The organism is Oceanisphaera pacifica, assembly GCF_017498065.1.
Lineage (GTDB): Bacteria > Pseudomonadota > Gammaproteobacteria > Enterobacterales > Aeromonadaceae > Oceanimonas > Oceanimonas pacifica.
This window is the reverse complement of the sequence record NZ_JAGDFX010000013.1, coordinates 1-101,776: the sequence shown is the minus strand read 5'-3', so window position 1 is coordinate 101,776 and position 101,776 is coordinate 1. Positions and strand designations below refer to the sequence as shown.

The window sequence follows — 101,776 nt, the reverse complement described above, 5'->3', positions numbered from 1 at the left end:
AATTATGAAGACATCATGAGCAGCGTCTGCGAGGCCTGGAACACCTTTATTGAAAGTGCCGAACGCGTGACACAAATGTGCTCCAGAGAGTGGATAAATCTGACCAGTTAATTTTACAGAATGGTATTAGTATACGTTAAAAATAAAAAATAACGCTGAATACAAACTAAAACACCGGATCAATAGATCCGGTGTTTTAGTTCTTACCGCATATAACGTACGACCTACAACTTAAAGCGCTGGGCGCTGCAACTATTTAGGTCTTACACTGCCTTTTAAACCCGTTAATTGCTCTAATGCACCTAGCTGTCTCTCTAACCGAGCTTTATTGTCTGGCCCTATCCACACGCGATTAATGTCACCTTCACGTGGTACGGCTGGGGTAGTATGGACAGAATAACCTGCAGCCTGCAATTTTTTTACTAATGCATTCACGTTAGCGGCATTGCGAAATGCGCCTAGCTGCACAATATGATCGCCCGCTTGTGTTGTCGCAGGTGCCACCGGTTTAACCGGTGCAACTTTGGCTACCGTATTAGGCACAGGTTTCGGAGCCGGCTTCGGCTTTGCTGCCGGTTTGGGTTCTGTTTTAGGCGCAGCCGCTGTAGGGGCCACTGGCGGTGCTTCTTTAGCCTGCTCTATACTCCATGACTGCGGCTCTTCGGTTGCCTGAGCAACAGCTTGGTCTTGCGCTGAAGCAGCAGGCGCCTTCGCCACAGGACGGACAGGCTCAAGATTGGGGCGCAGAGGTATAGTCACCGCCTCATCGGGTGGTCGCTGTTGCTTACCGTTTAATACATCAGGCAAAAAGATAACGCCCAGCGCCACCAAAATGACAGTACCTACTAATCGATGCTGAAACTGTGTCGCCAAAGTGCTCTCCTATTTATTACCTGTCATATTATTTACCGATAAGATTTAGCTGCCGTTAAACTGATGGCTATTGTTGCGCCTCAGTATGGCAGGCCAACACATCGGCCACGGTAAAAAATGAACCAAATGCAATCACTACATCCTGCTCTGTGGCGTTGGCTTGCGCCGCTGCCAATGCGTCGCTTACTGAGTTAAAACAGTCCCCGGGTTGCCACTGAGCAAGCTCATTAGCCGTTGCACCTCGAGGGCCGGATAAGCTGGCCAAATACCAGTCATCAATCAAAGGTTGTAAGGGCGCTAAGCTTGCTGGTATGTCTTTGTCTTTCAACATACCTACCACAGCTAAACAGCGACCTTGGCCTTTAATGCGCGGTATACGGCTGGCTAAATACGTAGCAGACTCGGGGTTATGTGCCACGTCAACCCATAACTGAGGTTGTAGCTGTTGCAAACGCCCCGTGAGTTGCGCACGCGTTAAGCCTTCTTTAATGGCATGAATATTGGGCATAAAAGGCGACAGCGCAAGCGTTGCCAATGCCGTCGCTGCATTCATTACCGGTAGCGAGGGCTGCGGTAAACAATCGAGCTGGAGGCCAAATCCGCTAAACGACCAATGTGGACTATCTTCTAAAGACGCCTCAGCCTGCTGCCATACATAGTCGCGCCCAGTACAATATAAGGGCGTACCAAGTTGTTCAGCATAAGCCAATAAGCGTGCTGGCGGATGAGGATCACCACACACGGCGGGTTTAGCGTGGCGAAAAATACCGGCTTTTTCAAAGCCGACACTGTCTCTGTCTGAGCCTAACCAGTCGGTATGATCAAGCGCTATGGTGGTTACTATGCTTTGATCTGACGCCACCACATTGGTGGCATCTAATCGCCCCCCTAAACCAACCTCAAGTAAGACCACATCAGGGGCGGCGGCACGAAACAGCCATAACGCGGCCAAGGTCGTAAACTCAAAATAAGTTAAGGCGACATCAGGCTGATCACCTTGTGTTCGCGCCAACTCAACAGCGGAAAAAGCGGCACAAAAGTCTTCCGCAACCGGACTCTCCCCATTAATGCGAACCCGTTCACGGTAATCCACCAAATGCGGAGAGGAATACACACCTACACTTTGGCCACCGGCACGCAATAATGATTCAAGCAAAGCACAGGTAGTGCCTTTGCCATTAGTGCCTCCCACAATAATCACATAACTGGGCAAACTAAGTAAACCGAGACGCTCAGCGACTGTGGTCATACGCGATAAGCCCAGCTCAATATGTGCCATATTTAAGTTTTCTAGCACGATTAACCAGTCGGCTAATGAACGCTGTTGAGGATCGAGATTACTCATCATTACTCAGCAGCAGTACCAGATTCGCTCTCAGGCGTTGATTCTTGTGGCTCAGGCTTAGCGGTGATCACTTCATCTATGTTCATCAACTTACCGATAACACCGGCTAGTTTGTCGCGCATATCGCGGCGATCGATAATCATATCGATGGCACCGTGCTCAAGCAAAAACTCACTGCGCTGAAACCCTTCTGGCAGCTTTTCACGTACAGTTTGTTCAATAACACGTGGCCCCGCAAAACCAATGAGCGCTTTAGGCTCACCCACGTTCACATCACCTAACATGGCTAAACTGGCAGATACGCCACCCATAGTCGGATCGGTTAATACCGAAATGTAGGGTAAGCCTGCTTCAGATAAGCGGTTTAACGCAGCACTGGTTTTGGCCATTTGCATAAGCGAGAACAATGCCTCTTGCATGCGAGCACCACCAGACGCAGAAAAACAAATTAAGGCACGGTTTTCTTCAATACAGACGTTAACGGCTTCAATAAAACGTGCGCCAACTACAGAGGCCATAGAGCCGCCCATAAAAGAGAACTCAAAAGCGCATACCGCTACAGGGATCCCTTTAAGAGTACCTGTCATTGAAACAATGGCGTCTTTTTCGTTGCTGGTTTTTTGTGCCGCATTTAAGCGATCTTTATACTTTTTAGAGTCTCTAAACTTCAACACATCTTGTGGCTCTAATTCAGCACCCAGCTCAACACGATTGTCTTTATCAAGAAACTTATCTAAGCGTAACCGTGCTCCTACTCGCATATGATGATCACATTTGGGGCACACATCTAAATTACGGTCTAACTCGGCACGGTACAATACCTGTTCACAACTGGTACATTTACTCCATACGCCCTCAGGAATGCTGTGACGACGAACACCGATATTCTTATTTTTAGGAAGAATTTTCTCTAACCAGCTCATGGAAATCCTTAGCGTAATTGCATCGTTGTTGCAGCTGATATGCTGCGGGTTTCGCAAAATGATTGCATCGAAAACAAACTGACTGCCATATTGATCTGAGTACAGCCTATTGGGCTACGCTTTGATCATCTTGTTCGACAATATGACGAGCATTAAAGCATAGTTCAGCCTATTCGTTGATAAAAATTATGGGTTAACTCTCGTCATGCGTGCCACGTAAATTATCAGGCAGCCACAACGGGCCCGGAATAGTAGTAGGCAAACCAAAAGAGTCAGGATAATCGACGGTCACTAAATATAAACCGCCGGCCTTGGCCGTAGGGCCCGCCACTCGACGATCGCGAGCGGCAAGTACCTCTTTTACCCAACCTATGCTTTCTTCGCCAAGCCCCACTTTAATTAAGCTACCGGCAATGTTGCGCACCATATGATGCACAAAGGCATTCGCTTTTATGTCTAACACCACATAGTGACCATAGCGCTCTACATTTAAATGTAAAATATGGCGATGGGGGCTATGAGACTGACATTGCATAGCTCGAAATGAGGTAAAGTCATTATCCCCTAATAAGCATTGCCCTGCTTGGTGCATTTTTTCTGCATCAAGCTCGCCAACATAATGACTCACACCACTGGCATTAATCGCCGGGCGCATTTTATGATTAAATATAATGTAGCGATAGCGTCGAGCCGTGGCACTAAAGCGCGCATGAAAATCATCGCTGGTCTGCTTGGCCCAACGAATAGCAATATCGCTGGGTAAATTGGCATTCATGCCTAGCGTCCACGCACTGAGCTTGCGAACCGCGTCTGTGTCAAAGTGCACAACTTGACCGGTGCCATGCACACCGGCATCGGTGCGCCCTGCACACTGTACCGTAATTGATTGATTGGCAATATGTGATACGGCTTTTTCTATCTCAGCTTGTACGCTGGGCACTTCTCGTTGCCGTTGCCAGCCATAATACTGACTGCCGTCATACTCGATGCCAAGAGCAATGCGCATAAATTAATTCCACGGGGCGAATAAAGACGGCAATTATACTCGTTACCGCACTAAATTAAAGAACCGGCCTCATAATGAGGCCGGCGTTAAGGTAATGTGTTGATCTCAACGTATCACTCAGGACAAGTTAACCCCGTTTATCAAGCCGCTGTAATAGTTTACTCGCATCACGCTGCTGAGCTTTATTACCTTGTTCAAGCGCTTCATTAAGTAAATCGCGAGCACTGTCTATATCGTCTATCTCGATATAAGCGCGAGCTAAGTCAAGCTGGGCACCAATCCCGCCTTCATCGGCATCAATATCAACGTCATCTGCTTGACCAATAACATCAGCGTAATCATCTAGCTCTAGGTCGAGTTTACGCTCTCTTTCTGCGGTTACTCCGTCTGCAGCCTCCGCCTCAGCCATCAGTTGATCCACAGATACATAGTCGTCTTCAACATTTGTCTCATCAGCCAATAACTCATCAACAGCAGAGGTATCGGTCACACTGCTGGCAAGCGCTTCACTCTCATCCAATGCAGCAGCAGGAGCCCCATCGGCAAACAGACTATCGGCCAGCGTTTCGGCCGTGTCGGTATTACGGTTTATGTCATTATCGCGCTCGGCGTTGTCTGTTGCTGGCTCATTAGATAGTGATTCGGTGCTCGCCTGTGTCGCACTAGATTCTGCTGTTGCCGAGGAAACAACCGCGTCTTCTTGATCTTGCGTGTTATTATTCAGCGCACCTGCACTAGTTTCATCATCAAGATTTGCGTCATCCAGATTAACTTCATCATCATTATTAGTGTCTGACACAAGGCTCTCTGCCGCTTGCTCTGCTTGCGGCTCGCCAAATAAATCGTCCAAGTCATCATTTGACATACGCTCACCCTGATCATCTTGCGATAAGGCTTCATCATCAAATAATGCATCTTCACCAAGATCGAGATCAGCGCTATCTTTTTCGGTATCTGCAAATACGGGGGCTGTTTCGCCTGATGTTGGCTGATTTTCTTGCTCTTCTTGCAGTTGCTGTTCTTCTAAGAAACGGGCAAACGCATCTTCATCTACGCCAGGTTCAGACTCGTCTTCGGGCTCTAATTCAAGCTCATCAGACATGTCCGCTAACATGGGGTCAACATCATCCTCTGTACCAAACAAGTCATCAAAGTCATTAGTTTCTTCTTCCAGCATGGCGCTAGATTCTGATAACTCTTGTTCTTGTTCAGCCAAGTCTTTACGCTCTCTTTTACGCCACCATAACGTAAAGAGCGCCATCAATAACAGGGCTGGCAATATTAAGATTAATGCCAAGTTAATGGGGTTACTGAGCAAATCACTTAGCCACCCTTCTTTAGACTCTTTTGCGCTTCCTGGCACAGTTGCATCAGCGCTATTAGAGGTGCTGCGTGTATTTTTTAATGCTTCAACCTCAGCCGTCAACTGCGTCAATCGCTGGCGCAATGCTTGATTATTATTAGCAAGCTCAGTTAACTGCTCATTTGACATAGATACCTGCTCACGCAGCTCATCCATTAATTGCAGCTGTAACCTGTTCTGTGCCGCATTTTCTGCTTGCTCTGGTGTGCTAGGTGGGGCTTTGGGCGTATCTGGCGCGGCCTTAGGCTCACTTAAGCCCTGATTGCTCACCTCAGGTGGCGTGGCTGCCATGGGAGCAGACGGGGTAACCGGTTTAGCAGCTGGTTTGGGAGGCTCAACAACTGTCGTCTCTTGAGGGCGAGGCGCAGGCGGGGTGACTTTTTCAGCCGGCTGAGCGGGTTCATCAGTGGCTGGCTCAGCACTGGGCTCTGCAGGAGGCGCGATTGGAGCCGCAGGCTTAGGAGTAGCAGGCTTAGGAGTAGCAGCACGAGACACCTGACGCGCCCCTTGGCGACTTAACTGGCGAAACTCTCTTTCAGCTTCCTCTGCAGTGCGCTGTGTCGCTTGGGTTTGGGTGGGCAAACGTAATTGAGCGCCGCGTTGTAAGTGGTTGATATTACCACGTACAAAGGCCTGAGAATTAAGGTGGTATAACGCCACCATGGTCTGTTGCACTGTGGTGGGTGCAGTGGTGTTACGTGCCGCAATCGCCCACAAGGTATCTGTGCTACGAATGGGCCCATAACGCCCAGGGCTTATTACCGGTGTTCTTGTGGATGAAGGCTGACGAGTTTGGGGGGTATTTTGCCCGCTAGCCTGCGTGGTATTTTGTGCAGGGGAGTCTACACGCCTTGAATCTGACGATTCAGGGCCACGCAGTTCAATATAAAAATCATCCTGCGCGGCAGCTATACCCGCACAACCTAGCCATAAAGCCAAACCAACACCAAGATAGGGTCTGAGTCGTTTTATCACGTTTTTTATATCCTTTTCCTGACGTTGTGCCGAGCTGCTGTACCGACCTATAACACGGCTTATATTCATGCTTGCCATATAGTTAAGCAGTATAGAAAAAAACAGCGCCAGCCAATAGAAACCTAGCCTGCGTTGTTAGCTGCAAGCATTACTATATCAACAATATGGCATTAAACTTTACCGCTGGGCGCTAAACCCCAGCCCGTGTAATGTATTTTGCACGTCTATTTGTGTGCTTTCCACTGCTAATGAACCTAACTCTCTTCGCTGAGGATATTGTTTACGTAACTGATCAAAGAAACCATGTTGACCCAGTGCAGCACGAAATGCACGGTCATCAGCTTTAATATCGTAAATTAAGCGCACTAAACGCGTGCATAAATCTTGGTCGTATTCACCGGCACATGTTATATGCGTTATTGGCGGTGTTGGCAATAACTGCTCAACACTATTCATTACCTCTTGGCCATATTGCGTTTTTAATGCTTGATATAACGCAAACGTGCCCCGCGCCTTACCTTCTAGGCTATAGCCTGCAATGTGTGGCGTTGCTAGCAGCGTATGCTTAACCAATGGCGCTAATACCTCAGGTTCATGCTCCCAAACATCCATTACCAGGGTTAATGGGTTGGCGCCTTGTTGGCGTAGCAATAAAGCATTATTGTCCCATACCTCACCGCGGCACGCATTAATCAACACTTGATCACCGTGCAGCTGATGAATAACCTCTTCATCTAATAAGTGCCAAGTTGGGTGTGCACCGTCACGCGTGATAGGCACATGAAAACTAATAATATCTGCTGTTAGTGCTTGAGCAAGCTCGACAAAACCTGTCGGACTCTGTTGTGCTTTAAAAGGGTCGCATAATAGTACTTCCATGCCCAGTGCATGGGCGCGCTCAGCCACTTGTGAGCCTGTGTTGCCCACCCCCACAACCGCAATGGTTTTCTCTTTGAGTAGCCAGCCCTTATGTTCAGCAACCGTCAGTAACGCTGCTAATACATAATCACCTACCGCCACTTTATTGCAGCCTGGGGCACTAGCAAAGGTAATATTGCGCTGAGCAAGCAATTCGGTATCTATGTGATCACAGCCAATGGTGGCGGTGCCTACAAAGCGCAAGCTATCGGCTTTCGTTAATAACGCCTCGTTCACCTGAGTAATAGAGCGAACTAATAATACCTCAACTCCTTTTAACTGCTCGGGGGTGATGTCTCGGCCTGCACAGGTAGTAACCTCTGCCCAATCGCCAAATAAGGTTTGCACATAAGGCATATTCTCATCGGCTAGCAACTTCATTGGCAACTACCTCCTTAATAAGGTTTTATTATTCAAATTTCACTCAAAGAAGTGATCACTGTCTGGCAAGGTTGCCACATAAAATACACAATAAGCCACTTATTATACCTTTTGTTTAATTAAGCTCTAGCTAGCATTCACCGCTTGCTTTGTTACACTTCTTGCTTGCCCCCACTATTCCACGATAAAACACACTTTTTGGCCAAACCATTAATGATACTTCGACCGCTGTGCACGCTACTCTTGTTATTGATTCTACCTGTTACTATTGCAAGTTTAGGTTACCAATGGCATTGGAACTGGTTTCCCCTGCTTGATTTAAATGAAATCCCAGCTTTATTGGCATATAGCCTAACGCTCACTATTAGTAAGTTAGGCATTGCCCTGACATTAATAGCGTTAAGTTTACTCACACTATTGCGTTGGCGCCGTCGCTCGGGGCAATTAGTGGTATTTTTCTTTTGTTTAATGGGGGCGCTTGGGAGTGCATTTATTACCAAGAGCATTGCCAAAGAATATTTTAAAGAGCCGCGCCCGTATGTTGTTTGGTTAGCAGAAAAAGGTCGACTCGCCGACAGCGCTGATTTTTATGCCCAGCTGCCGTTGATACGCGAGCGTTGGGTGGCCGATGGCGTAAAAGATATGTCTGATCAGCAGGTACCCAGTTGGCTAAAGCGCCACTGGCAAGATGAAGTAAGCTATTCTTTTCCTTCTGGTCACTCTATTGCCGCCATGACCATGGCCAGCTTTTATTGCCTGTTATTGCTGTATAGGCAACGTTCACCTTGGTTAGTCGGTGGCTTGGCGGTATGGGCGGTCGCCGTATGTTATTCACGGCTATTATTAGGCTTACACTGGCCTGCCGATATTTTGGCAAGCAGTGTATTAGGGGTGTTTTTCGGTACCTTAGGCGCTTGGACATTTATCTATTGGGATAAGCAAGCGCTAGATAGTAGCGAGCCGTAAAAACATGAGTGGTATAGGGATTAGGGATTAGGGATTAGGGATTAGGGATTAGGGATTAGGGATTAGGGAATGGTAACTTACAATCCCTAATCACCAGCTTTATCATTCCCTATTCACCAGTCCCTATTCACCAACTTCTAGCGCTTTTTATTTACCAAAATAACGTACAAAGGGCGCAGGGTCGCGTTCAGGAAGTTGGCGTACGGCTACTTGCGCTGTGCCTAAATATAAGAAACCAACAATTTGATCCGTTTCTGCCAAGCTCAGTGCTTGATGTACACCGCGATCAAATGAAAACCAACCGGTACGCCAAATGCCATTAAAGCCAAGCGCTAACGACGCCATTTGCATGGCCATTAATGCGCAACCCGCCGATAACTCTTGCTCTAAACGCGGCACTTTATTGTGCTCTTTTACTTTGGCTACCACCGCAATGACCATGGGGGCACGTAAGGGAGCATTACGCGCTTTCTCAATAGTCTCTTCAGCCTCGCCTTTGGCTTGAGTCGCGTTTGCTAAAATATCGCCCAACAAGGTGCGCTGCTCACCTTCAAATACAATAAACTCCCACGGCGTTAACGCACCGTGATCCGGGGCACGCAAACCCGCTTTAAAAATGGTGTCTAGCTGCTCACCCGCCGGTGCAGGCTCAATTAAACGCGGGTTAGAGTGGCGATTTAATAGCAGTTCTAATGCATCCATGTGTATACCTTTTATTATTAAGCCAAATCAATAAGAGTCATACCATAACATAAGCCCTGCAAAGCCATAAGCGGTCGGTGTAAGCACTATATTGTCAACGCCAGCTCCATACCTTGGCGGATAGCGCGCTTCGCATCCAACTCTGCGGCCACATCGGCCCCTCCAATTAAATGCACTTTTTTCGTTCCTTGTTTTATTAATGCCGTTTGCAAGGTGCGGTTTGGCTGTTGTCCCGCACAAATAATCACATGATCAACCGCTAAGCACTGCTCTTTTCCATCGCGCTTTATATGCAAGCCCGCATCATCAATATGCAGGTAACGCACTCCAGCCCACATCTCTACCCCGTGTTGTCGCAGACTGGCTCTGTGGATCCAGCCGGTGGTTTTACCTAATTTTTTACCAGGTTTCTCGGTTTTACGTTGTAATAACCACACCTCACGTTTAGCCGTAACCGCTTGCGGGTCTTGTAAACCGCCTGCGGTTTGATAGTCACGGTCAACGCCCCACTGTGCTAACCATTGCTCTGTGCTGGGAGCTGCATTAGCCACCAAAAACTCCGCCACATCAAAACCAATGCCGCCGGCACCAATAATGGCCACTTTCTCTCCAACGGGGGCATGATGCGCCAATACATCAAGATAACTGAGCACTTTAGAATGCGTTATGCCTTTAATATCGGGCATGCGTGGGGTAATACCGCAGGCTAATATCACCTCGTTAAAGCCCTTTAATTGCGGGGCTGTGACTGGGGTATTAAGTTGTACTTCTACCCCAGCCTGTAATAAACGATGATGAAAATAGCGCAAGGTTTGGGCAAACTCTTCTTTACCTGGTATTTGTTTGGCGTAATTAAATTGTCCACCTATGGTGGCGGCAGCCTCAAATAACACCACCTTATGCCCACGCTCGGCGGCTTGGCAGGCAAAGCTCAATCCCGCCATGCCCGCCCCTACCACGGCTAATCGCTTGGTGCGCTTGCTTTGTGTTACCACCAACTCAGTTTCGTAACAGGCTCTGGGATTGACTAAACAAGAGGCGCGCTGTCGTTTAAACACATGATCTAAGCAAGCTTGATTACACGCAATGCAGGTGTTTATTTGCTCAGCCTGCCCCGCTGCCGCCTTGTTGACAAAATCAGCATCCGCTAAAAATGGCCGCGCCATGCACACTAAGTCTGCTTGTTCCGATGCCAATATTTGCTCGGCAATCTCGGGGCTATTAATACGGTTGGTGGCCACTACCGGCACAGTGAGTGCTTGGCGAACTTGGTGAGTCACCCAACTAAAGGCCGCTGCCGGCACCTGGGTAGAAATGGTCGGTATCCGTGCTTCATGCCAGCCAATGCCGGTATTCATAATAGTCACGCCTGCCTGCTCTAATGCTTGACCTAAGGCAATCACCTCATCGAGGGTGGAGCCTTGCTCGACTAAGTCCAACATAGAAAGTCGAAAAATAATAATAAACGACTCCCCCACCCCAGCCCGTACCGCTTTTACTATCTCTAATGCCAAGCGTTGGCGCTGTGTGCTATCGCCGCCCCACTCATCGTCTCTTAGGTTGGTTCTGGCACAAATAAATTGGTTAATTAGATAGCCTTCTGAGCCCATAATTTCTACGCCGTCGTATCCCGCCTGTTGCGCCAATTTAGCCGTATGTGCAAAATCATGGATGCAGTTACGGATCTGACGCTGGCTCATAGCATGAGGCGTAAAAGGACTAATAGGCGCCGCTTTAGCAGAAGGGGCGTGCGCAAAGGGGTGAAATGCATAACGACCGGCATGCAATATTTGCAGGGCTATTTTTCCTCCTTCATTATGCACAGCTTGGGTTAATAAACGATGCCGTGGTAGCTGCCAAAAATAGCTCAGCTGCGCCGCCATAGGGAGTAACCGCCCTCTAAGATTGGGGGCAATACCACCGGTAATAATTAAGCCAACCCCACCACGGGCTCGCTCGGCATAAAAAGCCGCCAACTTTGCAAAGCCGCCCCGCTCTTCTTCTAAGCCGGTATGCATAGAGCCCATGATCACACGGTTTTTAAGCCTTGTTATACCTAAATCAAGAGGAGCTAATAAATGGGGGTAGTCACTCATTATACTGACACCTATGGCAGCAAGGGGAAGAGTATCAGGCTAGTGCATCGGCGCTATATATTCAAACAATCGTTTAAATACCTTTTAATTTGGCATTGTATTAATAGTGTCGTCATAATGGCGCTATTCAATAATCATTTCATTTAAGGCAAAACTATGTGGTCTGCTATTAAGTGGGTGTTTCGTACTCTGGCCAGAGTGCTTAACGCCATTCGTCTATTCATTACCGCCCTTTTCTTATTAGGTATTATTGCGTTCGCAGTCTTACTATTCAGCGGCGAAGATGAAGCCACTATCCTCCCCGAAAAAGCCGCCCTAACACTGGAAATAGCCGGCCCCATACTTGAACAAGCCGCCATAACCAGCCCAAAGCAATTAGCAGAAAAATGGTTTTCTGGTGACAATACGCCCGCCCCCATGACATTGAGTCAAATAAAAGAGGCGCTCAATAACGCCCGCCACGACGATCGTATTGAGGCCTTGGTATTGCAGTTACACAATATGAGTGAGTCGAGCATCACTAAACTGGACGAAGTGGGTGGCGCTATCGAACAGTTTAAAACCTCTGGCAAGCCGGTGTATGCCATAGGCGATAATTACAGCCAAGGGCAATATTACTTAGCGGCTCACGCCGATGAAATATTACTGAACCCTGCGGGTGCCGTTACCCTTCAAGGCTTGGGAGTCTATCGCCTGCATTATAAGGCAGCCTTTGAGCGCTTTAATATTACCCCTCATGTCTTTAGAGTCGGCACCTATAAATCTTTTGTTGAGCCCTATTTACGCAATGATATGTCGGAAGAAAGCCGCCAAGATACGCAGTTATGGTTAGGGCAACTCTGGCAGCATTATCAAAATAATGTGGCGACCTTAAGAGATATTCCAAGCGATCATATTAGCCCCAGCAAAGCGCAACTTCTGCAGCGTTTTGCCGCTGTTAATGGCAATCCTGCACAATATGCACTCGAACAAGGTTTGGTTGACCGCTTAGCCAATCGCTATCAAATGCAAGCTGCTATTGCTGAGCTGGTAGGCTGGAATAGCCAAACCAAGCAGTATATGAGTATTGATACTTCGACTTACTTAAACCACACCCCAAGCACCACTAAGTCGGCCCCAGCCGTTGGGTTAATCACCGCCAGCGGCGCCATTATGACCGCAGATACGGCAACGCCAAACAGTATGAATGATGCGCATATTAGCAAACTGATTGAACAAGCCAGACATGATGACAATATTCAATCTTTGGTACTGCGTGTAGACAGCCCAGGGGGCAGTGCTTTTGCCGCCGAGCAAATTCGTAATAGCCTGTTGCGCTTTAAAGAAAGCGGCAAGCCACTTGTGGTGTCTATGGGCAGCACAGCCGCGTCTGGTGGTTATTGGATAGCCGCCGATGCCGATAAAATTTATGCCGCTCCCACAACGTTAACCGGATCGATTGGGGTATTTGGCTTATTTTTAACCTTTGAAGATGCGTTGAAAAAGCTTGGGCTTAATACCGATGGCGTAGGTACCACAGATTTTGTGGGCGCAGGCCTGACCACCGGATTACCCGATCATGCCAAGCAAATGATCCAAATGAGCGTTGAGAATATCTATCAGCAATTTGTCACGCTAGTGGCACAAGGGCGAGACATGAGCCCAGAACAAGTTGAACAGGTGGCGCAAGGGCATGTTTGGACCGGGGAAATGGCCAAAGAACTGGGCTTAGTCGATGAGCTAGGTAACTTAGATGATGCCCTAGCAGCGGCAGCAGAGCTGGCCAACTTAGGCGAGTTTAGTGTAAAAGAAGTGACACTGCCGATGTCGGCTAAAGAAAAGCTGTTGGCCCAATTTATGGGCGATTCCAATGTGCTCTCTCACTGGATAACAACAGTGCTACCAACAGCCTTGCGCCCTGCAGCAGAGCAAATCCAACAAGAAGCCAATACATTAAGTCAGTTTAATGATGTTCATGGCCAATATGTATTATGTGTGCCCTGTCAGGCGTTTTAAGTCGATAAAAGATGGGCCTTAGGTGAAAAAGTATCAGTCCGCGGGCCCAATATTGAGGCAAGATGAATGACGAAAAAGAAAATATATATCGCCTATACCGGCGGGACTATTGGTATGCAAAAATCAGATAACGGCTATGTGCCTGTAGCCGGCTTTGTCGGTAAACGCTTAGCCAATATGCCTGAGTTTCATGATCCCGAGATGCCGGATTTTCATCTTAATGAATATAGCCCTTTAATCGACTCGGCCAATATGACCCCCGCCGACTGGCAGCGTATTGCCAATGATATTCAGGCCAATTACGCCCATTATGACGGCTTTGTAGTATTGCACGGCACCGATACCATGGCGTTTACCGCCTCGGCCTTATCGTTTATGTTAGAGGACTTAGACAAGCCGGTCATTATTACTGGCTCGCAAATTCCACTCACCGAGCTCAGATCTGATGGCCGCCCTAACCTATTAAATGCTCTCTATGTGGCAGCGCATTACCCTATCAATGAGGTGAGTTTATTTTTTCACAATCGCCTCTATCGGGGAAATCGCGCCAGCAAAGAGCATGCCGATGGTTTTGAAGCCTTCGACTCACCTAACTTTCCGCCGCTATTAAATGCCGGTATTGATATTCGGGTTTATGCAGGCAAACTCGGCCGCCCTAGCGGCAAACCACTCATGGTTAGCCCCATTATTCCCCAGCCCATTGGTATGATCACCTTGTACCCGGGCATTAGCTTAAGCGTGATTGCTCATTTGTTGCAGCAACCCATAAAGGCATTATTAATTTCATCCTATGGGGTCGGTAATGCGCCACAAACTCCCGACTTATTAAGCGTACTGGCGAATGCCTCAGCACGGGGCGTGGTGATTGTTAACTTAACACAATGCCAGCGTGGCAGTGTGAATATGGAAGGGTATGCGCCTGGCCAAGCGTTAGCTGCCACTGGCGTTATTTCAGGATTTGATATGACACCAGAAGCCGCACTCACCAAACTGCATTATTTGCTTAGCAAAGGCTTATCACCGCAACAGGTGCGCGAACGTATGGGACAAAACTTGCGGGGTGAATTAACCCGAGCCTCAGATTAACTCATACCTACTCAAGTAAGTGCACCCTTTGGTCATTGCGAGGAGTGCAACGACGCGGCAATCCATGAACTAAAAGCTGTCAGCGATCAGTCAAAGACAAACTGACCACCTTTTGTAAGGTCCAATTCATTGGAGCAAACTGACAGCTGAAAGCTTACCGCTGATAGCTGCTATTTGCCGTCATTGCGAGGAGTGCAACGACGCGGCAATCCACTTTACAGACGGCCATACGCTTTACGCTGACCGCGGTACGAACAAACAAAACCGATTTTACCTTTAGCGTAAGGCGGTCAGCGTTAGACGTATAGCCTTGGTTTAGAATGGGTATAACACAAGATAGAAGCGAGAAGCGGGGATAGAGATAAGAGTAAGCAGCGAGCACCTAGTTGGCGCTCGCTGCTACAGGCATATTAAGACAAGATGTCTGCCAGTTGCTGGCTGATTACTTCTACCGATTGCGTGCCATCAACTTTATGATGCTCAGTCGCACTCTGTGCAGCAGCGGCTTGGTAGTAGTTGATTAAGGGGGCAGTTTGCTCGTGGTAAATACCTAAACGCTTACGCACTGTGCTTTCTTCATCATCGGCACGAATAGCTAAGTCTTCACCGGTCACATCATCTTTGCCTTCCACTTTCGGTGGGTTATAAATAAGGTGATAGGTACGACCCGAGCCAGGGTGCACACGACGCCCGCTCATACGCTTAACAATTTCTTCGTCGGGTACGGCAAATTCCAATACATAATCCACATGAACACCGGCATCTTTCATGGCATCGGCTTGAGGAATGGTGCGTGGAAAGCCATCAAGTAAAAAACCATTAACACAATCATCTTGGCTAATGCGCTCTTTGACTAAGCCAATGATCAGATCATCAGACACCAGCTGCCCTTGATCCATGACTTCTTTGGCCTGCAAACCAAGCGGAGTGCCGGCTTTAATGGCCGCTCGCAGCATGTCACCCGTGGAGATTTGTGGTATCCCGAACTTCTCCATAATAAACTGAGCTTGCGTTCCTTTGCCCGCGCCGGGAGCTCCCAACAAAACGATGCGCATAACAGCGTCCTCTTTTCTTGATTAATATATTGATAATTTGAGCTTAATTGTGTCACGACACCGCCATGGGGACAAGCAGCAAAAACAAACAACCCGGCACTGGGCCGGGTTGTTTTAGCTTATCCACTAACTTAAGTGTTGATTAGTTCAACAATAAGCGGTTCATACGAGCAACAAAAGCGGCAGGGTCTTTTAGGCCACCTTGCTCGGCTAATTGGGCTTGCTCTAATAACAACTGAGACCACTCATTAAAGTCATCGCCTTCAGCCAAGGTATCGAGCTTTTTCACCAGTGTATGCTCAGGGTTCAGCTCTAGAATATACTTTTGCTCTGGCACAGGTTGACCTGCTGAGCGCATCAGTTTAATCATCTGCGTGCTCATATCGTGCTCATCGGCCACCACACAAGAGGGCGTATTGGTTAAACGGTGGGTTAAACGCACTTCTTTTACGTCGTCGCTTAATGCCGTTTTAACACGCTCTAATAAAGGAGCCAGGGCTTCATTGGCTTCTTCTTGTGCTTTTTTGGTTTCTTCGTCGTCCAGCTCGCCTAAATCCAGCTCACCTTTAGTGACCGACACAAATTGCTTGTCTTTAAACTCATTCAGGTGGCTCATTAGCCATTCGTCAACACGCTCCCACATCAGCAAGACTTCAATGCCCTTCTTGCGGAAAATTTCAAGGTGCGGGCTGTGGTTAGCCGCGGCATAGCTGTCGGCGGTAATGTAGTAAATTTTATCTTGGCCTTCTTTCATACGCTCAAGATAGTTTTCTAACGACACCGTTTGTGCATCGCTGTCATTATGGGTACTGGCAAAACGCAATAGACCGGCAATTTGCTCACGATTACCATAATCTTCAGCAGGGCCCTCTTTTAGTACATTACCAAACTCGTTCCAAAAGCCGAGGTATTGCTCGTCGTCATTTTTTGCCATTTTATCTAGCATAGACAACACACGCTTGCTGCAGGCTTTGCGCAGCTGGCTGGTAATTTTATTGTCTTGCAGAATTTCACGCGATACGTTCAGCGGCAGATCGTTTGAGTCGAGCACACCTTTCACAAAACGTAAGTATGTTGGCATAAACTGTTCGGCGTCATCCATCACAAATACGCGCTGTACATACAGTTTTAAACCGTGGCTTTGCTCGCGGTTATACATATCAAACGGGGCTTTGGCCGGCACATACAAGAGGCTAGTGTACTCTTGATTGCCTTCTACCTTGTTATGGCTCCAGGTTAATGCGTCTTGATAATCATGAGAAATATGCTTATAGAACTCTTGATATTCTTCATCACTAATATCACCTTTAGCGCGTGTCCACAGGGCGGTGGCTTTGTTCACTTGCTCCCACTCGCCTTCGGTTGCCTCGGCTGTTACATTACCGTCTTCATCGGTTTGCTCAGGTTCGCCCTGCTTCCACATTTCAACGGCCACACTAATGTGATCTGAGTATTTGCCGATAATGCTGCGCAAGCGCCAGTCATCTAAAAACTCTTGTTCACTGTCGCGCAGGTGCAAAATAATGTCGGTACCGCGACCTGGCTTATTAATTTCGGCTACGGTAAAGCTGCCATCGCCGTCAGACTCCCACTGCACACCTTGATCAGCAGGCTGACCTGCCGCACGGCTTAATACGGTAACTTTGTCGGCTACAATAAAGGCCGAGTAAAAGCCCACACCAAACTGACCGATTAACTGCGAGTCTTTGGCTTGATCGCCCGTTAGCTCACCAAAGAAAGATTTAGTTCCTGACTTAGCAATAGTACCTAAGTGCTCGACTACTTCATCTCGGGTCATGCCAATACCATTATCAGAAATGGTTAGCGTTTTATTCTCAGCATCTAAAATAAGGCGAACCCGTAAGTCACCCTCATTTTCATAGAGCTCACTGTTAGACAGAGCTTTAAAGCGTAACTTATCCGCGGCATCGGCAGCGTTAGATACCAATTCGCGTAAAAAAACTTCTTTGTTTGAATACAGGCTGTGCGCCATTAAATTCAGCAGTTGTTTAACTTCGGTTTGAAAACCGTGGGTTTCAGTATGTACAGCTTCTGACATTACTCTGTTCCTTTACTCAGTTTAACCATTAACTAAAAGATGGGGATGACAGGTAAAATTTCAAGGGGGAAATGAAAAGTAAAATGCTGAGCGCCCAGCTAAAAATTAACCTACAGCGCCGAGTCTTAAACTCGGCGCTGTACAAATAACCCAAACCGGGGCTTTTCTTTAATGCAAGGCATACAGCGTTAAAGGTACGGCTTTCTTTTCGCTTGGCGCTGAAATATTAATAATAGCTTTTTCCTGCTTCTGCTAAACGACGTAGCGGCTCGCAGGGTGCGAAGCGCTCGCCGTATTTGCGACTGTACTCTTGCATTTTGTCAATCACAGTGGGTATGCCTAACTGGTGCATATAAAAGAAAGGGCCACCGGCAAAGGGCGGAAAGCCAATGCCAAATACTGCGCCTACATCTCCGTCTCGCGCAGAGTTTACCACTCCCTCATCAAGGGCAATGGCCGCTTCGTTTAACATCAGTAATACACAGCGCTCGGCTAAATCCTGAGCAGGCAGCTGGCTTTGTGCCTTAATATTTAGCAGTTTATAAAGGCTTTCATCCACGGGTTTGGCTTTGTTACTGCGCTTTTTCTCATTGTAGCGATAAAAGCCGCGGCCATTTTTCTTACCATGGCGATCATCATCCAATAAGGTAGAAAAGACATCGGGGGCTTTAAAACGCTCACCTAATTCTTGCGTTAAAATAGGCGAGATTTTCGCCGCCACATCAATGCCTACTTCATCCAGCAAAGTCATGGGGCCGACCGGAAAACCATAATCCACCAAGGCGTTATCAATCACCTCTATCGGCTCGCCTTCAAGTAAGAGTCGTGCTGCCTCATTAAGATACGGCGCTAAAATACGGTTAACATAAAAACCGGCGCTGTCTTTTACCACAATCGGGGTTTTACCCTGTGCTCGTGCCAATTTAAGCGCACTCGCCACCGCTGTGGCGCTAGTATCAGCATGAGGAATGATTTCTGCCAACGGCATTTTATCTACCGGGCTAAAATAATGTAGGCCGAGTATCTGCTCTGGCCGTGCCGCGCCCTCGGCAATTTGGTGAATGGGTAACGAGGAGGTATTAGTGGCAAACACCGTATGCGAAGGACAATGGGCTTCAACTTCGGCCACCATATTTCGCTTCACTTCTATATCTTCAAATACCGCCTCAACCACCATATCTACCCGTTCAAAGCCGCTGTAATTGAGGGTGCCGGTAATGCGGCTTAGCTGTTGCTTCATTTCAGTGTCACGCAAGTGGCGTTTGCGCACTTTTGTGGCCAGCAAGCCGTGAGCATTGGCCATGGCTTGGTTAATACCTTTATGGGAAATATCTTTTATGCGCACCGGCAGTTGAGCTTTAGTGGCACTAACAAAGGCAATACCGCCGCCCATTAAGCCGCCCCCTAATACCCCAATATGCTCTAAGGTTGCCGGGCTTGCGCCTTGCCACTGGGTTTCTTTTTTCATTTCGGTGGTGGCAAAAAACAGCTGACGTAAGGCGCCCGACTCTGGGCTCATCACCAGCTCGCCAAAGGCTCGGGCTTCGGCCGCCAGCCCTTGCTTTATACCCTGTTCAAATCCCACTTTAACCACATCCAGTAATTTTTTCGGCGCAGGGTAATTACCCCGTGTTTTGGCGGTCACCGTACTCAGCGCTTTATCAAATACTAACTTTCTGCCCAGTGGGTTGTCTTCTAATGCCCGAGTACTTAAAGCGCGTTTCGCAGACGAGCTTGGTTTGCCCTTGCGCGCCATGGCCACGGCGGTATCCAGCAAAATACTGGCGGGCACCATATCGTCAACCAAACCGGCTTTTAGCGCTTGCTTGGCCCGCAGTTGCTTACCGGTTAACATCATATCTAGCGACTTAGTTAAGCCCACCAGCTTGGGTAAGCGCTGGGTACCACCAGAGCCCGGAATTAACCCTAATTGCACCTCGGGTAAACCTAGGCGAGTTTTTGCATCATCACTGCACACTCGGCCATGACACGCCATGGCTAATTCAAGCCCGCCACCTAAACAAGGGCCATGAATAGCAGCAATTAAGGGCAGTTCAAGCTCACCGAGCTGATTAAAGATATCTTGCCCCGCTTTAGATAAGGCTTCGGCTTGCTCGGCACGGGTGCAGGCCGCCAGCATATTTACATCGGCGCCGGCAATAAATGAGTCAGGCTTGCCTGAACATACCACTAAACCGGTTAAGGCTTTGTTGGCCTTAATATCGGCCAGCAAGCTGTTAATTTCTTCCACAAAACTGTCGCGCAGCGTATTCATGCGCTCACCCGGCACGTCCATGGTAATAATGCCAATTCCATCTTGCTCATCTAGCCTAAATGCAGAGCCCTGTGGCTGCTCAGTTGGCGTGCTTTGTATGACATCTTTCATTATTGTGCCCCCTCCAATACCATGGCCACTCCTAACCCACCTGCCGCACAGGCGGTGGTGAGCGCCAAGCCGCCACCACGGCGATTAAGCTCGGTCAGGGTTTGGGTGATCATGCGTGCTCCCGTCGCCGCAAACGGATGGCCATAAGCCAGTGATCCGCCTAACACATTAAATTTCTTCATATCAATTTCCCCTATCGCCTGCTCGCGATTGAGTTTTTGCTTGGCAAACTCGGTACTGGCAAATAGCTTAATATTGGCCAAGGTTTGCGCTGCAAACGCTTCATGCATATCAATTAAATCCATGTCTGCCAGCGTGCACCCAGCTTTATCGAGTGCCAGCGGTGTGGCATAAGTCGGCCCCAGCAGCATGTCTTCTGCTACATCAATGGCGGCATAGGCATAACTGCGTAAATAGCCCAGCGGTTGTAGCCCTAATGCTTTGGCGCGGCTTTCGGTCATCATAAGTATTGCCGCTGCGCCATCGGTTAGTGGGGTACTGGTGGCGGCGGTCACTGTGCCGTGGCGCTTATCAAAGGCCGGTTTTAGCTTGCTGTAATCAGCAAGATTTGACTCGGTGCGAATATTATTGTCTTGCTCAAAGGCGGCCTTAAAAGGCGGCGTATAAGTGGCCATCACTTGTTCGCTTAAGCGCTCTTGTTGCCATGCCTCGCTGGCTAATTGATGAGAGCGATGCGCCAGCTCATCTTGCGCTTGTCGACTAATGCCATGGCTTTTAGCCATTTGCTCCGCCGTCTGCCCCATAGTCAGCCCGGTTGAATATTCGGCGACTGCAGGAGGCACAGGGGCGAAGTCTTTAGGTCGTAATCGACGCAAAATAGCCAACTTGGTGCGCCACGTTTTAGCCTTACTTAAATCTAATAATGCTTCGGCTAAGCGCTTTGATACCCCTATTGGCAAAACAGATGACGAGTCTGCGCCGCCGGCAATGCCCACCTCTACCTGCCCTGCTAACATTGACTCTGCCAAGCTAGACACGGCTTGAAAACTGGTGGCACAGGCGCGCGTCACACTGTATGCATCTGTGTGTACGGGCAGTGAACTGGCCAAAACTATTTCTCGAGCAATATTAGGCGCTTTGGGCATTTGCACCACTTGACCAAACACCAGTTGCTGCACCTCATCGGCCGCCATGGGCGTGCGCGCCAGCAATTCGTTAACCACAATAGTGCCAAGCTCTAGGGCAGGAATACCGCGAAATGCACTCGATTGGCGAGCAAAGGGGGTTCTGAGTCCCGACACAATGGCGATGCGATCGCCCTTGGCCGTTGTTAGTGGATTAGTTGGCAACATGTATACTCCTTTATAAGGTATGAGTCGCACTTGGCAAATGGGCATTAACCAGCCACACAGACACAAGAGGTCTGACCTCGCAACATCCTAGCAAATAATTAACAAGGATCAAACATAGCCGCTTGGTAAGCGGTAAGCCGTCAGCTGTCAGCTGTCAGCTGTCAGTTAAAAGCAAACAGCATTCCACGTTATAAAGCCTGAGTGATTGCGCCGTTTTTTTGTGCGCCAGTACTAATAAATGACTAAAACCCATCATTTATAGTGCTTATTTGGTCATTCTTTCTTCTCAATTGTTCGCTTATTATGCAGTTAAGTCATATGGTTAGAGTTATCGAGAGTTATTCGATTTTATGCGGTAAGATTCGCCTCGATTTACTATCGAGCTGATTGGCTCTTATCTTACTTTTACTCCATGGAAGCGAACGCGCTGTTCGACACAACAGGAAACGCTATGACCATCGAACTCCCCATATTAATCACCTTTGTTGGTTATCTTATTATTACCATGTTAATTGGTGTCATTGCTTATAGAGCCACTAGCTCGTTAAGTGACTATATCCTAGGTGGCCGCCGCTTAGGCCCTGGGGTGGCTGCACTTAGTGTGGGCGCCTCAGACATGAGTGGTTGGCTATTGCTGGGCTTGCCTGGCGCCGTTTACCTTTATGGTATTAGTCAGGCTTGGATTGGCATTGGCTTAGTAATAGGTGCTTGGCTTAACTGGTTGTTTGTTGCTAAACGCTTGCGTGTCTATACCGAGCAGGCAAACGACTCTTTAACCCTACCCGACTTTCTAGAAAATCGACTGGCTGATCGATCAGGCTTAATTCGCGTGATTTCGGCATTCACCATTTTGGTGTTTTTTGCCTTTTATACCGCTTCAGGTTTGGTGGCCGGTGCCATCTTATTTGAAAAGGTATTTGCCCTGCCCTATTTGACCGCCCTATTAATTGGTGGTGGCGTGATCATGCTATATACCTTTGCCGGTGGTTTTTTAGCCGTCTCTTGGACCGACTTTTTTCAAGGTATTTTAATGCTATTAGCATTAATTGTGGTGCCTTGGGTGGTAATGAATGAACTTGGCGGCATAAACGAAACCCTAGCGACGCTAGATAATATGAGCGCGGACAAGCTGGATTTCTTCCATGATTTCTCACTGATCAGCGGTTTAAGTTTGCTGGCCTGGGGGCTTGGCTATTTTGGTCAACCCCATATATTGGCGCGCTTTATGGCTATTGACTCTCCTAAGTCAGTGCCGCTATCGCGTCGTATTGCCATGAGCTGGATGATTTTGTCGCTAATTGGCTCAGTAGGTGTGGGTTTAGCAGGGGCGGTATACTTTGCGGATGCGCCACTAGAAAATTCTGAGACCGTATTTTTAGCGCTCGCTAATGCGGTGTTTAACCCTTGGGTGGCGGGCTTACTGATTGCCGCTATTATGTCGGCCATTATGAGCACTATCGACTCACAGCTGTTAGTTTGTTCTTCGGCCATTACTGAAGACTTTTATAAACGCTGGTTGCGCCCTCATGCTCCCGAAAATGAGTTAGTCTGGGTAGGCCGCTTTGCGGTGGTGTTGGTGGCAATTTGCTCTATGGTGATTGCCCTTAACCCTGAGTCGTCGGTATTAGACTTAGTTAGCTATGCATGGGCAGGCTTTGGCGGTGCTTTTGGTCCTGTGATTATTATTGCACTCTCCTGGTCTCGTCTTACGCGCAACGGCGCCTTAAGCGGCATCGTACTGGGGGCACTGACTGTTATAGGCTGGAAACAGCTCTCTGGTGGCCCTTTTGGCATTTTCGATCTTTACGAAATCGTACCAGGTTTTGTGATTTGTACCCTAGCCTGCATCGTGATTAGCCGTTTAGGTACTCCACCAAGTAAAGAAGTGGTATTAGGTTTTAGAAGAATGGAGTCTGAGCTCTAATATTTGATCTTGCTCACACTACGAATTAAAACGCTTGTTTAGTTAAACAAGCGTTTTACTTTTATGTAACATTTAAATATGCTGCCTGTGAGTAAGATTTCATCATTTATTCATGCGCAGCTGTATGGCGCACCACCAACACTAAACTGATGAGAGAGTCTTTCATGAGCCAAAAAACATTGAAGTTATCCTTACTTGCCGCATCCATTGCTTTAGCGGCAGGTCAAGTTCACTCGGCGGCGTTTCAGCTAGCAGAGCAAAACGCTACCGGTCTAGGACGGGCCTACTCGGGTGAAGGCGCAATTGGTGACAACGCCTCTGTATTGGGTCGAAACCCCGCAGCCATGACCTTATTTGATAGTTCTGCCATGTCGGTGGGTGCCGTGCATGTTAATCCCGACATTGATGTAGAAGGTAAAGGGCCGACAGCTCAAGTGGGTCAAGCTGCAGGCTTGCCTACTCATTCAGAAGATATTGGCGACAGTGCCGTGGTGCCCTTCTTTTATTATGTGCAACCCCTAAATGAACAGTGGACTGCCGGCTTTGGCGCCTTTACTAACTATGGGTTATCCACTAGCTATCAAAATAATCATTATGCAGGGGATGTTGCCGGTGGTACTTCTTTAGAAACCATTAACCTTAACCCCAGCATTGCCTTTAAAGCCAATGAGCATATTTCTATTGGTGCCGGCTTTAACGCCGTGTATGCCGATGCTGAAATTATTCGCCATACCGGTATATCATCTGCTGGCATTCCAATGTCTTCTCCGACAACAGAAGCAGTGAACTTAAAAGGGGATGATTGGGGTTATGGCTGGAACTTAGGCTTATTACTAGAAGCTAATGATAATAACCGCTGGGCCTTAACCTATCGTTCTGAGGTCGACTTAACATTAGAAGGGGATTTTTCTAGTACTTTAAGAGGCATTAAATCCCCAGGCAGCGTAGATTTAACACTACCCGCAATTGCAGAAGCTTCAGGCTTTCACCAAATACAGTCTGATTGGGCCCTGCATTACGGCATTATGTGGACAGAGTGGAGTAGCTTTAAAGAGCTAAAAGCTGTCAGCCCCCAAGGCGTAGAGCTATTTCAAAAAGACGAGGGCTTTGATAATAGCTGGCGCATTAGTGCCGGTGCCACCCACCAGCTTAACGATCAATGGACGCTACGTGGCGGTATTGCCTATGACCAATCGCCAGTACCCGAAGATGCGCGCTCTATCTCTATTCCTGATGTAGACCGCACTTGGTATACCTTGGGCGCCACTTATACTTATAACCAAAACTTAAGCTTTGATGCCGCCTTTGCCTTTTTAGACGGTGAGAAAGTTTCTGTGGTAGAAGAAAGCGCGATAAACCCAGCTATGGATTATGAATTTGAATCTGGCGGTGATGCTTACTTATTGGGTTTACAAATGAACTACGCTTTTTAACCTTAACTACTTTCATTTACACTTATTTAAGCGCCCTATTGGGCGCTTTTTTGTTTGCTTTGTTTATCGAAAGACAATGCTGTATATTTGCCACGTTATTGTTTTTGTTGGGATCATTATGCGCTGTTTTGTAGCTAGACAAGCTATTTTAGATGGTCGAGGTAACCCCTTTGGCTATGAACTGCTATTTCGTACTAGCCTAGAAAATCGTTTTCCTGAGGTGGGTGCTGAGGTTGCTACGCGCCGCTTAATGGCCGAACAATTTTTGAGCCAAAAAATTGAAGATTTAGTGGGGCAAGCACTGTGCTTTGTTAATTTCCCTGACTCACTGCTTCGAGAAGGCATGCAAGACAGCTTTGCACAGCAGCAGTTAGTAATTGAGATCTTAGAAGATGCGACCCCTGATGATGCATTATTAGACAGCATTAAGTTTCTAAAACGCTCAGGCTTTAAAACAGCCCTAGATGATCATGTGCCTCATCAAGAATGGGAGAAGTTTTTTCCTTATATCGACTTTATTAAGTTGGATTTGCGTCAGTTTTCAATAGCTCAATGTGCCGCTTTTATCAAAACGTATCGGCGTTACTCACATATTCAATTTATTGCCGAAAAAGTAGAAACTCAGCAAGAATATACTGATGCCAAGGCGGTAGGGTTTGATCTTTTTCAGGGCTATTACTTTCAACAGCCGCAGGTGATTAGTCGACGAATTCTAACCACAGATGAAATGACCGGCTTTGAACTTTTAGCTGCGGTAAATGAGCCAGAGCTTGACTACGATAAACTAGCCGAACTCTTTAGCCGAGATTTATCACTGTCTTACTACCTGTTGCGCCATGTTAATAGCTTGCATAGTGGTTATAAGCAAAAAAGCATCGATAATTTACGCAATGCCATTGTTTTTTTAGGACATCAACAGCTGAGGCGTTTTACCGCCTTAATGATGACAGCTTATATCAGCAAAAATAAAAACATTGAACTATATCGACTATCGATGATCCGAGCAAAATGGTGTGAGCTATTAGCCGAGAAAGTGTGCCCTCATTTGCAAGATGATGCATTTATTTGCGGGCTATTCTCACTACTAGATGCCTTATTAGAAAGACCCATTGCCGATATATTGCCACATTTATCGGTGACTGAACCGGTACAGCAAGCACTGCTAGAGCAAAAGGGACAATTAGGTTTTTTAATGGGTATGATGCAAGATCAAGAACAGGCTAACTGGTTTACTCTAGAGCAACGGTTAAAGTTTGCTAATTTAAACCAGCATGACAGTAGTCAGTTTTATGAAGAAGCCATACAGTGGAGTAACAGACTCGCTAATAGGCATAATACTTAATTTTCGTATAATGGGGTTCTCGCAAGAACCCCATGTAAACGCCTCTCAAGCATAATGTGAGCTTAAACTTTCACCTTATTTTTATGGCCTGATATTTGTATAATGCGCCATACTGCTAACACGACGATAAACCCACCTGTAGCCGCAGCCAACCCCATAGCAACTGACGCTGTATAACCTAGCGCTAAATAGCCAATAATACTGACCACAGCAATGGATAACGCATAAGGTAATTGTGTGATCACATGGTCAATATGGTGACAAGAAGCACCGGTAGACGACAAAATGGTCGTATCAGAAATGGGCGAACAATGATCGCCAAATACTGCCCCTGCCATTACCGCAGACATACCCGGCAATAACAGCTGGGCATCAATCGCCACTGTCATATCGGCGGCTATCGGCAGCATAATACCGAACGTGCCCCAGCTGGTGCCCGTTGCAAATGCCATCACACCAGCTAATAAAAACAAAATGGCCGGTAGCATAAACAATGGAATGTTTTGCTGCACCAAAGAAGCCAGATACTGACCCGTTTTTAATTCACCAATTAAACCGGCTAACGTCCAAGCAAACAACAAGATATAAATAGCCGGTAGCATGCCTTTTACACCCACTAATACTGTCTGCATCCAGGCTGACAGGCTGACGCCCTGCCTTACCATGGCATAAATACAAACCAGCAAGCCTGCAACACCTCCCAATACTAAAGAGCGGCCCACGTCGGTATTTTCTAGCGCGGCTAATACACTAAAGGGAGTTTGAGCATTATCTAGCGCCTGTGCGCCCGTTAATAGCAATGCCAGCACAGTTACCAAGGTAAGCGTGCCTATTGCCAGCAGTAGCTCACTCATGCGCCCTAACTGGTCGCTGGTATCGCTCACTCCAGGCGGTGCGCCTTTACTTTCGTCAAACAGCTGCCCTTGCAGCGCCTGTTGCTCATGGCGTGCCATGGCGCCTAAATCCCAGCCACCTTTAATCACAAACAGCACCATTAACAGGGTAAAAATAGCATAAAAGTTCATGCTCCCCATTAACATAAAGGCGCCTAACGCACTCTGTCCTGTTAAGCTGTGACTGGCCAAAATCCCACCGATTAAAGCAATAATATACGCCCCCCACGAAGAGATGGGCATAAGTACACAAACCGGTGCTGCTGTTGAGTCAAGTAGATAGGCAAGCTTGGCACGGGAAATGTTAAAGCGGTCGGTAACCGGTCGGCAAATAGTACCCACCGATAAGCTATGAAAGTAATCGTCAATAAAAAATAAAAACACTAACAGCCCAGTCATCACCTTTGCTTGGCGCCGATTTTTAATCCTGCTCTGTGCCCATTCAGCAAAGGCCAAGGTGGCTCCTACTCGACTTAGCATACTGATAATACAACCAAGCAAGAGGAGAAATAACAAAATATTTACATTCCACTCATTAATTGTGTTATCAGCCCAAAAAAGCTCTGTAACTTGGTGACCAAGATGAAAAACAGCGGCAAAAGGATTAAATTGTTGCAGCAACAAAACAGCAAGTAGAATCCCTAGCCCTAAAGATAATAAGACTCGGCGGGTAGTAATGGCCAATAGAATGGCAAGTATCGGAGGCAGTAAAGACCAGTAACTTTGAATAAAAGGCTGTAGTTCCACGTCGGCACCAAAATTAAAAATTGTCAATATAATGAGTAGGAGGCCGATATAAAGATCGTCTGCTCTTCCCCAGCTATAGCGCACCATGAATAGTATATCACGACAGTATCAGCCCTTTCGGTACCGATCCCAATGGTGTTACCTGATATAGAGATACCGGACAAATAACACTACTTCGGCATCACTTCCTTTCGTTCAGCACAAAGGTATCATTGCTGGCTGACTTACTGATAAGTGACGCACCTCTACGCAGGCAAGGCGGACGATTTTACTGCCAACAGCACAAAAATCAATACTTTTAACTTGCTAACTCTACCGATAGGTCTATTGCCTACCAGCTTAAAAGTAGAAGTATAAACCAAGTCCAAGATACTAGCCGTTTACCGTTCATAACTCACTCCACATATCTTAACTCTATTGAGTCTCTTTTTAATATGGGCAACAGATAACAAGATTAATTAACAGTCACCCACTTCTAATTAGCAATAAGCTTTTGCAAAATGCAAAGCCATATTGGTGAGTTTTCCTCGTTATTCACTGTATTTATTCGCTACAATAAATAATTGAGTAATTAACTTGCTAGATTTAATATGAAGATGTAGATTTAGAGAATAATAAAATATATAACTTAGGTGAATGCAATGACTGACTTTTTGAAAACACTATTAAACATTCGTAGCTTACGTGCTGCAACCCGTGACTTAACGCTTGATCAAATGGAAGAAGCGCTAGCAAAACTGTCTTCTGTTATTGAAGAACAACGAGAAACTAAAGCCGCCGAACAAGCAGCAGCTCAAGAGCGCGATCGCAAGCTTAAAGAATACATGGACCAAATGGCTGCAGACGGAATTGATATTAGCGATTTGATAGAATTAGCAGAGCCAACCAAAAAGGTAAGTAAGCCACGCGCTAAGCGCCCTGCTAAGTACGAATTTTACGACGAGAACAATGAATATAAAACATGGACTGGCCAAGGCCGTAAGCCTACCCCCATCAAGAAAGCAATTGATGCTGGTACTAAAACGCTAGAAGATTTCTTAATTAAACAGTAAATAATATACTGACAATTAAACAAAAACAGAGCCGCTTGGCTCTGTTTTTGTTTATGTTTTACATATAGCTAAAGAAGTAGACTTTTTTAAACAGGACCTTTTCACTTGCTCGCTTGTTAAGAAGACTCAGGCTGTAATAACTCATATAAGGGTAAATCAACGCCATTAAGCTTTAACTCATACACTAAAGCTAGCTCTTCCCCTAAGTTACCCTTTGGCCAGCCTTTACGTTCAAACCAGCATAAGTAGGCCATGGGTAATTTAAGCAGTGGTCGCCCACTATACTTACCAAATGGCATCGGCTTGCTAATGATAGTTAACAGCTTTGCAGCGGCTTTACTCACATCCGCCTCCTTTGATTAACGGATAAGTACACCCTTATATTATTGTTGTACAGCATAGTATTAAGCTAATACATGCAACCATTAATAATAAACATATTAAGTTATCGTTATCTGTTAGATACCAACAATTAGGATCTGCATCAAGCTAACACAAAGCCATAACACTTAAGGGACGCGTTTATCGCCCTAATATTATTGCCGTCACGACTTCCTAATCAGCTGTTTCTGAGCCCATTTTGTTTAACATATTGCGCTGGCTTTAAAGTGCTGTGTACCTAAAAACAAAAACACCGAGTCAACCCATTCGATGTTTTTCGATGCATCAAGATATCGCTTAGTTGGCGTTAATTAGCCTAAGAGTTAAGGCTGTGATTAATCTCAGCAAGTGTTTGAGCTGGATTGCTCGCTTGTGTGATAGGACGACCAATCACCAAGTAGTCACTGCCTGCAGTTAATGCCTGCTCTGGCGTCATAATGCGTCTTTGGTCGCCCGCATCTGTACCTGCTGGTCGAATGCCAGGCGTAATGAGTTTAAAGTCTTTACCCAACTCTGCTTTTAATAAGCTCGCCTCTTGTGCCGAACATACCACACCATCTAGGCCGGCATCTCGAGTAAGGCGCGCTAAGGCCAACACTTGCTCTGCTGGTGAGCGAGAGACGCCTATTTGCAGTAACTCATCGCCTGTCATGCTAGTGAGTACGGTCACAGCTATCAGTAAGGGCGCTTGGTCGCCATAAGGCACCAATGCTTCTCGTGCTGCTGTCATCATGCGTGAGCCACCACTGGCATGCACATTCACCATCCATACTCCTAGCTCAGCAGCGGCGGCAACGGCTTTCGCCACAGTGTTGGGAATATCATGAAATTTAAGATCCAAAAACACATCAAACCCAGCGTTCACTAAGGTTCGTACAAACTCAGGGCCAAACAGTGTAAACATCTCTTTGCCCACTTTTAAGCGACAAAGCGTGGGGTCTAATTGCTGAATAAGCGCCATGGCTTGCTGCTTATCAGCAAAATCAAGCGCGACCAGAATTTTAGGATCAGGTGAAGTTTGCATACCAAGTTACCTTTTTATTTTTAATCTGTTTTTCCACAAAATACGCGAACAAATAAAGCTGCGCCCAAAGCGGTGTTTCTCTTTGACTGATAGCTGATAGCTTAAAGCTGTGTTTATTCCCCATCTAAACCGCGTAATGGACGAATGCAGCCCCATTGTTTACAAGAAGGACATTGCCAAAATTGAGTTTTAACCGAAAAACCACATTGGCTACATTTATGACTGGGCTTTTGTTTCATTTGCTCAGACACCAAAGAGCCCAGCATATTCAAACTATCTCGTGCTCGGCCCTGCTCTGCATTAGCCGTATGATAAGTCATGAGTCGATGAAAACCTTTCATGGTGGGGTGGCGCTGCAATTGCGATAACACCAGTTGCTCGGCAGCTAACACACCTTGGCTATCAGCCACATAATCAGCCAACATCAGTACCGCACTTGCGCCAGCATCTTCTGCTACCCATAAATGTAAATGGCGAACGAGTTCAGCTTCATCATCTAATTGCTGGTAGCAATATTGTATATCTGCTAATACTTCGCCAATAAAGTCCGCATCTTGCTGGGTGACGTCAAGTAGACTGGTTAGTGCCTGCTTCCATTGCTGCTGAGCCATAAATAGCGACCCTAAGCGAATGTTGGCCCGCACACAGCCAGCATCGGTTTTAAGTGCTTTTTTAAATTGCACCATGGCGCCTTTAATATCTTGCTCTCGCCAATGCTGTTCAGCTAACTCACAATAGAAATGCCCCATTGGGATCAGGGCTTTCATGCCTTGACGTTTTTTTAGTCGGGCTGCCATATCGATAGCTTTTTCCCAATCTTTTAGCTGTTGGTAGATAAGCAATAATTGACTGAGTGCTTCTTCTTCATAGTCGGGGTCACTTTTTAGCTCAATCAGAATATGTTCGGCCCTGTCTAATAACCCCGCCGTTAAAAAATCGCGCGCAAGCTCCAACATAGCCAAGTGGCGTTGTTCTAATAATAAATTAGGTCGCGCAACCAAATTTTGATGAATACGAATCGCGCGATCCACTTCGCCTCGAGAACGAAATAAATTACCGAGCGCAAGGTGGGTTTCAATGGTTTCGCTGTCTACTTGCAACAATTGAATAAAGAGATCAACCGCTTTGTCTGGCTCGTCAGACAGCAAAAAGTTTAACCCGGCAACGTATTGCCGGGAGAAATGAGTGGATTTATTTTGAACGTCTTGCCGAACTCCTCTGCGCCCCATATACCAGCCATAGGCCGCAGCAACCGGAAGCAGCAGAAATAATAATTCCAGCATAAGGCTTATTAATCCTTAATAGGTAAGGCCCTAAGCTCTTCTAGCTCTCTGTGTTGACGTTCAACTTTTTTTCGCAGCCCAGTGTTTTTCATTCTTAGGCGCAACAGTACAACACCGAATACCAACCAGCCCACAACAAAACCGGCTACAAAAATCACCGCCAATAATGATGAAAGACGATAATCGCCCTGAGCTAACAGGTAATTAACATGCACTAACTGATCGTTTTGTATGCCCAGTGTTAAACCGACGGCAAATAAAATAATCAGAATAATTAGGCCAATAATTATCTTCACCTTATCCTCTCAACTTACTGATTTTGAGTATCAGTATTATCGCGGAAAATAAACGTTCTCGCTAGTCGCGCTGCCATAAAAAGAGATATAGCACTCACAGTTATACTAGGCTGAGTTAACGCGTTCGCGTAATTCTTTACCGGGTTTAAAGTGCGGTACGTATTTACCGGTTAATGCGACTTTTTCACCGGTTTTAGGGTTACGCCCTTGACGAGGTGCACGATAGTGTAATGAAAAACTACCAAAACCTCTAATTTCAATGCGGTCACCGGTTTCTAAGGTCGCCGACATTTGCTCAAGTATTCCCTTAACTGCCTCTTCTACTTCTTTAGCAGATAAATGGCTGTATTGTTCTGATAGTTTCTCAATAAGATCGGATTTAGTCATCATTCCTCCTGATAGACAAGCAACAAAAAGGGGGCACTAAGGCCCCCTTTTACAGTCCGATAGGCTTATTCGCCTTTGGCTGCCTTAAAGGCTTCGGCCATTGCACTTAGACCAACATCTTCTGGCTGCTGTTGGTTAAGGTTATCTAGAACCACTTTATCTTCAGCTTCGTCTTTCGCACGGATAGACAAGCTTAAAGTACGGTTCTTACGATCAACACCCATGAAGCGTGCTTCGATTTCTTCACCTACTGTTAATACAGTAGATGCGTCTTCGATGCGGTCACGAGAGATATCAGCAACGCGTACATAACCTTCTACGCCTTCTGCCATCTCTACTACTGCGCCTTTGGCATCAACAGCTGTGATAGTACCTTTAACAATAGCACCTTTCTTGATATCAGCTAAGTAAGCATTGAACGGATCTTCGTCAATTTGCTTAACGCCTAAGCTGATGCGCTCGCGCTCTGGGTCAACTTGCAGTACAACTGCATCAATTTCGTCGCCTTTCTTGAATTCACGAACTGCTTCTTCGCCGCCGTTCCAAGAAATGTCAGACAAGTGAACCAGACCGTCGATGCCGCCGTCTAGACCGATAAAGATACCGAAGTCAGTGATTGACTTGATCTTACCAGAAACACGGTCGCCCTTGTTGTGGGTTTCCGCAAACAGCTGCCATGGGTTAGCTTTACACTGCTTAAGACCCAGAGAAATACGACGACGCTCTTCGTCGATATCCAATACCATTACGTCTACGTTGTCACCAACAGAAACCACTTTAGATGGGTGGATGTTCTTGTTAGTCCAATCCATTTCAGACACGTGTACCAGACCTTCAACGCCTTCTTCGATTTCTACGAAGCAACCGTAGTCAGTTAGGTTGGTTACACGGCCAGATAAGCGCGTGCTTTCTGGGTAACGGCTAGCGATTTCTACCCATGGATCTTCGCCTAACTGCTTCAGGCCTAGAGATACACGAGTACGCTCACGGTCATACTTCAGTACTTTAACGTTGATTTCGTCGCCTACGTTAACGATTTCACTTGGGTGCTTAACACGCTTCCAAGCCATATCGGTAATGTGTAGCAGGCCATCTACGCCGCCCAAGTCTACGAAAGCACCGTAGTCGGTCAGGTTCTTAACGATACCTTTAACTTCTTGACCTTCTTGCAGATTCTCAAGCAACTGCTCGCGCTCTGCACTGTTTTCAGTTTCAATAACAGCACGACGAGAAACCACAACGTTATTACGCTTTTGGTCTAGCTTGATAACTTTAAACTCAAGCTCTTTCCCTTCTAGGTGCAAGGTGTCACGTACTGGACGTACGTCAACCAGCGAACCAGGTAGGAAAGCACGGATGGTGTTTACTTCAACAGTAAAGCCGCCTTTCACCTTGCCGTTGATCACACCGATAACGGTTTCTTGATCTTCGTAGGCTTTTTCTAGCTGCAACCAAGATTCATGGCGCTTCGCTTTTTCGCGGGAAAGCAGAGTCTCACCGAAACCGTCTTCTACAGCGTCTAGTGCAACGTCTACAACGTCACCAACGCTGACTTCCATTTCGCCTTGCGCGTTTTTAAACTGCTCGGCAGGAATGGCAGATTCAGACTTCAGGCCTGCGTCAACCAGAACGATACCGTTCTGAATAGCAACAACAGTACCTTTAACTATGGAACCCGGACGGGTTTCTAGTTCTTTCAGAGACTCTTCAAAGAGTTGAGCAAAAGATTCAATCATATTTAATGAATACGCTTTTTAAGTTGAACATCCATAGGGCAATCCAGCTCCGATGGGGTGATTAAAGTAAACCCACTTCATCCTTGACGCGGGCAGGCTCAAGCAATGTGCTTGACGTACAATAAATGATCTTATTTAACCGAATAGCTGATGGCTAGCCTGCGATACACGCCTGAGTATGACTTAACACTATATCTAGTACTTCTGTAATAGATAAATCAGTTGAATCAATCACTAACGCATCGTCTGCAGCTTTCAGTGGTGCAACGGTTCTATTACGATCCCGCTCATCACGCGCCTTAATTTCGCTTAAAAGACGGTCAAAACTAACATCAAAACCCTTATCTTGCAACTGAAGAAGACGTCGATTCGCCCTTTCCTCTGCGCTGGCATCTAAAAATATTTTCACCTGTGCATCAGGAAACACCACAGTGCCCATGTCTCGACCGTCTGCAATTAGCCCGGGTAAACCACGAAACGCCCGCTGGCGGCGCAATAACGCTTCGCGTACCCGCGGAAACGCCGCTATTTTACTGGCGGTATCGCCCATTTTTTCGGTGCGGATAGTGTGTGAAACATCCTCCCCTTCAAGAATGGTTTTTACATCGCCTTCTTGTATGGGAAATTGCACATCTAAATGCGCCGCTAACGGCACTAACGCCGCTTCATCATCTAGCGCAACATCATGATGCAAAGCAGCAAGGGCCAACACCCGATAAATAGCCCCAGAGTCCAGTAAATGCCATTCTAATTTTTCGGCAAGTAACTGACAAAGGGTTCCTTTACCTGCACCGCCTGGGCCATCCACAGTAATAACGGGCGCTTTTTCAGTCATGGCTCTCTCCAGTCAAACATTAAGTTGAGCAGCGATATCAATGACGTTTATGATCATTGGGCTGCTGCATGGCGCGCATTATACGCAACTTAACCGGCAAATATATCTCTTCGCCTTGTTTACACGCCAATAACTGCCATTTAATGCCCCTTATGTGCATTGTATCTATACCTGCAGCGCCATCCGCCTTACAATAGCCATTATTTTTTATTATTTGTAAACCAAAGAGGAACGCCATGAGCAGTGTTACCCGGATGGCACACTCAAAATTGCCAACCCCTTGGGGCACCTTTACCCTGATCGGATTTGAAGAAAAAGGGACAGGCAAGGATCATGCCGCACTGGTAATGGGTGCCATTGATGATGACTTACCCGTGTTAGGCCGAATTCACTCTGAATGTTTAACCGGTGATGCCTTATTTAGCCTGCGCTGCGACTGTGGCTTTCAGCTGCAAGCGGCCATGGAAAACATTGCAAATGAAGGCCGAGGCATTCTGCTTTATGTGCGCCAAGAAGGCCGCGGCATAGGTCTACTCAATAAAATTCAGGCTTATAACTTGCAAGACCAAGGTAAAGACACCGTAGAGGCAAACGTAGAGTTAGGCTTTGATGCTGATATGCGCGATTACACTATTTGCGCCGATATGCTGCGCGAGCTAGGTGTTAAACAGATGCGGTTAATGACCAACAACCCACGCAAAGTGGCCGCCATGACCGAATTTGGCATTGATGTAGTGGAGCGAGTGCCTTTAAAAGAGGGGCGCAACCCCTTTAACGAGCACTATCTAGACACCAAAGCCGGCAAACTTGGTCACATGTTTAAAGACGAATAACGAATAAAAAGGGTCGGAGTCATTTCTCCATAGAGAAAATGACTCCGACCCTTTTTTATAACATATCAACATCACTGCGCTTAATAATGGCGTAGCTAATGGCGGTAACCATAGCACCCGCGGCAATGGCGAGGGCATACCCACCTAGGGGGTGAATGGCATTAGGAATAAAAAACACAAATATGCCACCGTGAGGCGCTAATAACTTAGCTCCAAACACCATAGATAAGGCCCCCGTTATGGCTCCACCTAGCATGCAGCACGGGATCACCCGCAGTGGGTCTCGGGCAGCAAACGGAATGGCGCCCTCAGAAATAAAGCACAACCCCAGCACGCAAGCCGCTTTGCCTGCTTCTTGCTCTGCGGCATTAAATTTATGCCGCGCCACAAAGGTGGCCACTCCCATGCCCAGTGCAGGTACCATACCCGCAGCCATGGCCGCCGCCATAGGGCCGTAGGTTTGTGATGCTAATAACCCCACCGAGAAAGCATACGCGGCCTTGTTTACTGGCCCGCCCATATCAAAACACATCATGGCACCAATCAGCACCCCTAATAAAACGGCATTGGTAGATCCCATATTATTTAAAAACTCGGTCAGTGCATTCATCACCCAGGCCACGGGCGTACCCACCACATAAATCATAATTAAACCCGTGAATAAACTGGCGAATAAGGGGATAACTAAAATGGGTTTAAGCGCCGATAAACTGGTGGGCATGGGCACTTTTTGCGCCAGCCAGCGGGCACAGTAACCCGCTAAAAAACCACTGATAATACCGCCTAAAAAGCCGGCGCCTAGGGTACTGGCTAACATACCGCCAATCATACCTGGGGCAATACCCGGCCTATCGGCAATGGAATAGGCGATATAACCCGAGAGTACTGGGATCATTAACGCAAATGCAGAAGCGCCACCAATTTGCATTAAGGCGGCAGCAAGGGAGCCTTCTTGATCAGCGGCATTAATACCAAACACAAACGACAGCGCAATAATTAAGCCCCCTGCCACCACCATGGGTAACATAAAAGAGACCCCGGTTAATAAATGTTGATAAGGCCCCGTTTTCTCCTCAGAAGCAGCACTTGTTTGGCTCGCTTGATTGGCATTATGCACATTGGTTTCTGCCAATGCCTGTTTTAGTGTTTGCTCTGGCAGCTTAAGTGCCTGCCCCGTACTGGTACGATAAAGACGCTTGCCATTAAAGCGGCCGGTATTCACCTCTATATCGGCGGCCACTATTACCACATCAGCCTGTGCAATTTCACTCGCTGTTAGGGTATTTTGTGCCCCCACCGAGCCTTGGGTTTCAACTTTAACATTAATGCCTAACTGGGCGGCACTATCACTCAGCGCTTCTGCCGCCATAAAAGTGTGTGCCACTCCGGTAGGACAAGCAGTAATGGCGACGATATTATGAACGCTAGCTGGTTCACTCAAGCGGTCTTTGTTACTCGCAACATAGGGGGTGGCATTTTGCTGGGCGACAGTGAGCCACTCATCAGGATCGGCAAGCGCCGGTGCAATGGCACTGCAATAAACCGCTTTATTCACAAAGCGCGATAAATTCAACTCAATATCACAAGCAACCACCACTAAGTCAGCACTCGCAATTTCAGCGTCAGTCACGGTATTGTTTGCACTTAAGGGGCTGTGACATTCCACACTGGCATGCCAGCCTCTTTGCAAGGCCGCATGTTTGAGTAATTGGGCAGCTAAATAACTGGTGGTCGTACCATTAGGGCACGCCGTTATAATGATCATCTTCATTACACTCTCCTTGCTGCTCGCTCGGTAATAGTGATCGCCGCTTGATAATCCGCATATTGCTGGCTGCTGTAAATGCCCACGCCAACTTGGGTAACGGCCAGCAGTGATAAGGCGGTGGCGCGGCGTAAAATCGACTCAGGATCAAAGAAGCTGGTGTCTGAGTGAACCAAGCCGACACTTAAGCCTGCAACTAAACTATCTCCAGCGCCAACGGTACTCACCACATCAACCTTAGGTACTTGGGCATGCCAACACTGGGTGGGCGTAAACCAATACACTCCCTGTGCGCCCATTGACACCACCACATGGGCAATGCCTTGCTGTTGTAATTGCCCCGCCGCCGCCATAATGTCGGGTTCATGACTTAAGGTTCGCCCCATCAAGGTGCTCAGCTCATCAATGTTGGGTTTAATTAAGCTGGGCCGCGCTTTAATGCCGGCTTCTAGGGCGGCATGGCTGCTGTCTAATATCACCGCTTTATTATGTTGGCGTCCCCAAGCAATAAGCGCGCTAAACTGCGCCAATGACACCCCTGGCGGCACACTGCCAGAGATCACTAATACCTCCACCTCATCCACGAGTGCGTTTAGCTGCAAACACAGCTTTGACCACGCCGCTTTGGTGACAGCAAGCCCTGGGGTATTAATATCGGTAACACTGCCATCACCCTCACTAATTTTGGTATTAATACGGGTATTGCCCGCCAGCCGCAGACAGTGATCCCTTATACCTTGCTCACTAAATAGCTGGGTGAAAGGGGCGGCGTTATCACGCCCTAAAAAACCGGTGACAATGGGCGTATGGCCGAGGTCACTCAGTACCCGCGCCACATTAATGCCCTTACCTGCTGGGCCAAGGTGCTGGTTGGTCGCAATATTCACCTGATTTTTTTGCAAGCTGGGGATGGTCACACTTAAATCCAGTGCGGGGTTAAGGGTGACAGTGACTATGCTCATCAGCCTGGCTCCTTATCTGGTGCAATGCCTTTTTCAGCTTGGCTCATTAACCGTCGAACACCGGCCGCATCGTCGGCAACTAACGCCTGCTGGGCTAACCACTGGCAGTGCGCAAAAGATAATTGTCGTATTTGTGATTTTACTAACGGCAAACGCGCTAAGCTCACCGATAACTCATCTACGCCTAGCCCCAATAAAATCGGCACAGCTTGGGCATCGGCCGCCAGCTCGCCACACACCCCCACCCATTTACCTTGCTGGTGTGCGGCCTCCACTGTCATTTTTATCAGTTGTAACACACTCGGATGTAACCCATCACCCAGGTAGGCCAACTCACCATTACCCCTGTCTACGGCCATGGTATATTGCGTAAGATCGTTGGTACCAATACTAAAAAAGTCGACTTCTTGCGCAAACACTGGGGCACACAGCGCCGCTGCTGGCACTTCTATCATTATGCCCAGCTCAACTTGCGTCGCGTTAAGCTCGGCTTGTATCTCATTAACCCTGTCTTTTGCCCAGCGCCACTCGGCAATATCAGTGATCATAGGGAACATAATGCGCACCGGCCGGTTATTGGCCGCCATTAATAAGGCGCGAATTTGCGTTTTGAGCAGCGCCGGATGCTGTTGGCATAACCGAATACCGCGCACCCCTAAAAAGGGGTTATCTTCTTTAGGGCTTGACCAGTAAGGCAGGGGTTTATCGCCGCCCACATCTAAGGTGCGCGCCAATAAAGGCCGCCCTTTTAGTGCATCAAATAATGGGCGATATAAGGCGGTTTGGCTAGCAAGATCCGGTGCACTGCGCCGCGACATAAACACAAACTCGGTACGTAACAGCCCAACACCATCGCCACCGGATGCCAGCACTTGCGACGCGTCTTTTATACCACCTAAGTTAGCTGCCACGTCAATGCGGTGCTTATCTTGGGTGATAGCGGCTAGGTCTCGCTCCTCCCACGCCCGCGCTGCTGCTTGCTTAGCTTGGCGTTGTTGCGCTTGGGCTTGCTGGCGTATTGATGCATCGGGGGCGATGGTTAAACAGCCCCGATTGCCATCTAAAATAGCATGAGTCGCGTTTTTAATTGTCATTACAGCGCCATTAACACCCGCTAAGGCCGGAATGCCTAAGGCAGCGGCTAAAATAGCACTATGAGATGCCGCCCCTCCACTTACTGTTACAATGCCTAATACCTGTTGTGGGTCTAGATTAACCAACTGCGAGGGGCCAATTTCTTGAGCGACCCAAATATAAGGATGCTCAGGAGGGATACTGGCGGGACTGTCACATAAAATAGCCATCACACGGCGCCCCACATCACGAATATCGGCGGCGCGCTCTGCTAATAAGGCGTCTTTGTTATTGGCTTGGCGAGTGGCGGCTAAATTAATTTCGCTCCACCAAGCCGCGGGGGCGGATTGGCCTTGGCTAATACGACAATTCACCCCAAAGCTTAATGCGGGATCCGCTAATAGCTCTTGGTGCATCGCTATAATGTCACTCGCCTGAGGGTCGTGGCTGTGGGCCTGTGCCTTGCTTAAGTCATGGCAAGCTTGCTCAATGGCCGCGGCTAACGCGGCTTTTTCTGTCACTGTATCTTCCCCTTGTTGGGGATAGTCAAATTGCACAGCTACATCAACAAACACTGGCCCAATGGCCACGCCTGCGGCGGCGGCTACCCCAGTTAACTCAGTGTTTGGCTCCAGCGTTATCGGCTTAGTTTGAGCCTCATCTTGCGACTGTATTTCATGAGTTGCTTGTTCAGGGGCGAGTACATCTTCGACTAAGTCTTCACCCAATGCCTCTCCCAGCCCCTCTTTAACGCCATTCACCAGTGCAGATACCGCCGCTTCACTATCTGCCCCTGAGGCCGAAAATAACAGCTGGTGCCCGCGCTTTGCGCCTAAACTTATCATTTGCATTAAGCTTTTTGCCGACATCCACTGGCCGTCACCTTCAAGGTTGCGCACCTGTACTTCGGCCTCAAATTGCTTAGCAATCTGTACTAATATGGCCCCAGGGCGGGCATGGATACCGTGGGTATTACGCACCACGGCAATCTGCTCAGTACTATGACGCTGTTGCGCATAAGCCGCAGGCCCTGCCTCTAAGGCGTCAAGTAAGGCGGTGGCTGAGTGTAAAGCCGCCAGTGCAGCTCCTTGCTTGACCGCTAACCAAGCCAGTAATTGATCCAGTAAAGCCTTATGGCCCACCCCTTTCACAAATAACACTAACACCCCACGCACCGCAGGCGTTTGCATAAGCAATGGGCTATGCACATTAGCCGTAACTAAGGCGGCTTGGCTCGGCCCATGACAGGCATTGGTTTGACTTAGCCACCATCCCTGCCCAATATGAATGGGCGCGGCCTGCCTTAACTGGGCTTGCTCTTGTGTGCTGCAAGACACTAACTCTAAGGCGTGATCAGTCAGCTGCAATAAGGTTTCTGCATCCAGCTCGGTCGCGATGTGCACAAGAGGTAACCCCACCTCTTTAGGTTCAGCAGGGTCTTGTAGTAGCGCCAGCACCTGCTCAGGCTCGGTGATCGCCATCACGCGTTTTTGTAGGTTATCTTGAGAGAGGGTTTTAGCCAGCTGTTTAAGTAAATCGAGGTGTTCGTCTGAGCGGGCAGCAATGCCTAATACTAGATAGGCTTTTTCGCCGTCTCCCCACTCCACCCCTTGTGGCAGGTGCAACACTTTAATGCCGGTATTTTGAATCAGGTGTCGGCATGCTTGCGTGCCATGGGGGATGGCAATACCTTGGCCCAGATAAGTCGCGGCTTTTGCTTCTCTAGCCATCATGCCGGCTTGGTAGCCAGAAGCCACATGGCCATCTTCTTCTAGCCAGTGGGCTAGCGCGTGAATAACGGCGTTTTTATCAGCTAACTCGACACCCACTTTAATATCGTTAATCGATAATGCCAGCATGAAATCCATCCCTTGCTTATAGCTTAATAACATCAAACACTAAGCTAAAAGCACGCTAAAAACATCACAGTTTAGGTATTCTGCTGGCATCCTCACACAAACTGTCTGTTTGCAGCCTAATACATCAAGGTTGTATTTCTTGGCCGTCCCATGCAAATAGCCGACCTGAGTCTTGATGAGATAAGTTATCTAACACCATGAGTAAGTCTTGCGCCGCTTGGGCTGGGGTGTGTAATTGCCCCGCGGCCAAACTCGACCGAAAAGGAGAAGACAGCTCTGTCGCCACTGTACCTGGGTGCAGTCCAACTATGCTGGCATGAGGAAAACAGCGCTGCCATTCAATGCTCACCGTTTTTATCGCCATATTAAGGGCAGCTTTGCTCACGCGATAGCTATACCAGCCACCGGCTCTATTATCGCTAATACTGCCCACCCGCGCCGATAAGGCAGCAAACTGTAATGGTGTAGTGCGCGTTAGGCGTTGCGATAATAATTGTGCCATCGCCAAAGTCGGCCAAGTATTAATACGCAGGCTATTATTAAAGGCGGCCTCACTAAGCTGCTCAATACGCTTTTCTGGCTGTTGCTCACCTTGGTGTAGCATGCCGAGGGTGTTAATCACTCGAGCTGGCAAAGGGTAATCGGCAATGGCCTTGGCTAACGCGTCTTGATCGGTATTATCGACGGCCAACCAGTCAACCTCAGCTAACTGGGGGTTAGTACGACTTAAAACTAGTACCTGACTCCCTCGTGCCACACAAGCTTGAGCCAACGCCGCCCCTATGCCACCGCCACCCATTATCCAATATTGCATGACTCACCTCGCTTGCTTAATTTAGGCCGTTAGTATGTCATCAATCCAGTGGGTTAATTGCTGCTGATGGGTTAAAAAATGTGAACCAGAGGTAAAGGGTGCGCGCACGCAAATCGACTTATCTTGATATTCAAAGCCCAGCTGCCAGGCATGTAAATAGCCTCTATCTGACAAGGCTCCCCCATAGCGCGTATCACCTAATATGGGACAAGCTTGGCTTTTTAATGCCACCCTAAGTTGGTGGGTTTTGCCGGTTAGCGGTGCCAATAAAAAGCCCCGCAAGGGCTTTGGGTATGAATTGGGTTCTACAGATGTGGGCGAAGGATCTGCCAATAAACAACTATGAAAACGCGTAATGGCGGGATTGGTTAGTCGGCGAGATAACTTCCAGCTGCCTCCTCGTGCTTTTTCCATATCCCCTTTAACCAGCCCCTGCTTTTTAGTGGGTTTATTAGCAGATAGCGCAACGTAATACTTTTGTGTTTTGCGCTCAGCAAATTGGCGGCTGAGTTCACGATTCGCATCGCGATGACGGGCTAGCAATAATACACCCGTGGTCATTTTATCCAGCCGATGTACCGGATACAGCACTTCTCCTCGCAGCTCACTGAGTAGGCGCACTAGACCCGGTTGATCTCCTTCTTGGTGCATGCCAATGCCAGCGGGCTTATTAATGACCAAATAGTCGGGGTCGGTGCGCAATATATCCATCGCTAAGTCTCTAAGCAGGTTTGGTTTTTTAGAAAGCAAAAAGCCCGCTACGAGTAAACGCAGCGGGCTTTTTGTAAAATGGCGGAGGAGCAGGGATTTGAACCCTGGATGGGCTATAAACCCATGCCGGTTTTCAAGACCGGTGCATTCAACCACTCTGCCACCCCTCCGAACGGGATGAATAATACCTAAGTTAACCGGCCCTTGTAAACGGATAAATCACTATTTTTGTTCAAACGCATATTTTATGCGCACATTGCTGCTAACTCCAGCAATATGCGCTTTCATTGATAGAGCAATCATCACACAACACTCGACAATTCGGCCATTTTATGCCCAAATAGGTGTATTGATTTGCCAATATATTCGGTCAAGTAATGACAACACGGCATTCGCCTTGTTAACTCATACTTAACCCCGTAAAGAAGAAGCTTAAGGAGCTTTGAACATGCGATACCAAAACTCGATTCCACGCACACAAACCAGTGAGCTGGCCACTAATAAGGTATTACGTAATACCTATATGTTGTTAGCCATGACATTAATAGCCGCCTCTTTGGGTGCGGGTGTTAGTGCCATGATGGGGCTGCCTCGTCCTGGCTTAATTATTACTTTAGTCGGCTTTTATGGCCTGATGTTTTTAACCGAAAAAAATCGTGATAGCGGCTTAGGCTTAGTCTTTATTTTCGCCTTTACTGCCTTCACCGGCTACACCATTGGCCCTATTATTAATCACTACCTAAGCTCTGCCAGCGGTACCGAAACCGTGATGCTCGCCTTAGGCGGTACTGCGCTCACTTTCTTATCCTTATCCGCTTATGTACTAACCACCAAAAAAGACATGTCTTTTTTAGGTGGCATGATGATGGCCGGTTTTGTGATTTTACTGGTGGGTGTGGTTGCCAATTTGTTCTTTCACATTCCCGCCCTTAGCCAAGCGCTGAGTGCACTGTTTATCTTGTTCTCCTCTGGCGCAATTTTAATGCAAACCAGTGCCATTATTCATGGCGGTGAGCGCAACTATATTTCAGCCACTATTACCTTGTATGTGTCTATCTTCAATATCTTTTTAAGCCTACTCAGCTTGTTAGGCTTAAGCCGCGACTAAGTTGCAGCTCACTTACAAAAAGCCCCTTGATGGGGCTTTTTTTATGCCTATACGCTATTAATACATGCAGAACGCGCTAAGCTAGTTGCTCAGGTTCTTTGCACTGACAACTTGATTCGTTTAACTTTATAGTGAGCCATTAAATGCCATCAGCGATTACTGCCCCTGCTCTTGTGTCTTGGCTAAGGCGACTGTTTACCAACAGTCATTTCTTTTTTGCCATTAAAGTCTTGTTGGCTATGGCAAGTGTATTGCTGCCCGGTTGGTGGTTAGATCACACCCCCGCAGCAGTCACGCTCACCTTAGGTATAATGGCGGGTGCATTGAGCGAAGTCGATCAAGACCCCAAAGGTCGCCTGCGCCATCTATTATTAAGCTTAGTGTGCTTTTTTATTGCCATTTGTTTGGTCACCCTAACCATTGACACCCCCTTGCTGTTTGGTCCCTTATTGGTAATTAGTGCCTTAGTTTTAATTTTAATGGCCGCTTGGGGGCCAACGGCCGGCACCTTGGGGTTTGGGATATTATTAATCTCTTTATATGCCATGCAAGGCCACCCCGACAGCCCCAGCTTCTGGTACCAACCCCTGTTATTAACCTTAGGGGCGGCTTGGTATGGCCTGTTGTCTTGGTTGGTATTATTAATTTGGCCTTATAAACAAGTACATGAGCAATTAGCGCAGTGCTATTTTTCACTGTCACGTTACTTATTAGAAAAGTCGCGCTTTTTTGATAGCCCCGATCAACAGCATCAACACTTGCGCCATCAACTCGCGCAGTTAAATATTCAGCTGGTGAGTGCGCTAGAAAACACCAAGCAAATGCTTAATCGGCGTATTCAAGGCCAGGCAGGTCACGCACAGCAAGACGAGCTGGGCCGATTACTGGCTTTGTACTTATTGGTACAAGACATGCACGAACGGGCCACCTCTAGCCATTACTCGTACCAAGCGCTTAATCAAGATCTGAAACAACTAGATATATTAAAAGGTTATCAAACGCTACTGGTTGGGCTGGGGGAGTCTTGTTATAAACTGGGTTATGCCATTTTAACCCATAATGCTTACCAACATCCTAAGCGCCTCACTTGGGAGTTAAGTGCGCTGGAAGATCAGCTTAATTACAGTCACTTACAACAAGACTATCCTCCCCATTTATTAAGTCCGCTTAAGTATTTAGGCCGCAATATGGCACGCCTACATCAGGGGTTAGTACGCGCCGAGTCTTTAACACAGCGCCAACCCTTACCCGAAGCCATTACCGTTGAGCTTGCAAAACCTAAGCGCCAGCCTTTTTGGCCTAAACTAAAGGCGCTGTTTCATCCTGACTCTTTATTATTTCGCCACAGCACCCGCTTGTGCTTATGTTTTGCGCTAGGTTATAGCTTAATTGCCTATTTTGAATTTGAGCGCGGTTATTGGATATTACTCACTATCTTATTTGTATGTCAGCCAAGCTTTAGTGCTACCCGCAAGCGGCTTGTGCAGCGCATATTAGGCACTCTAGGTGGCATTTTGGCCGCCGTGCCGCTGTTGTATTTTTTTCCCTCTATTGGCGCCCAATTAATGATCTTGCTATTGGGGGCTTTTATCTTCTTTACCCAAATAAAGGTGTATTACAGTTGGGCTGTCGGCTTTGTGACCTTATTTGTGCTGTTGGCCTTTAATTTACAAGGTGGTGCCAGTGAGTTGATTTGGCTACCGCGCTTATTTGATACCTTAATTGGCTGCGCATTGGCTTTTGTTGCTGTCTGGTTTATTTGGCCAGACTGGCAGCGCCGCTATTTACCTCGGTTAATGGCCGATGCCATGGAGGCCAACGCCGGCTATTTAGCCGCCATTACCCAGCAATTTACTGAGGGACGAAATGACAACCTTGATTATCGCCTTTCACGCAAACAGGCGCACTTAGCCGATAACCAGCTGGCTTTGGCATGGCAAAATATTCGGGTTGAACCTGTACCTAAATACTGGCTTAACTTATGTTTTGATATTGCCTATCGTAATCATGCTCTGTTGTCTTATCTGTCAACCTTGGGTGCTCATCGCGCGCAAAGTCGCTTATTACAACAAGCACATGGCCCTAAAATTGTGCAACTGGTAAACCAGCTGAATGTCGCGGCAAAGGCATTGCGCAATGAGCACACTCAGCCTGTTTCTTCGCCTGTTCTTAATATTGCAGCAACAAACCGTGCAGCAGCTCATGACTTTGATAAGCAGGGCAACTCCCAGGATGACTGGCTAATCCTCAATCAACAGCTATTAAGTCATATTACCTTGCTGGTCAATGATCTATACCAACTGGCTCAAGGCTTTCAGCAACAAGACGCCATAACAGATGCAGACACCCACGAACTTCAGTAATATCGACGGTTATTGATAATAACAGTATTGAAAGGACAAATTATGTTTGAGTTTGAGGGGCGCGCGATTGCAACCGATACTCAGGGGTACCTTAAAAACCACCAAGATTGGCAGCCAGAGATGGTTGAAATATTAGCCGAACAAGAAGGCATAGCGCTGAGCGAAGAGCATTGGGAAGTGGTGCAGTTTGTACGAGACTTTTACCTCAAATATAACACTTCACCGGCCATGCGCGCCTTAGTTAAGGCCATGGCCAAAGAGCTGGGTAACGAAAAAGGCAACAGCCGCTATTTATATCGACTGTTCCCTAAAGGTCCTGCCAAACAAGCCACTAAGCTTGCTGGATTACCCAAACCCGTGAAGTGCTTGTAAGAAAGCGATAAGAGAGCTGTAAGCCGTAAGCTTTAAGCGGTCAGCTAAAGACTTCAAGCTTCCCGCCGGCTTACTCTTGCTCGGGCTTTGGGTATTTGGCGGCGGTTTCTTCAACTAATGGCTTTAGCTCACCCTGTTGAAACATTTCCATAATAATGTCGCAGCCACCCACTAGCTCACCGTCAACCCACAGTTGAGGAAAGGTCGGCCAATCTGCGTATTTTGGCAGCTCAGAACGAATTTCTGGGCTTTGCAAAATATCAACGTAGGCAAAAGGTTGGCCACAGCCCATTAGCGCTTGTACCGCTTGAGCAGAAAAGCCACAGCTTGGAAATTTAGGCGACCCTTTCATGTAAAGCAAAATCGGGTTTTCACTGATTTGAGTTTTGATTTTTTCAACTGTATCCATAAATACCTCAATGATGGCTGCTGACAAGCAACAAAATAAATGCGTAATAGTAAATTATCCGCAGTATAAAACGGCAAGTCATCACAATGACAAGTTAATTCACTATTCTACTGTTTCGTGCAAGGGTCACAAGTATCGCCCCTCATTTTAGTCGCTGTTCACTTGTTTACGGCCATTAAAGTGACACTATTAATAACCTATCGCTTTATCCCTACAAAAGCTGATGTTGTTTAGCCCGCTTGCTAACTGCTACAATAGTGCCAGTAATTTAGCGTGATACGGGCATTTTGCTGTTACTCGTATCCGTTCTGGAGAAAGCAAATAGTAATGTCGAGACCAGCCTTAGGCTGGCACCATCAAAATGGAGATTATAATAATGGCTTTTGAACTTCCTGCTCTGCCTTACGCAAAAAATGCCCTGTTGCCTCATATTTCAGAGGAAACATTAGAGTATCACTATGGTAAGCACCACAACTCTTATGTAGTTAACCTGAACAATTTAGTACCAGGTACCGAGTTTGAAGGTAAATCTCTAGAAGACATCATTAAGACTTCTTCTGGCGGTATTTTCAATAACGCAGCACAAATCTGGAACCACACTTTCTACTGGAACTGCTTAGCCCCTAACGGTGGCGGTGAGCCAACAGGCGCATTAGCAGACGCAATTAACGCGGCTTTCGGCTCTTTTGCAGCTTTCCAAGAAGAGTTCACTAAGTCTTGTGTAACTAACTTTGGTTCTGGTTGGACTTGGTTAGTTAAGAAAGCAGACGGCACAGTGGCCATTGCTAACACTTCTAATGCTGGCTGCCCACTGACCGACGACGTAACCCCACTGCTAACCTGCGATGTGTGGGAGCATGCTTACTACATCGATTACCGTAACGTGCGTCCAGACTATGTTAAAGCGTTTTGGGCTCTGGTTAACTGGGAATTTGCGGCAGAAAACTTCGCTAAGTAATCTCAGTAATTTGATAAAACCCCGGCTAGCCGGGGTTTTTTTATGTCTACCCTTCGAAGAGCCATACGGCGCACAACAATAGCATAAGACGGGCCTTAACATGGCTTACCGCTGCCTAAGGGCTGTGCTAGGATAATAGCAGCGCTGTGACTGACTTAGGCATAATAATGAATATATTAGAAAAAATAACCCAGCAACTGGATGACTTTAGTAAGTCAGAAAAAAAAGTAGCCGATGCGATTATGGCAGCCCCACAAACCGCTATTCACTCAAGTATTGCCGCCTTAGCCAAAATAGCCGACGTCAGTGAGCCTACGGTTAATCGTTTTTGTCGACGATTAGACACTAAAGGTTTCCCAGACTTTAAACTGCATTTAGCGCAAAGTTTAGCCAACACCACTACTTATGTGCACCGCCAGCTAGATGAAAATGATAGCCCTGAGTCTTATATCGCCAAAACCTTTGAATCGAGCATGGCCTGCCTAAGTCGTGCGCAAAACAGCCTAGATCCCCAGCAGGTGAATCGCGCGGTTAATATGCTAACTCAAGCTAAACAACTGTCGTTTTTTGGCTTAGGCGCCTCATCAGCTGTGGCTCATGATGCGACCAATAAGTTTTTTCGCTTTAGTTTGCCTGTACAATGTTTTGACGATCCCGTCATGATGCGCATGAGTGCGGCAAATAGCTCACCAGATCAAGTCTTTGTACTGATTTCTTATACCGGACGGACCAAAGCCTTAGTTGAAATCGCCCATCTCGCACGACAAAAAGGCGCACTCGTACTGGGGCTTACCGCCAAAGACTCTCCCCTAGCCAACGCCGCCAGCATGGTACTGTCTATGGATATTCCTAATGATGTCGACCTACACCTCCCCATGGCCTCAAGGTTGACTCAAATGGTACTTATTGATGTACTCGCGACTGGATTTATCTTACGCCGTGGTAACGTATTTATTGAAAATTTACAAAAAGTTAAAGAAGGGATAAAAAATTCCCAATTTGATAGCCCTTAATTTTGAGCAGTTTGTTGCTAAACAAGCGTCATTTTTGTGACCCAGTCTACACTTTTCTGTATTCTTACGTTATTATCGATAACAATTTATAAACTTAAGGTGCAGTTATTCACTGTGAGCAAGCGTATTACCGTTCATCAATCACACACTTGAGTTCGGGTGCTCATTGGAGAACTCACCACTTAATCAATATCAGCGTATTAAGACCAATGGCGTTAAGAGGTCGCGCTGATTGTATTTTTTATGTGATCTACCTCTACACTGGAGTCTCTCAATGTTAAGACGTACCAAGATAGTAACTACCCTAGGTCCGGCAACCGATCGCGACAATAATCTAGAAGGCATTATTAAAGCCGGCGCTAACGTAGTGCGTATGAACTTTTCTCACGGCACCCCCGAAGATCATATGAAACGTGCCAACGATGTACGCAGTATCGCTAAAAAACTAGGCGTGCATGTCGCTATTTTGGGTGACCTACAAGGTCCTAAAATTCGTGTATCTACCTTTAAAAATAACAAAATTGAATTAGCACTGGGCGATAAATTTGTATTAGATGCAGATCTAGGCTTGGGGGAAGGTGACGAGCAGCAAGTTGGTATCGACTATAAAGATTTGCCAAAAGACGTAAAAATTGGCGACATTTTATTACTGGATGACGGCCGCGTGCAGCTGCGCGTAGACGGCGTTGATGGCAACAAGGTATTAACCGAAGTCACGGTTGCCGGTCCTTTGTCTAACAACAAAGGCATTAACAAAAAAGGCGGTGGCTTGTCAGCTCCTGCGCTTACCGACAAAGACCGCGAAGACATTATTACAGCCGCAAAAATTGGGGTTGATTACCTTGCCGTGTCTTTCCCACGTACCGGCGAAGACATGAAAATTGCGCGTGAGTTAGCCCGTGCTGCTGGTAGCAACGCTAAGCTGGTTGCGAAGGTAGAGCGTGCTGAAGCCGTTGCAAGTGATGCCGCTATGGAAGATGTGATTTTAGCGTCTGACGTTGTTATGGTTGCCCGTGGTGACTTGGGTGTTGAAATTGGTGATTCTGAGCTAGTTGGCGTACAGAAAAAACTGATCCGGGCATCACGTCGCCTAAACCGCGTCGTTATTACTGCGACCCAAATGATGGAATCAATGATTTCAGCACCACTACCAACCCGTGCTGAAGTAATGGATGTGGCTAACGCCGTATTGGATGGTACCGATGCCGTTATGCTGTCTGCAGAAACTGCCGCCGGTGACTTCCCGATTGAAACCGTTAAAGCCATGGCAGAAGTATGCTCCGGTGCTGAAAAACACCCAAGCATCAATGTGTCTAATCACCGCATGAACTTCACCTTTACCTCGGTTGAAGAAACGGTGGCCATGTCGACCATGTATGCGGCAAACCACTTGCAGGGTGTAAAAGCCATTGTTGCCCTAACGCACTCAGGCACCACTCCGCTGCTGCTGTCACGCATCAGTTCTGGCCTGCCTATTTTCTCGCTATCTGGCGAAGATAAAACACTGGCGTGGAGCAACCTATACCGCGGCGTGACTCCTGTTTACTTTAAGCAAGATTCTAACTTAAGTAATTCAGAAGTAAGCCGTGATGCACTGGCTACCTTGAAAAAAGCCGGTTTTGTAAACAGTGGTGACTTGGTATTGCTAACCCATGGCGATTGCATGGAAGTGATTGGTAGCACCAACACTTGTAAGATTTTAACGGTTGAATAAACAACCCCGTTAAACAACAAGCCATAATAAAAAAGCCACCTTAGGTGGCTTTTTTGATCATACAGTACTGGATACCACCTTGCTTAGCACTCCGGCTAAAGTACACCTGGCTTAAAGCTATCAACGGCAATGGCTTGGCGTCGCAGTGTATCGGCATGCGCTAACTGACGTGCTTCATCGTCATTAATAATATGCTGTGCTTTACCCTGAGCCAGCAATTCACTAAAGGCTAACTTACGATCAATTGTGCCGTCTTTTTGTGCTTGATGGAGTTTTTTCTCACTATCTTGCACCGCAGCCATAGCCAAAAAGGCCGCTTCTACTTCCCCTAAGCCCGGCTTATCGGCTTCTGGTACATAACACAGCTGCGTTAAGCGCTCACGAATTGCTGAGCCTGGAGTCATTAATTGCTTACTTATTGCTTGCCCGTGTTTATCTAAGGGTTTTTTATAGCGATTACCCAACGGAAAAATCAGTGCTTTTAATGTTAAGGCTGCCCCTCTATTTGGGAAGTTGGCAAAAAAGCCATCTAGCGCTTCACCTATTAGATGCAAATTGCGGGTTAAGGCATAATGCACAAAAGGCAGTTCATCACTGGGTCGGCCATTATCTTCAAAAAACTTCAAGGTCGCACTGCCTAAGTAAAGGTGACTTAATACATCCCCTAAGCGAGCCGAAATCATTTCTTTACGCTTAAGATCTCCGCCTAATATCAACATAGATACATCTGCACATAAGGCTAATGCCTTACTCATACGGGCTAACTGGCGGTAATACACAGCGGTTTCGCCACTCACTGGTGAAGCATTAAAACGCGCACCGGTTAGCCCCTGCCACAGGGCACCAAACACGTTGCCAGTGGCAAAGCCAATATGTTTAAACAATAAGCGATCAAACTCCTGTAAGCCCGCTGCTTCATCTGGGTTAGCTGCCGACTCTAACTCTTTTAACACATAAGGGTGACAACGTGTGGCTCCTTGACCAAAAATCATTAAGTTGCGGGTGAGGATATTCGCGCCTTCTACGGTAATGGCCACCGGAATACCCATATAGTTATGGGCTAAATAGTTTTTAGGCCCCATTTGAATAGCCTTACCGGCATGCACATCCATGGCGTCATCCAGCGCGGTTCGGGCCATTTCAGTCATGTGATATTTTGAAATCGCGGTAATAATGGCAGGGCTTTCTTTTAAGTCTAATGCTTTCGCCGTAAGGCGACGGGTGGCTTCTAATTGATAAGTGAGGCCACCAATGCGTGCCAGCGCTTCTTGCACCCCTTCAAACTTACCAATGGATAAGCCAAATTGTTTACGCACATAAGCATAAGCACTGGTACTGCGTACCGATAAATGGCCGCTGGCGGTACCTAATGCCGGCAGCGATATGCCCCGCCCTGCCGATAAACACTCCACCAACATCCGCCAGCCACGGCCGGCATATTCAGGGCCACCAATAATCCAACTCAGTGGAATAAACACATCTTTACCGCAGGTAGTACCGTTTAAAAAGGCCAAGCCCATCGGAAAGTGCCGATCGCCGACTTTAACGCCGGTGTGCGAGGTGGGGATCAGCGCACAAGTAATACCCAAGCTTGGGTTGTCTCCCAGCAGTGCATCGGGGTCGAATAGCTTAAAGGCCAAGCCTAATACGGTGGCTCTGGGGGCCAGGGTAATGTAGCGTTTATCCCAATTAAGCCGAATACCGAGCACCTGTTCGCCCTCATATTCGCCCTGACATACTACGCCTGAATCCGGAATCGCGCCTGCATCTGAACCTGCCTCTGGGCCGGTAAGAGCAAAACAAGGAACTTCATCCCCTTTCGCTAAACCGGGCAACCAGCGGTCTTTTTGCGCTTGGGTACCATAGTGCATCAGCAACTCACCGGGCCCTAAAGAGTTAGGCACCATAACGGTAACAGCGGCGCTAACACTGCGTGACGCAATACGCGCCACTATGGTGGAGTTGGCATAAGCCGAAAAATCACGCCCACCGTATTCTTTGGGGATAATAAGAGAGAAAAAACCTTGTTGCTTAATGTAATCCCACACAGCTTCTGGGAGCTCACGATCATCGTTTACAATTTGATGGTCATCCAGCATTCCCAGTAGCGTTTCCACTTGGTTATCCAGAAAGTGCTGCTCTTCTTCGCTTAAGCGAGAAGGCCCATAAGACAGGAGTTTTGACCAGTCTGGCTTACCACTAAACAATTCACCGTCCCACCAGACTGAGCCCGCTTCCATGGCTTCGCGCTCTGTAACCGACAAGGGCGGCAAAATTTTCTTAAAAGTGGCAAAAGCCGGCTTGCTGATCCAATTTTTACGTAAACTCATGTTCCCACTCCTCATTAACCACTTGGGCTACTCAATAGGGTTGGCACCGACTCCGTTTGCAAGATACGGGATCATCTTGCGCACCAGTCCTTCAACATCAATGTCTTCATTAAAATCAGTTTTTGCAATATCACGCAGCGCTTCGCTAGACGCCATGGTGAACACCACTGTACCCAGCGTAAAATGCAGTCGCCAAAATACGTCTGCAGACGATAAGCTGGGCGCCGCTTTTTGAATGGCTTGAGTAAAGTGGCTGAGCACTTGGCCGTAATGATTGACGATAAACCAGCGCAAAAAGCCCTGATTATCAATATAACCTCGACCTAATAACTGCAAAAAAATCTCTGGCCCTTGGCGATGGATACTCGCCAGTTGCATCAGCGGTGCCACAAAGCAATCAAACACTTGGTGTAAGCTTATGTTAGGTTGTGCCAGCAATTGCAATAGTGCCGAGTCTGATGCAGGCATAAAGCTTGCTAGGTAACGATCCATCACGGCTTTAATTAGATCTTTCTTTGAACCAAAATGATAATTAACCGAGGCCAGATTAACGTCTGCATCACCGGTAATCTGGCGTAACGAGGTTTCGCTAAATCCCTGCTTTGCAAATAGCAGCTCTGCAGCATTCAGTATCTTTTGTTTGGTTTCTTTTTTAGCCACAGGCACCTCAAATAAAACAACTGTTTAAAATCTACGTTTCATACACCAAACTTGTCAAGCTAAATCACCAGCGCCATCGTAAGCTGAGACCTAAACACATTATTTTTTATAAAATTGTTATTTTGTTGGAACCTTTTGTCTTTTACTCACTCCTATGTAGTGCCACTGTAATAAAGCACTAAGTTAGCCCAGCCCTGCTGGGCATTTTTTTGCCTGAATGTAAGTAAGGGTAAAAGCCAAGTGATGAGTAGCGCTAAGCCATACAGTGTCAGTCCACAATCATATTAAAGAAACAATCAGTTTGCTTACTACAAAAGCCGAACAAAGGGGTGACTCCACCGACACGCTGCAAGCACATCCCTGTGACGCTCAACACATGACGTCCCTGTCATGTGATGGTCGGTGGAGTCACTCCCTTTATCCGGCCATCAGCCACTGAGTCGCCTGTTAGCAGTCTCACAGACAACGCTGAGCTTTATAAGAGGCGGTTGAGATCACCTCCCACGACCGTGAAATGCCATGGACGGCATTTCCCGAGCCCCCATGGATGGGTTTATGGCGTGTCGTGGGAGGTGACTCAGCTGCCTCTCTTATGCAGGTTTTCAATAGAACAAATATTTAGTGTATTTGGTATTAATCACTGCAAAATGGTTCTTGAACTGATAGCTTATCGCCGACAGCTGGACTTTTTCTGCCCCTACCTTGCAACAAGAGACACAGACATGGATTTAAGCCAAGCCCCTGCAGACGTAAAATTAGCCGTGGATTTAATTGAGTTATTAGAAGTGAACAACATAGAAGTGGAGACTGCCCTAAGCGCATTGGCCATGGTGACAGCAGACTTTAAGCGCAAGCAAGGTAATGCAGTAAAAAAGAATACAAGCAGTGAATAAAAAACACCGCCTAGTAAGGGCGGTGTGAATATTAAGGGAAAAGTGTTTTATCAGCGTTTAACGCTCATCTTCTAAGTAGGTATAACCTTCAAGCCCTGCATTTAGCTCTTGGCGCATCATAGTCCGCGCTTCATCATTTAAATGAGGTTGATTTAATAGCGTCTCGTACCGTGCATTAATCACAGAAGGGTCAATGTCTACATAACGCAACATATCGGCCACTGTACTGCCGCTTTTCACATCACTGACCACCACCTTACCATGGCTGTCTACCGACACCTCGGCGCTGTGGGTATCGCCAAATAGGTTATGCATATCACCTAAAATTTCTTGGTAAGCCCCCACTAAGAAAAAGCCCAAGTACTGGGGCTGACCCGAAATAAATTCAGGCATAGGCAGTGTGGTCTCTACTCCTTGACCGTCTACATATTGATCAATGGCACCATCAGAGTCACAAGTAATATCTAAAATAACAGCACGGCGCGTGGGCGCTCTGTCTAAGCCACTGAGCGGCAATACCGGAAATATTTGATCAATCCCCCAAGCATCAGGTAGCGATTGAAACAATGAAAAATTGACAAAGCATTTATCGGCTAGTTTTTCATTCAACTCATCAATAATAGGACGGTGTGAGCGGTTAGCCGGAGTCAGTTTAGACTTAATATTTAAGCAAATATTTAAGTGAATTTCTTCTGCCCATGCTCGCTCTTCTAACGTTAATAAGCCCATATTATATTGCTGATGTGCATCACTGAGCTCGGCCACCGTATCGTGATAAATTTCAAGCAAAGGGGGATCTTCTTGGCATAGACCTTGCCAAGTTTTCCAAATGTTATGCAGCAACAATGCCCCACCTTCAGCAGGTGCCTGAGCTTGCTGTGGTTTAGCTGATTCTATGCTGATCACATCAGAAATAAGCACCGCATGATGCGCTGTGATGGCGCGCCCAGATTCACTGATAATCAGTGGATGGGGCAAAGAAAATTCACGGCATACATCACCAATACCCCACACCACATTATTCGCATATTCACGTAAGTTATAGTTAGCCGAACACTCACTTTGTGAACGCGTTCCCTCGTAATCTACGCCAAGCCCGCCCCCTACATCTACAATGTTGACAGGCACCCCTAAACGGCGTAACTCACCATAGAAACGACCACATTCGCGTACACCTTTTTGAATATCTCGAATATTGGCAATTTGTGACCCAAGGTGAAAATGCAACAGCTGCAACCAGTGCAAACAGCCTGTATCACTGAGTTGTTTAATCAAGTTCAAAACATGAGCCGCACTTAGGCCAAACTTAGATTTTTCGCCACCGCTAGACTGCCATTTACCTGCACTTTGCGACGCTAAGCGCGCGCGCACACCCAGCCTAGGTTCAACATCAATACATTTGGCCTCTTCCATCACCATGGCCAGCTCAGAGAGCTTTTCAATCACGATATAGACTTGATGACCCAGTTTAGTGCCCAGTAATGCCAAGCGAATATATTCTTTATCTTTATAGCCATTGCACACAATCACCGACTCAGTTTCGTGACTGTGCGCCAGCACGGCCAATAACTCTGGCTTTGAGCCTGCTTCTAACCCCAAGCGAGGCTTGTCTTTATAGGCTTTGGTCACCGCATCTAGCACGCCACGCTGCTGATTTACCTTAATGGGGTAGACCGTTAGATAGTCACCTTCGTAACCATACTCGTCAATTGCTTCATTAAAAGCATTAAATAAAGCATCTATTCGACTTTTAATAATCTCAGGAAAGCGCAACAACACAGGCGCAGCATAACCGTCTGCTTTGAGTTGCTCTACAACATCAGACAACACAATTTTGGCTTCTGGGCGAGATTTATCGGGGGTGACAGTGACTTGGCCTTGTTCATCAAGATGAAAGAAGCCAGCTCCCCAGTAAGGTAGGTTATATATTTTTAGCGCGTCATTTGTGGACCATTCGGCCATATTCTTTGTCCCCTTTATAGGTAAGGGCCACAGAAAACCCACCTTTTAACAAAGAGTGGGAACATTTCATTATTTGCGCCTATTGGCGCATCGCATTTCAGCCGCGCGATTTTACACATAGCCATAACGGCTGACTAGCAGAAAAAGAGAATTTACACCCTTTATGGTGCATATTTTATTCACTCAATTATTTAGGTTCACTGTGGCCTAAATGTCGATCTGGCGCGATATGATCTCGCAACCGCTGCTTGATGGTTTTGGCTTCGGGAAAACCGTCATCAATAACACGACACCAGATTAATTGGCCGTCGACCATAATTTGAAATTGGCCCTTTTCGCCAGGGATCAAAGCCACTTCACCAACCTCATCATTAAAAGTAGACAGTATCTCTTGTGCCAACCACGCCGAACGCAATAACCAGCGGCACAAAGAACAATAACGAATTTCCACTCTGGGCTTAATGGTGTTTGGGATCGCCATTAGATTTCCTTACAGATCGAATACCGTTGAAAATACTGCGGGGCGCCATACGCCATAAATATAAATTCATCCCCTAGATACAAGGCACGGTTTGGTAGAAGTACCACTTAAAGGCACGATTCTAAAGACTTACGGCTTAAAGCTCCCCGCAGGGGGTCAGCGTACTACGCCACTTAAAAATTCGTGGCGCGTTTCGGCTCGGCTTTTAAAAATGCCGCCTAATGAAGTCGTAGTCGTACTACTGGTGGCGTCCATCACACCGCGCGCTTTTACGCAATAATGGGTGGCACTGATGCTAACCGCCACATCGTCAGACTCTAACAAGGTTTGCAAGGCGACTAATACTTGCTGCGTAAGACGCTCTTGTACTTGGGGGCGGCGAGCAAAAAATTGCACTATGCGGTTTATTTTTGATAAGCCAATCACTTTTGAGCGTGGAATATAGGCCACAGTGGCAGTGCCGTCTATGGTCACAAAGTGGTGTTCACAGGTGCTGGTGAGTGTGATGTCGCGCACTTGTACCATCTCATCGACTTTCATCTTATTGTCGATCAAGGTAATTTTAGGGAAATAGCTATAATCTAGGCCTGAGAAAATTTCACGCACATACATTTTAGCGATACGTTGTGGTGTTTCGGTTAAGCTGTCATCGGTTAAATCGAGCCCTAATACATCCATCATCTCGGTCATTAAACCGGTAATATGCGTTTGCTTTTCATCAAGCGTTAGGCTGTTGCCTTTCATTGGCGTTTCTAACCCACGGCTTTCAAGGGCAGAGCGGACTCGAATAGCGGCATCACTCAAAGCAGTCATTGTGGTTCCCATCGAAGAAATAGAAGAAGTAAGAGACAAAATATAATGGCTAGAATGGTAGTGCATTTACCGTCCATAGTGAATGCCAGATTAGAACAGCTTTACCAAGCAAGGTATTTCATCGGCTAATAATCATCCCCCTACTGGAGGAAGTACAATATGACAACATTTGATCCCTGCAACCAGCCCGGCTTGCGTCCTTACCTCGATGCCAAGCAAGATATGCTGAATCAGCTAGATAAAATCAACAAAAGCGAACTAGTCGGCTTAAATAAACTACTTAATCGGGTATTAGCCGACGATCTTCACTCTCCGATTGATGTCCCCTCTTTTGCTAACTCCGCCATGGACGGTTACGCCCTGCGCGCGGCAGACTTAACTGAAGGTGTAGGGCTGACACTGGTTGGCACCAGCTTAGCAGGCCACCCTTTTAATGGTCGAGTAGAAGCCGGTGAGTGTGCGCGCATTATGACGGGAGCCGCCCTGCCATTGGGTGCCGATACGGTGGTAATGCAAGAAAACTGTCGCTCTGAGCACAATATAGTTTACCCCAGTGGTACTGTAACCGAAGGGCAGAATGTGCGCTTGCCTGCTGAAGACATGGCACAAGGCGAACGGGTATTTTCAGCTGGCACACGCATTAATGCGCGCGTACTCGCCATCTTATCTTCTTTAGGGCTAGAGCAACTCTATGTACAACGTTCACTAACCGTGGCGGTATTATCAACGGGGGACGAGCTAAAAACTCCTGGCCAATTATTAGGGCCAGGGGATATTTATGACTCCAACCGCATTGGTGTAAGCGCCATGCTGCAACGCCTTGGCGTAACAGTGCGCGATTATGGCATTATTAAAGATGATCCTGACGCCATCCGCCAAACCTTAACCCAAGCTTCCCAAGAGTCAGACGCCATTATTACTTCTGGCGGCGTGTCTGTGGGCGATGCCGACTACATTAAGCAAATTTTGGATGAAATTGGTCAAATAGGCTTTTGGAAATTAGCCATTAAGCCCGGTAAACCTTTTGCTTTTGGTCATATCAACGACTGCCCTTTTTTTGGTCTGCCCGGTAACCCGGTGTCTGCCGCTGTTACCTTTCATCTATTGGTACGCCCGGCTCTTGCTAAACTCATGGGTGAGCCAGTCCCCTCTCCCATTACCTTGCAGGCCACAGCCTTAATGCCCTTTAAGAAAAGTGCTGGGCGTATGGACTTTCAGCGAGGCTGGGTGAGTACTCAAGCCGATGGCAGCTTAGGGGTTGTGGCTGCAGGAACTCAAAGTTCTGGTGTCTTTAGTGCCATGGCCCAAGCTAACTGTTTGCTGCACCTAGAACAAGAGCGCACTAATGTCGCCAAGGGCGAACAAGTCACCCTAGAGCTGATTGACGGTTTATATTGGTAAAAGCGAACATTGACAAGCGAGCCCGTCAAGTAAACCTTGACTGGCTCGCAATGGGTGAGAATTAATGAAGGCGATTTACTGTAACACCAGACTCAGGTAAGGCCGTTAATATTGGCCGACGCGCCTGTACATAATCAATAAAGGCTTGGGCATCGGCATTACAGCTCACGCCAGGCAGCTGACAGTCTAGCGCTTGTTTTTGATAATGAACTTCTATAGCACCCTGCTCATTTTTGCTTAACCGCGATACCAAAAATGCAGTAAGCTCATCTTGTACATAAGCCAGATCGATTCTATCTGTCTCTGCTTGCTGCGCCTCAAATAGGGTATGCCAACCATCATTACCGGATGCATGATAGCCTGTGAGCACGACCTGATAACGCGCATCTGGGATAATACGTTGCCATTCACCTTGATGTAAATATTCTATGTTAGCAAGATAACCATGACCACGGCGAGTTTCATTAAAGGTGTATCGCAAGCCACTCACATAGGGGAACTGACCGGCATGAGTATCATCACCAATCGCACCATTAATGGTTTCTAACAGTAACCCCGCCACCTCTCGACCGGTAAGAGAGACCAAACTCACCGCATTCACAAAAGGTAAGATATCCAACCCTACATGACCTGCTTTTAACTCTCCGGCTTCAATGTTGTTACGCACAGCCCCCGCAGCCACTAAAGCAAAATCAACTTCACGCCCACTTACTCCACGCACTTCGGGAGTATTAGCCCAATATAATTGACTCGCCGCCACCAAGGGTGCAACTTGAGAGCCTTGATTGGCAACAGGCACCCGCACATGTTGCAACGACGAGGGCACATGGCCAATCACAGCACCGTAGGTCTGAAGCAGCTCTGGGCGATAGGTTTCATCAATGTAAGTCCGTAAACCTGGGTCTTCATCAACGAGGGCAACATTGGGCTGTTTGGCCAGAAAACCGGTAATGCGCTCTTGCTCTGTATCCGTTAGCCGGTGTTTATCTGCCCGACGAACATCATTATAAAAGACCTTATCTACCAATAAGGTATTGGTGCCTTTACAATCTGTGACTTGCCCATCTAAGGTAAAGTTAACCGTCAACTCACCCATCGCCTGAGCAAATTTACCGGCTTGCACGACACAGCTAATACCTAAACCATCAGGGTTAGTGAATTGTTGCGCGTAGGGGGCATTTTTTTCCCAGCCAAGCTGACTAAAGTCACCCAATAATGAATGCGAGTGTCCACCTACAATCACATCTATACCATTTACCTGTTCGGCCAACTGTTGATCTTTATCTAACCCCAAGTGCGTTAGGGCAATAATGTGTTTAACTCCCTGCTCGGTGAGGGTATCTACTGTTTGCTGGGCACTGACGAGCTCTTGTTTAAATTGCGCCTGGCCAATGTTAGGCGCAATATTAGCCATGTCCTCTAACACCAAGCCCATAATTGCCACTACCGGATATTTACCGGCATCTTCTACGCTGTTAACACGCTTTTTTTTATCGCCTTTAAATGCATACAAGACGTAGGGAGTTAAATTTTCAACTGCTTGTAAATCGCTATCTTGACTCACATCTAAGTTAGCCGCGACAATCGGAAAGGTCACACCGTCTATGAAATCACTTAAGCGTTGATTATTAAGATCAAATTCATGATTTCCTAATACCATGGCATCTAATGGCAGTTGATTTAACAGATCCACATTCATGGCGCCTTCATTCAACTTAAAGTAACCACTGCCCTGCCAAGCATCCCCTGCATGTAATAATAAAAAAGGCTGTTCTGTTTGTGCCGCCTGCTGGTGAAGTTGATTAGCATAAGACAATAAACGAGGATGGCCCCCCACACGGGTATACACAGTTTTGTTATTCAGCGTCAGTTGCACGTCACTGGGGTCAAAGTGTGAGTGCGTGTCATTAATATGTGCCACAGTAAGACTAAAAGGTTGGTCGGGTTGAGAGCTAGCACAACCGGCCAGCGCTAGGGTCAATAAACCAGCTATGAGGGGTTTGTTCATGTAACTGTAAGCTCCAATAAGATGTCAAATGGGGATAAGGTTGCTGCTAAAAATCTCAACACACTGGCGCAATCACAATAACAACAAAAAAAGAATAAATTTGTTACCACACTAAGCACAACGGCGTTGTTACTTAGCCTTGCTCTTATATAGTCAGGTTATCATGCTAGCGATTTTTCCATAATAAAACGGGTAAACTCTAAATCGCCTTTCACTATCAGCTCTTTCTCAATGAGCTGATAACCACGCTGTTCAAAGATGGGCCGTGATAATACACTGGCATCGGTACGCAAACATGTTACTCCACGACGCCGAGTTTCTTGTTCAATGTCTTCACATAAACGCCCAGCAATCCCTCGGCCTGCGTGATCACCTAACACATAAAGCAGCGCTAAGTGATCGTCAGGATACAAGGTGGCAAAGGCAACGGGTATTTGGTTACAAGCCATCACTCGGGTGTACCCTGTTAACACCAATGTTTTAAAGTCAGCCGCGTATAAATACGGAAAAGCGGCCCAATACTCTACCTGCTCACTGCTATAACCCCGACGTCCTTGCTGCATCACAGCATCATGATAGATAAGCTCAAGGCTGCTCAAGTCAGTGTCTTTAAAATCTCTAATCAGATACATAACCGCTCCGATCGAATACCTGTGATACGAGTTAATATCATATCTCGCACTCTGTTTTGGTTCACCACCCATTAATAATGGCACCACTGCCAACACCCTAGACAACAAATGAAGCAAATGCTTCTCTATTAGGTCTCAATATTCAATATATTACCCAAAGTGAGCCGACAGGTGCTTGCGTTTGTGATCATAGCAAAGCTGAGTGACACTATCTGCTAATAGACTATGATTTTTATCAATTTATTATTTATTATACAGCCTGTCTATCAGAGGAAAATAACCCTTTTCCCCTTTCATTTTTACTCCCATCGGATATGCTGCTATACAGGCCTACATTATGCTATTAACTAACGAGATCTCATGTTTAAACGACACTCTTTAAGTGCACTTATATTGGGTACAGCGTTAACAGGCTGTGCCAGTCATGCCACCACGGCTTCTGCTACTCCCACCACAAACACCACTACAGCCGCAGAAACGAACACATCAACCAAGCAAGCCTCCACTCAGCCGGTTGAGCAGGCCGACTTTAATGCGTGGCGTACGGATTTTCGTGCAAAAGCCTTAGCCAAGGGCATCAAACCGGCTGTGTTTGATCGTGCCTTTAAAGACGTGACCGTGAGTAAAAAGGTTATAAAGTTAGATGGTAATCAGGCTGAATTTACGCGACAAATTTGGGAGTACCTAGATACCGCCACCTCAGCGGCGCGCGTCAGTACCGGTCGTGAAAAAGCTAAACAGCTGGCCAGCACACTCAGCGCCATAGAAGCCCGCTATCAGGTAGATGCCAGTGTGATTTTGTCGGTGTGGGGCATGGAAACCAACTATGGCTCTTACCGTGGCAACACCAGCACTATTGCAGGTTTAGCAACCTTAGCGTTTGAAGGCCGACGCCGTGCCTTTGCCGAAAAGCAATTAATTGCCGCGCTTTCTATACTGCAATCGGGTGATGTGACTCCTGAGCGCATGCGCGGCTCTTGGGCAGGCGCCATGGGACATACCCAGTTTATGCCCACCAGTTATTTAGAATACGCTCAAGACTTTACCGGTGACGGTAAACGCGATATTTGGTCGGATGATCCTAGCGATGCGCTGGCTTCAACTGCCGCTTATTTAAAGCGCTTTGGCTGGCAACATAATGCGCCTTGGGGCGTAGAGGTGAGCTTACCAAAGGATTTTGACTATACCCAAGCTGACCAAAGCAACCGTCAACCGGTTAGCGAGTGGCAACAACAAGGCGTAACAACAATAACGGGGCAGCCATTACCTGATTATGGCAAAGCCGCTATTTTAGTGCCTGCGGGTGCTCATGGCCCTACCTTTGCCATTTTTAAGAACTTCTATGTGATCCGCCGTTATAACAACGCAACCTCTTATGCCATGGCCGTAGGACATCTAGCTGAAAAAATAGCCGGTGGTGGTGAATTCGTCGCCAAATGGCCAAGAGAAGAACGTGCCTTAAGCCGCAGCGAAAAACTAGAGTTACAGCGTGCACTTACAGCCAAAGGCTTTAGTACTAAAGGTGCCGATGGGGTAATTGGACCTAACACCATTAAAGCCATTCGCGCTTATCAACAATCACGCGCACAAGTCGCCGACGGCTACGCCAGCGCCTCTTTGCTAGAACAGCTGAAATAATAAAGGTCCTTCGGACAGCGTTCAGCCGTCAGCTATAAGCTGTCAGATAAACCAAAGACTAAACAAGCGCCCCTACGATTGATGAAATGCGGTGTTTTATGTAGGGGCGAATTTATTCGCACAAAAACCATGGGGCGGTTTAAAGTTCAACACAAAGCCCTAACGTCCAAAAGAGCATCTACGTTAGGGGTAGCTTGGCGCAATAATAAAAAGGGTCGGGGTCATTTATCAACAGACAACCCTAAGCGTTCAATCTAAACCGAGCCCACTATAAATAAAACTATTTAAAAACAGCAACTTGAAAACTATTAGTGTTTAACTCCGTCTTCAACTTCAACTAAATGACTCCGATCCCTTTTAGGCTTTGTGCTTTTTTTTGACAGCTTATGGCTGACGGCTCACCGCTATCTCTTAGTGCTATATACTGAATCGTTAGCTCTCATAACAAAATAGATTATAGCTCAGTCGAATCTACTGATAACATTGCATATTAACCACATAAATTACTGTTTACGGAGTAACCATGCTGCTGGTGTTATTTAATCTAGCTGTGTTTTTATTATTAATGCTACTGCTGGGTAAACTGGCCCGCAGCGGGCAATCTCTTTCGCGTCAAGTATTGACCGGCTTAGTGTTTGGTGTCGCCGCCGGCTTTATTATGCAGGCTTTGTATGATGCCGCCACCATTACCGACACCCTAGAGTGGGTCAATATGGTGGGCTCAGGCTATGTGCGTTTATTAAAAATGATCGTCATTCCCTTGGTACTGGTCTCTATTTTGGGTGCTGTGGCCCGCCTGCATAATGCGACCTCTTTGGGTAAAATTAGCTTGTTAACGCTGGGCGTCTTGCTGTTTACCACTGCTATTTCTGCATTAGTCGGTGTTTTTGTCACGCAAGCCTTTGGTTTAAGTGCCGCTGATTTAGTACAAGGGGCCCGTGAGTTGGCGCGTGCCGAGCATTTAGAATCACAAGTGGGCAATGTGGCTGATCTTTCTGTGCCTCAGTTAGTGGTGTCGTTTATTCCTAGCAATCCCTTTGCTGATATGACTGGCGCCAGTGCGACCTCTGTGATTGGTGTGGTGGTATTTGCCACTTTCTTAGGGTTAGCCACGCTGACCTTATTAAAAGATGAGCCCGAATTAGGCCGCCGTGTGATTGGGGGTATTGAGGCGCTACAAGCATTAATTATGCGTCTAGTGCGCTTGGTGATGAAGCTAACACCCTATGGGGTGATGGCATTAATGACCAAGGTGATTGCCGGCTCTAACTTACAAGATGTCATCAGCTTAGGCGGCTTTTTAATTGCCTCTTATTTAGCGATTGCCATTATGTTTGTGATCCACGGTGTCTTGCTCACCTTGGTGGGTGTAAATGCAAAACGCTTTTTCACTAAAGTGTGGCCAGTATTAGCCTTTGCGTTTACCAGCCGCTCCAGTGCAGCCACTATTCCACTTAACGTGCAGGCACAAACCAATAAGTTAGGGGTACCGGATACTATCGCCAACTTCTCGGCCTCCTTTGGCGCCACTATTGGTCAAAACGGTTGTGCGGGTATTTATCCAGCCATGTTGGCTGTGATGATAGCCCCAACCATGGGCATTGATGTACTGGACCCACTGTGGCTTGCTACTCTGGTGGGCGTGATCACCCTCGCCTCTTTTGGTGTGGCTGGTGTGGGCGGCGGTGCTACTTTTGCTGCTTTAATCGTATTACCTATTATGGGTATGCCAGTGGCATTAGCCGCCTTGCTCATCTCCATTGAGCCGTTAATTGATATGGCGCGCACCGCATTAAACGTGAATGGCTCCATGACTGCCGGTACCATTTCGAGCAAGTTACTGGGTCAAACCGACCAAGCTGTATTTGCAAAAGATGAAGAAGCAGGCTCAACAGCTAATGCAAGCTTGTAAGTAAGCGATAAAAATCAGCCCCACGCCTGTTAGGCTTGGGGCTTTTTTTATCTCTTTTTCTGGCTTAGTGCTGTCGGCTTTGCTCTCACATCTCGCTAAAGTTTGATATCATTTGCGCCATTAGGTTATGCATAACCCCATGACCACACCTTTTTGATTAATACGGCGCATATGAAGTTAATAATGCGCTGGAGGAAGTTATGTCGCAATTTGTTGTATGTGCTCTTTATAAGTTCGTTACCCTAGATAACCACCAAGCGCTGCGCGAGCCATTACAATCTATGATGGAGTCGGTACAAATTCGTGGCACCCTGCTACTGGCCAATGAAGGCATTAATGGCACAGTGGCGGGCTCTCGGGACGCCATTGAACAATTGAAAGCTTGGTTTGCTAACGACGCCCGTTTTAGCGGTATTGATTACAAAGAGTCACTTAGCGAAGAGCAACCTTTTTATCGCACCAAAGTAAAACTTAAAAAAGAGATTGTTACCTTAGGCGTTGAAGGGATTGACCCTAAACGCGTGGTCGGCACCTATGTGTCCCCTCAAGACTGGAACGCGCTGATTTCCGACCCCGAGGTGGTGGTGGTCGATACCCGTAACGATTACGAAGTGGGTATTGGTACCTTTAAAGGTGCCCTTAATCCAAATACCGACAGCTTTCGCGAGTTTCCCGAATACGTTAAAAACAACCTTGATGCCAATAAGCACAAAAAAGTGGCGATGTTTTGTACTGGCGGTATTCGCTGCGAAAAAAGCACCGCTTACTTAAAAGAGCAAGGTTTTGACGAGGTCTATCACCTGCATGGCGGCGTATTAAAGTACTTAGAAGAAGTGCCCGCTGAAGAATCACTGTGGGAGGGCGAATGCTTTGTATTTGATAATCGCGTTACCGTAGATCATCAACTGCAGCCTGGCCAATACCAACTGTGCTCGGCTTGCCGCGCGCCTTTGTCACCCGCAGAATTACAACATGCCCATTATCAACATGGCGTGAGCTGCCCACACTGTTATGACAAGCAAACGCCTGAGCAAAAGCGCCGTTACGCCGAGCGTGAGCGCCAGCTACAGTTAGCCCAAGCGCGCGGCGAAGCACACATTGGTAGCGACGCCGTGGCTGCTGCAGTCCAACGCCGCGCTGAAAAACTGGCGCGCAAAAAACAACAACAGGATAAAACACAGCGGTAAGCTTTAAGCCGTCAGCTCTCAGAAAGTGAACAAGACTAACCCTAACCAAAAACACCCTAACAATACAGGGTGTTTTTCTTTAGCTGACGGCTTATCGCTTCGTGGAACGAACTCATGCTCTGGATCCCTTTTACTTTATTTGCCGCCTTTATGCAGGCGTGGCGTAATGCATTTCAAAAACAGCTTAGCCAAGATTTAGGCGCTACTAGCGTTACTTTGGCGCGCTTTATTCTAGCCGGCCCCATAGCAGCACTTTATTTATGGGGTTTGTATTACTGGCAACCGAGCCAACCGCTGCCGCACTTTACTGATTCACACACGAGCTATGTATTTACTGCTTATATTGTGGGAGCCGCATTATGCCAAATTGCGGCCACCGCTTTAATGGTGCGACTCTTTCAGTTACGTAATTATGCGGTCGGTGTCGGGCTTGCCAAAAGTGAAGCCATTTGGGCAGCCATATTAGGGGTGGCATTTTTTGGTACGCTGCTTTCCCCCCTAGGGTGGATGGGGGTGGTGATTGGTAGCCTAGCCGTGGGCTTATTAAGTGGCATGCGCCAAGTAACCGGCCAAGTCTCCCCCAAAACTCTACTACTGGGTGTGGCCAGTGGGTTAAGCTTTGCGCTCACCTCGTTATGGGTACGTGAAGCCAGTTTATTACTTGAACTCGACTTTCCTTTTTCGGCCGCTTGGGTACTCTTGTTAGTGATCAGCCTGCAAACCCTATTATTAGTGAGTTGGCTAGGTATACGTGATCCCGCCAGCTTAACCGGCTTAATTAAGCGCCCAGCTCTTACCGCATTAGTCAGTCTAACCAGTTGTTTAGGCTCTATTGGTTGGTTTAGCGCCATGAGCTTAGAAAGCGTGGCCTTAGTAAAAACTTTAGGCCAAGTAGAGGTGCTGTTTACGCTGCTAATTTCTACGTATTATTTTAAAGTAACCCTCGCTCGCCAAGATAAGTGGGGGCTGGCCTTAATTGTTATCGCAGCACTGTGTGTGATGTGGGCATAAAGACAGCTGTAAGCTTTAGGCGGTAAGCTGTCAGAAAACAAAAAGCTGGATTGCCGCGTCGTTACACTCCTCGCAATGACGAAAGGATAGCTCCGGCTTTTCGTAAATACTCTGTTGGACGTCTAGACTTTGCGTTAAATTTTAAGCCGTGCCATGGTTGTTGTGCAAACAAGCTCGCCCCAACAAAAAGATTGTAACTCATTGGATATCTAACTACCTTGGCGCTAGCTAGGAGGGTTACCGTCAAAGGGGTAGCGTTTAAAGGTGAGTAGTTGTTTCACCCCTTCTAGCACTAATAAGCCCACCGCCAGCCAAATGGCGATATACGTGGGCCACTCTGCCGCTTTAATGGTTTCGCCTAACACCAAAGACACCACCACCAGCAATACCGGCTCCACATAGCTTAATAAGCCAAATAAACTAAAGGGCAGCTGACGACTGGCTAAAATATAACACACCAAGGCCAAAGCACTGACCATGCCAAGCCCTAACACCAATAACAAGAGGATAGGTCTTTCCCCAAAGGCGGCAAACGGGATATCTACTGATAACACAAACCAAGCGGCCACTGGGATCATTAACAGCATATCGCACCACAAGCCCCCTAAATGATCACACTTTAGTTGACGGCGCCACACAAAATAAGCCGGATAACCAAGGGCCACCACTAGGGTTTCCCACGACACTCCACCGGCATGCCACACCTCGTTTGCCACCCCAACGGCGGCAAAGGCAACCGCAGCCCACTGTAAACGCGTGGGCCTTTCCTGGTAAAAAAATCGGCCAATTAGCACTAGCACTAAGGGCATCATAAAATAGCCCAATGACACAGGTAACCCACGACCATTAATGGGCGCCCACATAAAAATCCACAGTTGCACGCCCAGCAAGGCCGCTGATAACGGCAGACCAAACCATAAGATAGGCCGCGCCTTAGCTTCGGCAAATAAGTCGGTAACCAGCTTCCAATCGCCACTATAAAGTAGAAAAAGCGCAACACAGGGCATGGTCAACAGCATGCGCCAGCCAAAGACCACTTCACCATTCAGTGGCTGCATTAAACTTGCATAATAATACAAGAACGCAAACAGCACAGACGCTAATACCGATAACGTAATACCTTTGGTCACCCTGCCCTCCTCTTATGTTCAACCTATGGTTATTTTGCCGAGAGCTTAACAGCTTTCAGCCTAATATTGAGCTGGATAATTAAATAAATATAGCAACTATGAGCTAACTTCAGCATTTAATCAGCACGGCCTACTTCAACACCCACATTTAACCTTATATTAATAATTCTACTCTTGCCGCCACATGCTAGTGACGATTGGTGAGATTGACAAAATATGACGGTAATATGTTGAGCTTCAGATAAAACAGATTACAACAATAGCTTTTCTTAGGTTGGGTTGCCTTCATGCGCATTATTTTATGGTGTTCAATATTATTACTCACCGGCTGTACGACTGCATACAGCCAGTCGTTAACGCTAGAGCCATTGTCGCGTTTCAATAAACAATTAGCAGAAACCTCTGGTCTCATCAGCTGGCAGCAAGGTTTTATCAGTCATAACGACAGCGGTCATCATGCAGCATTGTTTATACTCACTATAGATGGCGAGATCATCGATCAACGACCAGTTGCAGCGGATCATAATGACTGGGAAGACATTGCCGTACGCGGCAATACCGTCTACTTGGCTGATATAGGTAATAATCACGGCAGGCGGCGCGACCTTAGTATTTTACCATTGACGCTACATCAAAATGAACAAAGCCACTTTAAGCCACCACCGCATCAACATAACTTCGATGCCGAGGCGCTCACTTGGGTAGACGACGAATTATGGTTATTGACTAAGCGCTGGCTTGATCAAAAAACCACCCTATACAAAGTCCCTACCACTGCAAATACTCGCCCATTAAAAGCTTGGCAGCAACTCAACCCTAAAATGCTTGTAACCGGCGCCGAATTTGATAAACAGACGAGTACTTTACTGCTACTTGGTTATAGCCGTAGCTGGTGGCATCGTAAAGCTTGGGTTTGGCTTTACCCTGTAAAAAATGGCCGAGTACTTGAGCATCAGGGTAAGCGATTACAATTAAGCGAAAACGGTCAGTTTGAAGGCATTACCCTAGGCCAAGATGGGTTTATCTATGTTACCCGCGAAGGAAATAGCACTAATCTGTTTCGCAGTCATTTATCTTTAACAGATATATTAGAAGAGAAATAACGCAACAATTAGCTCAGCCAAAGCGCCAATTTAGCTTTCGACATTAAATTGCCATAAAAATACAACCCTACTGTCATCGACCTCACTTAGTATCAGCTTCGAACTTTAGCTTACTCCTGAGGATTAAAATCGATGAAGCGCACACTAAAAATATCCAGTCTGCTGGCGCTAAGTCTCAGCAGCTCTGCTGTACTTGCCAACGATATCGCAACATTAGAGCAAAAGGCCCGAGCCGAGGGCAAAATTTACAGCGTTGGTATGCCAGATAGCTGGGCGAACTGGAAAGACACTTGGCAGGACTTAAACGAGCACTACGGTCTTGAGCATCAAGACACTGACATGAGCTCGGCTCAAGAAATCGCTAAGTTTGCCGCAGAAAAAGAGCACGCCACTGCAGACATTGGCGACGTAGGTGCCGCTTTTGGCCCCATCGCCGTACGCCAAGGCGTCACTCAAGCCTATAAACCTACCACTTGGGAACAGATCCCCGATTGGGCCAAAGATGAAGACGGCCACTGGATGTTGGGTTACACCGGCACTATCGCCTTTATCGTTAATAACGAACTGATACACAAAGCTCCCACCTCGTGGCAAGACCTGCTAGATGGCAACTACCAAGTGACCGTTGGTGATGTAGGGGTGGCCGCACAAGCCAACAGCGCCATATTAGCTGCCGCATTTGCGCAAGGCGGCGATGAGTTCAATATCAAACCAGCACTAGATTTATTTTCCGAGCTTGCCAAGCAAGGCCGCCTGTCTCCCATAGACCCTAATATTGCTAACTTAGAAAAAGGCGAAGTGGAAATGGCCATCTTATGGGACTTCAACGCCCTTAGTTATCGCGATCAAATTGACCGCGACCGTTTTACCGTGGTTATTCCAAATGATGGTTCGCTGATTTCAGGCTATGCCACCATTATCAATAAATATGCTAAAAATCCAAACGCCGCCAAGCTGGCTCGGGAATATATCTTAAGTGATGCCGGACAAATTAATTTGGCTCGCGGTTATGCCCGCCCCATTCGCGATAATGTCACCCTGCCAGCAGAAGTACAAGCGCAACTACTACCCCAAGCGATGTACGAGGTCGCTCGCCCAATTTCCGACCATAAAGCTTGGGAGAAAAGCACCCGTACTTTATCTCGCCAGTGGCAGTCGGCCGTACTTATTCATCAACAGAGATAACGCATAATGAGCAAGGTCATATTAGTCATAATAGACGGACTGGCCTATGAAGTAGCCCAACAGTGTATGGGCTACTTACAGGGCTTGAACGAAGCGGAACAAGTCACCAGCTATAAAATGCAATGTGAGCTACCAGCGGTGTCTCGCCCCCTTTATGAATGCATTCTTACCGGCTCTCGGCCGGTAGACAGCGGTATATTAAATAATGACATGGCGCGCCTTAGCACGCAGCAAAGTGTGTTTTCACTGGCGAGATCGGCTGACCTCACCACGGCGGCAGCAGCCTATCATTGGGTCAGCGAGCTGTATAACCGCGCCCCTTACCAGCCAATACGAGATCGCTTTACTCAAGACTTAACATTACTCATACAGTACGGCTTATTTTATTCTCAAGATCACTACCCCGACTGTCACCTGCTACAAGACGCAGAGGTTCTCAGAACCCGGTTCAATCCGGATTTTTTGCTGATCCATCCCATGAATATCGATGATGCCGGCCACAAGTTCGGCTTAGATTCTCGTCAGTACCGCAACAGTGCTCGGCGTTTCGACCTGCTATTGGCTAATTATATGCCGCACTGGTTAGCCGAGGACTATCAAGTGTTAATCACCAGCGATCACGGCATGAACCAAGATCATAGCCATAGTGGCACCTTGCCTGAAGAGCGAGACATACCGTTGTTGGTCGCAGGATCCGCCTTTAGTCATGACCGTTATGCCCGCCCCAAACAAATAGAGCTATGTGGCACTATCGCCAGCCTGCTTGGGGTACCTCACGACAAACCTCTATGCAGTGAGTTATTAAAATGAATGAGTCTCTAGCCGTCAATATCTACCCAAATACCACTCCCCAAACCGATCCCCGTCTCCCCCAGACACGAGCATCCGCTCAGCAGCTTAATAATGCCGCGTCTGTGGTGGCCAAACCCGCAGCGTGGCGGCGCGGGCTCCCCTTATTGTGGCTACTGCCTTTTGTATTGCTGTTTGGCTTGTTTCAGTTAGCACCTATGTTCTGGGTGCTGATCAACGCCTTTCGGGCAGAAGGTCACTGGAGTTTGGCCAATATTAAAGAAATTATTGACTCACCCTTTTATATACAGTCATTTACTAACAGCATCGATTTGGCGCTGTGGTCCAGCCTGTTCGGTTTACTGATCGCGCTAGCGGGCTGTGCGGCACTACGCCAAGTACCGGGTAAGTTACAAGATATGGTGGTGGCCTTCACCACTATGGCCAGCAACTTTTCGGGAGTGCCGCTGGCGTTTGCCTTTATCGTGTTACTGGGCATGAACGGGGCCTTAACTTTACTGCTGCAAGAAGTCGGAATTGCCGATAGCTTTAATTTGTATTCTCGCAGTGGGCTTATTGTGCTTTATACCTACTTTCAAATTCCACTGGCCATGTTATTGCTCTACCCCGCATTCGGCGGCCTCAAAGAAGACTGGCGAGACGCCGCGGCGCTGCTCGGCGCTCGCCCTTGGCAATATTGGCTACGGGTCGTATTACCCGTGCTAACGCCGGCCTTACTAGGCACTTTTATTATATTGCTGGCCAATGCATTGGGCGCTTATGCCAGCACCTTTGCGCTGATGACCAGCAATTATAACTTAGTCACCATCCAGATTTCCGCCTTGGTTGCCGGTGATATTTTTCTTGAACCGCAGCTGGCCGCCGCCCTGTCATTATTGTTGATGGCGATACTGCTTATGGTAACTGCCATCAATCAGTGGATTATTAGCCGGAGCCGTTATGAATAAGTCACCCAAAGCGCCGCTGTTAGCTCGATTAACCGTCAACGGGCTATTGTGCCTACTGGCTGCCCCCATCATCATCACCTTGGTGTACTCCTTATCTGCACAATGGGGCGCGCATATTTTACCCAATGGCTTTACATTAGATTGGTATATCACGCTGTGGACCGACAGCCGATTTTTGGCCGCTTTCGCTCGTTCATTGCTGGTGTGTTTGGCCGCCTTGTTACTGAGTTTGCTATTGATACTGCCGACCTTGTTTGTGGTGTTCTATTATTTTCCGCGTCTAAAAGGGCTGATGAATCTATTAATCTTATTGCCTTTTGCGGTGCCGCCCGTGGTGTCATCGGTCGGCCTGCTACAATTGTATGCGGGAGGCCCTTTACCATTGATTGGCGGCCCTTGGATTTTAATTTTCTGCTATTTCACCATCAGCCTACCTTTTATGTACCGCGCACTGGCCAATAATCTGGACGCCATTCCCTTGTCGGACTTGATTGATGCGGCACACCTGCTAGGTGCCAGTACGGTGATGGCTTTTTTGCGGGTGGTATTACCTAACATCCGTAATGGCCTGCTGGCGGCGCTGTTCTTGTCTTTCTCGTTTTTATTCGGCGAGTTCGTATTTGCCAATATGTTGGTCGGCACCCGTTTTGAAACCCTGCAAGTCTATTTATATAGTCAGCGCACCAATAGTGGTCACTTTACCAGCGCCATGGTGATGTCTTATTTTCTCTTTATCGGCATCGCGACCTGGTTCGCCTTGCGTCTACAAACTCGGAGCCGCTAATGCACTACCTAGAAGTCACCAACCTAACCAAATCATTCACCGACACTCCCGTATTTACAGATATCCGTTTTGATATCAGTAAAGGAGAGTTTGTGACCCTGCTCGGCCCATCAGGTTGCGGCAAGTCGACACTGTTACGCAGTATTGCCGGATTAACCACCCCAGACAGCGGACAAATACGGGTTGCCGGCGAAGACATTACTTGGCTTAAGCCGCAAAAACGCGGCATCGGCATGGTTTTTCAAAGCTATGCGCTGTTTCCTAATCTGACGGTGGCCGATAATGTTGCCTTTGGGTTGAACATGAAACGAGTAAGTAAAAAAGATATCGCTCGCCGCGTAGATGAAGCTCTTGAGTTAGTTGGTTTAGAAGCTCGCACCCATTACCATCCCGCTAAGCTTTCCGGTGGTCAGCGCCAGCGTGTCGCTTTAGCACGAGCCTTGGTAGTACGACCTCGAATTCTGCTACTCGACGAACCTCTATCCGCCCTTGATGCCCCTATCCGTAAACGTTTGCGTGAACAAATACGAACAATACAGCAACAACTTAATTTAACGACTGTGTTTGTTACTCATGATCAAGAAGAAGCGCTTACTCTATCTGATAGAATATTTGTAATGAATCAAGGTCAGATAGTACAGGCTGATACTGCAGAAGTTGTCTATACTCGCCCCGCTACCGACTTTGTAGCTGGATTTATCGGCAATTATAATCTGCTCTCCCCCGCACAAGCTTATACACTACTAGGCCTAAACATTAACGCTAGACTGGCCGTGCGTCCCGAGTCCATTTATATTCGTGAGTGGGGTCGAGACTATGGCCCCACTATGACGGCACCGATACCGGCCAAGGTTATTGCTCATCAACTACTGGGCAATGTGATCCGCTACCGTATTGAGGCAGCGGGTTGCCTGCTAACCGTAGATAGATTAAATAGAGGTGCCGATACACTGTTATCGGTGGGCAGCCCGCTGGAACTGCTCTTTGACTGCACCGAACTAAAAGAGGTTGCCTGATGAAACTGGCTATTTTTGACCTAGATGAAACCCTAATTGCCGGTGACTCGGCCAGTTTATGGCTGGCGTTTATGGTGCGCCGTCAGCTGGCCAGTGCTGACATTCTGGTACAAGAAAAAAATCTGATGGACGCCTACTATCAGGGACAGATGGACATGAACGCCTATATGGCGCTCACTCTGGCCCCTCTGAATGGTTGGCAGACACAAGATCTCGCCCCGCTAGTAGAGGAGTTTTTGCAGCAAGACATACTGCCTATCGTCTACTCCAAAGCACGCAAACGGCTAAATTGGCATCAAGCTCAAGGCCATTGCGTGGTGATAGTATCTGCCACCGGCGAACACCTAGTTAACCCCATCGCTCGTGCGCTGGGGGTTGAGCATGCCATTGGCATTATGCTTGAATGTTGTGATGGAGTGTATAATGGCCGAACTCACGGCGTATACAGCTACCAAGAGGGTAAACTTATTCGACTGCAAAGCTGGCTAGATGAACAAGGGCTTATCCCCTCTTTAAGTTATGCTTATAGCGATTCACTCAATGATTTGCCTTTATTACAGTATGCTGACCAAGCTGCCGTAGTGAACGGTGACGCACACTTGCGTTTAATTGCCCAACAGCGGGGCTGGGAGCAGCTTAGCTGGTAAAACAATATAGCTTAATGTCATATTTTTTTCATACAGCAGTCATACACTGAGCACCATCGTTGTTACATGGTGTTCTCATGACTTGTTCGCTACCTAAAAACACTCTTATCACCCTACTGGAGCAGCACGCTTTACAGCCAGTATTTCAACCCATAGTCGATACGCGCCAGCATCGTTTATTGGGGCATGAATCCTTAATTAGAGGCCCTGTGGCACACCCATTGGAATTTCCTGGGGCGCTTTTTAATGAAGCCAAACAGACGGGCTTACTGTCTGAGTTGGATCTGCACTGTCGTCAACAGGCCATGCAAAGCTATTGCCAATTACAGATGACAGGACTGTTATTTATTAACGTCAACCCCAACCTGTTGCTCGACAAGCAGCACCCCAAGGGCTGTACTCAACGTATGGCGCAAGCACTGGGCATTCCTGCTAATAAAGTCGTTATTGAGCTATCAGAACAATACCCTATTTTAGATCCCGCCGGCCTAAAAATTGCCGTTGACCACTATCGTAGCTTGGGCTTTTTAATTGCCATTGACGACTTAGGCACGGGGTATTCCGGCCTTAAGCTGTGGTCAGAAGTCAAACCCGACTATGTAAAAATCGATCGCTACTTTATTCAAGACTTACACCAAGACCCGATTAAGCGCGAGTTTGTACAAAGCATTATTACCTTAGCACGCGGCATGCAGTCTCAGGTAATTGCCGAGGGCATTGAAACCGAGGACGAGCTGCAACAGCTACAACAAATGGGCGTTTATCTGTGCCAAGGCTATTACTTGGGCCGCCCCCAAGCCGCACCTTTGCTGCAAGCACCCCGTCTGGATACCCAACCGCCATCCCCCCTCGCCATTCGACAACAGGAAAGTGTGGCTACACTAGCTCGCACTGGGATCACGGTCGATATCGAGGATACCATACAGCAGGTGTTTGATATTTTATTAGCCAACGAGCGACTGCAATCGTTGCCCGTATTAGCACAGCACACACCGATTGGCATATTGCGACGAGCAAAAGTAATGGAGTTATTTTCAGGCTCTTATGGCCGATCACTCTATGCCAATAAAAGTGTTCGCCATGCCATGGATACGCCAGTAATAATGGACTGGCAAACGTCGTTAGAAGCTGCCAGTGGTTTGATTACCCTCGACGATGAAACCGAGCCTTTATCTCATTTTATTCTCACTCGCCAAAGCGACTATTACGGGCTCGCCTCGGTGCGCGGCTTACTGCGCAATATCACCGAACAACGTTTGCAGCATGCCCGCTATGCTAACCCGCTCACGCAGCTACCCGGCAACGTACCCATCTATAAAGCCATTGACGATGCGCTACAGCAACAGCGCGACTTTTACGTCGCTTATTTTGATCTTAACCACTTTAAACCCTATAACGATGTTTATGGCTATGCCCAAGGAGACAAAGTCATCCAATGGGTCGCCCAGCTGTTTCAAGAAGTGGTGGCCGGTGCCGAGCAATTTATTGGCCATGTGGGCGGCGATGACTTTGTGGCCGTGTTTGATGGCCACTGTCACTGGCGTGAATTGTGCGAGCTAATACTGGCGCGGTTTACCGACGGCATAGCGAACTTCTATCATATTGAGCACAGGCAAAGCCAAGGAATGGTGGCCTGTAACCGTAATGGTGAGCAGCAGTTTTTTCCTTTATTGGGGCTCGCTATCGGCGTAGTCGCTCCTGATAACCGCGGCTGTCACTCTCATCATGATGTGGCTATTTTAGCAGCGAATGCGAAGCATCAGGCTAAACAATTCCCTCATAGCCACTGTCTGCTTAGTACACAACGCGTGCCTTAGCTTTGATATTGCTCAAGTTTAATTGTATTAAAAATAGCCTGAATACCAACCAAATATTTATTTTGTGCTAATACTCTAAGGGGCAAGTCATTTTCTAATACCCAATTATATCGTTACTGAACCTCGTTAATTCAAAGGGACATGAACCATGATGAGTATCAACACAGTTAACAGTAATAAGACCACCTTCAGAAGAAATGCATTATTAGTTGCCGCAACTTTCGCCGTGGGCATAACGCAAGTACAAGCAGAAACCTTAGAAGCCGTGCACGAAAGAGGGGAATTAAAATGTGGGGTTAACGCAGGATTAGCAGGCTTTTCTCACCCCGATGAAAAAGGCGTGTGGCAAGGTCTGGATGTAGACTTATGTCGTGGCGTGGCGGCAGCCATTTTTAATGACCCAAGCAAGGTGCAATATATTCCGTTAAATGCCAAAGAGCGGTTAACCGCGCTCCAGTCAGGCGAGATTGACGTACTCTCGCGTAACACCACTTGGACTTCGAGCCGAGATACCGAGCTTGGGGTTAACTTTACTGGCATCAACTACTACGACGGTCAGGGTTTTCTAGTTAAAAAAACCTTAGGGGTAGCCAGTGCTAAAGAATTAGATGGTGCCGCCATTTGTATTCAATCTGGTACCACCACAGAGCTAAACGTGGCGGATTACTTTCGCAAAAATAATATTGAATATACCGCAGTGGTGTTTGATACCCCAGATCAAACTGTACAGGGCTTAGAAGCAGGCCGTTGTGACGTGCTCACCTCCGACTTGTCTCAACTTTATGCGTTACGTACCAAGATGTCGGATCCTGCCGGTGCCGTTGCCCTACCCGAAGTCATCTCAAAAGAGCCCCTAGGTCCTTCGGTGCGCCAAGGCGATGATCAGTGGTTTAACATAGTGAAATGGACGCACTTTGCCATGCTCAACGCCGAAGAGATGGGCATTACCAAAGCCAATATAGACAATATGAAAGGTAGCACTAGCCCTGATATGCGCCGCTTTTTAGGCGAAGATGGCAACTTTGGTAAAGGCATGGGACTTACCGCTGACTGGGCTTATCGTATTATTAAGCAAGTGGGCAACTACGGTGAAGTATTTGAAAAGAACGTAGGCCAAGATTCGCCGCTTAAAATAGAGCGTGGGCTTAATGCACTATGGACTGATGGTGGCTTGCAATATGCCCCTCCGGTTCGTTAATCGCGGCTGATTATTTATCTCGTTAATTGCAACGGTAAATTATCGATACCAACAGGGCCGCAATGGATGCGGCCCCTTTATGACTTTTTCGGGGGGCTGGGCTTATGTCCTTACCGAGCAAACAGGTTACTCATAAAACCACCTTTTGGCGTGATCCGGCTAAACGTGCTTTACTCTTTCAATTTTTACTCTTAGCCTTTGTCGCTTTAGTGCTGTGGTTTATTGTTAGCAATACGTTTTCTAATCTTGAAACCCGCGGTATTACCACCGGCTTTGATTTTTTAGATGATCCCGCCGGCTTTGCTATCGCACAATCCCTTATTCCTTATAGCGAAATTGATACTTATGGGCGCACCTTTGTGGTGGGACTGCTCAACACCCTATTGGTATCATTTTTAGGCATTATCGGTGCCACTATTTTAGGGTTTATTATTGGCGTATCTCGCCTATCCCCCAACTGGCTTATTGCACGCTTGGCATCGGCTTATGTTGAGCTATTTCGTAATATTCCCCTGCTACTGCAAATGTTTTTTTGGTATTTTGCCGTACTTCGTACCCTACCCAGCCCGCGTAATAGCATTAACATTAGCGATAGCGTTTTTTTAAATGTACGCGGCTTATATTTACCTGAACCGCTAGCCGGCCCCCAATTTTACTGGGTGGGCATCGCCTTGTTTATCGCTATTGGGCTCTCTATTGGCCTTATAAAATGGAATCGACGCCGCCAAGCGGCCACAGGTAAGCGATTTGCCGCAGGCTGGATCTCTGTGGGGCTTATCTTAATACTGCCAGTCATAACGTACCTGTTATTAGGCTCGCCGCTGGCGTGGAGCTTTCCTGAATTAACAGGCTTTAACTTTAGAGGCGGAATGACCATTATTCCGGAGTTATTGGCACTCTGGTTATCGCTCACCATTTATACTGCTGCCTTTATTGCTGAGATTGTTCGCTCGGGCATTCAAGCCGTGGCGCACGGCCAAACCGAAGCCGCCCACGCCTTAGGCATTAAAAACAGTTTAACACTACGATTAGTGGTGATCCCACAAGCAATGCGGGTCATTATTCCCCCTCTTACCAGTCAGTTTTTAAACCTGACTAAAAACTCCTCCTTGGCCACTGCCATTGGCTACCCCGACTTAGTCTCGGTGTTTGCCGGCACCACGCTCAATCAAACCGGCCAAGCAATAGAAGTGATCACCATTACCATGCTGGTGTACTTAGTGATAAGCCTGACCGTGTCTTTCTTTATGAATTGGTTTAACCGTCGAATGGCGTTAGTCGAACGATAAGCCACAAACGAAGTGGAGCTTTAATTATGTATAAAAATACCCTTACTCCACAGCGGGCCGCCCCCGTCGCCAGCAGTGGCATTATTGGCTGGCTAAGAGCCAACTTATTTTCGGGGCTATTTAGCAGTCTTTTTACCCTACTGGGTATTTATCTGCTGTATCTGTTGTTGGTCCCCATTATTAGCTGGGCGTTTACTAATGCCGATTGGCTGGGCACAAGTCGAGAGGCTTGCGTAAGTGATGGCGCTTGCTGGGTCTTTATCAGTCATCGTTTACAACAGTTTACCTATGGCTTTTACCCCAGTGATGAGATTTGGCGCATTAACCTCACCTTCTTGTTATTTGTGTTACAGCTGCTGTGGTTGGCTCTGCCTCGCTTACCGGCTAAACAATGGGTGGCACCGTTTTTAGTATTGATCTTCCCTGTTATTGCTTATGGCTTGTTATATGGCGGCTGGTTTGGCTTAGCTGTGGTGCCCACCCATAAATGGGGTGGGCTTACGCTCACTTTGATTATTGCCATTGTTGGTATTTTTGCCGCCTTACCTATCGGCACCTTATTGGCCTTGGGCCGGCAATCTAACATGCCGATAGTGCGTAGCTTGTCGGTGGTGTTTATCGAGTTTTGGCGTGGAGTGCCTTTGATCACAGTGTTATTTATGTCCTCGGTGATGCTGCCCTTATTTGTGCCAGAGCAACTCACGCTCGATAAGCTTATTCGTGCCATGATCGGCATTATCTTCTTTCAATCCGCCTACATTGCCGAGGTAGTACGCGGCGGCTTACAGGCCATCCCTAAAGGCCAAAGCGAAGCCGCTGAAGCGCTGGGGCTTAATTACAGCAAAACCATGTTACTGATTGTGCTACCTCAAGCACTAAAGATGATGATACCGGGCATAGTTAATACCTTTATCGCCTTATTTAAAGACACCAGCCTAGTACTCATTATTGGCCTCTTCGATTTACTGGCCATAGTACAGTCGGGTCTTGCTGACGCTAAGTGGTTAGGGTTTGCAACCGAAGGTTACGTATTTGCCGCTTTAGTCTATTGGGTATTTTGCTTTGCCATGTCTAAATACAGTCAGCATTTAGAGCACAAATTAAACACCGGGCACCGTCCAGGTTAGGTCTTTGGGCCTCTTTTAGGAGTGACATATTGATGAATACACAGAACCAAGAAGCCATGATCACCCTACAAGGTGTCAATAAGTGGTATGGCGATTTTCATGTATTACGCGATATTGACTTAACCGTGACCAAGGGCGAGCGTATCGTGATTTGTGGCCCGTCAGGATCAGGAAAATCCACCTTGATCCGTTGCATTAATCGCTTAGAAGAACATCAAAAAGGCGATATTTTAGTGCGTAATACCCCATTAACCAACGATGTAAAACACATTGAAATCATTCGCCGCGAAGTGGGTATGGTGTTTCAGCACTTTAATTTATTCCCCCATTTAACCGTGCTAGAAAACTGCACCTTGGCACAAATTTGGGTGCGTAAAACACCTAAAAAAGAAGCCGAAGCCATGGCCATGAAATTACTCACACGGGTTAAAATTCAAGACCAAGCTAAAAAATATCCCGGCCAACTATCGGGTGGCCAACAGCAGCGCGTGGCCATTGCCCGCAGCCTGTGTATGAATCCCGAGATTATGCTGTTTGATGAACCCACTTCGGCACTGGATCCTGAAATGATCAAAGAAGTGCTTGATGTCATGGTAGAGCTGGCCGAAGAAGGCATGACAATGTTGTGTGTAACCCACGAAATGGGCTTTGCTCGCACCGTGGCTGATCGGGTTATTTTTATGGATGAGGGACAAATTATAGAAGAAAACGATCCAGAAACCTTCTTTCATCACCCTGAGTCTGAACGCACTAAATTGTTTCTTAGCCAAATATTGGGGCACTAGCCAAATAACTTAAGCTCAGCTTTGCACACACTCCATAGCGGCACTCTCTATACTGGGCGCCGTTTTAACTGATTATTGCGATTTGCTAAGCAAGTCGTATTGATTTAGAATTTTCTAATTATATAAATATATAATTTTAATCATCATATTATGCATGGCGCTAGTTGATGTTATTCAATGGAAATGTGATAAGTAATGGAAGATAAAAACTCTCCTGCCCTGCGTGTTGGTGTGGACTTTCGTGGTACCGAAAACGCGACTCAGCCCGTTCTTAACCATATTTTGCCAGGCAAAAAACGTGCGCCGTTTTTACGCTACATTCGTATTAACTTGCCCAAAACCACCCGCTTACTCCTAATTGCTGTGATCGCCGTGATTGGGGCTGCTTCTGCCGCCGTCGCGTTATCAAATCACGTGCCCTTTTTATACGCGACTCACGCTTTGTGGGCTATTGCTGGGGCAGCCGCCCTGTATGTGGTGGTGGGGTTGCTCACTGCTGCTCGTATTTGGACATGGGGCTTGGTTATCGCCTTGTGCTCTTTGCTAGTCTACCTCGGCGGCCTATTAGGTAACGCCCCCTATGTTTGGAATGGCGCCAGTGTGGTTAACGCAGCAATCTGGAATATTACCCTGCTGGCCTCTTTTGCCTACCTAGTACTGTTTGCAGCCCTGCGCTACGGCATGATTGTTGCCGCCCCCGACAACCAAAATTTTCTAGACTGATAAGGGTTTATCAATGGATCTCGGTTTTCCATGGTGGCTTCGTGTGGAGCACTTTCTGAATATTATCTTTATTACCTTTCTGGTTCGCTCAGGCCTAGAGATTCTGGGAACCTACCCTAAACTTTATCGCTCGCAGCATACTGTGCCTGGTTCATCTTGGGCGCAGTTTACGGTACAAGATGAACCTAAACATAAATACTACACAGTGGGCGGCGAAGACAGCGACTACTCGCCCCGCATTTCACTGCCCGGGCGTCGCTCGCTTGGCCTTGGGCGTTATTGGCACTTTATAACCGTCACCGGCTTTGTTAGCTGTTGGGTAACCTATTTCATATTATTAATAGTAACCGGCCAGTGGCGGCGTTATGTGCCCACCAGCTTAGATACCTTTTCTCAGGCGGGTCACGATATGCTGGCCTACCTTGCTTTTACTATGCCCCATCCCGTAGAGGGCATGGTATTTAATGCCCTGCAGCAACTGTCTTACGGCTTTGTGATCTTAGTGCTCACGCCTTTGGTCATCTTAACCGGCGCCTTTCAGTCGCCAGCCATTGCCAACCACTTTTCGCGCATTACCCGCATGCTGGGTGGCCGCCAAGTGATCCGCAGCACGCATTTTTTATGCTTAGTGGGCTACGTCGCCTTTTTTGTCGTGCATGTATTCTTAGTCTTTATGCACGGCTACTTGCACGAAACATCAAAAATGGTGTTGGGGCACTCCAACAATCCCGTTTTGGGCGGCGTAATATTCAGTATTGGCCTCGCTTTTATTATTACCCTGCATATAGTGGCCACACGCTGGAGCTTAGCTGACGGCCGTGCGGTGGAAAAATTACACAACATGATTGTGCGGCCCTGGTCGAACTTGCTGTATAAGTTGCCGGCGCGCATGCACTACGATCGCTCAAATATAACAGGCCAAGACGTAGGGCTTGAGCACGCTACCCAAAACTTTCGTGGTAGCGGACGGCCCCCCGAAACTGACGAATATTTGGCCCTAATGGCCAACTGCTACGAAGACGACTATGTGCTTGAAATTGGTGGCTATGTTGAGCGCCCAATGACGCTGACCATTGGTGAGCTTCGGGAGCTTGCAGCCAACCACTCGCAAACCACGCTACACCACTGCGTGCAAGGCTTTACCTCTATCGGCCGCTGGCGCGGCATTGCCCTGTCAGACTTGTTGGATTTGGTGCAACCGCTGCCCGGTGCCACTGATGTGGTGTACACCAGTTTTCAGAATATGGGCCGCGATGATGTCTTGTATGAAGGCGGAACCTACTATGAGTCGACCCCTATGGTGGAAGCGCGCATGCCGCAAACGCTGATTGCCTTTGAGCTTAACGACGAAGGCGAGATCCCAGCAAAAAATGGTGGGCCGGTGCGGCTACGTTTAGAAACCTCCACAGGGTTTCGTAGCCTTAAATGGCTAGAACGTATCGAGGTAGTCAACCGCTACGACATTATTCTGGAAGGTCGCGGTGGCTTTTTTGAAGATACCGATTTCTTCGACCGCAACCAGTTGATTTAAGGCTTTTAAAATGACGTTGAAAAAAACACGCCCCCGCACCCAAGCCGAGCTAGATGCCTATATTGCCACCCGTAAAAGACCGGTGCGTAATACTTATGAAGGCATGTACCCACTGCACGAGGACATGGAGCTGACAGACGAACAGGTGCAGAGAGTGCAAGACTACCTGCAAGAGGTGAACTTTCACCTGCCTGGTGCTGCTTCTCATGAGTTTCTTGTGGTGAGGTGGGCGCGCTACACTGGGTTTCAGTTTTTACAAGAACCCCTAGAGGCCTATGCCATAGGCCTTAGGTGCACGCATCCGGGCATGGAAGACCAACATACCTTTATTCGTATGTCTTGGGGGCAGTTAATGGGCGACCCCGAGGCGATTCGTTTGCCGGTTAACGAGCCAGTACTGGCCAGTGATATGATGACCCTCGCCCGCTATCGCGATACCCGCACCGGCCCCTCTCGCACCGGTGTTAACGCCTATAGTGCCACGCCCGACGGTGCTGCACACAATAATGCAGTACCCGGCACCGACTTTGATTTAACGCTATTAAATGGCGCACTCGATGACGTGATTGAGCAGCACCAGACTGGCAAAGGTCGGGAAATAAATTCTTGGTGGAACCCAGCCCTTAACTGGGGCGTGGCGCTAGCTGGGCGCTATCCGCGACTAAAGTACTTTGAGTCTAAAGGACGCCTAGATAAACAAGCTTTAACAGGGTTACACGCTTTTGAAGATCGGGCATCACAGGCAGAAACCGCGTTGCAAGCACTTGGGTTAGCATTACCTAAAGCCGTAGCTGAGGCTGCACTAAAGCAAGCGGAAAAGGCAGAAAGCGGTAACTTTGTTCGGCGCCATCGTATCCATAATCCCCAATCGCTTACCGAGTCTGAGCGTAATAATTAAGCGCGGCATTAATACGGCGCTGGTCGCTAAAAATGCTACTATCTGCCCCCCATCAACGCAGTGTTACCCACAGTACCGCTTAACAGTCTGTTTGGGTCAGCTAAACAAGGACTCCACTGATGAAAAGCGATTTTACTGAAGGCTCTGTATCGCAGCAGCTACTGCATTTTTCTTTACCCATTCTTTTCAGCAACCTATTGCAAGCCTCACTCTTGCTGATTACAGGCTTATGGGTCGGTAATTTATTGGGAAGTGCAGCCTTCGCAGCTGTTATTGTGAGTACCAGCATTGTAGTGGTACTACTCGCCTTTGTGATGGGGGTAAATAACGCAACGCTAACGGTTTTTGCGCAGCTAAAAGGCGCAGGTAATGAGGCCGAAACCCGATCTTACCTGAGCGCTTTCACCATATTGTTAACTGGGCTATCGCTGGTCATTGGTCTTGGCGGCTATGTGCTGGCCGAGCCGCTGCTGGCATTGCTCAATACGCCAGCCTCAATTGCCGACACCGCACAGCAGTACCTGCAAGTTATGTTTATCGGCACCCTTTTTCTTACGGGCTACAACTTTATTGGCAGTTTGCTGCGTGCGTTTGGCGACAGCAGAACCCCTATGTACTTTGTACTTTTGGCAACCGTGCTAACGGCATTATTAAACCCTCTCTTTATTGCCGGGCTTAATATGGGAGTAGCGGGGGCAGCTTGGGCCATGATTTTGGCGCAAGGCTTCGCCTTTATATATAGCTTATACTATTTAGCTGGCCGTTCAGAAATAGGCTTGCCTGCATTCCAATTACAGTGGCCTAAATCGGCTGAAATTCGCACCATTTTACAGCTGGGCGTGCCATCGGGCATTCAGATGATTGTTATCTATGCCGGCATGACGGTTATTATGGCAATGGTCAACAACTTCGGCGAAGACGTAGTAGCAGGCTTTGGCGCCGCACAGCGCCTCGATAATATAATTCTACTGCCCGCCATTGCCTTAGGTGCCGCTGTAAATGCAATGGCGGCACAAAACATCGGCGCTAATCAGTGGCCGCGAGTAGGCCAGATTACTAAAGTCGGCATTATATATAACTTAGGCGCGATGGGAGCCTTTGCTTGCGTGCTGTTTATTTGGGCCGAGCCGTTAGTAACACTCTTTATCAGCGATCAGGGCAGCGTAGCCTTTGGCGTGTCGTACTTGCGCACTATAGCCTTGTTTTACCCTTTTATAGGTTTAAACTTTATTTTAAATGGAGTAGTACGCGGCGCAGGCGCTATGTTCCAGATCCTTGCGCTAAATATCATCTCTTTGTGGATACTAAGGGTACCACTGGCTTATTGGATGATCTCACTATACGGTGAAATTGGTATAGCCCTTGGCATCGGCATCAGCTTTTTGATCAGCAGCCTGTTTTCTATTGCGTATTATCGCTGGGGTGGTTGGCGAAGCAAGCAACTGTTTACCGATAGAGCTTGCCAGTAACAGGAGCTGGAAACCTAAGATGCTAGCCAATGTTAAATTGCTTGGGTAACTCGTGGTTTAGCCATCCTAGCCTCTTGAAAAGTTTAACCCTGAACACTTTAAGTATAGATGCTAGGCTGAAAAAATAACTAATTCCTATGTGTGGCCTGTTGGTTAAAGTTGGCTTTTGCTAGACAATAAACTTGCCATCTGAACTTTTGGCCACAACCACCTAGGCATGACTCTAGTTGAGCATCAACCCAACTGGCTAGCTATGGCGCTATCACCGAAACGATAACGCCCTAAGATTAAAAAGGTTTTGGGCAGTTTTTAAATCGCTATAACCAAGAAAACTACTTTAATACCTGACTTTCTGTGATTTAACGACGCAATCGATCCTGCTTAATCATATCTGCACACTTTTCCCCGATCATGATGGAGGGTGCATTCGTATTCCCAGAAACAATAACAGGCATAATGGAAGCGTCGGCGACTCTGAGCCCACTTATCCCATGAACCCTTAGTCTATTATCAACTACAGCCATTTCATCATCGCCCATTTTACAAGTGCTGGTCGGATGGTAAATAGTCTGACTATAACGACGAGCGGCATTCAGTAATTGCTCGTCTGTTTGATATTGGCGGCCAGGGACATACTCATCAATAATAACGGGCTTAAGTGCGTCAGCTTCAGCAATGCGTCGAGCAACCTTAATAGCATTCACTGCGACTCGTAAATCTTCTTCCGCAGAAAGATAATTAGCCTGAATTGAAGGATGCTCATGGGGATCACTACTACGAATCTTAATGCTACCACGACTATGGGGGCGTAATTGACACACTGAAGCAGTGAATGCAGAAAAAGGATGGACACCTTCCCCTGGCTTATCAGCGCTAAGCGGTTGCATGTGAAACTGAATGTCAGGTCGATCTAGTCCTTCCTCAGACTTGGTAAATATACATACTTGGCTGGCTGCAAGTGTCAAAGGGCCAGTTCTAGAAACCGCGTACTGGATACCTACACCTAGTTTTTTCAAGGGATTATTCACTTCATCATTCAGTGTTTTGCAACTAGTTTTGAATACCAAACGTATTTGTAGATGATCTTGTAAATTTTCTCCTACACCTGGTAACGAGTGCAAACAGTTTACACCTACTGATTTGAGATGCTCAGGTTCGCCAACACCTGAACATTGCAATATTTGAGGAGAGCCAATTGCTCCGGCACTAAGCACCACTTCTCGCCCTGCGTTAGCTCGTAAAGACTTACCTTTGTGTTCAAACTCGATGCCTGTCGCTTGTTTGCCGTCCAATATAATACGACGGGTATGAGCTCGTGTGAGTAAAGTAAGGTTGGGGCGCTCCAGCGCTGGGCGCAAGAATGCTTTAGCACTACTACAGCGTAAGCCTTTATAGGCGGTTTGCTGAAAGTACCCAACCCCTTCTTGCGTTTCACCATTCACGTCCGAATTAGCTGGAATGCCAATTTGTTGTGCAGCTTTGATAAAACGTTCAGCTATTTCCCTACGCAGCCGAAGATCAGATACCTTGAGTGGTCCGTCGACCCCATGATAGGGATTTTCACCTCGAGACTGGCATTCAGATTTCTTAAAATAAGGCAGAACATCTTCATAACTCCAACCGTCATTACCCATAGCAGCCCAGCCATCGTAGTCTTGGCGCTGACCCCGAATATATAGTAAGCCGTTAAGTGAACTAGACCCCCCTAATACCTTACCTCTAGGCCACTGTAATTGCCGATCATTAATCCCTTTGTCTGGATCGGTAACATAGCACCAATCTGTAGCAGGGTTATGCATGGTCTTAAAGTAGCCTACTGGCACATGTATCCAAGGATTCCAATCTTTTCCTCCTGCCTCTAGCAGTAACACTTTGATCTCTGGGTCTTCGGTTAGCCGATTGGCTAACACACAACCAGCAGAGCCTGCCCCTACAATAATATAGTCAAACTCACCAAAAACCTGCTCTTGATATAAAGACATAACCAACCCACAAAAGTGATAACAATAGTATCAAAATAATCACTTTGTTTTTTATATCAAGTTAAATTTGTACTTTTTGTTAGTTTTTTGTTTGTTTTTGGGTTTTCACCTTATGTTCTTTAAGTGTTTTTGATGACGTTATATAAGATAACCTCCATAACCCCAAGACAAAACCAAACTCAAGGCACTGATATATAAGCAGTTTAAATTTATTGATACTCTTTTTATTAAAAAAACGAAGTTATTAATTGACAGTACTTGTTACTGATCCATATAGTTACCCTTGTTAAGAAAATGTTAAGCCCTGTTGGATGTCATATTTAAGAAAAGGAATATCTCATGAAAATCACTTCGTTCATTTTGTCCTCATTGGCACTGACAATGTCAGTTAGTACAGCCGCTGTGGCTGATTACTCAGGCCCTAAAGTTAAGATGAAACTAGCGCACCCTGCTCCTCCTGGAAGCCATATCACTGCCGCTTACAAAAAGTTTTCCGAACTAGTTAATGATAAATCAGATGGTAAAATTAAAGTGCAATTGTTCCCAGGCTCAGTATTAGGCAGTGATAGAGTTATGATTGAAGGAGCTCAAAGAGGAACATTAGAAATTGGTGTAAGCTCAACTCCAAATCTGGCCAGCTTTACCTCTATTTACCAAGTTTTTGACCTACCTTATATCACTAGTCCTGAGCATCAGGAAAAACTGTATAAGTCACTAGATAAAGGAGGACCTCTAAATACCTATTTAGAAAAAGTCGCCAATGATATCGGTCTGCAGCCTATTATGTACGCAGAGTATGGTTATCGTAATTTTGTATCTAAAGATCGTCCATTAAATAAACCGAACTCTCTTTCTGGGCTAAAGGTAAGAACCACTGATTCACCTGTAGATGTTGCAGTAGTTAAGGCATTAGGCGCTAACCCTGCACCTATTTCCTGGGGTGAGGTTTACACTGCACTACAGCAGGGCACCATAGATGCAGAAGGTAATACTTTTGATCTTATGTATGGCGCAAAACATCATGAAAATATAAAATATGCTGTTACCTCAGCTCATAACTATGGCATGCAAGTGGCTATGGCTAATAAGAAGTGGTGGGATGGATTGCCCGATGAGACACAGCAGTTGATCGAAGAAGCTTCTCAAGAAGCGGTAACTTACCAACGTACTGTGGCCTATCCTGAAAATAAAAAAGAATCACGTCAAGGAATGATTGATGCTGGCGTTATTATTCATGAAGCTTCAGAAGATGAGTTGGCAGAATATCGAAAATTAACTAAACCGGTATTTGATGAGTTTTCCAATAAGCTCCCTGTTGAATTGATTCAGTTGATTCAAGACACTCAGAAATAATTTCAACTCTAGTGAACTATCTCTATAAATTAGCCAGGGAAAACGCATGAGTGAATGTAGAGCATACTTTCCAAGGGAAATATATCGCTACAAAAATAATTGGCTACTATTCTGCATCCAAAATTGTTACTTGGTTCAGCTCATGCGGTCGCCCTAATAAACTAGCGGAAGTGATTTACTCCCGCTATCGGGTATTATTTTAGAATATAAATCTGGAGTTACTGTATGGAAACTGCAAAGGTGTACAGGGAATTACCAAAAGAGAAAAAGCCATCCACCTTTAATCTATTTATTAAAAACTTTGAAAAACCATTTCTATTCATCGGTTTAATATCGATGATTATAATCATTAACTATCAAACATTCTTCAGATACTCTATTTCTGCTATGTTAAACATGACAGGCACTCCAGAGTTCGAACAAATGTTTGGCTTCTTGATAAATATAGAGGAATTTAGAAATGGCATTAAAAATGCTTCTGGCTGGGGAATCTGGAGTGAAGAACTAGCTCGCTATATATTTATCTGGATATCATACCTTGCAGTATCTCTATCAATTATTACAAGAAGTGGTATACGTGTTGATGTAATTCATAATAAACTATCCAAACGCTACCAAGATATACTCTGGGTAGTGATTGATAGCTGCACCCTAATATTAGTATTTTTATTTTCCTTTATGGGTTTTGGCTATGTAGAAATGCAGTGGATCATGCCACAGACAACACCGGCTTTGCAAATTGGTTACTATATTCCCTATTTAATTCTACCTATAGGGTTTGGCCTGATGACGTTACGCACACTACAATCCTTGTGGCGTCAGAGCAGAAGTATGCACATTCGTGATATATGTATAGGTCTAATCACCCCAGCTATTATTTTTGCTCCCGTATTACTATCTGATGAATGGAACGCGTCTCTATTATTGTTCGGTTATTTTATTTTATTTTTATTGATGGGGGTACCCATTGCTTTTTCGCTAGGTTTATCTGGATTAATGACAGTGCTAGGTGCCGGTACGCTACCGGTAGATTATCTAGCACAAATTGCTTTTTCTTCTATAGACTCCTTCCCTATCATGGCTATTCCGTTCTTTATAGCTGCAGGAGTATTTATGGGAGCGGGAGGCTTATCTTCACGGCTGCTCGCATTGGGGGATGAATTAGTTGGAGCTTTACCTGGCGGTATGGCGTTGACCAGTATTATGACCTGTATTTTCTTTGCTTCAATAAGTGGGTCAGGCCCTGCGACAGTAGCTGCAATTGGCTCTATTACTATTCCAGCGATGATAGCCCGAGGATATGATAAGTATTTTTCTGCTACCGTTGTTGCGTGTGCGGGGGCCATAGGGGTTATAATTCCACCAAGTAACCCTTTTGTTGTCTACGGGGTATCCGCTCAAGTATCAATTGGCAAGTTGTTTATCGCAGGTATTATTCCTGGTCTGATCATGGGGGTAGCACTGATGATTATCACTTATATTATCTCCAAGAAAAATGGCTGGTACGGTGAAGTACGTAAACGATCATTAGCAACTTTTATGGCGGCAGCTTGGCAGGCTAAATGGGCATTGATGGTGCCAGTTATTGTACTCGGCGGTATCTATGGCGGTATTATGACACCAACAGAAGCTGCTGCTGTTGCCGCCTTATATGGCTTACTCGTAGGACTGTTTATACATAAGGAATTAACCTTTAGCAATCTTTGGTTATCGACTCAAAGTGCTGCGAGCATTTCATCAATTATTATACTACTGATGGCCATGGCTACTATTTTTGGCAACATCATGACAATTGAACAAATACCTGAAGCAATTGCCGATCTAATTCTTTCGATAACCTCGAACAAGATCCTTATATTGCTAATGATAAACGTATTTTTACTATGGATTGGTGTTTTCATGGAAGCCTTGGCGGCTATTGTAATTTTAACTCCTATTCTACTGCCATTAGTGTTAGCTGTGGGCGTGAATCCAGTTCACTTTGGAGTAATGATGGTTATGAACCTAGCAATTGGTTTTATTACACCACCGGTAGGTGTTAACTTATTTGTGGCCAGTGGTATTGCCAACATCAGTATTAGCGGGCTTGCTAAAAGTGTTTGGACATACTTACTAATGATGATTGCTGTTTTATTACTTATAACTTACATACCAAGTATTTCATTACTATTGCTATGATATAACTCTCAATAAAGCAGAGTCTGATGGCTTTGCTTTTAGTATTTAAAAGCAATAGATATTAAGGAGGTTGCTGTGTCTTTAAGTACTCGTAGTATCATTAAAGCCTGTAAAATAACCGTAGAGGAAATTATAAAAGAAGATGGTCAGGCTGTATGCTTAGCTGTAGTGGATAGTAGTGGAGCATTATTTTATTTCTATAGAATGGATAATGCGGCAGAACGACTGATCAATATTGCAATAGGAAAAGCTTATACATCGGCTAGAATGGGAGTGACAACGGCTATATTCAGAGTTCGATTGATCAATGAAAACCTATCTACTTTTGACTTTATGGATAGCAATTTTACCTCACTTCCAAGGGGTATACCGCTATTTAATGAGAAAAATCTGATTGGTGGAGTTGGTGTTAGTGGTCGAGACTTCGAAGGAGATATATTACTTTGTAAGCAGTTCTCAGAACGTATTCAGAGCGTCCTATGATAAACTGTGCAAACATTGATTCAGGAGACATTATGAGTACACCAGCTAGTACAACCAACTCAAGTTTGCTCCGTGCTTTTGCTTTAATCGAAGAAATAGTCAAAAGAGACGGGGCAACCACGGTGGCAGATTTATGTCTACGCCTAGATGTCCCTAAGCCGACAGCTCATCGCATTATCAGCCAATTGGAAAAAGAGAATTTACTACAGAAAGAACCAGGGGGGCGTCATTTAACTCCTGGCCCACGTTTGAGGACAATGGCTTTAAACGTACTAGCTCAACGTAGTGTAGGGGCCCCCCGTCGAGCCATACTTCAACGGCTCGCCGAGGAGTTGGGAGAAACTTGTAATATTACTTTATTAGATGGCCATGAGCTCGTTTATTTCGAACGAGTTGAAACTAACTGGCCGGTAAGAATACAGTTACCTTCTGGTTCACGCATGCCTTTGCACTGTACTGCGAGTGGTAAGCTATTTTTGGCGCTGATGCCGTTACATCGCCGCAAAGCACTACTTGCTAACTTATCATTAGACTCCCACACAGCTAATAGTATTACTGATCGCGTTTTACTAGAGCAAGAAATGGGGAAAATTATTGAAAATACATTAAGTACTGATAACGAGGAGCTTATTGAAGGCATGGCCGCAATTGCTGTTCCTATTTACGATGACGTAGGGCAAGTTCGTGCCACCTTGGCCGTGCATGCACCAACAATACGTAAACCTCTGGCTAGTCTTATGGACTATGCCCCCCTGCTGCGCCGTACTGCTGCTCAATTACAAGCTGTTCTGGATTTATAGCAAGGTGGGAGCATACTCTGTTGGTAATTTAACCAAAAAATAATTGAGCCCGGTAATCGTCGTTCCAACTTGCCCGTTTCAGCTTGTTGTGCTGACTCGGGGAGCCGCACTGACTTTGCTTGAGAATGTGCATGATAAACCGCCGGAACAAGGCTATATTTTCGACAGCACCTTCCGTGGCAATCCGTGAGGCATCTTCGTTAAACACCACATCCAGAATGTAGTGTTGGCTGTTCTCGATACGCCAGTGCTGACAAATATTGTGCCCCAGCAGCTTGTGTTTAGGCGACAGTGAACTGACATAGTAAGAAGTATCCACTGTCCCTTTACCATTAATGGTACGGTGGCATTCAATGGCGATGATACTCCGAATAGTCGGCCATTTTTCTGCCAGTCCCTCAGGAAGTTTCGCTTTAATTGAAAGACATAGCGCTCTTCCTTACGGCCATGACTGGCTTCTTTGTGTTCGACAACGATCTTCTCTTTACCAGCATCGAAAACAGCCTGGAACTGAGATTGGACCGCTTCGCGCAGCTTGCGTTGATTATGTTTTACCTGCACCACCACATGCGCTTTCTTGTCCTGAATCTGCTCCAGTGTTTCCCGCTGACCGTGCAGAGCATCAAGCGTGACCACAGAACCTTTGAGGTTGAGGACTTCCAGCATTTCTCGGACGGTGGCGATTTCTCCCTTCTTTGAAGGCGTCGCTTTTTGGCTTAACACCAAGCCATTTTCGGTATCGTAAGCAGTCACCAGCTGCACCGTTTTAGAGGCATTTTTTCAATATGAGCCACGTAGCACTTTGCCATCAAAAGCAATGATAGGTTTGCCATGATGGGTTCGGTGCTCATAAACCTAAAAACCTAAAATGCCACCCAATGTTAAATTGTTTCACTAAGACTCATGTTGAGCCAACAACCTAGACTTTTGGCAGTGATTAGCAAAATTGTATGGGATGAAAAACTAAAATAGAGCTGATTGCTACTATTTGATGTGATCCGCTAGTAATTTGCTTCGTTTAAGCGGTGTTCAGGCAACACTTGTGCACTCCTGTTGGAGTGTAAGTATTTATCTATGTTGATTGAAGCTAAGTGCTCAGCTTGACCAGTGTTGGCAACTTTTAAGGTGCGCGCGCCGCTGCATACCTAAGTGTTTGCAGTAACGCGTTAAGTCTTCAAGCGACCCAACCGGTCCCGTAAACAGATACTTAAACTCTTCGGTTATTTTTAACCAGTTTTCTAGCGAAATATTCAATCTGTTCAGTATGTTGGCGGTGCTGTCTGCAATGGCACCTCGTTTATCATTACGTAATATTTTGCCCATATCGTCCACGAGGGTGATGTAGTCTTTTACGTCAAACAGTAAGCCTTTGGGCAACTCTTTGCGGTCATTACCCACAAAGGGCAGTAGACGCTTCGGTTGTGCTCCCTGTTTTGCAGCATCAATACGTCGCTTAATGCTGGTGTGCTTAGACGTTTCTGGGGTGGTAGCCATTTGTGCGCGAATGGGGTTTAAATCGACGTAAGTCATACAGGCCAGCACCGCGGCTTCATCGAGTAAGGCTTGAGATTTAAAGCGCCCTTCCCAGAACCTTCCCAGAAGCGTCCCGTGCAGTTATCTTCTTTATTCGCTTGGCGAGCTATTGGCTCGTTTAAGGCGCGCATAAACCAGCTGATGTCTATCAGTCGACGTCGATACTCGGCAACCCTCTCGTTAAGTGTGTCGATCTCATAAGCCTTAACGACCTCACCGTTCGCAAAACGTTGGGTGAGCGGTGTGCCTTTAAACAGCTTATGCCATTGATTTACCAAATCAATATCTCGCCAATTCATTGCTGTTTCTGCATCAATACGTAGCACCACATGCACATGATTAGACATAACTGCATAAGCGGTAATATCTATAGCAAACGCCTGCGTCAAAAACAGTAATCGCTTCTCTAACCATTGTCGACGGTGTTCAAACGTGCGACCAGAAACCTCATCCACACCACACAAAAATGCCCTTCTCACCGTGCGACTTACGCAATGATAAAAGGGCGTATCTTGTAAACTCACTTGGGCAACCCGTGGTTTAGCCATCCTAGCCTCCTAAAAAGTTCAACCCTGAACATTTTAAGTATAGGTATTAGGCTAAAAAACAACCAATTTCTATGGGTGGCCTGTTAGTTGTCGACTTTGTAAACTCACTTGGGCAACTCGTGGTTTAGTTATCCTAGCCTCCTAAAAAGTTCAACCCTGAACATGTTAAGTATAGGTGCTAAGCTGAAAAACAACCAATGTCTATGGGTGGCCTGTTAGTTCGATGGTAACGATAACCCGTTCTCAGAGTCCATATTCCGAACATTAAAGTATTGTCCCGCATGGCCAGTCAAGGGCTTCACCTCATTGACTGCGGTGCGTGAATGGATGCTCGCGTTTGAACATGGATATAACGAACAGCATCTGCACAGCGGTATTAACTTCGTCACGCCAGCAGATAGGCATCGTGGCGATGACGCCGAACGCCTTGCGCAAAGGCAGCAAGTTTACGAAGCAGCCAAGCGACAGCATCCTCGGCGCTGGTCGGGTAATACCCGAAACTGGGAAGTGACGGGAGCTGTCTCGCTCAATCCCTGTAAACTCGAGGAAATGGAGCGAAAAAAAATGGCTGCTTAGACAGTCTTATTTGGACAACTGGGTTGAAAGTCACCGGTATCCAAAAAGGACGTGTCTAGTGCCGGAAGTAGCGAGTTAGACTTTAATTGATCAATCACGAAGCTTTCATAAACGTCTTGAGAGTTAATTCTCTTCTGGGCCTCAAAATATATATTTTTTGCTTTTTTATTCACATTGCCGAGCTCGCCTAGCTTTTTGACAATATCATCGAATAGCGCGATATACGTCAAGACGATGCAGGCTCTATAGGCGTTGGCCATGTAGCATGACATCGCTTCTTTCATGTAATCTTTTACCTGGTCATCCTCTACGCTGTTAACCAGCTCTTCCATGTCATGTAAATGCGGCATATCTATAGAGACTCCTCATAGCTTTGCATAACGCCTTGCTCACCGGTAAATTAGGAGCGAAGCGAGTAATTTATCCGCGTGCAGCAACTTGTTATGCACTGATATGAGCTGCCAATTCATCACGATCCTCTTTAGGGATTATGTTAAGAAACATTAAGTCATAGAGGGCCAGACCAATACCTTGCACCCTTACGATACTAGGATTTACGTCAGTAAGCCCAGGTGTGTGCTGACCTTCGCAAATAATGAGCCCAGAATTTTCCATAGAGAATATCTCTTGGATGACAACAACCTGCTTGAAAGTAAGTTGTACATTCCTAAAGTTCCCTTTTTTAAGGCTGTACTCCTCTTTATTACTTAATATGCTCAGCAAGCACAGCTGACCATAGGTAAGTTGGTTGGCAATGCTAATAAGTCTATTTGCTTGATGTTTATCAACATCCTCACGGAAGCTTATATTTGCAAAAAGATACCCTAGATATATTGATTTCTTTTCTTCATGTGAATTCTTTGCTGCAAGCAAGCACCCCTCAAAGACTTCTTCAGCACTACTTCTTTCGCCATCAAAGAAATCATCATCCCTTACTTTTTTCCCAAGATCTTGAAATAGTTTTATGTGAGAAATTGCTGTCTGCGCAGTTGCCCCAACCCTAGCTTGTTCGCGATCAGACAAAATACGATTTGCTACCTCAGATAAAGCGTGCTCTACAGCAACACCAATACTTCCTGCTGCTGCCGCAAGCAATGGCCCACCGGCCATAAAGCCAACTCCAGCGCCTATGGAGGCACCTGTAATACCAGAGCCCTTTTTAATGATTGCTAAAATTTTCTCTTTATCCATAAATAACACTCACATTGACTGCATAACGCCATTGTTCAGCGGTGCCCTTGTAGCGCAGCGAAAAGGGCATCCGGTGGAGGGCCGTCAGGCCCGTAACGAACTGGAACTACTGGTTATGAAGAGACTGCATCTCCTCCTGTATAAACTTTGCCGACCTTACCGGAAACGTTTGAACCAACATCATTACTGCAATGGCAAAGAAAAAAGCCCCTAAGCCTACAAACATGAAAAACTGAACGATGCTGATTTCGTCGATTTGAGCAGGAACTATGAGAGTTAATAGCCCCAAAAGCGCCAAAATGCATCCAAAAACTAAGTTGAACCAGAACCCCAATCGGTCAAACAACGTCAGTTTTACCTTCAGCTGCGAATCCTTATATTCGAGATGCGTCAGCGCTCTCTTGAAGTGAAAAAAGCCGAGGTTTCCTTCTGTTTTCTTGTGCAGGCTAATAATTGCTTCTCTGAACTCCTTTTCTAGTCGCAGCCCGGTAGCTATTTTGAAGTGCTCTGTAGCAAGCTCCTCTTTCAAGTGCTCTTTCGTAAGGCCATCTACATGCTCGCAACCAAGCGCCTCGGATATCTTCAAAATTCTGGCGCGCTTTCTCTCCTCTAGGTAATCCGCAATTTTCTTGTAGTTAAAAATAATAGCTACAACAACTATTATCACTGAAACCAATATGTTGCCTTCTTCAACACTTGAGACAATACGGTCTAAAAATCCGAGATCCATGCTTACTACCTTTCTCCTTCATAACGCCGCCAACACAGGCGAGCGTTAGCGAGTCCAGCCAGCTTGCTGGCGTTTGTGATTGGCCTTGTTATGAGTTTTTGATGGCACTATAAAACTCTGCCTGTCCATCCGGAAGAGTCGATATGAAAAAACTCCGCCTCTCGGGCGACGTCGTTACGCTTCATGGACTCAAGATTCTCGCCACAATACGGACAATGTGAGATACCGATAATGGTCTGCCATATCCAGGGCAAGATTACGAAAGCCCTTGCCCTGCAAGGAGTCGCGATAGGTATTCATTATTTCGGCCTGCTCGTTTTTGCTTTCGCTTAATGCCGGCTTTGAAACTCGTGTCCGCGCTAAGTAAGTTCAGCGCAATATGTCGTATCGCAGCAAAGTTTTCTCCTGCTTGTTCACGCCTGATCCGGCATTCATCCTCACGCATGCCAACATCTAATCGCCAGTGCAGCTGCGATTCTATAGACCAATGAGTTCGGCTAGCTTCTAATAACTCTTTTGATGTTAACTGAGCGGAGCTAATGTAATAGCGAAGCGTAATGCCTGTCGCAGGTTGGCCTTTCTCTTGCCGTATGGTGGCAACAATGCCTATTGTTTTAAGCTCTGGCCACTCAAAGGCAATATCACCGAGTACCGACAGGTCGTCATTGACCAAGCATAACCTTGTTTCTACCCGACCATGCCCTTGCTCTTTTGTACTATAGGTATCGCCGTCTTCACGTTGGAGCATCTCGAGTTTAAAGTAGTTATCAAACGCAGCTTCTAGGCTTGGTTGGTTGCTTTTAACCGACAGTAGATAGTCTGCCTCTTTACTTACAACCTTCCTAGCAATGGCTTTCTGGCAACCCATAGCATCGATGGTAATCAAACACCCTCGGATGTTTAGCAGCTCTAACAACTCAGGAATAGCGGTGATCTCATTACTTTTTTCAGCTGTTTTAACTTGTCCTAATACGACCTTATTAGCAGCACTAAACGCACTCACCATATGGATGATACCGTTCCTGCGATCTTTGCTATAAGTGCCGCGCAGGCTCTTGCCATCGATAGCAATCACTTCACCTTCGGTCGCTATATGGCAATCTCTCATCCACGCAGCAAAGCTCTTTTGTAGCTGCTTCGCTGAGATCATGCTCATCACACGAGCAATCGTATCGTGCACGGGAATACCGTTCTCAAAATCTCCGTATTGTTGCAGCCACTCTAAATGGTCAACGCCAAAGTCCTCTATTTCTTCCCAACCTTCAGCGCCGCCAATCACCGCAACAATGACAAGAAACAGGATATCCGACAGCTTATGCTCTACTTTCCACTGCTGGCGAGGGTCATTAATAATAGTCAGATAGTCCAAAAGGTTGAGTCCATTCATGGCGAGAATTCCCATTGAAAAGACAGTATATGATCACAGGCAACATTGATCGTCAAAGCGATCATATAAATAAACTGTTTTTCTTTAATAAAGGCGCAATTTAAGGTACAAAGTGACTGTTATATTCAAAATCACACCTCGCTGTAAGCCTTGCTACATAAGGGTTTTTCATGATCTTGCCCTGCTGCCATATCGAATCGCCGACTTCATCAAGATAATGATTCTTTTCAAGGTCAGACTCACTTGCACTTCTCTGGATGACTAAACACCACTCCCACACTTCACTGTCTAAGAATTCATCCGAACGATAAACGTAAATATCGTTACTCGGAATTAATTGGCATCTATGTTCGTACTCCAAAGACTCCACTCTATACCTCTACATCGTTGTGGCTCATAACGCCGCCATAAGAGGCGGGAAATGCTTGGCTAAAATCAGCGACGGAGGAGCGTAAGCCAAGCGTTTTACGTCCTTTTGATGGCCTTGTTAGCACTCTCTATTTGAACAGTTGCTTAATATCTATTTGTGTGAACTTAGATAGGTTCAACCACCCTATCAACCTGCCAACAGCAGTAAGTTGGAAATGGCCTATATGTAATTTTGTAATTAGATCTTGAAGTTCGCTAAAGCTATTTAAACCATTCTTGTTAGAATACTCAATTATCTGCTCGGCATTTTTTCCTTTAAGTTCGGGTATATCCTTGATAAATGACGGAGTGACACCAACGTGGGTTATTCCTCTAGCAACGATTGCCCCTGATACAGAAATATATTGAAGGTCACTTTGAGTAACTTGGGAACATTTAGAAATATGAGACAAAGTTTGACCTACTATATGATTAATAGTCTGTAGGTTTGGTGCAGTTAATGCAGCTTCATTAACCAAAACTTCCAAGCTTAGATAGCTTACATGCTTAGGAGATAAGTTCGGTAATATCCGCCTAGCTTCAGCAGCTATTAATTCTATTAACTCAGGACAGTCTTTGGACATCATTGTGCAAAATAGTTCACACAACAAACCCACATTACTTTTTTCCCCTTTCCTCGCAACGTCAATGGCCATAGCTTGCATTTCATATTGCATTGCTGGCTCTTCAAATTTTCGAGGATCAATCTGGTCTTTATGCTTTATAAATGACTTTTGCAATTCATCTAGCATTGCTTCTATTCGTTGATCTGCTGTTTCTTTAGCCGCTTGTTGTATTCTAGGGAAGTTTAATTCGAACAGATCTAAGAAAATCGCACGTAACTCTTGGTAAGGGGTAATAGTCACATTGCCACCGGCTTGAATAGCCGTGGAATTCTCACCTACATCTTGTTTTTGTTTTTCAAACACTATTCTTTGCCCCCAATATTCCCTTTCATATTGCCACCAACCTGTATGGCTGCACTTCCATCGCCGACTTTCATTTTCTGATTCGTAGCTTTGCTGTAGCCTTGTTTATAACCAATAAACCAGAAAATAATGCTAGATCCTAATCCAGAAAATATCCATTCGTAATTATTTTGAAGAAACTCAACCATGATGGTTACTCCTTGAGTGCTAACGCCGCCAACACAGGCGAGCGTTAGCGAGTCCAGCCAGCTTGCTGGCGGTTGTGATTGGCCTTGTTATGTGGCTGTTTAAATAGATTTTATAATCTCACTAATTTTTCTTGCTCTCGCTTGAGAATATCAATACTTACTTTTGCTATTAAACATGATGAATCATTTTTCTCAAATACTGAAAACACTTGAATCAGTATAGCTAGGCACTGACCTGGGCTAAAATGCTCTTCAGGGAACTTGTAATACCCAACATCTGCGCTCTTGTTGTGAACCCAATGGCGACGAACTTTATTTAATGCATCGAGTTGCAGGAATAAATTGCTTTCTGCGACATTACGTTGATTTAAATACGTCTCTGCAATATAGGCATATCTGTTCACAGGAGAAGACTGTTTTTCAGCTTTTGATTTTGACTCTTTCTCTAAAATATAATCGTAATAGAAAGCTTCGAGAACCATTGCTGTAAAAGTTTGCGATATTAACCATCTACTGTCCCAGTTAGGGCAATCACGATTTATTGTTTCAGGTGGTATATTTTTATGTTTATTTTTTTGCACCAAATACTTGAAGTCACTAGCCCAACCATTAGCTTGTAAAATGACTACTTTCAGTAGTTCACCAATACCACCAGATCTTACTTGTACAACCTGTCCGTTCACATCTCTTAGCATTATGACTCCAAATACTTATTGCCACTTGCCGATGCCTGCCACATAACAGCTAATTCAACGACAAATGACATCTATGCAAAGTGCGCTTATTTTACGAAGCTCAAATGCCATTTTTAAAATATCCTTTATTATCAGTAACCTAAAGCACGACAAACACGGAACTTCGAAAAACAAGCGTCAAGTGTCGCTTTTTACGCACAATAACTGTTCGCTTATCTCTTTTTACTTACACCAACTATTCCATATTTTTCAGTGACTTGTAAGCTTTAGAAAGTAAATAGTGCGGAGTTTTACGACAATTGTCGTATAGCTCCGCTTTCATCAAGGTGCAATTACCGCAGCAGGCAACTAATACCCCCTTAGGGGAGCTGTAAGCCGTCAGCTTTAAGCGATCAGATAAAACCAATAGCCGAGTGTCACATGGATGAGGGTTAAGCGAGTTGGCGCAGAGAAGTAGACAACTAAGACCCAAGCTTACGGCTTTCCGTGTTCTTACGTGGGTTCAGTTGCAAATAGTTTATCTCTTTGGCCTAGCTTGCCGCTCCGGCAGGCAGGGCAAGAGCATGAAGGAAACTCTTACATTTCAATCACTTTTGAAAGATACTGTTCGTTCAATGCTGCTTTTAAACGCTTTTTCTTAATGCTTAATTTAAGACTCGTTTCTTGCCGAAGTAAATT

The 101,776-nt window shown here is 46.6% G+C and carries 84 protein-coding genes, 1 tRNA gene, 3 pseudogenes and 1 riboswitch; of the genes and pseudogenes, 41 read left to right on the top strand and 47 right to left on the bottom strand.

Annotated elements, in window-relative coordinates; translation table 11 throughout:
* Positions 1-252: 252 nt before the first annotated feature.
* From J3U76_RS11620 to J3U76_RS11595, 6 genes are all read right to left on the bottom strand, one after another.
* Complete coding sequence (locus J3U76_RS11620; protein WP_208006139.1) at positions 253-873, bottom strand: SPOR domain-containing protein; 621 nt, start codon at positions 871-873, stop codon at positions 253-255.
* A gap of 67 nt (positions 874-940) precedes the next feature.
* Complete coding sequence (folC, locus tag J3U76_RS11615) at positions 941-2,221, bottom strand: bifunctional tetrahydrofolate synthase/dihydrofolate synthase (protein ID WP_208006138.1); 1,281 nt, start codon at positions 2,219-2,221, stop codon at positions 941-943.
* Positions 2,221-3,141, bottom strand: coding sequence for an acetyl-CoA carboxylase, carboxyltransferase subunit beta (accD, locus tag J3U76_RS11610; protein WP_208006137.1), 921 nt, complete (start codon positions 3,139-3,141; stop codon positions 2,221-2,223). The genes folC and accD overlap by 1 nt, the downstream gene beginning before the upstream one ends.
* 193 nt (positions 3,142-3,334) lie before the next feature.
* On the bottom strand, positions 3,335-4,147 hold the full coding sequence (truA, locus tag J3U76_RS11605) for a tRNA pseudouridine(38-40) synthase TruA (protein WP_208006136.1): 813 nt from the start codon (positions 4,145-4,147) through the stop codon (positions 3,335-3,337).
* A gap of 127 nt (positions 4,148-4,274) precedes the next feature.
* Positions 4,275-6,485: a FimV/HubP family polar landmark protein gene (locus tag J3U76_RS11600; protein ID WP_341534343.1), complete on the bottom strand. Its 2,211-nt coding sequence runs from the start codon at positions 6,483-6,485 to the stop codon at positions 4,275-4,277.
* A gap of 177 nt (positions 6,486-6,662) precedes the next feature.
* A complete protein-coding gene (locus J3U76_RS11595) occupies positions 6,663-7,784 on the bottom strand; it encodes a 4-phosphoerythronate dehydrogenase (RefSeq protein ID WP_208006134.1) in 1,122 nt (373 codons plus the stop codon).
* Between the two features lie 213 nt (positions 7,785-7,997).
* Here J3U76_RS11595 and J3U76_RS11590 point away from each other — a divergent pair, with 213 nt between their 5' ends.
* Complete coding sequence (locus tag J3U76_RS11590) at positions 7,998-8,750, top strand: phosphatase PAP2 family protein (RefSeq protein WP_208006133.1); 753 nt, start codon at positions 7,998-8,000, stop codon at positions 8,748-8,750.
* A gap of 147 nt (positions 8,751-8,897) precedes the next feature.
* Here the strand turns inward: J3U76_RS11590 and J3U76_RS11585 are convergent, their stop codons facing one another.
* Positions 8,898-9,452, bottom strand: a complete 555-nt coding sequence (locus J3U76_RS11585; RefSeq protein ID WP_208006132.1) for an NAD(P)H nitroreductase — start codon at positions 9,450-9,452, stop codon at positions 8,898-8,900.
* Between the two features lie 86 nt (positions 9,453-9,538).
* A complete protein-coding gene (locus tag J3U76_RS11580) occupies positions 9,539-11,548 on the bottom strand; it encodes an NADPH-dependent 2,4-dienoyl-CoA reductase (RefSeq protein ID WP_208006131.1) in 2,010 nt (669 codons plus the stop codon).
* A gap of 156 nt (positions 11,549-11,704) precedes the next feature.
* Here J3U76_RS11580 and sppA point away from each other — a divergent pair, with 156 nt between their 5' ends.
* Entirely contained in the window at positions 11,705-13,543 is a 1,839-nt protein-coding gene (gene sppA / locus J3U76_RS11575) for a signal peptide peptidase SppA (RefSeq protein WP_208006130.1), read from the top strand.
* Positions 13,544-13,609: 66 nt separating this feature from the next.
* A complete protein-coding gene (gene ansA / locus J3U76_RS11570; protein ID WP_208006129.1) occupies positions 13,610-14,629 on the top strand; it encodes an asparaginase in 1,020 nt (339 codons plus the stop codon).
* Positions 14,630-15,039: 410 nt separating this feature from the next.
* Here ansA and adk read toward each other — a convergent pair whose 3' ends face one another.
* The 4 genes from adk to fadI all read right to left on the bottom strand — a co-directional run bounded on the left by adk (position 15,040) and on the right by fadI (position 21,442).
* On the bottom strand, positions 15,040-15,684 hold the full coding sequence (gene adk / locus J3U76_RS11565) for an adenylate kinase (RefSeq protein WP_208006128.1): 645 nt from the start codon (positions 15,682-15,684) through the stop codon (positions 15,040-15,042).
* 142 nt (positions 15,685-15,826) lie between these two features.
* Positions 15,827-17,743 (bottom strand): molecular chaperone HtpG, encoded by a 1,917-nt coding sequence (htpG, locus tag J3U76_RS11560; RefSeq protein ID WP_208006127.1) that lies wholly within the window; start codon positions 17,741-17,743, stop codon positions 15,827-15,829.
* A gap of 226 nt (positions 17,744-17,969) precedes the next feature.
* The gene (gene fadJ / locus J3U76_RS11555) at positions 17,970-20,129 is read right to left on the bottom strand and encodes a fatty acid oxidation complex subunit alpha FadJ (protein WP_208006126.1); all 2,160 of its coding nucleotides are present in this window, start codon (positions 20,127-20,129) and stop codon (positions 17,970-17,972) included.
* Positions 20,129-21,442 (bottom strand): acetyl-CoA C-acyltransferase FadI, encoded by a 1,314-nt coding sequence (gene fadI, locus J3U76_RS11550; protein ID WP_208006125.1) that lies wholly within the window; start codon positions 21,440-21,442, stop codon positions 20,129-20,131. The genes fadJ and fadI overlap by 1 nt, the downstream gene beginning before the upstream one ends.
* 451 nt (positions 21,443-21,893) lie before the next feature.
* Between fadI and putP the strand changes: the two genes are divergently transcribed.
* The 3 genes from putP to J3U76_RS11535 all read left to right on the top strand — a co-directional run bounded on the left by putP (position 21,894) and on the right by J3U76_RS11535 (position 26,141).
* Positions 21,894-23,366: a sodium/proline symporter PutP gene (gene putP / locus J3U76_RS11545; protein WP_208006124.1), complete on the top strand. Its 1,473-nt coding sequence runs from the start codon at positions 21,894-21,896 to the stop codon at positions 23,364-23,366.
* Positions 23,367-23,530: 164 nt separating this feature from the next.
* Entirely contained in the window at positions 23,531-24,799 is a 1,269-nt protein-coding gene (locus tag J3U76_RS11540) for an outer membrane protein transport protein (protein ID WP_208006123.1), read from the top strand.
* 118 nt (positions 24,800-24,917) lie between these two features.
* Complete coding sequence (locus tag J3U76_RS11535) at positions 24,918-26,141, top strand: EAL and HDOD domain-containing protein (RefSeq protein ID WP_208006122.1); 1,224 nt, start codon at positions 24,918-24,920, stop codon at positions 26,139-26,141.
* Between the two features lie 62 nt (positions 26,142-26,203).
* Here the strand turns inward: J3U76_RS11535 and J3U76_RS11530 are convergent, their stop codons facing one another.
* Positions 26,204-27,781, bottom strand: coding sequence for a Na+/H+ antiporter NhaC family protein (locus tag J3U76_RS11530; protein WP_208006121.1), 1,578 nt, complete (start codon positions 27,779-27,781; stop codon positions 26,204-26,206).
* Between the two features lie 68 nt (positions 27,782-27,849).
* Positions 27,850-28,037, bottom strand: a riboswitch (Lysine riboswitch).
* Between the two features lie 385 nt (positions 28,038-28,422).
* Between J3U76_RS11530 and J3U76_RS11525 the strand changes: the two genes are divergently transcribed.
* Positions 28,423-28,833, top strand: a complete 411-nt coding sequence (locus tag J3U76_RS11525) for an H-NS family histone-like protein (protein ID WP_208006120.1) — start codon at positions 28,423-28,425, stop codon at positions 28,831-28,833.
* A gap of 116 nt (positions 28,834-28,949) precedes the next feature.
* Here J3U76_RS11525 and J3U76_RS11520 read toward each other — a convergent pair whose 3' ends face one another.
* The 8 genes and pseudogenes from J3U76_RS11520 to J3U76_RS14625 form a co-directional block, all read right to left on the bottom strand.
* Entirely contained in the window at positions 28,950-29,177 is a 228-nt protein-coding gene (locus J3U76_RS11520) for a DUF3820 family protein (RefSeq protein ID WP_341534342.1), read from the bottom strand.
* A gap of 353 nt (positions 29,178-29,530) precedes the next feature.
* Complete coding sequence (pyrF, locus tag J3U76_RS11515) at positions 29,531-30,238, bottom strand: orotidine-5'-phosphate decarboxylase (protein ID WP_208006119.1); 708 nt, start codon at positions 30,236-30,238, stop codon at positions 29,531-29,533.
* Positions 30,239-30,351: 113 nt separating this feature from the next.
* Positions 30,352-31,521, bottom strand: coding sequence for a lipopolysaccharide assembly protein LapB (gene lapB, locus J3U76_RS11510; RefSeq protein ID WP_208006118.1), 1,170 nt, complete (start codon positions 31,519-31,521; stop codon positions 30,352-30,354).
* 8 nt (positions 31,522-31,529) lie between these two features.
* On the bottom strand, positions 31,530-31,817 hold the full coding sequence (locus J3U76_RS11505) for a lipopolysaccharide assembly protein LapA domain-containing protein (RefSeq protein WP_208006117.1): 288 nt from the start codon (positions 31,815-31,817) through the stop codon (positions 31,530-31,532).
* A 105-nt stretch (positions 31,818-31,922) separates the two neighbouring features.
* Positions 31,923-32,213 (bottom strand): annotated as a pseudogene (ihfB, locus tag J3U76_RS11500) (integration host factor subunit beta); the annotation flags it as partial.
* A 56-nt stretch (positions 32,214-32,269) separates the two neighbouring features.
* Entirely contained in the window at positions 32,270-33,940 is a 1,671-nt protein-coding gene (gene rpsA / locus J3U76_RS11495) for a 30S ribosomal protein S1 (RefSeq protein ID WP_208006115.1), read from the bottom strand.
* A gap of 154 nt (positions 33,941-34,094) precedes the next feature.
* Positions 34,095-34,775: a (d)CMP kinase gene (cmk, locus tag J3U76_RS11490; protein WP_208006114.1), complete on the bottom strand. Its 681-nt coding sequence runs from the start codon at positions 34,773-34,775 to the stop codon at positions 34,095-34,097.
* Positions 34,776-34,812: 37 nt separating this feature from the next.
* Complete coding sequence (locus J3U76_RS14625; RefSeq protein ID WP_279382283.1) at positions 34,813-34,935, bottom strand: hypothetical protein; 123 nt, start codon at positions 34,933-34,935, stop codon at positions 34,813-34,815.
* 76 nt (positions 34,936-35,011) lie between these two features.
* Here J3U76_RS14625 and ribA point away from each other — a divergent pair, with 76 nt between their 5' ends.
* Positions 35,012-35,608: a GTP cyclohydrolase II gene (gene ribA / locus J3U76_RS11485; protein ID WP_208006113.1), complete on the top strand. Its 597-nt coding sequence runs from the start codon at positions 35,012-35,014 to the stop codon at positions 35,606-35,608.
* A gap of 55 nt (positions 35,609-35,663) precedes the next feature.
* Here ribA and J3U76_RS11480 read toward each other — a convergent pair whose 3' ends face one another.
* From J3U76_RS11480 to J3U76_RS11455, 6 genes are all read right to left on the bottom strand, one after another.
* Entirely contained in the window at positions 35,664-37,379 is a 1,716-nt protein-coding gene (locus J3U76_RS11480; RefSeq protein WP_208006112.1) for a PTS fructose-like transporter subunit IIB, read from the bottom strand.
* On the bottom strand, positions 37,379-38,335 hold the full coding sequence (gene pfkB / locus J3U76_RS11475; protein ID WP_208006111.1) for a 1-phosphofructokinase: 957 nt from the start codon (positions 38,333-38,335) through the stop codon (positions 37,379-37,381). The genes J3U76_RS11480 and pfkB overlap by 1 nt, the downstream gene beginning before the upstream one ends.
* Positions 38,335-41,268: a phosphoenolpyruvate--protein phosphotransferase gene (gene ptsP, locus J3U76_RS11470; RefSeq protein WP_208006110.1), complete on the bottom strand. Its 2,934-nt coding sequence runs from the start codon at positions 41,266-41,268 to the stop codon at positions 38,335-38,337. The genes pfkB and ptsP overlap by 1 nt, the downstream gene beginning before the upstream one ends.
* A 124-nt stretch (positions 41,269-41,392) precedes the next feature.
* A complete protein-coding gene (locus J3U76_RS11465; RefSeq protein ID WP_208006109.1) occupies positions 41,393-42,082 on the bottom strand; it encodes an SDR family NAD(P)-dependent oxidoreductase in 690 nt (229 codons plus the stop codon).
* A gap of 21 nt (positions 42,083-42,103) precedes the next feature.
* Positions 42,104-42,793: a pseudouridine synthase gene (locus tag J3U76_RS11460; RefSeq protein ID WP_208006108.1), complete on the bottom strand. Its 690-nt coding sequence runs from the start codon at positions 42,791-42,793 to the stop codon at positions 42,104-42,106.
* A 79-nt stretch (positions 42,794-42,872) separates the two neighbouring features.
* Positions 42,873-42,963, bottom strand: a tRNA-Ser gene (locus tag J3U76_RS11455).
* 278 nt (positions 42,964-43,241) lie between these two features.
* On the opposite strand from J3U76_RS11455, the gene J3U76_RS11450 reads away from it, so the two are divergent.
* From J3U76_RS11450 to J3U76_RS11440, 3 genes are all read left to right on the top strand, one after another.
* Positions 43,242-43,901 carry a Bax inhibitor-1/YccA family protein gene (locus tag J3U76_RS11450; protein WP_208006107.1) on the top strand — a complete coding sequence of 220 codons (660 nt, stop codon included), beginning with the start codon at positions 43,242-43,244 and terminating at the stop codon, positions 43,899-43,901.
* Positions 43,902-44,044: 143 nt separating this feature from the next.
* Positions 44,045-46,264 (top strand): YccS family putative transporter, encoded by a 2,220-nt coding sequence (gene yccS / locus J3U76_RS11445; RefSeq protein ID WP_208006106.1) that lies wholly within the window; start codon positions 44,045-44,047, stop codon positions 46,262-46,264.
* A 42-nt stretch (positions 46,265-46,306) separates the two neighbouring features.
* Positions 46,307-46,636 carry a TusE/DsrC/DsvC family sulfur relay protein gene (locus J3U76_RS11440; protein ID WP_208006105.1) on the top strand — a complete coding sequence of 110 codons (330 nt, stop codon included), beginning with the start codon at positions 46,307-46,309 and terminating at the stop codon, positions 46,634-46,636.
* 70 nt (positions 46,637-46,706) lie between these two features.
* Here the strand turns inward: J3U76_RS11440 and J3U76_RS11435 are convergent, their stop codons facing one another.
* Complete coding sequence (locus J3U76_RS11435) at positions 46,707-47,045, bottom strand: Grx4 family monothiol glutaredoxin (protein WP_208006104.1); 339 nt, start codon at positions 47,043-47,045, stop codon at positions 46,707-46,709.
* A gap of 376 nt (positions 47,046-47,421) precedes the next feature.
* Here J3U76_RS11435 and sodB point away from each other — a divergent pair, with 376 nt between their 5' ends.
* From sodB to pyk, 3 genes are all read left to right on the top strand, one after another.
* Positions 47,422-48,003 (top strand): superoxide dismutase [Fe], encoded by a 582-nt coding sequence (sodB, locus tag J3U76_RS11430; protein ID WP_208006103.1) that lies wholly within the window; start codon positions 47,422-47,424, stop codon positions 48,001-48,003.
* Between the two features lie 167 nt (positions 48,004-48,170).
* Complete coding sequence (gene hexR / locus J3U76_RS11425) at positions 48,171-49,016, top strand: transcriptional regulator HexR (protein ID WP_208006102.1); 846 nt, start codon at positions 48,171-48,173, stop codon at positions 49,014-49,016.
* Positions 49,017-49,290: 274 nt separating this feature from the next.
* The gene (gene pyk, locus J3U76_RS11420) at positions 49,291-50,730 is read left to right on the top strand and encodes a pyruvate kinase (protein ID WP_208006101.1); all 1,440 of its coding nucleotides are present in this window, start codon (positions 49,291-49,293) and stop codon (positions 50,728-50,730) included.
* A 95-nt stretch (positions 50,731-50,825) separates the two neighbouring features.
* Here pyk and J3U76_RS11415 read toward each other — a convergent pair whose 3' ends face one another.
* The gene (locus J3U76_RS11415; RefSeq protein ID WP_208006100.1) at positions 50,826-53,060 is read right to left on the bottom strand and encodes an acyl-CoA dehydrogenase; all 2,235 of its coding nucleotides are present in this window, start codon (positions 53,058-53,060) and stop codon (positions 50,826-50,828) included.
* Positions 53,061-53,087: 27 nt separating this feature from the next.
* Entirely contained in the window at positions 53,088-53,720 is a 633-nt protein-coding gene (psrA, locus tag J3U76_RS11410; RefSeq protein ID WP_208006099.1) for a TetR family transcriptional repressor PsrA, read from the bottom strand.
* Positions 53,721-54,442: 722 nt separating this feature from the next.
* Here psrA and J3U76_RS11405 point away from each other — a divergent pair.
* On the top strand, positions 54,443-54,613 hold the full coding sequence (locus tag J3U76_RS11405; RefSeq protein ID WP_208006098.1) for a DUF2496 domain-containing protein: 171 nt from the start codon (positions 54,443-54,445) through the stop codon (positions 54,611-54,613).
* A gap of 57 nt (positions 54,614-54,670) precedes the next feature.
* Here J3U76_RS11405 and speA read toward each other — a convergent pair whose 3' ends face one another.
* The 3 genes from speA to folE form a co-directional block, all read right to left on the bottom strand.
* Positions 54,671-56,575 carry a biosynthetic arginine decarboxylase gene (gene speA / locus J3U76_RS11400; protein WP_208006097.1) on the bottom strand — a complete coding sequence of 635 codons (1,905 nt, stop codon included), beginning with the start codon at positions 56,573-56,575 and terminating at the stop codon, positions 54,671-54,673.
* A gap of 187 nt (positions 56,576-56,762) precedes the next feature.
* A complete protein-coding gene (locus J3U76_RS11395; RefSeq protein WP_208006096.1) occupies positions 56,763-57,056 on the bottom strand; it encodes an Rdx family protein in 294 nt (97 codons plus the stop codon).
* A gap of 156 nt (positions 57,057-57,212) precedes the next feature.
* Positions 57,213-57,869, bottom strand: a complete 657-nt coding sequence (gene folE / locus J3U76_RS11390) for a GTP cyclohydrolase I FolE (protein WP_208006095.1) — start codon at positions 57,867-57,869, stop codon at positions 57,213-57,215.
* Between the two features lie 159 nt (positions 57,870-58,028).
* On the opposite strand from folE, the gene moeA reads away from it, so the two are divergent.
* The gene (gene moeA / locus J3U76_RS11385) at positions 58,029-59,270 is read left to right on the top strand and encodes a molybdopterin molybdotransferase MoeA (RefSeq protein WP_208006094.1); all 1,242 of its coding nucleotides are present in this window, start codon (positions 58,029-58,031) and stop codon (positions 59,268-59,270) included.
* Between the two features lie 61 nt (positions 59,271-59,331).
* Here the strand turns inward: moeA and J3U76_RS11380 are convergent, their stop codons facing one another.
* Together J3U76_RS11380 and J3U76_RS11375 are read right to left on the bottom strand one after the other, a co-directional pair.
* Positions 59,332-61,278: a bifunctional metallophosphatase/5'-nucleotidase gene (locus J3U76_RS11380; protein ID WP_208006093.1), complete on the bottom strand. Its 1,947-nt coding sequence runs from the start codon at positions 61,276-61,278 to the stop codon at positions 59,332-59,334.
* 161 nt (positions 61,279-61,439) lie between these two features.
* Positions 61,440-61,910, bottom strand: a complete 471-nt coding sequence (locus J3U76_RS11375) for a GNAT family N-acetyltransferase (protein ID WP_208006092.1) — start codon at positions 61,908-61,910, stop codon at positions 61,440-61,442.
* Between the two features lie 360 nt (positions 61,911-62,270).
* Here J3U76_RS11375 and J3U76_RS11370 point away from each other — a divergent pair, with 360 nt between their 5' ends.
* From J3U76_RS11370 to J3U76_RS11355, 4 genes are all read left to right on the top strand, one after another.
* The gene (locus J3U76_RS11370; protein ID WP_208006091.1) at positions 62,271-63,548 is read left to right on the top strand and encodes a lytic murein transglycosylase; all 1,278 of its coding nucleotides are present in this window, start codon (positions 62,271-62,273) and stop codon (positions 63,546-63,548) included.
* 523 nt (positions 63,549-64,071) lie between these two features.
* Entirely contained in the window at positions 64,072-65,460 is a 1,389-nt protein-coding gene (locus J3U76_RS11365; RefSeq protein ID WP_208006090.1) for an L-cystine transporter, read from the top strand.
* Positions 65,461-65,660: 200 nt separating this feature from the next.
* A complete protein-coding gene (gene trhO / locus J3U76_RS11360; protein ID WP_208006089.1) occupies positions 65,661-66,647 on the top strand; it encodes an oxygen-dependent tRNA uridine(34) hydroxylase TrhO in 987 nt (328 codons plus the stop codon).
* A 114-nt stretch (positions 66,648-66,761) separates the two neighbouring features.
* Positions 66,762-67,658 (top strand): DMT family transporter, encoded by an 897-nt coding sequence (locus J3U76_RS11355; RefSeq protein WP_208006088.1) that lies wholly within the window; start codon positions 66,762-66,764, stop codon positions 67,656-67,658.
* A gap of 224 nt (positions 67,659-67,882) precedes the next feature.
* On the opposite strand, the gene rarD is transcribed toward J3U76_RS11355, so the two are convergent.
* Complete coding sequence (rarD, locus tag J3U76_RS11350; protein ID WP_208006087.1) at positions 67,883-68,788, bottom strand: EamA family transporter RarD; 906 nt, start codon at positions 68,786-68,788, stop codon at positions 67,883-67,885.
* A gap of 287 nt (positions 68,789-69,075) precedes the next feature.
* On the opposite strand from rarD, the gene J3U76_RS11345 reads away from it, so the two are divergent.
* The 16 genes from J3U76_RS11345 (at position 69,076) to J3U76_RS11270 (ending at position 86,117) form a co-directional block, all read left to right on the top strand.
* Positions 69,076-69,891: an SdiA-regulated/phytase-like domain-containing protein gene (locus J3U76_RS11345; protein WP_208006086.1), complete on the top strand. Its 816-nt coding sequence runs from the start codon at positions 69,076-69,078 to the stop codon at positions 69,889-69,891.
* 132 nt (positions 69,892-70,023) lie between these two features.
* Positions 70,024-71,076 (top strand): ABC transporter substrate-binding protein, encoded by a 1,053-nt coding sequence (locus tag J3U76_RS11340; RefSeq protein WP_208006085.1) that lies wholly within the window; start codon positions 70,024-70,026, stop codon positions 71,074-71,076.
* A 3-nt stretch (positions 71,077-71,079) separates the two neighbouring features.
* The gene (locus tag J3U76_RS11335; protein WP_208006144.1) at positions 71,080-71,886 is read left to right on the top strand and encodes an alkaline phosphatase family protein; all 807 of its coding nucleotides are present in this window, start codon (positions 71,080-71,082) and stop codon (positions 71,884-71,886) included.
* Positions 71,883-72,833: an ABC transporter permease gene (locus tag J3U76_RS11330; protein ID WP_243454222.1), complete on the top strand. Its 951-nt coding sequence runs from the start codon at positions 71,883-71,885 to the stop codon at positions 72,831-72,833. The genes J3U76_RS11335 and J3U76_RS11330 overlap by 4 nt, the downstream gene beginning before the upstream one ends.
* Positions 72,826-73,617, top strand: a complete 792-nt coding sequence (locus J3U76_RS11325; protein WP_208006084.1) for an ABC transporter permease — start codon at positions 72,826-72,828, stop codon at positions 73,615-73,617. The genes J3U76_RS11330 and J3U76_RS11325 overlap by 8 nt, the downstream gene beginning before the upstream one ends.
* The gene (locus J3U76_RS11320) at positions 73,617-74,633 is read left to right on the top strand and encodes an ABC transporter ATP-binding protein (RefSeq protein WP_208006083.1); all 1,017 of its coding nucleotides are present in this window, start codon (positions 73,617-73,619) and stop codon (positions 74,631-74,633) included. The genes J3U76_RS11325 and J3U76_RS11320 overlap by 1 nt, the downstream gene beginning before the upstream one ends.
* Complete coding sequence (locus J3U76_RS11315; protein ID WP_208006082.1) at positions 74,633-75,280, top strand: HAD family hydrolase; 648 nt, start codon at positions 74,633-74,635, stop codon at positions 75,278-75,280. Before J3U76_RS11320 ends, J3U76_RS11315 begins: the two co-directional genes overlap by 1 nt.
* Before the next feature lie 77 nt (positions 75,281-75,357).
* On the top strand, positions 75,358-77,097 hold the full coding sequence (locus J3U76_RS11310) for a bifunctional diguanylate cyclase/phosphodiesterase (protein ID WP_208006081.1): 1,740 nt from the start codon (positions 75,358-75,360) through the stop codon (positions 77,095-77,097).
* A gap of 151 nt (positions 77,098-77,248) precedes the next feature.
* On the top strand, positions 77,249-78,295 hold the full coding sequence (locus J3U76_RS11305) for an amino acid ABC transporter substrate-binding protein (protein WP_208006142.1): 1,047 nt from the start codon (positions 77,249-77,251) through the stop codon (positions 78,293-78,295).
* Positions 78,296-78,399: 104 nt separating this feature from the next.
* Positions 78,400-79,584, top strand: a complete 1,185-nt coding sequence (locus J3U76_RS11300) for an amino acid ABC transporter permease (RefSeq protein WP_208006080.1) — start codon at positions 78,400-78,402, stop codon at positions 79,582-79,584.
* 26 nt (positions 79,585-79,610) lie between these two features.
* Positions 79,611-80,711 (top strand): amino acid ABC transporter permease, encoded by a 1,101-nt coding sequence (locus tag J3U76_RS11295; protein ID WP_208006079.1) that lies wholly within the window; start codon positions 79,611-79,613, stop codon positions 80,709-80,711.
* A 32-nt stretch (positions 80,712-80,743) separates the two neighbouring features.
* A complete protein-coding gene (locus J3U76_RS11290) occupies positions 80,744-81,496 on the top strand; it encodes an amino acid ABC transporter ATP-binding protein (protein WP_481130284.1) in 753 nt (250 codons plus the stop codon).
* A gap of 195 nt (positions 81,497-81,691) precedes the next feature.
* Complete coding sequence (locus tag J3U76_RS11285) at positions 81,692-82,219, top strand: hypothetical protein (RefSeq protein ID WP_208006078.1); 528 nt, start codon at positions 81,692-81,694, stop codon at positions 82,217-82,219.
* Positions 82,220-82,232: 13 nt separating this feature from the next.
* On the top strand, positions 82,233-83,750 hold the full coding sequence (locus J3U76_RS11280; RefSeq protein ID WP_208006077.1) for a molybdopterin-dependent oxidoreductase: 1,518 nt from the start codon (positions 82,233-82,235) through the stop codon (positions 83,748-83,750).
* A 10-nt stretch (positions 83,751-83,760) separates the two neighbouring features.
* Positions 83,761-84,648 carry a hypothetical protein gene (locus J3U76_RS11275; protein WP_208006076.1) on the top strand — a complete coding sequence of 296 codons (888 nt, stop codon included), beginning with the start codon at positions 83,761-83,763 and terminating at the stop codon, positions 84,646-84,648.
* 119 nt (positions 84,649-84,767) lie between these two features.
* Positions 84,768-86,117 carry an MATE family efflux transporter gene (locus tag J3U76_RS11270; protein ID WP_208006075.1) on the top strand — a complete coding sequence of 450 codons (1,350 nt, stop codon included), beginning with the start codon at positions 84,768-84,770 and terminating at the stop codon, positions 86,115-86,117.
* A 359-nt stretch (positions 86,118-86,476) separates the two neighbouring features.
* Here the strand turns inward: J3U76_RS11270 and J3U76_RS11265 are convergent, their stop codons facing one another.
* Positions 86,477-88,099, bottom strand: a complete 1,623-nt coding sequence (locus J3U76_RS11265) for a GMC family oxidoreductase (protein WP_208006074.1) — start codon at positions 88,097-88,099, stop codon at positions 86,477-86,479.
* A gap of 339 nt (positions 88,100-88,438) precedes the next feature.
* Between J3U76_RS11265 and J3U76_RS11260 the strand changes: the two genes are divergently transcribed.
* The 4 genes from J3U76_RS11260 to J3U76_RS11245 all read left to right on the top strand — a co-directional run bounded on the left by J3U76_RS11260 (position 88,439) and on the right by J3U76_RS11245 (position 92,913).
* Positions 88,439-89,452, top strand: a complete 1,014-nt coding sequence (locus J3U76_RS11260; protein ID WP_208006073.1) for a TRAP transporter substrate-binding protein — start codon at positions 88,439-88,441, stop codon at positions 89,450-89,452.
* Between the two features lie 225 nt (positions 89,453-89,677).
* Positions 89,678-91,630, top strand: coding sequence for a TRAP transporter large permease (locus tag J3U76_RS11255; protein WP_208006072.1), 1,953 nt, complete (start codon positions 89,678-89,680; stop codon positions 91,628-91,630).
* 75 nt (positions 91,631-91,705) lie between these two features.
* Positions 91,706-92,113 carry a heme-binding protein gene (locus J3U76_RS11250; RefSeq protein WP_208006071.1) on the top strand — a complete coding sequence of 136 codons (408 nt, stop codon included), beginning with the start codon at positions 91,706-91,708 and terminating at the stop codon, positions 92,111-92,113.
* Between the two features lie 32 nt (positions 92,114-92,145).
* The gene (locus J3U76_RS11245) at positions 92,146-92,913 is read left to right on the top strand and encodes an IclR family transcriptional regulator (RefSeq protein ID WP_208006070.1); all 768 of its coding nucleotides are present in this window, start codon (positions 92,146-92,148) and stop codon (positions 92,911-92,913) included.
* 28 nt (positions 92,914-92,941) lie between these two features.
* On the opposite strand, the pseudogene J3U76_RS11240 reads toward J3U76_RS11245, so the two are convergent.
* The 3 genes and pseudogenes from J3U76_RS11240 to J3U76_RS11230 form a co-directional block, all read right to left on the bottom strand.
* A pseudogene (locus J3U76_RS11240) lies at positions 92,942-93,768 on the bottom strand (ISAs1 family transposase); the annotation flags it as partial.
* A 240-nt stretch (positions 93,769-94,008) separates the two neighbouring features.
* Positions 94,009-94,443, bottom strand: coding sequence for a hypothetical protein (locus J3U76_RS11235; protein ID WP_208006069.1), 435 nt, complete (start codon positions 94,441-94,443; stop codon positions 94,009-94,011).
* A complete protein-coding gene (locus tag J3U76_RS11230; protein ID WP_208006068.1) occupies positions 94,440-94,994 on the bottom strand; it encodes a transposase in 555 nt (184 codons plus the stop codon). The genes J3U76_RS11235 and J3U76_RS11230 overlap by 4 nt, the downstream gene beginning before the upstream one ends.
* A 228-nt stretch (positions 94,995-95,222) precedes the next feature.
* Between J3U76_RS11230 and J3U76_RS11225 the strand changes: the two are divergent.
* A pseudogene (locus J3U76_RS11225) lies at positions 95,223-95,570 on the top strand (integrase core domain-containing protein); the annotation flags it as partial.
* On the opposite strand, the gene J3U76_RS11220 reads toward J3U76_RS11225, so the two are convergent.
* From J3U76_RS11220 to J3U76_RS11190, 7 genes are all read right to left on the bottom strand, one after another.
* On the bottom strand, positions 95,567-95,920 hold the full coding sequence (locus tag J3U76_RS11220; protein ID WP_208006067.1) for a hypothetical protein: 354 nt from the start codon (positions 95,918-95,920) through the stop codon (positions 95,567-95,569). The pseudogene J3U76_RS11225 and the gene J3U76_RS11220 overlap by 4 nt on opposite strands.
* Positions 95,921-96,011: 91 nt before the next feature.
* Positions 96,012-96,761, bottom strand: a complete 750-nt coding sequence (locus tag J3U76_RS11215; protein WP_208006066.1) for a hypothetical protein — start codon at positions 96,759-96,761, stop codon at positions 96,012-96,014.
* 106 nt (positions 96,762-96,867) lie between these two features.
* A complete protein-coding gene (locus tag J3U76_RS11210; RefSeq protein ID WP_208006065.1) occupies positions 96,868-97,491 on the bottom strand; it encodes a hypothetical protein in 624 nt (207 codons plus the stop codon).
* Positions 97,492-97,747: 256 nt separating this feature from the next.
* Positions 97,748-98,878: an ISAs1 family transposase gene (locus J3U76_RS11205; protein ID WP_208006064.1), complete on the bottom strand. Its 1,131-nt coding sequence runs from the start codon at positions 98,876-98,878 to the stop codon at positions 97,748-97,750.
* A 497-nt stretch (positions 98,879-99,375) separates the two neighbouring features.
* Positions 99,376-100,215: an LPO_1073/Vpar_1526 family protein gene (locus tag J3U76_RS11200; RefSeq protein WP_208006063.1), complete on the bottom strand. Its 840-nt coding sequence runs from the start codon at positions 100,213-100,215 to the stop codon at positions 99,376-99,378.
* A complete protein-coding gene (locus tag J3U76_RS11195) occupies positions 100,215-100,403 on the bottom strand; it encodes a hypothetical protein (RefSeq protein ID WP_208006062.1) in 189 nt (62 codons plus the stop codon). The genes J3U76_RS11200 and J3U76_RS11195 overlap by 1 nt, the downstream gene beginning before the upstream one ends.
* Positions 100,404-100,513: 110 nt before the next feature.
* Positions 100,514-101,098, bottom strand: a complete 585-nt coding sequence (locus J3U76_RS11190) for a hypothetical protein (RefSeq protein WP_208006061.1) — start codon at positions 101,096-101,098, stop codon at positions 100,514-100,516.
* Positions 101,099-101,776 lie beyond the last annotated feature (678 nt).

Coding starts and splice junctions, on each gene's coding strand:
- J3U76_RS11580 (WP_208006131.1), bottom strand. CDS start 11,548: ATGAGTGACTACCCCCATTTATTAGCTCCTCTTGATTTAGGTATAACA.
- folC (WP_208006138.1), bottom strand. CDS start 2,221: ATGATGAGTAATCTCGATCCTCAACAGCGTTCATTAGCCGACTGGTTA.
- pfkB (WP_208006111.1), bottom strand. CDS start 38,335: ATGAGCATAGTCACTGTCACCCTTAACCCCGCACTGGATTTAAGTGTG.
- J3U76_RS11435 (WP_208006104.1), bottom strand. CDS start 47,045: ATGGATACAGTTGAAAAAATCAAAACTCAAATCAGTGAAAACCCGATT.
- ansA (WP_208006129.1), top strand. CDS start 13,610: ATGACGAAAAAGAAAATATATATCGCCTATACCGGCGGGACTATTGGT.
- J3U76_RS11330 (WP_243454222.1), top strand. CDS start 71,883: ATGAATGAGTCTCTAGCCGTCAATATCTACCCAAATACCACTCCCCAA.
- J3U76_RS11465 (WP_208006109.1), bottom strand. CDS start 42,082: ATGCAATATTGGATAATGGGTGGCGGTGGCATAGGGGCGGCGTTGGCT.
- hexR (WP_208006102.1), top strand. CDS start 48,171: ATGAATATATTAGAAAAAATAACCCAGCAACTGGATGACTTTAGTAAG.
- J3U76_RS11285 (WP_208006078.1), top strand. CDS start 81,692: ATGGAAGATAAAAACTCTCCTGCCCTGCGTGTTGGTGTGGACTTTCGT.
- J3U76_RS11415 (WP_208006100.1), bottom strand. CDS start 53,060: ATGAGTTTACGTAAAAATTGGATCAGCAAGCCGGCTTTTGCCACTTTT.
- J3U76_RS11280 (WP_208006077.1), top strand. CDS start 82,233: ATGGATCTCGGTTTTCCATGGTGGCTTCGTGTGGAGCACTTTCTGAAT.
- J3U76_RS11270 (WP_208006075.1), top strand. CDS start 84,768: ATGAAAAGCGATTTTACTGAAGGCTCTGTATCGCAGCAGCTACTGCAT.
- pyrF (WP_208006119.1), bottom strand. CDS start 30,238: ATGCAAACTTCACCTGATCCTAAAATTCTGGTCGCGCTTGATTTTGCT.
- J3U76_RS11295 (WP_208006079.1), top strand. CDS start 79,611: ATGTATAAAAATACCCTTACTCCACAGCGGGCCGCCCCCGTCGCCAGC.
- J3U76_RS14625 (WP_279382283.1), bottom strand. CDS start 34,935: ATGCACATAAGGGGCATTAAATGGCAGTTATTGGCGTGTAAACAAGGC.
- J3U76_RS11480 (WP_208006112.1), bottom strand. CDS start 37,379: ATGAAGATGATCATTATAACGGCGTGCCCTAATGGTACGACCACCAGT.
- J3U76_RS11275 (WP_208006076.1), top strand. CDS start 83,761: ATGACGTTGAAAAAAACACGCCCCCGCACCCAAGCCGAGCTAGATGCC.
- J3U76_RS11585 (WP_208006132.1), bottom strand. CDS start 9,452: ATGGATGCATTAGAACTGCTATTAAATCGCCACTCTAACCCGCGTTTA.
- htpG (WP_208006127.1), bottom strand. CDS start 17,743: ATGTCAGAAGCTGTACATACTGAAACCCACGGTTTTCAAACCGAAGTT.
- pyk (WP_208006101.1), top strand. CDS start 49,291: ATGTTAAGACGTACCAAGATAGTAACTACCCTAGGTCCGGCAACCGAT.
- J3U76_RS11370 (WP_208006091.1), top strand. CDS start 62,271: ATGTTTAAACGACACTCTTTAAGTGCACTTATATTGGGTACAGCGTTA.
- yccS (WP_208006106.1), top strand. CDS start 44,045: ATGCCATCAGCGATTACTGCCCCTGCTCTTGTGTCTTGGCTAAGGCGA.
- J3U76_RS11255 (WP_208006072.1), top strand. CDS start 89,678: ATGGAAACTGCAAAGGTGTACAGGGAATTACCAAAAGAGAAAAAGCCA.
- J3U76_RS11205 (WP_208006064.1), bottom strand. CDS start 98,878: ATGAATGGACTCAACCTTTTGGACTATCTGACTATTATTAATGACCCT.
- J3U76_RS11460 (WP_208006108.1), bottom strand. CDS start 42,793: ATGGATATATTGCGCACCGACCCCGACTATTTGGTCATTAATAAGCCC.
- J3U76_RS11195 (WP_208006062.1), bottom strand. CDS start 100,403: ATGGTTGAGTTTCTTCAAAATAATTACGAATGGATATTTTCTGGATTA.
- J3U76_RS11235 (WP_208006069.1), bottom strand. CDS start 94,443: ATGACTTACGTCGATTTAAACCCCATTCGCGCACAAATGGCTACCACC.
- J3U76_RS11380 (WP_208006093.1), bottom strand. CDS start 61,278: ATGAACAAACCCCTCATAGCTGGTTTATTGACCCTAGCGCTGGCCGGT.
- rpsA (WP_208006115.1), bottom strand. CDS start 33,940: ATGATTGAATCTTTTGCTCAACTCTTTGAAGAGTCTCTGAAAGAACTA.
- J3U76_RS11440 (WP_208006105.1), top strand. CDS start 46,307: ATGTTTGAGTTTGAGGGGCGCGCGATTGCAACCGATACTCAGGGGTAC.
- fadJ (WP_208006126.1), bottom strand. CDS start 20,129: ATGAAAGATGTCATACAAAGCACGCCAACTGAGCAGCCACAGGGCTCT.
- J3U76_RS11340 (WP_208006085.1), top strand. CDS start 70,024: ATGAAGCGCACACTAAAAATATCCAGTCTGCTGGCGCTAAGTCTCAGC.
- J3U76_RS11220 (WP_208006067.1), bottom strand. CDS start 95,920: ATGCCGCATTTACATGACATGGAAGAGCTGGTTAACAGCGTAGAGGAT.
- J3U76_RS11245 (WP_208006070.1), top strand. CDS start 92,146: ATGAGTACACCAGCTAGTACAACCAACTCAAGTTTGCTCCGTGCTTTT.
- J3U76_RS11450 (WP_208006107.1), top strand. CDS start 43,242: ATGCGATACCAAAACTCGATTCCACGCACACAAACCAGTGAGCTGGCC.
- J3U76_RS11535 (WP_208006122.1), top strand. CDS start 24,918: ATGCGCTGTTTTGTAGCTAGACAAGCTATTTTAGATGGTCGAGGTAAC.
- accD (WP_208006137.1), bottom strand. CDS start 3,141: ATGAGCTGGTTAGAGAAAATTCTTCCTAAAAATAAGAATATCGGTGTT.
- ribA (WP_208006113.1), top strand. CDS start 35,012: ATGAGCAGTGTTACCCGGATGGCACACTCAAAATTGCCAACCCCTTGG.
- lapB (WP_208006118.1), bottom strand. CDS start 31,521: ATGCTGGAATTATTATTTCTGCTGCTTCCGGTTGCTGCGGCCTATGGC.
- J3U76_RS11305 (WP_208006142.1), top strand. CDS start 77,249: ATGAGTATCAACACAGTTAACAGTAATAAGACCACCTTCAGAAGAAAT.
- J3U76_RS11230 (WP_208006068.1), bottom strand. CDS start 94,994: ATGGCTAAACCACGGGTTGCCCAAGTGAGTTTACAAGATACGCCCTTT.
- J3U76_RS11405 (WP_208006098.1), top strand. CDS start 54,443: ATGGATTTAAGCCAAGCCCCTGCAGACGTAAAATTAGCCGTGGATTTA.
- J3U76_RS11355 (WP_208006088.1), top strand. CDS start 66,762: ATGCTCTGGATCCCTTTTACTTTATTTGCCGCCTTTATGCAGGCGTGG.
- J3U76_RS11190 (WP_208006061.1), bottom strand. CDS start 101,098: ATGCTAAGAGATGTGAACGGACAGGTTGTACAAGTAAGATCTGGTGGT.
- J3U76_RS11345 (WP_208006086.1), top strand. CDS start 69,076: ATGCGCATTATTTTATGGTGTTCAATATTATTACTCACCGGCTGTACG.
- J3U76_RS11375 (WP_208006092.1), bottom strand. CDS start 61,910: ATGTATCTGATTAGAGATTTTAAAGACACTGACTTGAGCAGCCTTGAG.
- speA (WP_208006097.1), bottom strand. CDS start 56,575: ATGGCCGAATGGTCCACAAATGACGCGCTAAAAATATATAACCTACCT.
- trhO (WP_208006089.1), top strand. CDS start 65,661: ATGTCGCAATTTGTTGTATGTGCTCTTTATAAGTTCGTTACCCTAGAT.
- J3U76_RS11525 (WP_208006120.1), top strand. CDS start 28,423: ATGACTGACTTTTTGAAAACACTATTAAACATTCGTAGCTTACGTGCT.
- J3U76_RS11595 (WP_208006134.1), bottom strand. CDS start 7,784: ATGAAGTTGCTAGCCGATGAGAATATGCCTTATGTGCAAACCTTATTT.
- J3U76_RS11320 (WP_208006083.1), top strand. CDS start 73,617: ATGCACTACCTAGAAGTCACCAACCTAACCAAATCATTCACCGACACT.
- J3U76_RS11265 (WP_208006074.1), bottom strand. CDS start 88,099: ATGTCTTTATATCAAGAGCAGGTTTTTGGTGAGTTTGACTATATTATT.
- J3U76_RS11395 (WP_208006096.1), bottom strand. CDS start 57,056: ATGGCGATCCCAAACACCATTAAGCCCAGAGTGGAAATTCGTTATTGT.
- J3U76_RS11590 (WP_208006133.1), top strand. CDS start 7,998: ATGATACTTCGACCGCTGTGCACGCTACTCTTGTTATTGATTCTACCT.
- J3U76_RS11365 (WP_208006090.1), top strand. CDS start 64,072: ATGCTGCTGGTGTTATTTAATCTAGCTGTGTTTTTATTATTAATGCTA.
- adk (WP_208006128.1), bottom strand. CDS start 15,684: ATGCGCATCGTTTTGTTGGGAGCTCCCGGCGCGGGCAAAGGAACGCAA.
- J3U76_RS11210 (WP_208006065.1), bottom strand. CDS start 97,491: ATGGATCTCGGATTTTTAGACCGTATTGTCTCAAGTGTTGAAGAAGGC.
- moeA (WP_208006094.1), top strand. CDS start 58,029: ATGACAACATTTGATCCCTGCAACCAGCCCGGCTTGCGTCCTTACCTC.
- J3U76_RS11325 (WP_208006084.1), top strand. CDS start 72,826: ATGAATAAGTCACCCAAAGCGCCGCTGTTAGCTCGATTAACCGTCAAC.
- cmk (WP_208006114.1), bottom strand. CDS start 34,775: ATGACTGAAAAAGCGCCCGTTATTACTGTGGATGGCCCAGGCGGTGCA.
- J3U76_RS11215 (WP_208006066.1), bottom strand. CDS start 96,761: ATGGATAAAGAGAAAATTTTAGCAATCATTAAAAAGGGCTCTGGTATT.
- folE (WP_208006095.1), bottom strand. CDS start 57,869: ATGACTGCTTTGAGTGATGCCGCTATTCGAGTCCGCTCTGCCCTTGAA.
- sppA (WP_208006130.1), top strand. CDS start 11,705: ATGTGGTCTGCTATTAAGTGGGTGTTTCGTACTCTGGCCAGAGTGCTT.
- J3U76_RS11315 (WP_208006082.1), top strand. CDS start 74,633: ATGAAACTGGCTATTTTTGACCTAGATGAAACCCTAATTGCCGGTGAC.
- putP (WP_208006124.1), top strand. CDS start 21,894: ATGACCATCGAACTCCCCATATTAATCACCTTTGTTGGTTATCTTATT.
- J3U76_RS11260 (WP_208006073.1), top strand. CDS start 88,439: ATGAAAATCACTTCGTTCATTTTGTCCTCATTGGCACTGACAATGTCA.
- J3U76_RS11540 (WP_208006123.1), top strand. CDS start 23,531: ATGAGCCAAAAAACATTGAAGTTATCCTTACTTGCCGCATCCATTGCT.
- ptsP (WP_208006110.1), bottom strand. CDS start 41,268: ATGCTGGCATTATCGATTAACGATATTAAAGTGGGTGTCGAGTTAGCT.
- J3U76_RS11290 (WP_481130284.1), top strand. CDS start 80,744: ATGAATACACAGAACCAAGAAGCCATGATCACCCTACAAGGTGTCAAT.
- J3U76_RS11300 (WP_208006080.1), top strand. CDS start 78,400: ATGTCCTTACCGAGCAAACAGGTTACTCATAAAACCACCTTTTGGCGT.
- J3U76_RS11310 (WP_208006081.1), top strand. CDS start 75,358: ATGACTTGTTCGCTACCTAAAAACACTCTTATCACCCTACTGGAGCAG.
- fadI (WP_208006125.1), bottom strand. CDS start 21,442: ATGTTGCCAACTAATCCACTAACAACGGCCAAGGGCGATCGCATCGCC.
- sodB (WP_208006103.1), top strand. CDS start 47,422: ATGGCTTTTGAACTTCCTGCTCTGCCTTACGCAAAAAATGCCCTGTTG.
- truA (WP_208006136.1), bottom strand. CDS start 4,147: ATGCGCATTGCTCTTGGCATCGAGTATGACGGCAGTCAGTATTATGGC.